The sequence below is a fragment of the Methylomusa anaerophila genome, assembly GCF_003966895.1.
Classification (GTDB): Bacteria; Bacillota; Negativicutes; order Sporomusales; family Sporomusaceae; genus Methylomusa; species Methylomusa anaerophila.
Map to the genome: position 1 here is coordinate 576714 of NZ_AP018449.1, position 115343 is coordinate 692056.

Genomic DNA, 115343 nt, shown 5'->3' on the forward strand with positions numbered 1-115343 from the left:
ACGGGAATGCCGCCTGCAAACATTCTGGAAATTTGAAACAAACTATGCCTTACCATGAAATCCAGCCAATCGCTATCTTTATAGCAACCTTTTTCCCGGCAAAGCCGTATAATTAACATTTTAATAATCATGCGGCAAGCAACATCATGTACAAGTCTTGCGTCCCGCCGTCCTTGTTGCGGCAAATTTATGTAGAACTTGACTAATTCCCTGTAGAGACCTGTTATGATTGCCGTACCTTTTGTATTAAATCCGGTTGCTCCCATTGGTCTGCCCCCTCCACTGACAGCTTACCGCCAGCTTGCATATTCCACGGTAACATGCTATCCTAAGTACAGAACGTATGTTTGCGGCGGTGATTTTTTATGCAACGCTGGATTATCCATGTCGACATGGATGCTTTTTATGCGGCAATTGAACAACGGGACAATCCCTCCTTGCGCAGTCAACCTGTTATTGTAGGCGGAATCGGCAACCGGGGAGTAGTTTCTACAGCTTCTTATGAAGCCCGCAAATTTGGCGTAAAATCCGCTATGCCGATGATAACCGCCCGGCGTCTTTGCCCTCAGGGCATTGTTCTTTCTCCCAATCACCGAAAATACGCCGCCATATCTAACGAAATAGGCGAAATTCTGGCTTGTTATTCGCCAACAATTGAGCCGCTTTCCCTTGATGAAGCCTTTTTAGACGTTTCCGGCATGGAATGGCTGTATGCTGATGTTGCTGATATCGCCCGCGAAATCAAGAATCGTATTAAAAGCCAGACAGACCTGACGGCTTCAGCCGGCGCAGCCCCCAATAAATTTCTGGCCAAATTGGCCTCCGACTTCAAGAAACCGGACGGATTGGTTATCGTTCGTCCCGGCGAAGAGCTGGCTTTCCTTAATAATATTCCTTTACGCCAGTTGTGGGGAGTGGGCGAAACAACCGCCAAAATATTGCGTCGTTTGGGAGTTAATAATGTAAACCAATTGCGGCAGTCTGATCCGAAAGTTCTTGAAAAACACCTTGGAAAAATAGCCCAAGACTTGATAAATCTGGCTTGGGGGCAGGGTAATCGTCCAGTCGTGAGTGACAGGGAAGCCAGGTCCATCGGCAACGAAACAACCTTCTCGCTGGATCTTCATGACCGGGAAGACATTCAGCTCAATCTGCTGGCTTTGGCTGTTCAAGTTGGGCGGCGCTTACGAAAATCAGGCTATGTATGCCGAACGATTACAGTCAAGATTCGATATTCCTCTTTTCAAACTATTACCAGAAGCAGTACGTTGGCTGAGCCAACCCATCTGGATGAAGTGGTTTATGAAACAGCGCTGAATGTGTTTAATAAAGTGGAATTGCAAGAAGGCGTCCGCCTCCTGGGTGTAACTGCCTCCAATCTTCTTTCCAATACTTGTCAGATGTCTTTATTCAACGAAACAAACGAAAAACGGGAAAAGGTGTCGGAAGTAGTGGACATGCTGAAGGATAGATTCGGCTCTGCTATTCTGACTCGGGCTAGTTTGCTAGATAAGTAAATTGCTGATAGCAATACACGCATTGAAAGCGGCAAATTTTATCATAGCTGCCGATATCCGAGCTTTTGCTGCAACCGCAGGCCCTCCTTTGGCCATGGTCTTTGGCCTTGGACACTCTTCCCCCGAACAAGTTCTCCAGAAGATGTCCGTCTATGCAACTTCCCCGCCGTATTCCCTTCACCTGTTCCACCAGAGGGGAAGCACAAGAATAAAGGGAAAGCCCATATCTTGACGCAATTTCCGCCAGCCGCTCAAAAAACAGGATTAGTTTAGCCTCATCCAAGTGAATCATATTAACACCGGCCTTGATAAGCCGGCGGCGTACATGCTCATAAAGAAATACATACGATGTCGTAACCCTGCATTTTTCCATTCCCAGTGCCGCCAAATCCTTGCACAAGAGAGTGAAGGCGTTAAGACGGGCTTGCCCCGGTTTCAATGGGGTAGGATCCGCTTCACCCCTTGTGGATAAGAGGACCGGGTCAAAGCGAATATTAAATTGTTCCGGACTAAACGTCCGCAACAGACCGGCCAGAGTCTGTAAAGAATCCCGGTATAAAGGGACATTGGGCTCAAGCAACTTTGAGTAGTTATTAATGGTATATTGGAAATATAAGTTGTAGTTTTCTAAGTATCCGGGATGAGTCAATACATTCCGAAAATCTTTGCTCCATAATACCAGGGTATGAACAGAATCCGGCTTGAGATCGACTCTGTACTTCTTTGCCGGAAACCGCGGGTTAGGCAGTTCAGCTTCCCCGGCTTTAAGCACCGCTTGCAGCCAGTCGTAGTAAAAACAGGGCAAATCTGTTCTTCTAGAAGCAGAAATAACTGTCCTCATTGCTTTCATGGTCCAATTGTATCACTTTAGCCAGAGTTATTCAATTTGACCCAAAATATGTCTTTTTCTTGAGGATATGACCGACGATAAGCACTCCCACCGTGAGCAGAAGCTCGATCGCCAAAGCGTAAGGCGCAAGGGCATCTTTTACAAACCCATCTTTAACTACCATCTTGGCGGCAGTCCAGCCTAAAATAGCCGCACCAAGGTAAATAATAGCAGGATAACGGTCCATCAGTTTCATTACAAAACCACTACCGAACACAACTAACGGAATACTCATAACAAGACCCACGGCCAAAAGAATGATATTACCGCCGGAAGCACCGGCAATAGCTAGTACATTGTCCATGCTCATAATTACATCGGCAAGCAGGATCGTCTTAATTGCTTCCGTCAAGGTACTTGCCTGCTCGCACGAGACGACATCCTTCTTTTCAGCTAATAAAGCTATAGCAATGCATAACAACGCAAGTCCGCCGGCAAGTTGGAGGTAAGGAATGGTAAGCAGAATTGCCGCAACAGTGGTTAACAGGATCCGCAACGCCACAGCACCGACACTACCCCAGATTATTGCTTTCTTCCGTTGTTCGCGGGGAAGGTTTCTGCTTGCCAAAGCTATGATCACCGCATTATCGCCGCTAAGTATCAGGTCAATCAAAGTAATACTTCCTAAACCAACCAAAAATTCCACCGAAATACCCCTTTCTTACCCGTTATTATTTATTCATTAATACTAAACATAAATGGAAAATTAAAAAGACCTTTAGTATAAACTATATACTAAAGGTCTGGCTACTGAACTAAATCCAGTGACATAACCATGCATGCACATGCACCCATGCAGAATTGTTGATTATGTCAGACAGCTACTCCCCTTTAGAGGGATATTTTATTACTACTAGTATATCGGTTTAAGACATTTTTGTCAACAGCATAATTGAATAATCTTACCATATGCAAAACTATGTATGTCTTATTATAATAAATAATTATTATTTTATAATAATTATTTACAAATGCAATTATTTTTACTATACTTAAGATATAATTCATTTGCGCGAGACTATGCAAGACTATCTGGAGGATCCGGTCAGGATAATTCCTTTTGATCAATTTCGGAAATAGTAACAAAGCAAGGAGGTAATTGCTATGAGAGCAATCGTAAGTAAAGACTTTTTTCTAAGCCAAACCATCCCCATCAAAAAAATAGAACGTATTACACTCTCTGCCTATGGCGGGGAATTGGCCGGTACCAGTATCGGGAGTGCGGAAACCTTCCGGATGCCATCTCATGTTTTAGAACCCGGGCAGGTTTTTTTGACATCAACCCAATGGTGTAATCTTCTTGCCAGAGTGCAGAATTGGCCGGCTAGCCTGGGCGTAATCAATTTCCCGGAGTAATTAGAGTAATTAAGGAGTCAATTTCATGAAAATAAGAGTTAATAAAGCTTTCTTCCTCGGTCAAGTCCTCCCTATCGTTGATTTCGAGCGCATATCGCTTGCTGCATATGGACGCGTACTTTCCGGCGCCAGCTTCGGAAATACTGAAAACTTCCGGGTGCCTGCTGAAGTAGCAGTGCCCGGGCAGGTTTTTCTGACTGCCGATGAATGGCGTACCGTTGTAAAAAAGGTTCAGGATTCGAAGAATACTATGGTTGACATTGAATTATAACGAATTATAACGAAAACTTTTTAATTGCGTGTTGAAGGGAGCCAGCCGTGTCAACCAATACTTCTTGCACCTCTTCGATAGCGGCGACCTGGTGTTCTGTAGCAACCGAAACCTGCATTGTCTGAGTTACGGTGTTTTTACTCATGGAATCAATATCTTTGACAGCAGACAAGACGTGCTGGCTATTCTGCGCTATGGTTTCTATGGAGGCAGTAATACCTTGGATTTGGCCGGATACTTGATTGGTCATGGCGATAATTTCATTAAACGTACCGCCCACACTGCTAACCAAAGCGACTTCCTGTTGGACTACGTCGCTGCTTTTGTTCATAGCTACAACAGCATTATGGGTATCTGCCTGTATTTCGGCAATTAAGTCGCCGATTTGTTTGGCTGCCATTTGCGATTGTTCGGCCAGCTTACGCACCTCATCGGCAACAACGGCAAAGCCGCGTCCTTGTTCGCCGGCGCGAGCCGCCTCAATGGCCGCATTCAATGCTAATAAGTTGGTTTGACTGGCAATTCCTGAAATAGTATCAAGAATTTGGCCTATTTCCTTTGAACGTTCGTCCAATTTTGTTACAAGTCTTGCGGAGTCGGCAACGTTTGCCTCAATGTTTTGCATTTCAGCAACTGCTTTTTCAATTGCTTTTCCACTGTCTTCGGCCGATTGAGCGGTTTTTTCCGATACGGAAGCAACAATAGTTGAATCGGAAGCAATTTGTTGAATGTTGGCAACGATCTCGGTGACAAGCGCGGTGGTATTCTCAAGCGTAGCCACTTGTTCGTTAACGGACTGGGAAATATTCGCAATTGAATCGGCTATTTCTCCTGCTGTAACTTCAGATTGTGCCGCGCATGCCGTTAGCTGTTCAGAAGACGATGAAACTGCTTTGGCAGTAACTAATACTTGCCCAAGCAAGTCTTTAAGCCCGCTAACCATTGCATTGAAGTTTTGCGCCAGTTTGCCGATTTCATCACTTTGCCGGTTGGTTATTTCAATGTTCAAATTGCCGGTTTTAATGGTTTCTGTGGCTTCTACCAATTGGGTGATAGGTTTGGTTACGCGATTAGAGACAAAAACACTTATGAAAACTACCATTAGAACGGTAATCAACAAAATAGCCAGATTTGTCAGCAACAGACTATTATTTCTGGCATTATATTCATCGAAGGATTTTTCCATACAAATAATCCAGCGTGTTTTAGGGTCATATACATAATTAACTAACTTTCGGACACCATCATCCCCGCTGATTTCTTCTATGCCGCTTTGGCCTTTCATCGCTTTCTGGACAAAGGGAAGCTGGCTCATGTCCTTGCGCTCGTTTGAAACCTGTTCATTGGGATGAGCGGTAATTTTTCCATCCTGGTCAAGTATGTAGGCGGTGACTCCAGCTTGCGACCGCTTAACAACGAAGTCTTTAAGGAAAGAAAGATTGATAGAAGCCTGCAAAACGCCGGTCACTGTTCCGTTGGCCGAGCGTATTGGCGTGGCTATAGCAACCACAGGGTTGCCGTCTGTCTTACTAACCAACACTTCAGAAACTACTTCATCGTTTCCTTTTAAAGCTGTTTGATAAAAAGCCCGGTCGCCCACTTTTACCAGTTTGGCATTATCGCCTCTTACAAGCTGATTGCCTTTGTCATCATCAACAGTCATGGCAAGGGCGGTAAATACTTTTTGGGTATCACCCAGCAGTTGGCTGGCAGCCGGGAGATCGTAATTTTTTACCGAGGCGGTTTGGGCAAGCCCTCTTAGCACCTCAAGGTGTTTGTCTACATAATCTTTGGTTTCAGATTGTAAAACCTCAATTTCACTGGAACTAAGCGAGTAGAAATCGTTTTTTAGGGTTTTATTAAACAATGAAAAGGAGAAAAGGGAAGCCCCGAGTAATGGAACACAACTAATAATCAGCAGCAAAATAATTAACTTTTTTTTCATCAATCAATAGCTCCTTATATCAAAATGTATGCTTGTTCATCCTTTGAATAAACCCAGCGCATTTACTACAAGAGCCACCAAACCGCCGGCGATAAGCGGACCGACAGGCAGACCGCGAAAGAAGCAAACACCGATAATTGTGCCGACGACCAGAGCCGTTACTGTTTCCGGTGATTCTTTCATAAAAACCACTCCCTGGCCGGCTACCCAGGCCAAGAAAATCCCAATAACAACCGCCAGAAGGCCTACCGGCGCTTTAAAGACATCCAAGACTTCGTTCATGGCTATACGCCCTTGCGCAACCGGACTTAGAACAGCAATCGTCAGAATGATAATCCCAATGTTTATACCTTGCTTGTCTATAAACTGAAAACAATTTTCAAGACCCAGTTTGGGAATTAGTAACAGCACCAATGCAGATACAGATACTGTATGATTATTGCCGATCATAGATAATGCTAAAATTATTAATAGAGGAATGTTGTCCCAATTCATTTATTCACATCCTACCCATGGTTTTCGGTTTTCCGTTTCGTCAGCACTTTACTTTAGCATATTTTTTTAGACAAATAGTATCGAATGTATCCCATCTTAACCGGTTAATGCAATCGGACCAAATAACTTCTTGTTGTCCAATAAAATCAAGTCGTTCCAGTAGTTGTTCGGTAATTTGGTCTTTTTTGATTACGACAACACCACTGTCATCGGCAACAACAATTCCGCCGTCCAATTCCTGCCTGCGTTTTATATAATAATCCTCGTCGAAGCCGGTATCTGCATTGATACAACCGATTGGCGACCGGCCATAAGACCAAATGGGATATTTTTCTTTGATTAGTTGCTGAACATCGCGAATCAACCCTCTGACGACGATTCCTCGGACTTGATGATACGAAAATAAATATTTGGCTACAAGGTCACCAAAAATTGCTTTCCCGTCGCAATTAAGCGCATCAATACACACTACACTGTCTTTTGGCGTATTGCGGGCATAATTATGTACATGGTAATTCGAACCGTTAAAGGCAGGAATATAGTGGATGACGCCGACTACTCTGCTTCCAGGCAATAAAACCTGCAGTTTGGGATCTAACTCTCCGGTTTTATACATGGCATCGGCCACTTCCGTTGTACTCATCTCGTTAGCCTGAATGTAGTCCAGTATTTTTTTTTGTAATACTTTCCACTGCATTTCAAAACTCCTTCCCTTTAATTAATCTATCTATTTTTTTAACATTTGATTAGCCTCACCCTTTATGTTTTTTAGCGAAGGTAATTCATGTGCTAGTTTATATCCTTGCCCCGGTATAATTAACACAAAAACAAATAAAACCAGCCCCATAGCTGGTTTATGAGGCGTTTGGCCGTTAACACCAAACGGCAGCCTGGCAATCATAGGTATTTTTTCCCTTTAGACCCACGGCTTTGCGTCCTTACCTTTCGATAAGTTTGCCCACTTTAAAATTGTCAACAAAATTAATGTTATTATAACATAATATAATATAATATAATATAATATATTATAACATAATAATCTGAATTTGCAATACTAAATTCTACAATTATCATTTTTATTCGACATAGTTCGTATGACTTAACAGGACTCCGAGGAACCTGTACGGGAACAGGCTTAGCCTGGATTTCGCTGCAAATGTAAATATAAAACAAGATCAAATATGGCCCGCGTATTATCCTCAGACAGGTCCACAAACCTGCAGCCAATGTTATTGCCTTGTTGCCAGGTGACTTTTGCTGCGACATCAATGTTTCCTAACTCCTCGGGCAAACACAGCCGGATTGATAAATCGGGCTCCAATTGCTGCTCAGCTTGCAGCAATATTCCATCCATACTGATATTAATCGCGAGGGCATCAATATGATGATCTGTTTCATTCACTATGATTTTCACCGGCGCATGAACATTAGTTCGGGGAAAATTTCGATTTTCAATTATAACGCCCCGTTCTTTAAGAGCTTGATCAAGCCACGTGCGGTCCCAGGCCATGCTGGCTATGTCTCCCTTTGCTTTTCTCTCGGCACAGGATTTAGCTAAGGACTTTTCTAACAAATTTGGGGCATGACATGGGTTAATGACGACAATGCCGTCTTCATCCCCGACCAAGATATCGCCGGGATGAACAAGTACTCCCCCACAATCGACGGGAACATTAATTTCGCCGGGTGCATCTTTATAAGGCCCGGCCGGGGTGACTCCTGCCGCATAGATAGGCATATCCGTTTTTTTCAGTGCTCCTATATCACGAATAGCACCGTCAATAATGAAACCCCCGATACCTCTTTGCTTGGCCCACAAAACCATCAATTCTCCCATAACCGAGTTAGTCAGGTCACCTTGGGCATCAACTACCACAATATCGCCAGGCTGGGCAATATCAAGCGCCTTGTGAAGCATAAGATTATCGCCTGGGCGTAACTTAACGGTAAAAGCCGGTCCAAGTAAGGGAATGTCGTTGACTGGGCGAATTTTGGCATCCATGCACGACGTATGGTTCAGGTTGTCTGCTATATAGGCCGCCGGTATTCCTGCAAAACTGTCAATTAAAGCTTTTGGCGGTCGATTTATCTGCGAGAAAATACGCAATCCTATTCTTGCCATAATTAACCACTCCATTCAAATCAGTTATTACCCAGTTACACAAAAACAATTCTTTCTAAGTCTCTCAACGAAATAAAACCAGCCCCACAGCTGGTTTATGAGGCGTTTGGCCGTAATACCAAACGGCAACCTGGCGATCATAGGCTTTTCCTTTAGACCCATAGCTTTGCGTCCTTATCTTTCGATAAGTTTGCCACTATATAAAATTGTCATAATTTGAAGTATAATGATTTAATTTGTCAACCGCAATTCCACTGTAACACTTTTTTAATTTAATTCAAGTAATTTAACAATAATTTAATTTACAGTTAACACAAACAGCGAATTGCTCGTATCAAAAAAAGTAAGCAGGCAAAATTGCCTGATTACTTTTTTTGTACACTGATTCATTTGCCGGTAATGGCATTGATTCTGTCGGCCAGTTCATAGCCCGCGACATCATTATCGACAGGAGTCATAATCAGCTGCCCATCGATATAAACCGCACCATCATCGCCGACATAGGCGGTGTTTAGAGAATTATTGTGATATAACTTGGCGAGATTACCGGCTATTAAGTATGCTCTCTCTTCAGCCAAATATCTATTGGTCTTAACTGGCGTTACAACATCTTGGTTGTCAATTTGAACCGTCTGGTCGTTTTTAACCGTAATGTGCCCTTTACTATAATCCGTAAGGCGTTTTGCAAAATTATTAATGCGATCCGATGTCTTCGGGTGATTATTCGGATTAATAACTTTACTTAGTCCTTCATGCCATAACTCGCCAGCCTGGGCGCGAAGCTTGACCATAGATGCAGCTGGGCCGCCTGGGTTGAAGCCGGCGGCAACAGCATTGTTAAACCCTGAATTATCTGCGTTCCACTCCTCTTTCATCGTAATTACCTCATTAGCGACGTAGTTCCCTGCAACAACACCAAGAACTTCGCTGGTCCGATTCGGGTTGTTCTGCGTATATAAATCCACCACCAGGCTGAGTCCTAGTATCTTTTTTGTGCCCTCAACAGGGTCTTTATGTTCCCCGTGACTCATTTCATGCCCAAGCACAGACGCAAGTTCATCTTCATCCAGTAAATCAACCGTGCCTTTGTTAACGGCAATTACCCGTCCCAGTGTACAAAAAGCGTTGAACTCTTTAGCAGGGGTTATGTATACTTCATAATGGTCCTTAATCAGTCCGTTGGACATTAACCGGTCGGCTATATTATGTACATACCCATTTGCTTGTTCATCTTTATAAACTCCGGTTTTACTTTGGGTCTGTTTAAGCATATCGGCTTGGCGTTTATCATTAAGGTCATTCAATTGCCAGCTAATATACGAAAAAGCCACAGCGCCATATAATAATTCTTGGGTAAAGGTAGCTGCCGCTGCCCCTCTGGTGCTACCGGCAAATACCGGCACCATCAGGATGAAACCAATCAGGAAAATAACCAATATTTTTTTCCCTAGCTGGTTTTGCACCTCTCCACCTCCAGGTGTATTAACGTCTAGGACACTCCCATTCCCTGCCTATTAGTTCTAATATTCTATAAATGGCCACTATATTCCTTCTTTACCACAAAGCAACGGAATCCCGGTTTCCCATGGACAGATCGTTATGATTAATGATTTTAACAAAATTTTATAAATAATTGTAATTATTGTATTACATATATTGTAACATAAAATAGGTATGTAAAAAGAATCCCACTGAGATCACCGCCAAAATTGCCAGTATCCCAACACCATAGAACATATGTCTAATCATCGGTTTTTCCGCCCCTTCCTGTAATAAAAATTTCAAGATAAAATCACGGCATAAATCCTTCAGCCGAAAGCAGACAATAAAAAAGGATGCCCGGCAACACAAGTTACAGGGCAGAGATAAAGTGTTTATAATGAGGGGACAATCTATGTAAATAGAGAAGTGTTTGCTTCTCTAGAATCTCTGTGACTAATGGACTAATAAGCATAAACATATAAGAAAAACTCTAACTATAGAGTACATGCTTTTTGTTACAATTTGGTAACAACTTCATAAAATAATTATAACAAATTCCGAAATTTGTTATAATCAATAAATTTTTCTTGATTTAACTTAACTGATTTCGCTCTGTACTTCATTATACATAACTTTCCAGCTTGGCTGTTGCCGGCTGTTTATCATGCCGGAGTATGAGCTTTGACACTTTCCATTAAAAGCGAAGTTAACCAATTACTTATGTAACCATACTTCCACTTTCAACATACACTATATTAGGGTTAATTACCAAAACTACAAAAGGAGGAAATTTTTTTATGTTACGAGATTTTTCCATGCCACGAGATGGTATAGTAGTCCCTGAGCTGCCACGTATAGAACCAGGTCGTAAAGCTAAGGTCCTGGAAACCAAAACCTTGCAGGAGTGCCATAATGAAGAGATACCCACAATATATAAAAACGGTATAAGATCCATTAAGGTTCCTGTTGAATTGAAAGAAGTCTTTATACAAATCCCTGTGGAATCGACGATTCGGTTGGAGGAACCTGCCTTAGAAATTAAACGCATAAAAAAAAGCATCCAGATAACCCAATGTAAACTGGTGGTACCCGTCGGTAGACAGTGTAATGCAATTGACAGTAAGCTGTTTTTGGCAGGATTGGTTCGCAAAAATATTGAATACGCCAATGTTAAATGCATTGACGATAGTATAATCAGCGGGGATATCCGCCATACCACAGTTTCCATTCCTTTTGAATGTGCCACTGAAATAAAATTTACCGCCCCAAATATTCCAGTCCTGCCAAAACAGGCGCAAACTGAATTGAATTTCTTACATCCCAACGGCTTGGGACCCAATACCAAAGAACAGCGTTTAAAAGATTTTCAATTTCTCACCGAAGAACCTTTCTGTGAATTGGAATTTGCAAGTATTACCGAGGTAGACATCGAGCTGGAGCAAATACCTGTGAAGGGTGCGCCTTTTGAAAATGTATTCCAAACATTTACGGAAAAATTAGTCTTAAATATCCTGGTAAAGGTACTGCAAAACCAACAAGTGCTTGTTCGCACCCTTTCTGATTGCATCGAGCGGGAGCCCAAACCCAATGCCGAAAAACCGGGCAGGGAACCAGCCTTAGTTTCTAAAGAAGACAAGGATTAAAATGATGCAGCGGCTTTCCCGGACATTTATGGTCTGATAACTTTGTCTTTTTTAACATATAACTTGAAACGGGTAAATAATATACTAGGAACTTAAAAATTATAAGAAGACTGAAAAAATGAAACCAGTACTTATATTTAAGATACTGGTTTTTTTTTGGAAAGATTATGTATCAGCTAAAACCCATATTTCGCAGTCTCGTGAGAAAATACAAAAATTTTTCTAGAAAATACAAAAAGAAAATGGTTTTCAAAGGCCGATGGCGAATCTGTCCATATCAAGGAAATGGAGGGAACACCATGGGCTGGAAAGGAACATCAAGCCTGGAGCAACGGCAGCAACAGACGCCGTTTGCTCCGGTTGTCGCAAATCAGTACTTGAATCAATTAGGGTTCGTCGAGACCATTAACCGATCCGTAGAATGGGATTCGAAACAATGTAAAGTTTCTCCCGGTCTTTTGGCCAAGAGTGTAGTATTATCAACATTTGCCGATACACGCACTCCCCTCTATCGCATCTGGAAAACATTCTACGGAACCGATATTGCGATGCTATTTGGCGAAGGTCTAGCGGCAGAAGACTTTTCCGACGATGCCATTGCTCGAACTCTCGATAAAATCAGTGCCTTCGGTACGGAAACCTTGTTTAGCCGGATTAGTCTGGCGGGTCTTGCTGCCTATGATGTTCCTGTAGACAGACTTCATTGTGATACTACGTCGATCACTCTGGCTGGTGCTTACGAAGAATGTGAGGAGGAAGACTATCAAGGTTTATCTGTCTGCCATGGGTATAGTAAAGATCATCGTCCGGATCTTAAACAAGTCGTTTTGGGCAAAGTCGTCAATGAGCATGGAATTCCGCTGGTCAGTCTACCGCTTGATGGCAATACATCCGATACAGAATTCAACCGCTTGGCTCTCAATATTCTAACGGAAACCTATGGAGAGCGGCTTGAGAAGATGGTCTACATTGCCGATTCCAAGCTTATTAATTTGCCAACCCTGAAGATTTTTACAGAGCGGCCTACCCCTGTCCAGTTCATTTCTCGCTGTCCAGATGCTTTCTATCGGAAACTGGCGGTTCGGGTAAAACGACTGGCATTTGAGTCTGATGGAAATTGGGTTTCTCAAGGTGCGATTGGAGAAGGCAAACAGTGCGCCCAGTACCAGACACAAGGATTTCGAGAATGGGTAGATGGATCGGTATACCGTCTAATCGTAGTCAAAACCAGTGCCGGTCGGGAGCGGGTAGACAAGATTCTAGCCAAAGACCGAAATTCCTTGGAGAAGGCCCTAGCCCTTCTGGCGGATCGACCGTTTGCTTGTGAAGCAGATGCCCGTAAAGCAGCCCAGTTATTCGACCAGGAACATAAGAATTCTTGTTATGAATGGGAGTGGAACCTGGACTCTACCACGGTGGAAAAGAGATCACGTGGCAATCCGGGAAAAACACCTAAACCTCCAATCACAGAAACGACTTGGCGTGTGCAGGGCAAGATCTTCCGAGAGAAAACCGACAAATGCGATCTACTCCGTTATAAAGATGAGAGTTTTGTCTTGATTACCAACGTAGCCGAAGAAGCGATGTCTGACCGCGAAGTGTTGCGCCAATATAAGGAGCAGCACCGAGTTGAGGTACAGTTTAGGACGCTCAAGGAACCCGCGCTGGCGGCACAGATATTTCTCAAGAAACCAGGACGTATCGATGCTTTGTTAATGTTATTGTCCGTGGCGCTGTTGATTCGAGGACTGATGCAATTTCGGGTTCGTCAGCAACTGGCAGGATATTCGCAGACTCCGAGAATCGGGATGAATCGGGCCAAGCTGACCCAGCCAACAGCCGAGATGTTGCTGATACTATTCAAGTCCTATGTGCTGATCCGGGAAGGGCCAGATTACAGGTGTGAGTGTCAAAGTAACGAAGATTTGAAAGCGTTTCCCATTTGGATGGATCTACTTGGCATTCAATTTGAATAGTGCCAGGAAAATTTCGTGATTGGCTCATCAAGCATGGGCTTATTCAAGTTGCCCTTGTTATAAAAAAAAGTCTGTGATGCACATTCCTTAGCTCTTCTGAATTACTCGACCATATTACTATTTATTGCTTACATTAGGGTGCGAAAAATGAGCTAAAACTATTTTCACGGGGCTATCAAACTTCTACCGAAATTCTTCCTAATTCGAAGAGGCTTAGTTCTCTTTCTGTCATGTAATTTTGTGAAATTACATGATTACCGGAAATTTCACCAAAAATATAGTTCCCTGCGAGGAAGTTTTTACTTCGATTTTAGCTTTGTGTTTTCGAGCAATTCTATAGCAGACTGACAAACCTAATCCAGTTCCGGTTTCCTTGGTTGTTAAAAAAGGAGTACCTAAATGGTTTAAAACTGTTTCCGGTATTCCCGTACCCGTATCTTGAATAGTCAGTACTATTTCATCATTATCATTGTCTTGATGAGTTGTAACGGTTACTGTTCCGTGTTGTTCCATTGCTTCAAATCCGTTTCGAACTAAATTTAAGATTAATTGCCGTATTTCTTTTTCATTAAAAATAGAATCGGGAATGTCCCCTGTGTTCACATGCAATTCGTGTCCGTTGCGGAGTGCGTCGGCTTGCAATAAAGGTAACATAATTTTTATTATGTTGTTTAAGTTACCGGGTTTCATTTCTCCCTCTTTATTTTTCGCCAAAGATAGAAATTCTGTAATAATAAAATTCGCTCTGTCCAGCTCTTCTATCATTGTCGAAAACTGCGGATTATGGGCAGTGTACTTATGCTGAAACCATTGTAAATATCCTCTCACCGTGGTCATGGGATTACGTACTTCATGGCCTATTCCCGCTGCCAATTCCGCCACAACATTTAGACTTTCAAGACGTGTCATCTCCTTTTCAAGTTGTTTTTTTGCGGTTATATCATGAAAATAAACGGACAATCCTTCCGGCGAGGGATACGCATGCACCTCTATCCATCTATCAGTACCGACTCCTATCGCTTGAAAATGAACAGCAACGTTTTCTTTCTTGGCACGATGATATTGATCGTAATATGGCTGCACGTTAGGGATTAGCTCCCAAATGCTTACTCCTAATAATTTATTTTTATTGCCAAATCCGAATTTTTCAGCAACGGGGTTAATGTAAGTGAAACGCCATTCATTATCCAAGGCGAAAAAACCATCGTTGATTCTATTTAAAATATTTTGGATCTGCAACGCCAGCTTTTGTAAGCCTCCTGTTAACCGGACATAAATATATCTTAAAATCACCATAGCGAGTAACCAGACACAGAAAACATAAAGAAACCCTTGGATTAATACTGTATGAATTTCTCTGCTTACATCCCCATATTTCATATTGGCCCAAATATGACCTATTAGCTTTCCGTTATTATAAATAGGATACGATAAGTTTAATACTGAATAACCGTCCCCGCCAATATTGTCGGTTATGCTTGCCGACCACTTACCCGTTTTATAGATTTCAAAGAACTCTTGGAACTCTTGCGCATAATTTTTGCTTAGCAGCTTTTCAGGCGTCAGTTCGGGACCAATAGCTATGACTCTGCCCAATTCCTTTGAATATAAACCCATTCCAAAGGCAGGATACACGCTGCTTACTTTCTCAACAGGCAGTTGAAATAACTTGTTTAAAGCTAATACCTTATCGTCTTCGCTAATTGGCGATGTATTTATATCGGTAATTTCCCTGCTTAATAATGAATTATCAATTTCTTGCTCAAGTGAAATAGCGACATTCAATAGTTGCATCAGTTTGTCTTGAAATAAAAAATGCTCTTGCTGTCTTGCATAAAAAAATAAAAATAATATTGCGGCTAGAGTAATCAAAACGATATTTAAGAAATAAACTTGCCTGGTCATAATACTGCCATTAATACGCATCGTTATCACGTCTCCCCGTACCGGTAAAATAAAAAATTAAAATGACTAATAAGAATGATTAATAGACAATTGGACAAGTTGGATAAAAATTCCTGCCAAGAAATGAAAAATTTTACCAATAAAAACAGCGCTGGCCATCCCCCGGCAGCACTGTTTTTAAATTCACACTTTTTTGGCATAAGAATACACTGATAAAAGGGAGGGTAAAACATTATGTCAAATACGACAAATAACTTTATTTCTAAAAGTGCATTATTTCGCCAGCATCTATTTTCGCCGGAAACAATTTTTTTAATGGAAGCTCATAACGGCCTGTCGGCTAAAATCGTTCAAGAAACGGGATTTGACGGTATCTGGGCTTCCGGACTGTCGATATCAGCATCTTTAGGTGTCCGGGATAGCAATGAGGCTTCCTGGACGCAAGTTTTAGAAATTCTTGAGTTTATGTCGGACGCAACTTCCATCCCCATATTAGTAGACGGTGATACCGGGTATGGAAATTTCAATAATGTTCGCCGTTTAGTAAAAAAACTATGTCAACGTGGTATTGCCGCTGTATGTATTGAAGATAAGCTTTTTCCCAAAACAAATTCCTTCATAGGAAACAGCCAGCAACTTGCCGACATTGATGAATTCTGCGGACGAATTAAAGCCGGCCAAGATAGCAAGACCGACCCGCATTTTTCCATAATCGCCCGGGTGGAAGCTTTGATAGCCGGCGCCGGCATGGATGAAGCATTACGACGGGCGGAAGCATACCACCAGGCCGGGGCGGATGCCATTCTCATCCATTCCAAGCAACCGACCGCGGCCGAAGTGTTAGAATTTGCCCGGCGCTGGGCAAACCGCTGCCCGCTTGTAATCGTCCCGACTAAATACTATACTACGCCCACGGAAGTTTTCCGCCAAGCTAAAATTTCCATGATTATTTGGGCAAACCACAACCTGCGCGCTTGTATCAGCATGATGCGACAAATCAGTCAGAAAATAAAAAAAGAACAATCACTTGTCAACGCAGAAAAAAACATTGCCAGTGTGGATGATATATTCGATCTGGTAAATGACGACGAATTACGGGAAGCGGAGAAACTCTATTTACCGCAAAAAGGTTATCGCGGCGGGCCCACCTCGTTGGCAGCCCGTAACCAATTAATTACCGAATCCCATACTGCCGCAATGAGAATCAAAGCGCAAAAGTTGAAGGAGCAAGGAATCCCGGTTGTGAATTTTGCCGCCGGTGAATTAGATATTGATACAAGTGAAGCAATCAAAACCGCTGCCCAAAATGCAATAGCGCAAGGATATAACAAATACACCGAAACATTGGGAATTAAAAAGCTTAGAGAAGGTATTGCCGCTAAAATCACCCGGGAAACCGGCGTTGTATATACCGCGGCGGAAGTTGGCATTACTGTCGGCGCTAAACAGGCCCTATATAACTCAGCCATGGTACTTTTTGAATCCGGCGATGAAGTCATCATTCCATCTCCCTATTGGGTAACCTTTCCGGCACAAGTCCGGTTAGCGGAGGCTACTCCTGTCTTTTTGGACACTGAGCCTTGCAACTACCAGATTGATATTGAACAATTAAAGACCTTAATTACGCCAAAAACCAAAGCAATGATCATGAATACTCCCAATAATCCAACCGGCGTCGTTTATCGTTGGGAAACTTTGCAGGAAATTGCAAAATTGGCTATCGCCAATAATCTCTGGATCATTTTTGACGAATGCTATGCCGACTTGGTGCATTCTCCCTATGAACATTACAATATCGTAAAAGTAGTTAAAGAAGTAAAAGAAAGAACAATAGTCGTTAACTCATTTTCTAAATCATGCGCTTTAACCGGCTGGCGAATCGGGTATGTATGCGCTCCGTCGCTAATAATTAAAGCAATACAAAAGATGCAAGGGCACATGACTTCCAACGTTTGCAGCATTGCTCAGCATGCAGTTCTCGCGGCGCTTGAACCAAACCATAACAGTTTTGTTGAAAATACCAGGAAATTGCTCAAACAGAGGCTGGATACCGCATTAGAAATCATCAATACAATGGATGCAGTCACCTACGTGGTCCCACAGGGTGCCTTTTATGTATTTTTAAATGTTAAGCAGCTATTGGGGAAAACGTACCATGAAACCTTTATTGCCGATGTCAATATTCTCGCCCAGCTGCTTTTGGAAGAAGCGCATGTAGCAGTAGTGCCCGGAGACGCATTTGGCAATGGGAATTGTATTAGAATTTCTTATGCCATTTCCCAAGAGGATATTTCTAACGGGTTACAAAAAATGAAAGATTTTTTTGCTAAAATACAATATTAATAGGATAGGATTTGTTTATATGACTACTTTGGCGATGACACTTGTTTTAGTAGCCGCCTTTGCCCACGCCAGCTGGAATTTTCTATTAAAAAAGGCGTGTGGCGGTACTGCCTTTGTCTGGCTGTTCGCTTCCTTTTCAGCCATTATCTATGCCCCGTTAGCAGTAGTTGTTGCCTGGCAGCAATCCCACATTGGGTTAGTGCAAATATTATTTATGGCCGGCAGCGCCATCATCAACCTAGTCTATTATCTGTTGTTAGAAAAGGGCTACCAGGTCGGCGACCTCTCTTTGGTGTACCCGCTTGCCCGAGGTACAGGGCCTGTTTTAGCCACAGCAGCAGCTATCCTTATTTTCAGTGAACAGCCTACCACGGTTGCTTTTATCGGCGCCATGCTTGTTAGCCTTGGTATAATATGCCTGGCGCGTAATCCGCGAATACTTCACGATCCTATGGCGAAAAAAGGAATAATCTACGCCTTGCTGACAGGTGTGTCTGTTGCCGCTTATACGTTATGGGACAAATATTCGGTAAGCACCCTTCTGATCCCGCCGCTTTTGCTCAACTGGGCGATAAACTTCGGACGATCCATGGTACTCGTACCCTACGCTTGGCGCCATTGGCAACAAGTCATGCAGGTGTGGCGCGAACACCGCCAAGAGGTACTAGGTGTTGCTATTTTAAATCCCCTGTCTTATATACTGGTCCTAAGCGCTATGGTGTTCAGCCCGGTAAGTTACATCGCGCCATTCCGGGAAATCAGCGTGCTTATCGGGATAATACTTGGGGTGAGGCTGCTGTCTGAAAATGAATTTAAACATCGTATGATTGCGGCGGCAATTATACTATTAGGGGAATTATTATTGGCATTTGGTTAGAGAAAAGGAATGAAAAGCAAGGGGCGCCAATCCCCCCTGCTTTTCATTCCTTTTATTTCAATCTCGCTAATACTTGCCTGCTATTTAGCAAAATATCTGATAAAAGCGGAGCTCCGCCGCCGTTATATCAGTCCGTAAGCCTTCATTTCGGCCCGAAGCAGTTCAAGATTATCGTCACTAAGTTCCGTTAGCGGCATACGGCATTGCCCAGCCTTAAAGCCCAACAGGTTTACAGCTGCTTTAACAGGGATAGGGTTTACTTCGCTGAATAATGCTTTTATGAGGTTTAGTGTCTGAAGCTGCAGCTTGATAGCGCCATTAATATCACCCTGAAAAAATTTCACAACCATATTGTGGGTGTCCTGGGGGATGATATTAGCCATGGTGGAAATGACACCTTTGCCGCCAAGAGACAACACCGGCAAGACTGTATTATCATCACCGGAATACACGGCAAAATCTTCCCCGCATAAATTTACTAAATCCCCAACTTGTCCGAGGTTGCACTCCTTAACGGCGATAATATTATCTATGGCCGCTAATGCTTTTATAGTCTCAGAATTTATGTTCAAATTGGTTCTGCCGGGTACATTATACAGAACTATTGGTATCTTAACATTATTGGCAATAAGCTTAAAGTGTTCATACAGCCCTTTTTGCGTGGCTTTATTATAATAGGGAGTGACTGATAATATTCCATCAGCGCCAACTGCTTCTGCTGCTTTTGATAATTCTATCGCATGACGGGTATCATTGCTGCCGGCGCCGGCAATAACCGGTATGCGCTTGTTGATTGTTTCTACCGCGAACTTAATAACGGCAATATGCTCATTATCCGGCATGGTAGAGGCTTCTCCTGTAGTGCCGCAAACTACAATGGCATCTGATCCACCTTTAATTTGAAACTCAATAAGTTCTGTTAATGTTTGATAATCAACACCGTTATCAGTAAAGGGAGTTACAATAGCTACTGCCGAGCCTATAAATAATGGTTTTTTCATTAGATGCCGCCTTTCCGCTCATCAGAATCCGTTAATACGGTGATTTGACACGCTCCACATAAATTTTATTGCATCCAGCCAATCACAAAATATACTGTTGTCATTTTCGCCGTAATACATATAGTATCCTGCTAAATCCCACTTTGCATGAATCATAAATGTAATTTTGCGGTTCATTTTGATAATCGACCATTAGTATTTTATGATTTTATAATCATCGAATTGTTGAGGTGAAAAAATTTACTTTTTGCATAATTGATCAAAAATCTTGTTCACTTCGGCCAAGGTTTCTTCCCTGACTTTGGCCGTCAGATATTTTCCTTTTCTATCAGTAATAATTAATCCAGCGTTTTCAAGTTCCTTAATATGATGCGAAATAGTAGGTGCGCCAATTTTAAGGGAATTCATTATATCGGTAACAAAACATTCACACTCGCAGTCCGTTTCAAAGCCGGTTTCACTCTTTTCAGCAATTTTAAAAAATAATTCTAGTCGTTTCGGATGCGAAAGCGCTTTTAAGACTTTTGCTAATCTTATCGTATCCAATAAATTTGTCACCTTCCTATATAGCAATATGATACTTCGATAATCGTCAAACTAATAATAGCTAATTTTTCTCTTCCCTGTCAAGTCCTCGTCAAGTCCCTGTCAAAGTTCCATTTTAATAAACACGGGCCATATAGGTTAACAGATTTTCCCTTGCCAGCGGCTGACTAAAATAATAGCCTTGGACCCTATCGCTAAGCGCATCTGCTGCAAATTTTGCCTGTTCGACAGTTTCCACGCCTTCAACGACGACCTCCATCCCTAGAACGTGTGCCAATTTTATAATCGTTCTGATTATTTCCGACTGCTCGGCGTTTATCTCTCGTAAAAACTCTTTATCTATCTTTAGCACGTCAAAAGGCAAAAGACGCAGACGAGTAAGCGAGGAATACCCTGTACCGAAATCGTCCAGCGCCAAACGTATCCCCATCCCACGCAGCTGGCGAAACTTGTCTTTACATGATTCCAGGGAGTTCATGAACAGAGACTCGGTTATCTCCAATTCCAAAAAACGCGGCTCCAATCCGGCTTCTTCCAGCGTTTCTCTGACACTGTCAACTAAATTGGGCTGTTCCGCCTGTCTGGCCGATAGGTTAACCGTAACATATATATCGTCATATCCCAGACTATGAAGGTAGGCACAAAATCTACATGCTTCCAACAGTACCCACCGCCCGATTGGAATAATTAACCCGCTTTCCTCGGCAATGGGAATGAAGTCACCGGGAAAAACTCGTCCTTTATTAGACCGGTTCCAGCGCAGCAAAGCCTCTATTGCCACCGGTTTGTTAAGAGCAACGTCCCATTGCGGCTGATAAAATAATTCCAGCTGATTTCTCTCCAGTGCTTTGGCCAGCGAATTCTCCAGTTTAATGCGCTGCAACATAGCTTCGTGCATGGATGAATCAAAGCGGGAATATCCATTCATCTTGGCTTCTTTAGCATAATACATCGCTGTATCAACTTTGCTTAGCAAACTATCCATATCACAGCCATCTTCGGGATATCGTGCAATCCCAAGACTGCCGGTAACATAAAAGCTCTCACCCTGGAAAACGTATGGGCAAGCCGTTTCCCGCAAAATCTCTTGAGCCAGTTTTTCCGCTTCTTCGCCGTTAAGACCGGGAATGATAATAATAAATTCGTCTCCGCCCAGGCGGAATATTCTTCCCTTATCTCGCAGCACCGTCTCAATCCGGCTGCCTGTTTGCACCAACAGCTGATCACCGCGCGAATGACCAAACAGATCATTAACCCGCTTAAAATCATTTAAGTCAAGGAACATAATGGCACCACGGGATTCCCCGGTTACGGCTCTTTCCAGTTCAGCTTGAAACCATTCTGCCAGCGATGCCCTATTGGGTAAATTAGTAAGCGGGTCGAAATATGCTAACCGCTGAATCTCAGTTACCCGCTCTTTTAATGCCATGCGGTCTTCTTTCAACATGTTAATAATGGTTTGAAAGTTCTCGATCAGTTTCGCCGTGTCGGTCGTTTTTCGCGATGATTGTGAAGTAATACGGGGTAAAGATGCAGGATACCGGCCAAATTCTTTAAACGCGTTAGACAATGTGAAAAAACAATGCAGTAAAGGGTGAAGAAAATAATATTGCAGCCCTAAAATTATCACTAAAATAAAAGAACCCAAAAGCAGAAATCGTTTCATCAGTATATTTATGCTGCGATCAATGTCATCTACATACATTCCGGTGCCTATATAGCATTCTAACTCCGGTATGCCTGTAACATAAGACAATTTCTTCTGGGGCGGCGCACCTTCCATTCGCGGCTCATGGTAAAAAACAAAACCTCCGCCGGCCTTGGCCGTCTGCAGCAGTTCCTGAGTTATCGCAGTGCCATTAATGTCCCGGCGCTGCATCTGGTAAGTTCCAACCGCATCCGGCTTAAACGGCTCAACCAGAATATATCCTTCATAAGAAGCCAAAAAAACAAAATTAGGGCCCCAATCATCTGAATAAACGAAGTGATTGAGGATATCTGTCGCCGTTACTCGCGCTTGACCGATTGTCAGTTTACCTGCTTTTTTTTCTTCAAGGACAGGCTCAATAACGTTCCGGGCAAGTGAAACAATGTGCTGTAACTCATTTTTGCGAGTTAGGTAACTGTCTTCAGAAAAGGCTCGCAGATAAACGGATAATCCCACGCCAAAACCTAATAGCAATACAAGTATCGCTGCAGTGAAGCGGACAGATGTTTTGGAAAACCAGTCAGCCATTTTTATCCTCATCTCATAAATGCCGGTAAAATGATGGTAATTAGATTAATTACTGCCTAATCCTAAATTCTCAGCTATATTTCGAATGATATCATACTGTTTATCGTCCGTGGGAACAAAACCTTTTACAAGATCATTTCCATACATTCCAAGCGCTTCTCTGTCTTCTGCGGCTATACTAAAAAAGGCTTGCCGTATCTTGGCCAAAAGTTCGGCCGCTATCCCGTCGCGGTATGCCCAGGTGGAAGTCGGGATTGCTTCCGAAGAACCAATCATTTGCAACTCTTTTTCGCCCACAATCCCTTTTTCGCTTAGACTAGCCAAAATCGCATCCGAAACTGCCGCGGCATCTATTTGCCGTTTTTTCACTGCGAGAATAGCGGCATCATGGCTTCCGGCAAATTCCACTTTGGCAAAATCACGAAGAGGGTCAATGCCGTGTCTTTGCAGAATCGATTTCGGTATTAAATACCCGGAAGTTGAGGCCTGATCTACGAACGCAAATGTATGGCCTTTGATCTTTTCAATGGAATCAATGCCGCTTTCAGAATGAGTGATAAAGACACTATGATATACCGTGCCGTTTTTAATATTATCGTCAATGGCAAACGCCCTGGCACCTGCGGTTTCAGCAGCGATTACATAGGAAAAAGGGCCAAACCAGGCAATATCCAAATCACCTTGTCTCATTTTATCGATAATACCCTCATAATTATCAGCAACATACAACTCCACGATACATCCCGTTTTGCGCCCCAAGTAATTCATAAACTTTTCGAATTGGTCTCTGGTCTTCTCTTTACTTTCAGCGGGAACCGCCCCAACCCTTAAAACAGGTAACGCCACTTCAGAGTGAATTGGTTGGGATTTGGGAAACCCGTAATCCATAAATCCTGCCAGGATTAAGACGCTGGTTACGACCAAGGCTAAATACTTCAAGCTATTTATACGTAATAAACCCCTCATATACTTCCCTCTCACCGCAAAAATCGAGATAAATCGCTAAAATTCGTTATTATTTATTATAATAATAGCAAATAATTAAAAACTGAATGTTAAATATTTGTTAATGTTTCCGTACTTTGACATTGCCACTAAGCCCAACAAGTCAATGCCTGTCCCCAATTTTACCATCATAATCACTTTATTTCCAGCCAAAATTTACGAGTATAAGTTGAGAAAGAAAAAAACAACCATTTGAAATTCGAAGAGCAACGGATATTTTCCTGAAAATGGAAAAGTTTAATTTAGCTGCCTTGGAGAAGGCGCGTTTAGGGAAATTATAATAGAAGAGAAGCTCTCCGGCCTTATTAGGTAAGGAGAGCTTCTTCACTTAATGCATCGGGGTGAATAATTTTCACATAGTCTCATGATTTCAATTGATTTTTCAGGTAATCTTTACCCCAGTCGCATACAACCTGCAAGACTGGAATAAAACTTTGCCCGATTCCGGTTAATGAATATTCGACTTTGGGCGGGACTTCCTTATATACTTCCCGATGAACCAGTCCGTCCTGTTCCAGTTCCCGCAGCTGGTGGGTGAGTATTCCCTGGGAAATGTCCGGCAATAACTTTTGCAGCTCATTGAACCGTTTGGTTCCCTTACTTAATTGCGATAAAATCGGAAGTTTCCATTTACCGGCAATAAGGTTTTGGACAGCCAACACCGGGCAATCCCCTTCCTGGTAATGCAACTTTGCCATCATTCATTTATCCTTTCCAATAGTACTATTATTAGTAGTATATAATAAAAATGTGCGTACTTGCAATAACGTTTATATAACGATAATCTTTTATTAAAGCTAAATAATAAAATCAACGGGAGTGATATACACATGGAATTCTTTGATGTAATCAACAAGCGGCGATCCATTCGTAAATTTAAACCGGATCCTATCCATAAAGAAAATATACTGAAAATATTAAATGCAGCTAACTGGGCCCCGTCAGCCCTAAATTTGCAACCATGGGAGTTCTTGGTAGTATCCGGGGAAAAGAAAAATAAGCTGGGGAGTAACTACGGAAAGATTGTTGACAATTACACGAAGGATTGGGCCGAAGCTCCCGACAAAGCATTTATGCCCCGCAGTGAATTTATTCAATTCGCCAATATTTACGGCGGCGCCCCGGTAATAATTATAGTATTAGCCGAGACTCACGACGATCCGAATTATCAAAAAGCTTTTCTCGAGAGTGCCAGCGCGGCCATGGAAAATATGCTATTGGCGGCCACCGCTTTAGGATTAGGTGGTTGTTGGATGACCGGGCCCCTGGCGGACGAAAAATATCTGCGCAAGGTGTTATCAATTCCTGACGACAGGGAAGTTGTCGCCATCAGCCCAATAGGTTATCCTGCAGTCATTCCTGAACCCCGGCCGCGCCTGGATCCGGATTTGACACGAAAGGTCAAATGGTTAGAATAAATACCTTCTTCTGCTAAGTCAACAAGTCAATGCCTGACTCCCTAGGAAGGTTCAATTCCGATTGTATTATTTATATATATTAATTATTTATAAATAATTAATATATATTGACAAACAATATCTATTATAGTATATTTATCCCAAGAAAACATTTACCATAGCTTTTTTAGGGGGTTGGCAACTATGAAAAATTGGTATGTTGATTTCAATCAGGCGATAAAGTCTTATCAAGATATCGGGTTATTGATTTTCCGGCTAGGACTTGGCGGTATGTTTATGTGGCATGGATTTCCCAAAATCTTTGGCGGGATGGAAAAATGGACTGCCCTAGGAGAAACCATGGGGATGTTTGGAATTCATTTTGTACCGGCATTTTGGGGATTTATGAGTGGTTTTGCTGAGTTCTTTGGCGGCTTGCTGATTGCGTTAGGCTTGTTCTACCGCTTGGCTTGCCTGTTGCTGGTCTTTAATTTAAGTATTGCCTTTGCTAGTCAGATGATTGGCGGAAAAGGGTTAATGAAAGCATCCCAATCATTGGAGGATGGCTTTAGCTTTCTGGCAGCGTTTTTTGTCGGCCCGGGAAAATACAGTGTGGATGAATATCTGCAGCAGAATAAGGCTGCAAATAAAATTATGATCGCGCAGACAGATGGTTAAAAGGCTAAAAATTGCTTAGGCATTCGCGGGCTTCGCCGGCAGCTTTGGCTGCCGGCCTTTTTGTTTTATACCATTATCTTATCGTTAAAAAGCAAGCGGCAATTATTAAATAAACAGCCAGGAGCTGAAGGCCTTCCAGCCAATTGGATTCACCATCGCCTGCTACTCGGTTAACAATGACAATAGAAACTATCAAAGAAACAATTTCAAAAATATTAAACACCAGGCTCATTGTTCGATTGATGAGTGCCCCTACGATAACCAAACACGGCATAACAAACAATGCTATCTGCAGACTGGAACCAATGGCTATTTCCGTGGCAATATCCATTTTATTTTTCATAGCCATCCAGACAGCGGTACTGTGTTCGGCCGCATTACCGATTAGGGGAATAAGAATAATTCCCACAAAAAACGGGCTAATGCCTAAAGCCTTGGTCATCGGTTCGATGGCTCCGACTAAAATTTCGCTTTCCCAGGCAATAAGAGCGGTAGAACCTAAGAGAACAGCTATCGCTTTCATCCGTGACCATTTCGGCAAAATTTCTCCATGTCCCTTAGTACCGTACACATCCCTGTTAGTTCTAAAGGAAAGGTACATGCCTAGGATATAGATAATCAGCATCACTGCAGCAATAGAAAGATTGAGCGGTTCATATTCCCAACTGTCCAACAACTCGGGTCTGACAGTGTAGAGAAAGACTGCAGGTATGCATAGTCCGATGATAGCAAAGGTCAAAAGCGTGGATGACAATTCTACTGCTTTTTTATTGAAGTGCTGGACGTTGTTGCATAAACCGCCGGCAAGCATACTTGCACCGAGAACGAGCAGGGAATTCCCCAGAATTGATCCGGCTATGGATGCTTTAACAACGTCAAACATGCCTTGTTGCAGAGCAAAAAAAGCTATAATCAATTCGGTTGCATTCCCAAAGGCTGCATTCAAAAAACCGCCGACTTGGGGATTGGTATAAAGTGCAAGTTCTTCTGTGGCAAAACCCATGTAAACCGCTAAAGGTAATATTGCCAGGCAAGCCAGCATAAAGACGGGGACAGGATCCCAATGCATAATCTCAGAAACAAAGCTGATAGGTATAAGGATTAAGGTAAAAGGAAGGAATCGAGCCATAATCATCCTCTTTCATTAATATTTTTAATAAGTCGCTCCGCTGCCCTGATTTTATCCGTCAATTGATAAAAGTCTTTGAATTTCCGATCTTCCCCTTAAACTGATTTTTCTACTGCCTACTCCTGCAAAAACACCGGTATTGGGAATACTCCCGGCAAAAGAAGTGAATCCACTGCCATTTTCAGATGTGTACCATTTATATGTTTGGCAGTCGTCATAAACATAAACCGTTCTTTTTAAATCTACTGCCATCTGAACAGTCCAACCCGTACCCCCGGAAACTATATTCTCCTTCGCAAAGGGAGCTATAGCAATAATAAAATCACTATCTTTAACCTGAAAATGGTCACGTACAAGTAACATGTGCTCATATTCAGTTGCCGGAGGATAAGGCCGCATTAGGGCGATAGATGCTTTTCTCAATGGAGCTGAAGCAACATCCATATCCATTTTTGTATGAATCATCGGAATTCCTGCACCATGAATTTCATATCCCTTAAAAATATGGTGGATTACCTTATATCCGTAGAAGATTCCAATATCACCAAATGCCTGATCTGCTCCTGTTGCACCGCCGGAATGAATGATTCCTTTAAATTTTGCTAAATCATTATCATTCAAGTTCCTTTCTCCTCACCTAAATGAATTTATTAAGTTACCTCTCCTGCTTTGTATTTATTTCTATAACATAATTTCCTTTATAAAATCGGTTTCACCATATATCGCAAAACAGTTTTTAATTTATCAGGCTGAACTTTTCTCGCGTCGGAAAGGTATATCTCCCGATGGGCAAATACTCTCTTTTCCAAGTTATGGTTTGCTATAAACTCATTCATCAGTTTAAAACTCTGGGATTCAGTATCATAGGGGCCTAGATGGAGCATTTGTACGGATAATCCATCTTCCAGCATTTCAAATGATACTGCAGCGAGTAGTGGATGAGGTTTCTTCTTTTTTACGATTTCAATTGCTTTTTCGGCAACCTCTTGCGTTACAAACTCAGGCTGACGAATCATAATCGTATATAACAGCTCGTCTTTGTTTAAGGTTTCTTGCCTTTTTCCCGCCTCTGTGAAATCCCATATTCCTTCTAACGGATACACCGTATATTCGAAATATCCCGCTGGGCAATACCCCTGTTTGGGCATCATTCGAATTGCATAAGCAAGAGAATAAAGAACTCCTACCTCTTCTGCAAAGGCTTCCCTACTGGGATTGCCTTTCCCTTTTAATATAAAGAACTTTTGTTTGGGGACAGTAATTAATTCCGGTATTGATTTAGGGAAATATAGGTTTTTTTCTTCTTTTTTCCATTCATATTTCATTTTTTGTGCTCCTTATTTTTGTTTTGAGCATCCAAAAACATACGTTTTACTCTACTATATTTTACTATTTTACACGAAATAAAAATAGTTTTTACTATGAATTCACCGAGTGGCTCTATTATAACGATATTTTAACGAAAACCGCCTCCATAATCTGACGATTCCGCCCAGCCTTGTTATCAACTGGTGCAAACAGTTAAAGAAACCGGCAATGCCGCATATTACTCTTTTATAATTTTGGGGCAGAAATATCCCCGGCGTTAACAGCAAAGTATTTAAAAAAATGGCTTATCCCTATTTTGCGGATAAGCCATTTTTTAGTAATTATGCTCATAAATAACCGGTTAATTGTTGCTTACTTTTTTAAGCAGTTGAATTTCCCCATCTTGGGCCAGAATACGATGAGACAGGATGTCAATCTTGGTTTCAATACGTTCAAGAATGTTTTTGCTTACAGTATTGTGGAGCAACCCGTCGAATTTCGCATCTAATTCTTCCGTACGATGCATCAGTGCTTTAATAATATCGGTGTTCTCCCGCATTTGCCCTTTTACTTCAGCCATATCGCTTTTAAGTTCAGATATATCTCCCTTTACTCCGGCCATATCGCCCTTAAGTGCGGATATATCTCCCTTTACTCCGGCCATATCGCCTTTAAGTGCGGATATATCTCCCTTTACTCCGGCCATATCGCCTTTAAGTGCGGATATATCTCCCTTTACTCCGGCCATATCGCCTTTAAGTTCAGATATATCTCCCTTTACTCCGGCCATATCGCCTTTAAGTTCAGATATGTCTCTCTTTACTCCGGCCATATCGCCTTTAAGTTCAGATATGTCTCCCTTTACTCCGGCCACATCGCCTTTAAGTTCAGCCATTTGCTTAATCATGAGATTTTGAAACTCTTCATTTGTCACTGCTGTTCATCCTTTCCTGCCGTAACTAATTATACCATCCATCAGCATATTAAGCCAAGATAGGATAAGAGGATAAAACTTGAGACAGCTTCTATAATCCTGCAGCTTTACTTGGTTTTGTTTGTATCATAGGGTTGGGAACAACCTCCCTAGCCTCTTTGGCTTCTTTAGGAATAGTGATTTTTTCTCCCCTGTTAATCTCGGAAAAAGCAACTGTGGTAATAATTTTCATATTATCAAACATCTCCTTAATGACCGTTTTTTGATCAGCAGGCATGTTTTGGGATTCAACCAGCTTATTGGCAATTTTAGGCATAAAGTCGGATAGGTCAATATCCATCCTGGAAATAAGCGAAGTTTTTTTATCGACAGCGATAGTGTATTTGAAGTCACCCAAATCCTGCAGCAGATCGGCAGTCACCTTCATATTTTTCATGCCGGCTGAAGCCATATAACGTTCAAGATTTTCCTGTAAGTAGCTGCCGCTTGCTATAACCTCAAAAATAGTGGAATTGGCATCCTCGCTGATTTGAGTTACGCTTGTAATGGCTTTTATATAATTATCATACTCATTAAGCGGATAATAATTGGGTGTGGACTGTTTTATCCATTGATTATCAATATTGGAATAGACTGTGATTTGATTGCCGGTTTCTTCAAAGTACTGTACAAGCTGTCGCTCAATTTTTTTGGGAGCATTATCCGAAGTAATATCCATAGTAATGTTCATGATATTTTTACCCAGCATTGGTTTTACCCGAACATCCCCTTCGCCTTTCATGACGGTATTTATATTGTTGCCGCGAAAGGATAGGACCGATGTAAAGTCAATGGTCATATGGTAACTTTTCAGGCTCTGAAACTTCTGATAGGCTTTGGCCACAGTTTCTTTGGGATCTGTTGCCGTTACCGGCGAGGAAGCGCTGGAATTGAAAACCGAAAAAAACAAGGTCATGATACAAAGCACTGTTATAATTGACAATAACTTTATTTTACGCATATTTGAAATCATCCCCCTGTTGTTCTCTTTTACGTATTCAGGTAAAACGTTGTGCTCAATGTGATACATCTTTCCATATAAGTTTATAAATCCCTGCATTTTTTAAAAGTGATTTTCTCTATCGCCGTAAAAAACGGCAACTGTTATTTTTTAGAAGTGGGATTCCCCGGACTGCTATCGTTAATCACGAAGTAAACCCCGGTCAGCAAAAACTTGATTCTGCTGCCCGGGGTTTATTTTTAGTTAGCCGGAAAAGGGTTCATAAAGCTCTCCATTCCTTTGAGGCAGTCATTTCGTATTTGTCGTCTCTGTGCACCACCCCCAGACAGCCCTGGTTGTACAAATTCCGGGCAAAGCACTCAATGGCAATGTCTGTGCCGGTTGTGGTATGCATGAACATGCTTCGGTTGCCTACTGCAATGCTCCTGCCGCTAAACCTGCTGCCCAGGGTGTTGTCCGGGATGGTGCTAAAGTAGCCGGAAAAGGGGTATTTTTTGTTTTCATCATCTTCCAAGTAGTACCGGTAACCGGGAGGATAAGCAAAAAACTGGTGTTTACCCTGGGTAATGGCTAAATACTGGGCTTCGCCGGGTTCGTAATAAAACCAGCCCCTGCCATTGGCACAAAGCTTATAGGGAATGCGGAAATCCTTGGCGCCGATGCCTTCCACCAAAACGAGAGCCACTTTGCCGTTGTTTAATCTGGTAAGAATATGATTGCTTATATCCGTAATGGAGGCAATGTCTTCCGATATCACCGAGACGGGAATAACATCATTATAGGCCGGAACCATCACCAGTTGCCGCAGGTAGTGAGACTTAAAGGCAAACCCTTGGCGGGACACTGCCAGGTAATCCGGCAACCGTTCCCCATCTTCGGGCTTGCCGTGAAATATTGAGAGAAATTCTTCCTTGCCGACCACTCTTTCAATCTGATCAATTTTTTTTATGTAATCCATATCGGCTTCACTGATCCCGTACAGGCCGGCGTAACGGGTGGCCCAACTGCTGGATATGGCGAGTCCGTCCAGCTTGCTGAGATCAATGCTGCCGGCGACAGGGATCATGTCCCCCGTGCCTACCACCACAACGGGAAATCCTGACTGCTTTTTAAAGCGGTCAATTTCGGCAAAGACAGCATCGTACATGGCTTGCCTGGTAATCTCCGGCAGAAGTGTAAAACGAGTTGAAAAATATTGCTGGGCATAACTTATAAATACCAGTTGGGGATCATAATGGGCGATTAGATCCAGAGCGGTATCCGTCACCCAGCGATTACTCTGCAGGTCTGTGTCGCCGGGATAAGCATGCCTTTGCAATACCTCTTTTACCATCGCAACAACTATGGTGTCGTTGACTGTCTTTTTGCCGGTTTTGAGATCCAGAACATTCTGCCATTCTCTTACATCAACAACAGCCACACTCATAGGGCGCCCTCCCTGGAATTCCAGTACACCCGGCTGCCATACATCCTGATCTCATAGCCGCATTCCGGACACATATTTTCCCGGCAATGGCAATGATTCAGCCTATCGCCGCCGCAGCCCAGGCTGATTCGTTCCACTACCTCCCGGCCGCAGCGGGGACAAAGGGTATTAACCCAGTCAGAGCCGATGAAATTGTGAAAATAGATATAGGGGAGGATTTTGCGGTTTCTCTCCAGGATGGTGTTGATGTCTCCCACATTAGGGTAAGTAGTGCCTTTCATTTTATGTTCCGGCAGCAGCCGGAACACATGCCACGGGATTTCCCGGTCAACACCGGCGAGGAAGGATGCGATTTCGTCAAGCTCGTGGTCATTTACCGATTGGATGACCGGCGTGGTCACTTCCACATGATTGGTGGCAGCCAAGCGCGCAATATTGCGCAGGATGGGCCGGCTGTCGGGAATACCCAGATAACTCCGGCAAAAGTCCGGCGCTAGGCCTTTCAGGCTGATATTGATAAAGGAAAAGACGGAAGCGAAAATTTCCGTTGCCGCTTCGGTCATGTAAGCGTTGGTTAGACAGCCCATAGTAATGCCTGCCGTTTTAGCCGCCAGCGCCATTTCCTGCAGCGAAGGCAATGATACCGTAGGCTCATTTACGTTGAACACGATGTTGTGACAACCGAGTTTTTCAGCCATACGGACAAGCTGGCCGGGAGTAAACTCATACATTTGGGCTTGGAGCTTAGCCGGGTTTTCTTTGGCTACATAAGCATTGGCGCAATAGCGGCAATCCATATTGCAGCCGGCAGTGCCAATGGTCATGCACCGGCTCCCGGGATAAACGTGATAAAAGGGGATGGACTCGATGGACGACATGCTGTAAGCGCACCACCGGTTGGGAAAACGTTCCTTGATTACACCGCCTTCTTCCCAATACATGTGGCAAATCCCGTAGTTCTCACCATTAAGTTCACAACGCCATTCGCAATAATTGCATCTCATGTACAGCACTCCTTCCCTTCGGGCATATACTGGGGAATAAACCTGGGAACAACCACCTGGGCGCCTGTGTTTGTATACTCAATCCGAATGTTGTCGCCAAATATTTCCCGCAGGTTGCTATCATTAAAGGCCAAATGGGTGGGGCCCTGGGCGATGACCCGTCCCTGTTTCAGCATGATGACATCATCGCAGTAATTTAAGGCCAGATTAGGGTCATGCAAGGTAATTAACGCGGTTACGCCGTATTGTTTCACCAGCTTGCGCACCAAGTTCATCATCTTATGTTGATTGCCAAAATCAAGGTGAGCGGTAGGTTCGTCAAGCAGCATAACAGGTGTCTCCTGAAATAGCGCCCGCGTCAAAATGACTAATTGTTTCTGACCGCCGGAAAGTTGGTTGAACGGCAAGTCCGCCAGATGGTCTATGCCCAGTTCTTCACACAGCCGCCGGGCTTTTTTCCGTTCCCGGGGTCCCGGCGATGACCACATTCTCAGGCGGGACGCGCCGCCCATCAAAATCATTTCCAGGCAGGAAAAAGAAAAGGCAGTCTGGCTGTTTTGCGGCACAAAACTGATCAGTCTGGCAATACGGGTTCTGGCAATGCGGGTCACATCTTCCTCCATAACCAGTATTTGTCCCCGGGTAGGTTGAAGGATAGAATTAATACACCGCATTAGTGTGGTTTTTCCGGACCCGTTATGCCCCAATAAGGCACAGACCTGTCCTTTGCTGACAGACAGGCTGACATTTATCAGTACAGGTGAATTGCCATAGCCGGCCGTTACTTCATGCACTCGCACGGTCACTGCCCAATGCGCCTCCTTTTCTGTTTATAATAAGGTAAGCCAGGAACGGCGCGCCAAACACAGATGTTACAATACTTATGGGAATTTCCGACGTCAGAAAGGAACGCGCCAGAGTATCCATAAACAAGAGAAAAATTCCGCCGATAAAGCCGGCGACCGGAATCAGCCGGCTATGTTCCGTGCCCACCAAATAGCGGGCGATATGAGGGACGAGCAAGCTGACCCACTGGATGGCGCCCACCGCCGCAACAGCTGCCGCCTCCACCAGCGTACTGAGCAAAATATAAAATACCCGCCACTTCCTAATGTTAATTCCTAAAGACAGAGCTTCCTCGTCATCGAGAGTCAGAATATTCAACCGCCAGCTAAACAGATACAGTACAAGGGAACCGGTAACTACAACCGGCAGAGTAGTCCATACTTTGTCCCAAGAGGATGCCTGAAAAGTACCCATTATCCAAAAGATAATCTGGGCTAATTTATCCCGGGAATCCGTCAGATAGAAAACTATGTTCAGGCCGGCCTGAAAAATAGCTGAAATCACTATACCCGCTACTACCAGCACTGCCGGGGACTGGTCCCAACTCTTCAGCGCAATCAGGTAAGCGGAGAATACCGCCAATAGAGCGAAGAAAAAGGCGCTGCTCTGAATTGTTATTGCGGCCTCGCTAAAAAAGGTGATAACCAGAGCAGCCCCAAAACTGGCGCCGAATTTTACTCCCAGTATATCGGGAAATGCCAGCGGGTTACGAAATAAACCCTGGTAGACCACCCCGGCAATGGAGATGCCGCAGCCAATGGCAAAGCTTAGTATAATCCGCGGCAGGCGAATATGCCAAAAAACCTGCTGCATTTCGGCCGGGGGCAAAGAAGAGCCGTCGCTTAGCCCAAAAGCGGCCAGCAGTATTCGGCCTACCTCAACAGGCCCGATGGGATAACGTCCAACGCTCAGGGACGTTACCAGAGCGACAATAAATAGGGCGGTTAACGCCAAATAGTGCAGTCTTTTCATTAGTTCACAGTTTGCCCCCCAAAGAGGTAAAAGAATGGCCCAAATAATTGGTATAGAATTCATCAGCTATCTTGGTCATGTCAATATCCGCAAACTTATCAGGATATAAGGTTTTAGCCGCCCATACCGCGCCCAGCACATGATGGGGAGCGGGATAATCCCACCAGTCGATATTGGACGGGAAAGAATACACGCGTCCTTCCTGCACGGCTTTTACTTGGGCCAATTGAGGATTGTTGAAGATTGCATCGGCGCCATAAGTATCCAGGGAAGACCCTAAAAAGATGACGTCCGGATTCCAGTTGGCCACTTGTTCCGGCGATACATCGGCCCAATACCCTGTCAGGTGTCCGGCCACGTTTTTACCGCCGGCCGTCTCAATAATGGAGGTCTGCAGCATGGAACCCGTGGCCACGGAATAAATGTTCTTGGGACCGGCAAACATTACCTTGAGCCGCTTGTCGCCGGGTATGTCGCGGAGCCGTTCCTTTACCATGCCCAAAAGATTCTCACAAGCGACAATGTATTTTGCCCCCCGGTCTTCGCAGCCCAATACTTTGGCCATCAGCCTGACCGCGTCAAAGCTGTCTTCCAGAGTCTCGCCTTTAAGGCCGATCACCCTCAGACCGGCGCTTTCAAATTGCTCCAGTTGGGTCCGGTCAAAGGACGAATTCATAAAAACAACCTGCGGGCCTAAAGCAGCCATGGTTTCGGTGCTGATCTTTTCCCGGCCCTGGCGCATTTGGGGTTTGGCCTTAAACTTTTCATCGACCCGGGCCATGGCCGCGCCAAGTTTGTTGAATAAGGCCTGGTGAACCAGCTTGTCCTGCTGGCCCAGGGCAAAGACAAGATGCCCCTCGAAGTGGTCAATGGCGCCAATTTTTTCAATTTTGCGCGGCACTTCCACTCGGCGCCCCAGTTGGTCGGTTACCGTAACCGTCAAGCTTTCCGGCGCTCCAACGTCCTTGCCGGCCGTGCCCGGCGCCCTGCCGCATGCTGTAAGCAATAAAAGCAACATAACGATACCGAAAACCGCAATACACCTTTTGGTCACAAACATACTCTCCTCGCTTTTCAATGTACAGCACTCAAACTATCGATAACCATCGATTGTCTCGAACTGCTTAGAAATCGTTAGCTGCTAGGCGCGACGAGGAGCACAGCGGAGGCGTACCGGTTGTACGTTGGAGCGAGCACCGCAGAAGCAACGACGCAGGTGGCGGTTTATAAGCAGTTCCCCCGCTTTAAGGCGAATTTTTAACGGCCGTGATAGTAGCCACAATATCGTTCACATCGGCAATTTTGACGTCGCGGAAAGCATAGTCGGCCAACCAATTACACCACTCGTCCAACTTATACAGACGGTGGTTTCCGCGCAAGAAGCAAAACAACCGGTTTATGCTGCCGGCAAGAGTAGGCGGAGCGTCGCTGATATGGCTGCGCACAATCAACGTGCCGCCAGGTTTCAGTGCCTGCCGCACCTTGTTCAAAACTGTTTCCAGATTGACCGGCGCCAAGACTAAGGAGCATAGTATCACGTCGTAATCTGAACCAATATCATCCGCAAGAAAGTTGCCCGACAGAAGGGAAATCCGGGATTCCAAACCCCATGCCCGAATGGATGCTGAAGCTAAAACAGTAACTTCCGGTGTATCAAACAGCGTAACCTTCAGCGCGGGATATTTCTGGGCAAAGGCAATGCTGTAGAACCCGTGACCGCCGCCCAAATCCAAGAGGTGTGCCGCTTGCGGGAGCTGGACTGACCGCACGGTTGTCTGCACAAATTCGTTTGTCAACGCCCGCGCACCAATGTTTTGCAGGCGGCCGACAGTAAATTTCCGCTGTTCATGACCGCCGGGGATACGCGTCCGCCGGTTGAGCCGTTCGATGACTTCATTCCCGAAAGATTCAGCCGGAAAATCACCGGGCAGGGAATCACCCAAAAACCAAATACCGGCAGGGTCCAGATATTGATTAACCGCCTCGGTCGTCCGGTATTGATGCTGGTCAAAAGTGAGATACCCGGCTTGTACAAGAACTTGCAATACCAAATCAGTCAGGCTTTCATCCCAGTTGCGCTCAACGGCCAGCGCGGCAGATGACTTTCCTGCGATTAAGGCGGGAAAGACTCTGTATTTGACGGCAACAGCAACCAATTCATATACCACCCCCTGGGCCAGCAAGTCCCGGATCAGGCTGGGATCGACAGACAATTTTTCCCACAAATTATTAACTTGCATTTACGCACTCCCTTGTTTTGGTCTTTCTATTTTCTATATATCGATAACCAATTAACTAAGCGATACAATATTGACCCGTGTATAATAACGGCGCATATGAATGTTTCCAGGCAGATTCAATATTGTAAAAAACCCAGGAAAGCGAAAAATCGCAGCACTCCTGGGATTATCTGTATTCCGACAAAATAACGATAATATCAAATTAAACTATACATAAACAAAACATAAACAATATATTGCAAATAAAAATCTGTTTTTTGTATTATAAACCGTGTGGAAATAAAATTCAATACGTTTTAATTGTTTATGTTATTGGGATAAACTTTTAACTGCGTAATTGTTTCGCAATTGTTTCAAAAACAGTTTTAAATCCTTCTTCACCTCTGGCGGCAGGTTGTGCCAGCGTATTCCCCGTACGGCTCCCTCCAGTGCGCTCAGAGCACTAAGACAGGCCCCGGGGTCTACCGCTCTTAACTTCCGGAAAGCCTCCCGGCTGCCGATCTGCCGCAGCGTTTCAGCGTCGGCTATCCCGGCAGAGGCTAACCTTCCGGCCATTGTTGTCCCGATATTGGGCAGATCCGTCAGCTTAGTCACATGCATCACTCCTTATCACCATTTAGTGCTATCAGATATTCAGTATTCAGAATGCAAAATGCTTTGAGACGACTTGCATTCCGACTCCTGACGCCTGTTTAGTTACACCCTTTATACTATATATTAAAGGAAAATTCTGTATTCCTCAAGTCCAACAAAGGAATTTACCGCCTTGGCGGCTAAAACAATAAAAAATACGAATTTTAATAGTGAAAAGGAGTGCAGCTATGCAAAAGAAACTATGTCTCACCTTCTGTTTATGCGGCGCCATGCTTATCCCCGCCATCGGGCCTGGCACCGTTTCAGCCGCCAACGGCGAACTGCCCGACAGAGCGGCAATTGCCGACGCCTATAAATGGCGTCTTAATGACATCTACCCCAACGATACTGCCTGGCAGGCCGATGCGAATAAGTTAAAGACCCTGTTTTCCCAGGTAGCCGGTTACCAGGGAAAACTGGGAAACTCTGCCCATGATCTTTTGGCCTGCCTTAAACTCCAAGATGAAATCAGCATTTTAGCCGGCGAAAGACTCTATCCTTACGCTCGTATGCGCCGGGATGAAAATACGGCCGATAATGAGTACCAGGCGCTGAGCGGCAAAGCCCAGTCCCTGCTGGTTGAAGCCAAAGCGGCCACCGGCTTTATTGAGCCGGAAATCTTAGCCATACCGGCAAACAAGCTGGCCGCATTCCGCCGGCAGGAACCGGCGTTAAAACCATATAGTTACTTCTTGGACGGACTCCTGCTGAAAAAAAAGCATGTCCTCTCCCCAGCTCAGGAAGAGCTGCTGTTTCGTTCAGAAGATGTGACGGAAGCGCCTGCGGACATATTTAATACGCTTACCGGCGCGGATATGAAATTCCCCGCCGTTAAAGACGAACAAGGCCAGGAAGTACAGCTAAGCCCCGGCCGGTACATTAATTTTCTCCGCTCAAATGACCGGGAAGTGCGCCGTACCGCCTTTGAAGCCTACAACAATACTTATCATCAATATCGCAATACTCTGGCCGCCACTTTGAACGGCTACGTAAAGAAGAATATCTATTACGCCAAATCCCGCAACTACGCTTCCGCCCTGGAGGCCTCCCTGGCCCCTGACCGCATTCCTGTCAGCGTCTATGACAACCTTATTACCACCGTCAACAACCACCTGGAACCCCTGCACCGCTATGTAGCGTTAAAAAAGAAAGCGCTGCAGCTCCAGGAAATCCATATGTATGACTTGTATGTGCCGCTGGTCCGGGATGTACGCTACCAAATTCCTTACGATGAGGGAATTAAAATGGTGGAAAGGGCTTTAGCCCCGCTGGGTCCCGATTATGCCCTCAATCTAAATAAGGCGATTACCTCAGGCTGGATTGATGCTTACGAAACCAAAAACAAGCGGTCCGGAGCCTACTCATGGGGTATCTATGGTGTTCACCCTTTCATCCTGCTCAATTACAACAATGATTTAAACGATGTTTCCACCATTGCCCATGAATTAGGCCATACCATGCACAGCTTTTACAGCAACGCCAGCCAGCCTTTCATCACATCCCAATATTCCATCTTCACGGCTGAAACGGCTTCCACCGTCAATGAGCATCTCTTTTTAAACCACATGCTAAACCAGACAACCGCTAAAAACAAAAAGATCTATCTGATTAATCAATACCTGGAAGACCTGCGCGCAACGGTATACCGGCAGACTATGTTCGCCGAATTCGAAAAAATGATCTACGCAAGGGCGGAACAGGGCGAAACCCTTACCGCCGACAGTCTGGAGCGGATCTATCATGATTTAAATGTTAAATATTTCGGACCGGAGATGACGGTGGATAAAGAAATCGATATCGAGTGGGCCCGCGTTCCTCATTTCTATCGCAACTTCTATGTTTACCAGTACGCAACAGGCTATTCCGCCGCCACGGCCTTGTCCGAACAAATACTGACCGAAGGAAAACCCGCCCGGGAACGCTATATCAACCAGTTCCTCAAAGCGGGCGGATCGGACACTCCCATTAATATTCTGAAGCGGGCGGGAGTGGATATGGCGGCGCCCCAGCCCATTGAAGTTACCCTGACCAAATTCGCCGCTTTGGTGGATCAACTGGAAAAGCTGCTGGCGGAATGATCAATGATCCTTAATGACATTAATGTCATTAAGGATCATTGATTTACAATATTAACCGGTTTTCCTTGCATAAAAGCTTCAATATTTGCCGCCAAAAGCTGAATAAGCCTTTGTCGCGACTCCAGGCATTTCCAGCCTATATGGGGCGTAAGAATAACATTGTCCATGGCAAATAAAGGATTATCCGGTTCCGGCGGTTCCGGGTCCTGGACGTCAAGGGCGGCGCCGGCAAGTTGTTTGTTTTGTAAGGCTTCAATCAAATCGGTTTCTTTTATAATGGCTCCCCGGGAGGTGTTGATGATAAATGCTGACGACTTCATCAACTTCAGCCGGTCTTTATTGATAAGGTGTTTTGTCCCGGCGGTAAGGGGACAATGAATGGTTACAAAATCGCTCTTTTGGAGCAATTCCTCCAGGCCAGCGGCATGTATATCCGGTTGAGGCCACGTTTTTGGGGTCCGGCTGTACACGAGAATATTCATTCCCAGAGCCAGAGCGATTTTCATCACCTGTTGTCCAATGGCGCCGGCGCCGATGACTCCCAGCGTCTTGTTTTGCAACTCACCATGGGGCACCTGCAGGAATTGGGTAAAATTATTGAAGTTTTGCCGTTTGATCATGACCTGCTGCCGGGCTAACGCAGAGCTTAAATCTAAGATAAAGGCAATCGCCAACTGCGCCACAGCTTCGGTGCTGTAGCCGGGAACATTGCAGACGGCAATATTCTTTTCGCCGGCGGCGGCAATATCGATATTGTTGTAGCCGGTGCCGGCTTCACAGATGAGTTTCACAGAGGCAGGGAATTGGCTGATTAAATTCCTTCCCACCGGCAATTCCTTAGTGATAATAACATTTTGATCCTTAACCCTTGCTATGATTTCATCACTGCTGCTGACATCGTATTTGGCAACAGAAGTGAGTTTAGTCAACGGTGAAAAATCAAGCTTGTGGTCAAAATCCAGTTTTGCCGCATTGAGGATTACTGTTTTTTTCATACTTACCCCCTTAATTGGAAAATTGCAAGGGCTCTGAGGAGCAACGACGCTAGGCGAAGTTTTTCAACAGCCTGAGCGGAAAAAGTGACTATACTTTTTCCGCCAGAATGTCGGCCACATGTTTAATTTTAATGTGGGGAGCCTGTTTGTCAAGGCCTCCCTGAATTTGCATCATGCACGCCGGACAGGCCACGGCGACTACTGCCGCGCCGCTGTCGATAATATTGGTTATTTTCTGTTTTAAGATGGGCATGGACAACTCGGCATATTTGATTCCGAAAGCCCCGGCCATGCCGCAGCATTTATCGCAGTCTTTCATTTCCACCAGTTGATAGGCGGAAGCCGCCGCCAACAATTCCCGCGGTTCCCGATAGATGCCCAGACCGCGTTTGATGTGACAGGAATCATGGTAAGTTACGGCAGTCGGGCCGTCGACTTGCTTCAGCCGCCCGGCTTGTCGGTAGCATCCGGCCACAAAGCTGGTAAATTCCCGGACTTTGTGAGCAATTTTTTCCGCCCGTTTCTTCCAGGCCGGATCATCGGTAAAAAGCTCCCCGTAGGTTTGGTGCCACGTCTCGGCGCAAGTCGGACAAGCGGCTACAATCACATCAGGGGCGGCAGCCTCAAAAGCGGCAATATTTTGTTTGGCAATCTTCCTGCCCGTCTCCCGGTCTCCCATTCCCAGTACAGGCTTGCCGCAGCAGCTTTGCTCATCAGGGAAGACCACCTCCATGTTAAGATCCTGCAAGACCTTGTACACCGACTCACCTGTCTCCGGAAATACAAAATCAATATTGCAGCCACAGAAAAAGGCCACTCGTTTTACCGGTTTGGTCACTTGGGCGGTAATTTTTGGAATCCGGTCCCGCAAAGGCTCGGCGGCAATCGCCGGCAGACTGCGGTCTTTGGTCATTCCGGCCATAAACAGCGGCAAATGCCGGATCAGGCGGCCGGTCTGAAAAGGCTTCTGGCCGATGGAAGCCAACCGCAAAAACGTATGAAACACCCGGCGGTTGCTGATAACATTTTCAAACACCGTACTCACCGCGAAGGGCAACCCATGCTCTTTGACGGCTCTGGCCCGCAATTCTTCAATAAGGCCAGGTATGTCGATTTTGCCGGGACAAATTTCCACGCACTTGCGGCAGCCAATGCAAAGCTCATTGAATTTCTCAAAATCCCCCATACTGTTGAGGAAGGCGGTCAGAATGGCGCCGATGCCGCCGGCGTAAATATGGCCGTACACATGACCGCCCACCAGTGTGTATACCGGACAGACATTTAAACAAGACGCGCAGCGGACACACTGGTAGATTTGCTTGAACTTGTCGTCCCGGGCCGCGTTAAGACGGCCGTTGTCAAACAGAATAATGTGCAGCTCCTTATCCTCTTCCACCCATTTGCCATTTTTCCTGACCATTATGGGGGTAACCCCCGCTACCATGCTCATATAGCTGGTCATCAACTGGCCGGTGGCGTTGCGGGGCAGGGTGCGCAAAATAGGCGCGGCATCTTTAATGGTGGGGATTAATTTTTCATAACCGATAATGACTACATGAATGCGGGGCAGGGTGGTTACCAGCCGGGCGTTGCCTTCATTGGTCACCAGGCCGATGGCTCCATTCTCCGCAATGCCGAAATTGGCGCCGGATATACCCATATCCGCCTGTAAGAATTCCTGGCGCAGCCTGGTTCGGGCCGCCTCAACCATAAAGGGAATATCTGTCGGTATCTCCTGTTTCAGTTCTTGGGAAAAATACCCGGCAATCTGCTGCCGGTTCAGATGAATCGCCGGCATCACCATATGGGACGGCTTCTGGCCGGCCAGGGAAATTATCCATTCCCCCAGGTCGGTTTCTTTCACCTGCAGGCCGTCAGCCTCCAGGTCGCGGTTCAGGTGAATTTCCTCCGCTGCCATGGATTTGGATTTCACGATCCGGTTAACACCCTTTTCCCGGCAAAGGTCAAGCAGGTATTTTTTCAGCGCCGCCCCGTCTTTGGCCCGGAAGACCCGGGCTCCCCGTTTGACAGCCTCGGCTTCAAACCGGTCGGCCAGCTTGTCGATGTCCGCCACCGCCCCGGCCTTCATCCGGCGGACCTGTTCCCGCAGCGCGTCAATATCCTCGACATTTTCATAAGCCTTGGCCCTGGCTACAGGATAAGCCTCGGCAAAACGCCCCAAAGCCCCCCGCAGCACTTCATCGCTCAATTTTTCATGAATTTCGTTCTTGATGTTACGGTCGTTGGCTTCCATTATTGGTCACCTCCGCAAATATCCGCAGCGGCAATATCAGTGGCAATATCAATGGCAACGATTATAAACCGTTTGGGGCCATGGACGCCAATGGTCAGAACCCGCTCGATGTCCGCCGTCCGGCTGGGGCCGGTGATAAAGCTGATATAGCCCCGGTCGTAAGCCTTGGCGATAACTTCCATTGCCTCCGTCACGCCGGCAACAATATGATTGCTGTTTAAAAAAGCCACATGCACCGGCGGCAAAGCGGAAACCAGCCGGCTCTCAATGGCGTAGGCGTCCTGGCAGACGCTGCCGGTTTCCGCAATGCCAAATTCAACGGTGGAAATACCCATATCGGCCTTTTCCGCCTGTTCGGCAATATCCGCAGGCTGTGAGTACACGGCAAGCCCTGCCTTGCCGAGGGCTGCCGCAATACCGCCCGCCTGCTGCAACAGACTGTCGGCAATAACAATATTTTTGGCGTTAATATATTTCGCCAGATTGGCGACAGCCTCCCGGGCTTCAGCCGCCGTTTTCACCGGGAATACTTCCGCCGCTGCGCTCTTGGCCCGGTCCTCGAATTCAGCAAATAAATGGCGGCCAAATTTTTCGGCAGGCAAATCAGCAAAATATTGTTGCCATTTATTGCTGACTTTTTTCATACCCTTCACCCCCCTAATTCAAGCCGGCCTGATAGGACTTTGCCAGAAACTGAACGACATGCAGCGTTTCCTGCTTCATGTGGTTACGCACTAAACCGTCTGTCAGATGAATGCGGCAGCTGGGGCAACTGGTGGCAACCACATCCGCATTCGTGGACGCAATATCGGCTATTTTCCGGTCATTAATTTTGCAGGCCTCCTCATAATGGGCCATCATAAAGGAACCGCCAGCGCCGCAGCAGCGGGCCGGTTCTTTCATTTCCACCAATTTAAGCCCGGGAATGGCTTTTAGAATTTCCCGCGGCTGGGTGGTTACCTTAATCCCCCGGGCCATATGGCAGGGATCATGCATGGTGACGATTGCTTTGACTTCCCCCAGATTATCTTTACGGAACTTCACCACATCCACCAGGAACTGGCTTATTTCATAAGTCTTATCGGCCAGTTTCCGCACCCGTGCCAGCATAGCCGGGTCATCGTGGAACATTTCCGGGTATTCAACTTTCCAGGCCTCGGTGCAAGACCCGCAGGCGGTGACAATGTAATCCAAATTATAGCGTTCAAAAGTCTCAATGTTGTGTTTGGCAAACAGTTTGGCCAGCTCATGATCGCCCGACATTGCCACCGGTGTGCCGCAGCAGTGCTGCATGGCCGGCATAACTACCTCAACATTGTTGGCCTTTAATACACTGACAACCGCTTGGCCGATATCGGTATAAACGTAATTTGCCGTGCAACCCGTGAAAAAACCCACCCGCATTTTGGGGTTATCCACTTTGACGGTCTCCGGCAACATGCTTCGCAGCGGCGTGGCGGCGAACGGCGGCATTACCCGGCGCTTATCCAGTCCCGGCATGGGAAAACGGGCAACAACCGCCATCGCTCTGGGAAGTTTTTTAAAGGAAAGCGGACCAAACAGTCCCGCCAGGCGCAGGGCAAAATCAAATACAGCCCGATGTTTAAGAAAACCAAATACTGCCTTTTTGATTGGATGCAGGCCCCGGGCTTTTACTGCCGCCCGGCGTCCCCGGATAATCAGCTCGTCGGCTTTGACCCCGCAGGGGCATTTGACGGCGCAGGCTTTGCAGGACAAGCACATGGACATGATTTGGTCAAACCCGGCGGTAATATCAAGGTTGCCGTTATTCACCGCTTCAATTAGCGCCAGTTTGCCCCGGGCCACACTTTTTTCCGTCTGCAGCTCCTTGTAAATCGGGCAGACCTCCATACAGTTGCCGCATTTCATGCAATTGGCCAGATCGTCGCTAATTTCAGCCAACAGGGCTTGCCCGGCTTTCACATCTTTATTGTCGTTCATATCCTTCATAGTTAACACTCTCCGACTAGTTTCCCGGGATTGAGAATACCGTTCGGGTCAAGAGCTTTTTTAATGGTTCGCATGACTTCCATGCCCACCGGACCGAACTGGTCTTCCATATACCTGAGTTTGCCCAGACCGATGCCGTGTTCACCGCTCAAAGTGCCGCCCAGTTTGATCGCTGTGGCAAAAATTTCGTCCATAGCCTTATAAACCCGTTCCATTTCTTCTTTGTCGCGAATGTCGCAGACAAGGGTGGGATGCATATTGCCGTCGCCGGCATGCCCAAAGGTGCCGATCCGGACTTTGTATTTGGCGGCAATTTCATTGATTGCCCGGATCATATCCGGCACTTTGCTGCGAGGCACCGTGGCATCCTCCACAAAGGTCGTCGGCCGGAGTTTGGCCAGAGCCGGCAGCGCCGCCCGGCGGGCAGCCCAGATTTTGTCCCGGTCGGCCGTGTCTTTGGCCACCCGGATTTCATCGGCCTTGTTGGCCTTTAGCACTTCCAGCACTTTAGCCGCTTCTTTTTCCACAACCGCCGGAATTCCGTCAACCTCAATCAGCAGCACGGCTTCGGCATTAACAGGCAGCCCCACATGCGCATAATCTTCAACCGTGCGGATAGTGGCATTATCCATTATTTCCAAAGTGGCAGGAATAATTTTGTTGGCGATGATACTGGCAATGGAATTGCCGGCATTATCCAGGTTGTTAAAAATAGCCATCATACTTTTCCTTGTTTCCGGCGCCGGCACCAGCTTAACAATAATCTTGGTAATAACGCACAGCGTTCCCTCCGCGCCGGTAAACAGCTTGGTCAGATCATAGCCGGCCACGTCTTTAACGTTTTTGCCACCGGTATTCATGATCCGGCCGTCGGCCAGAACTACTTCCAGACCCATGACATAATGCTTGGTCACACCATATTTAAGTCCCCGCAGGCCCCCGGAGTTCTCGGCCACGGTGCCGCCCAGGGTGGCGGTGGTAACCGTGCCGGGATCAGGCGGATAAATCAGCCCGGATTGTTCCACAATTTTATTAAGATCCGACACCACCACTCCCGGTTCGGCTACAGCTACCAAATTCTCCGTATCCACCTCAATAATCCGGTTCATACGGGTCATGAGAAGGACAATCCCGCCCTGGGTCGGGACTGTGCCCGCGCTCAGATTGGTGCCCGCTCCCCGGACGTACACCGGAATCTTTTCCTTGTTGGCGATGGCCATTACCTGGGATACCTGCCCGGTATTTTCCGGAATGATAACAGTTGCCGGCAGATGAAAAAAGCCGGGAGTCGCATCATAGCCGTAAGAGAGCAAGTCTTCCTTGCTTGTCAGCACATAAGTTTCACCAACTATTTTTTTAAATACTGCAATCAAATTGTTGTTCATTTTACCACCACACTCCTCGTAGTGTGCTCTATCATTAAAAAAGCTATAAGGGAGGCATTAAAAAATCTATTGCTGGCATTATTCCTTCGTGGCAGCTGTTTCAGACAAATCCCCTCCCAATGTTTGCGCCAGCCGCTTATAGCCGGCCAATCTTTCCGCCGCGTCCTTAGCCGTTTTGGCAAACAACTCCTCCGCTTGCTCCGGGAACAGTTTTTGCAGCGAGGAATAACGCACTTCCCCCAGCAGGAACTCCTTGAAATCAGCGGTAGGCTCCTTGGAATCCAGCGTAAACGGATTTTTGCCCAGCTCTTTCAGCGCCGGATTGTAGCGGTACATGGCCCAGTAGCCGGCTTCCACGGCCCGCTTGCCCTCCAGCTGGCTGTTGCCCATGCCCAGTTTCAGGCCATGGTTGATGCACGGCGAGTAAGCGATGATCAGGGACGGTCCGGGATAAGCCTCGGCTTCGGCGATCGCCTTCAACGTCTGGTTTTTGTCGGCTCCCATGCAAATTTGCGCCACATAGACATAGCCGTAGCTCATCGCCATCATGCCCAGGTCTTTTTTCTTCGTCCGCTTGCCGCTGGCCGCGAACTGGGCAATGGCCGCCGCCGGCGTGGCTTTCGAGGACTGACCGCCGGTGTTGGAATATACTTCGGTGTCAAAGACCAGCACATTCACATCCTCGCCGGTGGCCAAAACATGATCGAGACCCCCGTAGCCGATATCATAGGCCCAGCCGTCGCCGCCGAAGATCCACTGGGAACGTTTGACAAAGAAATCCTGATAGCCAGAAATTTCATCCAGCAGGGCATTCGTGCCCCGGACCGCCGTGAGGGCGGTGCTCAGCTTATCCGCCCGTTCCCGGGAACCGGCGCCCCTATCCTTTTTGTCCAGCCACTCGGCTAAAGCCGTTTTCACTTCCCCGTCAGCCAGAGGCAGCGCCGCGGCAACCCTGGCTGCCAGCCGCTCCCGCACCTGCTGCACGCCCAGGTGCATGCCCAGGCCGAATTCGGCGTTATCTTCAAACAGGGAATTGGCCCAGGCCGGACCGTAGCCGCGCTTGTCGGTGCAGTACGGCATGGCCGGCGCGGAAGCGCCCCAGATGGACGAACAGCCGGTGGCATTGGCAATCATCATCCGGTCGCCGAACAGCTGGGTCACCAGTTTGGCGTAAGCGGTCTCCAGACAGCCGGCGCAGGCCCCGGAGAACTCCAGGTACGGCGTTTCGAACTGGCTGCCCCGGACCGTTTCCTTTTTTACCGGATTCGCCTTGGGCGCAAGGTTCATGGCATAATCCCACAGCTGCGCCTGGGCCAGCTGGCTGCCCATGGGCTGCATGACAATCGCCTTTTCCTTGGCCGGGCATACCTGGACGCAATTGCCGCAGCCGGTGCAGTCATAAGGCGATACCGCCAGCCGGTAGTGCAGGCCGTCAGCGCCGGCAACCGGCTTGGTTACGAACCCGGCGGGGGCGTCCTTTACTTCGGCTTCGCTCACCAGCACCGGCCGGATGCAGGCGTGGGGACAAACGAAGGCGCATTGGTTGCACTGGATACAGTTGCCCACCTGCCATTCCGGCACCTCAACGGCGATGCCGCGTTTCTCATAAGCGGCCGTCCCCAGCGGGAAGGTGCCGTCAGTCAGGCCCATATCCTTGAGCACGCTCAGGGGCAGCTGATCCCCCTCGGTGCGGTTCATGGGAATAACTACCTTCCGGATGAATTCAGGCACCTCTTTCCCGGCAACTGCCGAATCGCGGGCCTCCTTCCAGGCGGCGGGAACGGCAATCTTAACCAGGGCGTCAACCCCCTGATCAATGGCGGCGTAATTCATATGGACCACCTTTTCCCCTTTGTTGCCGTATTCGTCCACAACCGAAGCCTTCAGGTACTTTACCGCCTCGGCAACCGGGATGATGTCGGCCAGCTGAAAAAATGCCGCCTGCATGATCATATTAATGCGGCCGCCCAGACCAATTTCTCTCGCTATTTTTACCGCGTTGATGGTGTAGAAATTCACCTCGTTGGCGGCGATAAACCGCTTCATAGCCGCCGGCAGGTTCGCCGCCAGCTCCGCCTCCTCCCAGATACAGTTGAGCAGGAAGGTTCCCCCCGGCTTCAAACCGGCCAGAACGTCGTATTTCGTCACATAGGACTGGTTATGGCAGGCAATAAAGTCTGCCTGGTGGATCAGGTACGGGGACTTGATCGGCCGGGCGCCGAAACGCAGGTGGGAAACGGTTATGCCGCCTGACTTCTTGGAATCATAGGCAAAATAGCCCTGGGCAAACAAATCGGTTTTGTCGCCGATAATCTTAATGGCCATCTTGTTGGCGCCCACAGTGCCGTCCGAACCCAGTCCCCAGAACTTGCAGGCCCGGGTGCCGGCCGGCGTGGTATCGATAGCAGCGCCCAGGGGCAGGGAAGTATGGGTGATATCGTCCACAATCCCCACCGTAAAGCCGTCTTTGGGCGCCTCGCTCCTGAGATTTTCGTAAACAGCCACCATCTGCGCCGGCACCACGTCTTTGGAACCCAGGCCGTAGCGGCCGCCGACAATAACCGGCTGCCATTCCCGGCGGTAAAAAGCGTTCTTAACATCCAGGTACAAAGGTTCGCCGGCGCAGCCGGGTTCCTTGGTGCGGTCCAGCACGGCGATTTTGGCCACGGTGCGGGGAATGTATTTTAGGAAGTGCTCAATGGAGAAAGGGCGATACAGGTGAACGGTCAGGAGGCCGACCTTTTCTCCCCGGGCATTTAAATAATCAATGGTTTCCTCAATCGTTTCGCAGACCGAGCCCATGGCGACAATCAGCCGGTCGGCGTCCGGCGCGCCGTAGTAGTTGAACAGATGGTACTCCCGGCCGGTAAGTTCTTTCACTTTCGCCATATATTTTTCCACGATTGCCGGCAGGGCCAGGTAATACTCATTGCTGACCTCCCGGCCCTGGAAGTAAATATCCGGGTTCTGGGCCGTGCCCCGGGTTACCGGATGATCCGGATTGAGGGCGCGTTGGCGGAAGGCGGCCAGCGCGTCCTGATTCACCATTTGCGCTAAATCGTCATAATCCCAGGTTTCAATCTTTTGAATCTCATGGGAAGTCCGGAAGCCGTCAAAATAGCTCACAAACGGCACCCGGCCCTCGATGGCCGCCAGATGGGCCACTGCTGCCAAATCCATGACCTGCTGCACACTGCTTTCGGCCAGCAGGGCGAAACCGGTCTGGCGGGTGGCCATTACATCCTGGTGGTCGCCGAAGATATTGAGGGCGGCGGCGGCCACGGCCCGGGCGCTCACGTGCAGCACCCCCGGCAGCAGCTCGCCGGCGATCTTATACATATTGGGAATCATTAACAGCAAGCCCTGGGACGCGGTAAAGGTGGTGGTCAGGGCGCCGGCCTGCAGAGAGCCATGCACGGCGCCGGCCGCGCCGGCTTCCGATTGCATTTCCACAACCCGGACCGGTTGGCCGAAGATGTTTTGCCGGCCGGCCGCCGCCCAGCTGTCCACATATTCCGCCATGGTGGACGACGGCGTAATGGGATAGATGGCCGCCACTTCCGTGAACGCGTAGGCTACGTGGGCGGCGGCGCAGTTGCCGTCCATGGTTTTCATTTTCATTTTCATTTTCATTTTTTTGGTCATAAGTTTCGCCTCTTTCATTAATTCTTAGCGGCTGCCTGTGCGCAGCCTAACGAAATACGGGTTAAGGAATCATCCAGGTAAGAACATAGGCCTGCAATAACGTCATCAGGCCAACCACTATCGCCAAACCGATGGAATGGAAGATGGCGAAACGGAACAAGTCGCCCTCTTTGCCTACCAGTCCGGTAGCAGCCGTGGCCACCGCAATACTTTGCGGCGAAATCATCTTGCCGGTAACACCGCCGGAAGAGTTGGCCGCCACAGTCAGCACAGGGTCAACCCCGACCTGCTGGGCGGTAATTACCTGGAGATTGGAAAACAAAGCATTGGCGGAAGTGTCCGAACCGGTCAGGAATACGCCTACCCAGCCCAGAAGCGGGGCAAAGAACGGGAAATAGCTGCCGGTACCGGCCAGAAATAGCCCCAAGGTGGAACTCATGCCGGAAAAGTTCATAATATAGGCAAGACCAAGCACACAGGGGATAGTAATCAAAGGTTTCCTCAATTGCTTAAAGGTTTTGGCCAGCAAACTGATGAACCGGGCCGGGCCTATTCCCAAAATCGCGGCCGATATAATGCTGGCAAAAAAGAGAGCCGTGCCGGCGGCACTCAGGTAGTTGATTTTGAAAACAGCAGCCATTGGTGTAGCTTCTTTCATAATCGGCGCCACTTGGATAGTCATTTTATCCAAACCGGGCACAACCCATTTGATCGTGGCGGCATCCAGAACAGTCTGCACCGGTTTCAAACCCCACAAAATAACCATGGCTGTCAGAATGATAAACGGCGACCAGGCTTTCATAATCTGGCCGAAAGTATAACCGTGGCCTTTAGGCCCCGCACAGGACTGTGCAGGCTTTTCACCGGGGAACCGCCAAATGTTTGCCGGTTTCCAGCATTTGAGGAAAATGGCCAACGCTATGATACAAGCCAGCGAAGACAGTATGTCGGGTAATTCCGGTCCCAGAAAATTGGAGGCAAAATACTGAAAACCGGCAAAAGCAACTCCGGCTACCACACAAGCCGGCAACACTTCCAGCATGGCTTTCCAGCCGGCCATCAACACCACCAGATACATAGGAATAAGGACCGAAAGAAAAGGCAATTGGCGCCCCACCATCTGACTGATTTTTATAGTTTCCAGGCCGGAAACCTGCCCGGCGACAATAATCGGAATGCCGATTCCGCCGAAGGCTACCGGGGCGGTATTGGCAATCAGGCACAAGCCGGCGGCATACAGGGGATTAAACCCGAGGCCGACCAGCATGCCGGCGGAGATGGCCACCGGTGTGCCAAACCCGGCCGAACCTTCCAGAAAAGCGCCAAAGGCAAAAGCAATCAGCAGGGCTTGCAGCCGACGGTCATCGGTGACGGAAGCTACAGAATCTTTGATAATCTCAAATTGTCCGCTTTCCACCGTCATGTTGTAAAGAAAAATAGCGGTAATTACGATCCAAAAAATCGGAAAAACCCCGTAAAGAGCGCCAATACCGGTTGCCGTCAAAGCCGTGGCAACAGGCATCTTGTAAACAAGAATGGCGACAAGAACCGCCGCCACTACCGCCGCGGCCCCGGCTACCTGACCCGGCGAACGACGCACGGCCAGTAAATAAAAGATGATTATAATCGGAATTGCCGCAATAAGAGCCGAAAGTCCCAAATTACCCATGGGATCATATACCTGAGTCCATGCCATAAAGTTACCCCTTTCATTATTTCGTTACTTTTTAAATGTCAAAGATAGCGAAAAATAGAGAATTTTGCTTGCCTACCTCCCTTCTCACAAAGAGATCCTTTGAATTGAATTTGCACCATAACTACGCGCCACCGGACTATAGGTCTAGTGGTCTGACCAATATTTTATTCGGTAGGGTGGTCAGACCACCCTACCAATAGCATTGTTTCGCTATAGCTATTAAAACTCCTGCTGAATATTCACCATTTTTAAAATTTTTATACTGTAAAAAATTGGTATTCGGGTATTAAAATACGCTGAGGTTTGGTTAGGCGGCAGCGCCGCAGCGTTCCTTATATTGCATATAGGCAGCATAACTAACATCATATGTATTGGTCTGACCATTATACCTAAGAATCAGTAAATTCTAATCGCAGGAAACTTGCCGGTACTGTCATAAAAACACTGCGGCCCGCCTCAGAAGGCGAGCCGCAAGATACAGATGGCAATAATAAATGGCGATAATAGAATGTTAAGGCAGCATCCAACTTAATACATGCGCCTGTAGATAAACCAGCACGGCAATAATTAAACACATAGCCACGCTATGCCCCAGCGTAAACCGGAAAATGTGTCCCTCCCGTCCGGCAATTCCGGCAGCTGCCGTAGCAACCGAAATGCTTTGGGGTGAAATCATCTTGCCGGTGACGCCGCCGGAAGCGTTGGCGGCTACTGTCAGGCTGGGGTCCAAATGGATTTGTTCGGCGGTAGTTTTCTGCATGGTGCTGAATAAAGCATTAGCCGATGAATCTGAGCCGGTAAGGAATACGCCGAGCCAGCCCAGGATGGGGGAAAAGAAAGGGAAAAATGCCCCGGTCGCGGTAAACGCCAGCCCTAAAGTATAGCTCATCCCGGAATAATTAGTAACATAGGCCAAAGCCAAAATCATGGCAATGGTGCATATGGGATAAGCCAATTGTTTGACTGTCTTGATAAAACAGCGGGTCGCGCGGGCCAGGCCATAATCCGGAATAATCAGAAGCGAAACCAACCCGGCAAGAAAAATGGATGTACCTGTGGCCGATAAAATATTAAGGGCATACTTGGCGGCCAAGGGTGTGTTTTCGGCCGTAACAGGCATTGTCTCGATAACCCTCCCGTCGAGATAGGGCCAGGAGATGGCGGCAAGAGGCGTATTGCTGTCTAAGGATGACAAAATTGTCTTCAAACCGAAAATTTTATCATCAGCCCATAAGAATACAAAAAAAATCAGAATAAAATAGGGCATCCAGGCCCGGATAATTTCGGACCGGGAATACAAAAGCTCCACCTTGTCGCTTTCGGAAAACTTTTCGTCCCGGAAGCGCCATATCCGCTTGGGACGCCAAATTTTCAACAAAACCAACAGACTGAGAATGGTCACAACTGCCGCAATAATATCAGGCAAAAAAGGATTAAAATAATTGGAGATAAAAAACTGCGTCACCGCAAAACTGACCCCGGTAACCAAAACCGCCGGCAGGACTTCTATTGCTCTTTTCCAGCCGCACATGGTCACCACGATCCACCAGGGAGCCAGCAGCGATAACAGCGGGATCTGCCTGCCAACAATTTTGCTGACAGTCATCACGTCCAGGGATGTGATCTGGGCGGCCACCACGATAGGAATGCCGATAGCACCGAAAGCTACCGGCGCCACATTGGCAATAAGACAAATGCCGGCGGCATAAAGCGGGTTAAAGCCCAACCCCACCAGCATGGCGGCAGTTATGGCCACCGGTGTACCATAGCCGGCTGCGCCTTCAATAAATGCACCAAAGGCAAAAGCAATCAGCAATGCCTGTAACCGGCGGTCGTCAGTGATAGAAGCAAGCGAGTTTTTAATAATTTCAAATTCACCCGACTCTATAATCATGCTATACAGCCAGATCGTCGGGATAATAATCCAAACAATGGGAAATATGCCGAACATAGCTCCGTTTAAAGTGGCGCTTACCGCCAACTCCACCGGCATACGCCAAACCGCGACCGCCAGAATTATGGTAATCAATAAGCCGGCGGCGGCAGCATAATGCCCACGCGACTTTCGTATTCCCAACATATACAGCAGAACGAACAGCGGCATGGCTGCTGCCAGGGCCGACAGGGAAATACTGTTAAGGGGATTGTACACCTGAACCCAGGCCATTACCCACACTCCTCTTGCTACGAAATTAGGTGAAAATTACAACATTTCTGTTCAGGGCGGTATCCATACCCCATCGGCAAGAATACCGCCAAGTGCGATATATTTCAGGAGGGAAACCCAAAATCCTTATTAATTTTGTGCTCGGCGACAGTGTTATCAAACTTTTTCAGGGAAACAAGACCGCCACGCTTCAGTTCCAGCATGGCTTCTTCCACCATTACAAGATGTTCCCGCATACGTTTCACAGCCAGCTTAGAATCCTTGGCAACAACTGCCTCGTAAATGCCGTAATGGCTTTTGTACAAAGTTTCCGGCATGTTAGGAACCAGATACAGCTTTTGCCGGGAAGCGCGATAGGCTTGCGTCATAATCTCGGATATTGGGTTCATAACGGTGTTTAATATAGGATTATGGGCGGCATGGATGATTGCATAATGGAAGGCGGCGTCGGCAGCATCACCGATATCACCTGAATTTATCGCCTTCACCATATCATTCAGCGCCGCCTGCATGGCCTCAATATCCAGCGGCGTAGCCCTTACGGCCGCCAGGCCGGCAATCTCCACCTCAAGAATTTTCCGGACTTCCAAAAGCTGCATAATATCATCAAATTCAACTTGCAGAAAAAAGTTCAATGATTCCAGCATTCCCTCCACCGAGACCTGGCGGACAAAGCTGCCTTCCCCCGGATGAATGGTAATAACCCCTATAATCTCCAGGGCGCTGAAAGCCTCACGCACGGAAGCCCGGCTAACATTAAACCGCTCCGATAATTCACGCTCGGAGGGAAGCTTATCACCAGGCTGCAATTTTCCTTCACTAATCAGTGTCTTTATTTGTTCAACTATTTCTTCATATACCTTTTTAGTTTTGACTGGCCTAAACATCAGCGCCTCCATCAATCTTTCCTATCGCTCTTATCATACAACATTCCCTGTCAAAAGAAAAGACAGGCCGGTATGCTCCCGTGGCCGGCAGCCTTGACTATATAGTTACGGCGATTAAGCGATTATTTGTTGAATTATGTAATAATACGGTAATAATTCCGGTGTTCGTGTATCTTCGGCAATTTAGTGAATAAAATTAAAAAACCCCGGACTCGGTATTCCCTAAGTCCGGGTTAGTAAGTTATCTTTGGTTCTTGCCCGTGTGGTGGCAGTTACATTAAGACCATAGAACTCCGGTTTTTTCGATTATATAAGGGCTATCTTTTTCGGCCAAGGGGTTCGCGTACATATTCTCCATGCTTTATCAATATATTGATGCGTGTAGTGTTGCTCGACTCGGTGGAAAAAATAAGTACCCAGGTCGGTGAGGCGGTAGCCGTCTTCCGTAGATTTGAGAATTCCTAACATGGAAGCCAGTTTAAATTCTATACCGAAACTTTTATTCAGGTCAGCGTTAAATAGCCGATGAAAAGCGGTGTCATTTACTTCCAGATTGTAAAAATTCCAGAATAGCCAATATAGCATCCGTGTTCGTTGCGTGAAGTTTAGAGTTAGGGCGGTGGCTATTTGATCATCATTCATCCTGTTACAATATTCTTTCACAGAAAATGTATTAATACTGAATTGTGATGACGATAAGGTAGCCGCGCTGGGTCCAAAACCTATAAAATTATCACGAGTAATGGATGAATATTGCGGCGTGCCTTTCTTGGTAAAGGTCCAGACAGAGGTTCTTTCATAGCCAAGTGTTGAACTTATGTCCACTAATGCATCAAGCATTTCTTTTTTGTGTAATTGGGAAAGAGGTTTTTTTGAGTTGCGGGCAAAAGAAAAATCAATAAATGGATATGCGGAGATTTGAGTAGCTCCATTTTCACAAGCAGTCATAAAATCTAATCGTAATTCTTGTTCTTTCTGTCCCGGTATTCCGAAGATAAGGTCAACGTCAATGGCTTTAAAACCGAACTGTTTAACTTTATTAAGAGGAATGGAATAATCTTTGTAAAATCTGCCGAGATTTTCAAGCAAGTGTTTTTGAAATGATTGAATTCCAACACTGACCATGTTAAAACCTGTTTTCTTGATTTTGTCCAACATGCTATCGGAAATATTGTCAGGATGTAGTTCAATACCAATATCACCTGTAATTCGGTAATACTTGCCTATTTCCGCAAAAATGCCGGGAAAGCTGTCAATTATTAAAGCCGGGCTTCCTCCTCCTACATATATGCCTGAGATGTTAATTGTCGTCTTTGGTTTTCGGAGATTGATTTCTTTTATTATTGCCTTTATGTAGGCAGCTGCCAATACGGTTTCAAATTTTTCTTTATAATAAGGGCAGAACGGGCAAAGGTTTTTACAAAAAGGCACATGAATATAAATGCCAAGGTTGGGAGAATTAAAATCAAATTCCGAACAATCACCGGCAATGAATTCGAACGGCCTAAGTTTGCGAGCGAGTATAACCCTTAGAAAATTAGTAAACATAAGTAAACTCAGTTTTCAGTTACCCATGCCCCGTTTGATAGCGGTTACATTAAGCCCGTAGAGTTCCGGTTTTTTCTTGCCCACGACAGCATCCAGAGCCTTTTCCACACTTGCCATATCAAGCAGCGTGAGCTTATCTAAGAGAGCGCCCAGGCATACCATGTTGGCCAGGCTGGGATTGCCGATTTGGTTGGCAATGTCGCTGGCAGGTACCGGGATGATTTCAATATCCTGACGGCCGGCGCCCAAGTCGATGATGGAGCTGTTGACCACCAGTACGCCGCCCGGTTTAATGCGGGGGAGAAATTTTTCATAAGAAGGCTGATTGAGAACAATACCGGCATCAGCCAATTCAATTACCGGCGAATGAATTTCCTCGTCGGCGATGATGACCGAGCAGTTGGCTGTCCCGCCCCTCATCTCCGGACCGTAGGAAGGAATCCAGCAGATTTCCCGGCTGCCCAGCATACCGGAGTAGGCAAGAATTTTGCCGATAAACATAACACCCTGACCGCCAAAGCCGGCAAGGAGAACTTTGTCCATCATAGAGCTTCCACCTCCCTGGTTGCTTTAAGTTCGCCCATTTGGTAAACGGGTATCATATTGTCCTGCAGCCATTTCAAGCTGTCAACCGGCGACAGCCGCCAGTTGGTGGGGCAGGTGGAAAGGATGCTGACAAAGGCGAACCCCAGGCCGGCTTGTTGGACTTTAAACGCTTTCAGCAGGGCTTTTTTGGCCTGTATAATATTTTTCGGCGAATCCACAGAGACAGCGGCAACATATACTGCACCATCCAAAGCGGCAATGACTTTGGGCAGGTCTATGGGGGCGCCGGCTACGGCGCAATCCCGTCCGTAGGGACTGGTGGTAGTGACCTGACCGCTAAGAGTAGTCGGCGCCATTTGTCCCCCGGTCATGCCGAATACGGCGTTGTTTACCATTATGGATGTGATCTTTTCGCCTCTGGCAGCAACATGAATGGCGTGGCTGGTGCCGATGGCGGCAATGTCGCCGTCGCCTTGATACGTAAAGACAATCTTGTCCGGTAAGGCGCGTTTAATGCCGGTGGCTACTGCTTGCGCCCGTCCGTGAGCGGCGCCGACAAAGTCACAACTGAAAAAGTCGAGGGAAAAGCCGGCACAGCCCACCGGCGCTACACCGATAGTATCGCCGATAATAGCAAGCTCTTCCATGACTTCACCGACTAAACGGTGTATGATGCCGTGGGTACATCCCGGGCAGTAGTGAAACGGTAATTCCGTCAGCCCTTGGGTTCTGCCAAATACTTTTTCCATGCTTACACCTCCTGCGGACAGGGCAGATTGAAGACCTGGCACAGCTTGTCCAATATCTCATTTTCCGACGGCAGCATGCCGCCCTGTCTGCTGTGGAAATAAACGGGCAGCCTGCATTCCACAGCCAGTTTTACATCTTCAATCATTTGTCCGGCATTGAGTTCTACGGTTAAAATACCTTTCAATTTATCTTTATAAGGAATGAAGGCTTTTACGGGAAACGGCCAAAGAGTAACCGGACGTATCAAGCCCACCTTGATACCATGGGCCCGGGCCTTCAGCACCGTGCTCTTGGCAATGCGGGCGGCAGAACCATAGCCGACAATGAGATATTCGGCATCCTGGGTATGAAATTCTTCCCAGCGCTGCTCGGTCGCTTGCAATTTGGCAAACTTGTCCTGCCAACGCAGACAATTGACTTCACCAATTTCAATGGTCAGGCAATAACTGGCTATTTTCCGTTTGGCGCGTCCACGGCAGCCGGTCGCAACCCAATCCTTTGCCGGCAGCTCTACCGCCGGACGGTCTTTGAGTTCCACCGTCTCCATCATCTGACCCAGAAAGCCGTCCCCCAGGATCACCACCGGCGTGCGGTATTTGTCGGCCAAATCAAAGGCTGCCATTGTGTAATCGTACATTTCCTGCCCGGTGGAGGGAGCAAGGACAATCACCCGGTAATCCCCGTGACCCCCGCCTTTGGTGCATTGAAAATAGTCGGCTTGCGACGGGCCCAACCCCCCCAGGCCGGGACCGCTACGGTTGATATTGACAACAACAACCGGCAGCTCGGCGGCGGCGAGATAGGACATTCCTTCCTGTTTCAGGCTGTACCCCGGACTTGAGGATGCCGTCATTACCCTGGCGCCGGTAGCGGCAGCGCCATAACACATATAGATGGAGGCAATTTCGTCCTCACCCTGAAGTACGGTACCGCCATGCTTGGGAAGGTGTTTTGCCAGGTACTCCACTATTTCCGTGGAAGGGGTTATCGGATAGCCGAAAAACAACTTACAGCCGGCATGAATGGCTGCTTCGGCGATGGCCTCGTTGCCTTTTATCAGAACTTTACTCAATTATTTCACACCTTTCTCTCTATATCGAGGCTTCCTTGTAAACTTCTATCGCCACATCCGGACACATAAGCCCGCACAAGGCACAGCCGGTGCATTTTTCCGGCTCGGCCACCGTGATAGGATAATAGCCTTTTTGATTCGCCTTGCTGCCAACGGCCAGAATCTTTTTCGGACAAGCAGCGATGCAAAGGCCGCAGCTCTTGCAGAGTTCACTCATAACAATAACTTTCGGCATGACAAGCCCTCCTCTCAATTCACAGTCATATATTTTTTTTCAAAAGATAAAACAACGTTGCGCAGCCGGTCATCCAGCAGAGCTAAAGCTTTTTCCCGGATTTGCCGCGGAATGCGGCCGTAATAAGCCTGGGCTATACCGCCGGCTATACAGGCTATCGTATCACTGTCGCCGCCGAGAGAAACGGCATTTCTGACCGCATCCTCGTAGTCTGTCGATTCTAAAAAAGCAATAATGGCTTCCGGCACCGAACCCGGGCAAGAAACATCGAATTGATAGCCAGGCCTAATTTCAGCCAGTGAGCGGGACAAGTCGTAGTTGAATCGCCCGGCTATATAGTTTTTTATGTCTTCCCTGCTATATCCATTCCGGGACAGGAATATAGCCGCTGCCGTCGCCTGCGCCCCGGCGATTCCGTCAGGATGGTTGTGGGTTACTGCGGCGCTGCGCTCAGCTTCCAGAAGGGCTTCTTCCAAGGTCGCAGCGGCAAAGCCAACGGGGCTTACCCGCATGGCTGAACCATTTCCCCAACTACTATACGGCTGTTTCCCGCCCCCGGCCTGGGTTACCCAATTACGAAAACCCTGGCCGTAGGCGGCATGAGGATATAAGGTATAATACCGTACAAAGCTGTCGCTGTAGCGGATGCCATTCATATAGCTGTCAGCAACAGCAGCGGTTAATACGGTATCGTCCGTAAACCGGCATTGATCACTGAACAGCGGGAAGTCTTTTGTTTTTATGTTATTCCACTCGTATACCGAGCCGATAATATCGCCTGCAATTGCCCCGAGCATGTGTTCCCCCTATTTCCCCTCAAGTTCTCCATAACTTATATAACCGGCTAAAGATGAAGCCTGTCTTACACCCCGTATTACCGCCTGCTCCACTGCCCGGCCGGCCAGAATGCCTACCACGTTCACATCGGCAATAAGTTGTCCGGTAGCCATGGTAAAAATAGTATCGCCATCAAACATGGTGTGAACGGGCCGTATGGTTTTGGCATACCCGTTATGGGCCATGGACGCAACCTTGCCGGCCTGAGCTTTGGTTAAGCCGGCATTTGTTACAACAACGCCGATCGTCGTATTGCCGGCAAATACATTACTGAACTTGCCGTTTAGCTCCAGTATGGCTTCTTCCGTATGGCGAAAAGATTTCCTGTCCTCGTCTAAGGCGCCGGCAAGAATGATCCGGTCCAGCGGGTCCACCACATCCCCCAGGCAATTGACCGCCACCACGGCGCCGACCATGAGATCCCCGCTTTTGAGGCAGCAGGCGCCAAGGCCGCCTTTCATGGCATATTCGGCCCCAAAGTACTTGCCTACTGTTGCCCCGGTACCGGCTCCCACCGTTCCCTCATCGACCTTACCGCCGCCGGCGGCAAGACAAGCCTGATATCCCATGGCTTTGTCCGGCCGGATCCGGTGATCGCCGCAATTTAAATCGAACAGCACCGCCCCGGCCACGATTGGCACTCGGGCAATTCCTGTATCGAAACCCGCGCCTTTTTCCTCCAGGTATTGCATGACCCCGGCCGCTGCGTCCAAACCGAAAGCGCTGCCCCCGGCCAATACAACGGCATGTATTTTTTCAACCAGGTTAACAGGATTGATTAGGTCGGTCTCCCTCGTTCCGGGGGCGCCGCCTCTCACATCCACTCCCGCCACGGCGCCTTGTTCGCAAATCACCACCGTACACCCGGTAGCGGCTTTTAAGTCCTGGGCATGTCCGATCTTGATCCCCGGAATATTTGCAATTCGGTCTGCTTCCACCTTATTCCCCCATACTACTCACTGATCCCATATATCCACATTGTACATTACATTGTAGTAAAATTCGCCGCTAGTAGGTTTTTCCCTTTGCTTGTTTTAGGCAGTCCCTGTGTTAGTGTGTTAATTTATCATTAATATCCTGGAACAGCAGTTCTATAATACCTTCCTGGTAAGCTGCCAATTTTTGCTCGCAAATTGCGGCATTAACGTCCATCAATTCAGGATGGGTAACGGACCGCAGTTTGTTGAGCCGCATGTCTTCTATGGGAACTGACGGCGTTGCCTGTTGGTAATCCTCGATCTTCATCCGCCAAAGACAGACTTTGCCGGGATATCGCCCCAGCAATTTTTGCGCCATCTGCAACCCTTCCGGATCAAAGTCCCCGGAGTAAAGAAACCTGGCGCCACTCTGCGCCAGACGCTCCAGCAGCGCCCAGGAAGCCAGTTTAAACTGGCCATGCAGGCAGATGAGGGGAGGAATGGCATCCCAGTTGCCGTTCAGCAAAAACTTGTCCAGCAATGCGGAAAACACACCGGAGTTTTCCACAACGAACACATCAAACCGGCCGTCAGCCAGCCAACTGGCATTAAGCGGTTTAACTGCCGTCACCTTTACAATTTCCCGCAGCGGCAGATTGAGAGGCGCGCCGGCCTCGGAGGCGGCCCGCCAGTAAACAACCTCCTGGCCGGAGTCATAGCCGGCCAACCCGAAACAGGTGGCAAAATTCAGCATATCATCCCGCAGCAGGTTAAATTGATACAACAGTTCGCTAATCTCTTCGGTAGCGGAAAGAGTCTCCACTATGCTTTGGCCGGTGGCATACTTCCCGTTTCCCCCACTATTGCCAGCGATACTGCCGGCCTGTATCCCTGCCGCCAAGCATCGGTCAACTCCTGAAAATGGTCCCTGACAAACTTTAGACCGGTTAAAAACAGTTTTCCCGTTTCGGAATCCCCATCCAATCCGTGAGGATCGCCGCACACCTCACTGGCAAATACCGGCCGGCGGCGGTATTGTTCCGGCAGGTTCCCAAGCGCCTGCAAAGCATAACCCATATGGACGGCAAACAGGGGATCACGCTCAAAGGCTTGCTGCAACCGGTGGGTAGCCGGGTGCTTCCTGAGCGCCGCCTCCAGCCACAGCCGGCAGAACGGCTGGGGAAACTCCTGCAGCAGCCGGAGGCATTTTGTACCAGATTGCGAAAGTAACCGTATAAATCCTCCTAGGTCTGGTTAAGTTCACCGGCTTCAAGCGTTAATCCCCGGTCGGTGAGCCGGGACAAGGCCGTAAGCAACCATTCAAACAAGGTGGCTTCCAGCGAGCCCCGAACTGTCCCCCAAATCCTGCAGCCGGGAAACCATCCGTTCAATTTCAATGGTGTACGGCGTACACTGGTACCAAAACTTCTTGCGTTTGAAATCCTCAATGGTCTGCACCCGGCCTGTTTCCTGGCGGGGGATAAGATTTTTCCATTCCACCAGTTGCTTTAAGTCCTGCTGCAACTGTTCCTCATTGTATGCTGCAAAAAACGGGCTTTCCTTTAAATACTGGTAAATCTCCTCCGGATATACGTAATGATGCAGCCGCTCATGCTACACAAAGCAATAGCGCAGTATGGCCCGATAGCGCCAGGTGTTGTCGGTATTAAGATAACTTACCCCTCCTATCGGCCGCAATTCTTGCTCGTTCATACTATCTTCCTTTTGTCTTCCATCAGATTTTTGCAGATTTTTGAATTCAGTATAGCATGTCTGTCAGAGTATTTCCAGTGCCCCTGTTTGTATAGCAATTCTACCGTTGGTCTGCAACGACAAAAAAAGAGCATAGCGGCGATTAGCTCTGCTCCTCCAGTTTGGGAAATATATCTTCAAGGTTTATTTGCAACTCGGGGAATATAATCGGACTTATCGTATCCTCCCGGCTGAAAAACTCAGCCTGCCGATATCGGGATAGGTCGTCATCCAGATTGAATCTGGTTATTATCTGATTGCTGGGGTCGACAATCCAGTACTCGGCAACACCGTTTGCTTCGTAAAGTCTACGCTTCCTAATTACATCGCGACTGGCTGTTGCCGGCGACAGTATTTCAATTATTAGGTCCGGACTGCCTTTACAGCCTTTGTTGTCAAGCTTATCGGGATCGCAGACTATGGTTATATCCGGCTGGACTACTGTGGCTGTCGCATCCTCTGTTTCACCCTGCCGGGGCAATCGAACATCGAAGGGAGCTGCATATATTTTGCATCTCTTACCTTTTAGATAATTCCCCAACTCAATAAAAAGATTTCCGGATATTTCCTGGTGCTGTCGGCCAGGAGCGGGACTCATGGCATAAGCAACGCCGTCAATAATTTCCCAATGCTCACCCTCCGGCCATGTTAGGTAGTCTTTATAAGTATAAGTTTTGTCATCCTTTCTGGCTGTATGGTTCATAAAATCCCTCTCCTAAGAACATCTTCTTTTAGTATATCAAATTATAAGAAAAGTAAAAAGGAGCAAATTTAAGAGTTAGATATACTCAATTATGCCTTATCCTGCTGAACCTGTATATTTTTTTCAGTATAATAAGACAAGGCTAACCTAATTCCCCTTCAGGTTAGCCTTGTTCAATCATTTTGCCGAGGTGTATTCACTCATAATTCTTTTTGCCAAAGTCACTACTGCACTCCAGCCTAGTTTTCCGGCTTTTAGGGCAATTTTTTTTAATTTATCCATTTTCGACGAGTTAATATCGATTTCCATTAGGTTTTCCACGTAATCAACACCGGGCCGGGTCAACAAGACTTCCTTGGCATATACCCGCTCGCTCTGCCGGTCATCATCACCGAATTTAACCGTTATGCCGCTGACCAGACCGCTGGTATACAGTGTGTTGACCGCCCGGTTAAAAGCTTCGGTATCCATACCCAGCACCCCGGGATTTACAGCATCCAGTTGCGGAACCGGGCTGTTGGCTTCAGCGTATAAAGCTACAATAAGCTTTTGGGCTGCCTCCTGCATGCTTATCACTCCTTAATTTAAAAACCCGTTCTATTAGGAGTATATGTAACAACAGTCAATTCTGCATCTCACTGTGAGGAAAACTCTGCCTTTGACGAGAAATTCCACATGTTGCGGAAGACTTCCATCAAATATTACGTATATTTACGTAATATTAATGCATTCTTAACATCAAAAACAACTTAATTTCATTACAATTGACTTAGAATGGCTATTTCGTCATAATACGTCAAAATAATCTAAAATACGGCAGAGGAGAGGGTGTCATGAAATCCCAGGAAAACCGCCACTTTATCCGTATTAACGTTAATTTTCCGGTAGACATATATTCTATGGAAGATAACGCAGTAATCTGCCAGGGAATGGTTTTAAATATGAGTGCTGAAGGATTGTATTTAAGCACTGACAAGCAGTTGGAGTCTTATACCCAAATCCGCGTACAACTGCCGGCAGATTGGGGAAACGGACTTGTAACGGCTCAGGTTGTTCGTAAAGATAACGGTAAGTACGGCCTGCAGTTTGTCTCTCTGGAACAAAAAACGCGGGAAGCTCTGGACCAAGTTGTTTACCATAACTGGCGCCAGCATCTCCGGGATCCGATATCGTTATAAGCTAACTAGTAATATTCGACTCAGATAATCAAACGCCACGAACTGCTTAGAAATCGTCAGATGCAAGGCGTGACGAGGACTGGAACGCAAGCGTACTGGTTGTACGCTGGAGTGAAGACCGCAGAAACAACGAAACAGATGGCGGTTTATAAGCAGTTCCCCGCTTAATGTGAACAGCTAAAACTCTTCCAGCAGTTCGTCTATAATACAGCTGCCTACCACTACCGGTTTAGTCCGGACCTGACAAATATTAAAGCCGTCGACAAGTTCATATGCCGTTAACGACTGTTTTTGCGCTATCAATCCCGCCTTCCACGCCAGAAAGCCGATAATTCTCTCGGGCTTAATTCCGCAGTATCGCAAAGCGGCGATAGATAAGTCTTTTTGTCGTTTGGACAGGCGATGCCCGTCTCCGCCATATAAGAGAGGCACATGGGCAAATACCGGCTGCTTTAGATTAAGCACTTGATATAACAGGATTTGACGCGGGGTGGAACTTAAAAGATCGTCTCCCCGCAATACATGTGTGATTTCCATAGCAGCATCATCAACCACCACCGCCAGTTGATAGGCGTGAACTCCGTCCGACCGCCGTACGACAAAGTCACCAACCGACTGGCTGACATGTTGACAGTAATACCCTTGTATTTCATCATAAAAATCCACTGCGCCATCCGGCACAGCTAACCGCAGCGCCGGACTCCTTCCTGGGAGTCCGTTCTTTTTTTTCTCCCGCCGGCGACAGGTTCCGGAATAAACACGTTCGTTATCCTCTGCATGCGGCGCAGATACGGCAAGTTCAGCCCTGGTACAGTAGCAGGGATAAACAAGTCCCGCTGCCGCAAGACGTTCTAAAGCGATTTGATATAAATCCCTTCTCTCGTTTTGACAATAAGGTGCAAAAGGCCCGCCGGCATCAGGGCCCTCGTCCCAGTCAAGACCTAACCATTTCATATCTGCTATCAGTCCGTTAATATAGACTTGGCGTGACCGGTCCGGGTCCAGGTCTTCTATCCGCAACACCATGACACCACCTGCCGCCCGAACCTGAAGCCAAGCCAAGAGTGCCGTCCAGGCATTCCCCAGATGCATTTCGCCTGTGGGACTGGGAGCGAAGCGTCCCCGCATCTTTTTTCCCGAGCTCATACTAACAGCCTCCCCGGACAAAAGCAAAAACGCCGCCAACGGAAAGCCCTGCGGCAAATAATTCTCAGTTATATTTATCTTTATTATAAGGCAGCTGGGCCCAAAGATACAATAAGCCTGTTCACTGCAGCAGGGTCGCCTGACAGCCATTGCCACGCTTGCTCCGCATAAGCTGCTCAAAATCCTGGATGGGCAGGGGATGATAAAAATAATACCCTTGCACCTCATCACAGCGATGATTTTTTAAAAAATCAAGCTGTTCCGCCGTCTCAACCCCTTCGGCCACCACTTTAAGATTGAGACTGTTCCCTAAGGTGATGATGACCTGGGCAATATTAGACTGCATCGATTGCTTATTAATCTCATCAATAAATGTCTTGTCAATCTTTAGGCAATCAATGGGAAACTGCTTCAAATACTCAAGGGAAGAATAGCCTGTGCCAAAATCGTCAATCGATATAAAAATGCCGATTTCTTTCATCTGTCTGAGCACATTCATGGTCTCATCCGTTTTGTCCATCAAAGCGCCTTCCGTAATCTCAAGTTCCAAATACTTGGATTCAAGTCCGGTTTCGTGTAAGATATCTATAATCTGCTCCACCAATTGTTGCTGATGAAATTGGCGAGGAGATAAATTTACCGCAACCCGCAAAAAGGCCACTCCCTCCTGCTGCCATTTCATATTCTGCCGGCATACGGTGCGCAACACCCAGGCTCCCAGCGGAATGATTAATCCTGTTTCTTCAGCGATGGGAATGAACTCGGCGGGAGAAACCTCGCCCAGCTCGCTGTCATGCCACCGGATCAAGGCTTCCATGCCAGTGATTTGTCCGGAAAAAGGGTCAACTTTCGGCTGATAATACATTTTAAGCTGTTCTTCCTGCAGGGCTGTTCTAAGGTGCTTTTCGAGAATCATCCGGCGCGATATGGCTTCATGCATTTCCTCGGTATAGTATTGAAAGTTGTTTTTACCCCGCCGTTTGGCGGCATACATTGCCGTATCGGCAGCCCGCAGCAGGGCGTCAACATTGTTACCGTCATGCGGGCACATACTGATACCAATACTTGCAGTGATATAAAATGCGTTGTTGCTCACGGAAAAAGGCTTTAAAAACGCCGCCAGGATCTTTTGCGCCAACTCTGTTACCTTTTGTCGGGCGGCGTTATGGGAAAAAATTATAGTAAATTCATCTCCCCCCAGCCGGGCGACAGTATCAGCCTCAGGCAAGGACAAAGCCAGCCGTCCGGCAACAGCAATCAATAGTCCGTCGCCCGTATTATGGCCGAGGGTATCATTAATGTCTTTGAAACTGTCGAGATCAATAAACAAGACAGCAATTCCCCGGTTTTCCGCTTCACCCTCTCGCAGCAATATCTCCATCCGGTCAATAAACTGCCGTCGATTTGGTAAACCGGTTAACGCATCTTGGTAAGCAAAGGCATAAATTTGTTGATTTTTCTCTGCTAACTCGCTAAAGTATTTTTGGAGAGCGTGTGACATTTTGTAAAAACCCTGCGACAGCTTGCCGATCTCGTCCTGAGAGCAGACAGGCACATAGCCGGCCAGACCTGAATAATTACCTGCCGCCACCTCTTCCACCACGATCAGCATGTTATTTAAGGGCTGAGTGATAATTCTGTTTAACATCCACCCCAAAATCAAGGCCAGTATAACACAAACTAAAGATATGAAAACAATTGTGGGATTCGACCATGCCGCCAGCCAATATCCTTCTATATATTGACTTTCCGCCAGGGCCGCGTTATGGTCGGCCATCACCTGCAGCAGGGCATCCGAATTGTCCAAATGCAATAGGGCTTTTTTCAGGTATTGCTCATACGCGGCAAACTGATTGCCGGTCAGGGCGATATTAATGGCGTCCTGGCGTTCAATCCGGTATAACGTCATCTCATTCCACAGTTCAGCCAGCCACTGTTTTTCTATTTCTCCTGTCACCAGTCCTTCATACTTAATGAGCAGACTGTCTATTGCATTAAAACGTTCCAGGCCGCGGGTCAATAAGTTGTTTTGGTCCGCCTTATTCATGGGGATAAGGAGTAAGGCCTGAGTTATAACTTGGGCTTCTTTATTCTGGGCGCGACATTCGTCCAAAATATGCATGGGCTGCATCCTTTTTTGATACATGATCTGCATACTGTCCGACATACTTTGACTCACAAAATATCCCACATATCCTACACTGATCAAAAATACTACAATTAATAGAAAAAAACAGAGCAGTTTATGGGCTATTTTCAAATCTCCGAAACGCATAGCCGCTCCCCTTCATTCAAACTCTATATTACATATTATCATTTACAAACTTCGACAAAATTAAAATTTATGTTAATCCATGTTAAGTTATGTTAATATAAATAAAAGATATGCTGAAATTATTTTAAACCATAGACCTGCTGCAGTAAACACTGTCGGCAGGTCTATAGCCACATTTTTAGGGAATCGACTTTTCAGGAGAGCTGGAATGAAGCTTATCTATTTGCCAAAAACACTGACAACTCACGCACATCCGCCATCAAAGACGCGTAATTTACCGGATTAAGGGATTGGGGGCCGTCAGACAGAGCCGCTGCCGGGTCGGGGTGGACTTCAATCATGAGGCCGTCCGCCCCTGCCGCCACTGCTGCCATTGCCATCGGCCGCACCATGCGCCACCGGCCGGTTCCATGGCTGGGGTCGACAATAATCGGCAGGTGGCTCAAATGCTTAATGGCAGCCACTGCACTCAAGTCGAGGGTGTTACGGGTATAATTCTCGTAGGTGCGGATTCCCCGTTCGCACAATACGACCTGGGAATTACCCTCGTTAACGATATACTCGGCGGCGTGCAGCCATTCGTCAATGGTCGCCGCAATGCCCCGCTTTAAAAGGATTGGTTTGCCTGAGCGCCCAACAGCCCGCAACAATTGGAAGTTTTGCATATTTCGTGCGCCAATTTGCAGCATATCGGCATATTGAGCCACTAAATCCACCGAACTGATGTCCATCACTTCCGTAACAATTTTTAAGCCGGTTTTGGCGCGGGCTTCAGCCAGATATTCCAGTCCTTTTGCCTCCAGACCTTGAAACGAGTATGGCGACGTCCTTGGCTTGAAAGCTCCTCCCCGCAAAAATTGCGCTCCTGCCGCCCGGACAATTTCAGCTGATTCGAGTAGTTGTTCCCGGCTTTCCACTGCACAGGGCCCTGCCATTACGACAAGAGATTTACCGCCGATAGTGACTCCGCCGACATTTACAATCGAAGATTCAGGGTGAAACTCCCTGCTGACCAGTTTATAACCGGAAGTGATCGGCAGCGCTTTTTCCACCCCGTCCAGTGCCTCCACAGCCAAGGACATAATTACCCGTTTATCGCCGATGAGTCCAATGATTGTCCGCGACTGACCTACCACGATGTTAGTTTTTAATCCGGTTTCATGCACCCGCTCAACCACTTGTTCAATTTGCCTTTCTGTGGCTTCGGGACTCATAACAATTACCATTTTCTCTTCCTCGCTTTCATATTCAATCAAAATCTTTTTGAATTTATATATGTTGCATTAAAGAATTGCATCCGGGTGTTAGGATAAGCGGTTGTATACAGAATACGATCCGAAATTTTTGAACCACTGACATTTTGCCTTTACTGCGTTTACAGCTGTTTTAACGTGATCGTCTTCCATGCTCCCTTCCATATCAAAAAAGAATATATACATCCCCAGCCCGGCACGGGCCGGCCGGGATTCTATCCGGGTCAGGTTTACTCCTCTTGCGGCAAATTCCTGCAAAATGTCACATAAGCTGCCGGGACGATCACCTTGTATTTTACAGACCAGAGAAGTTTTACAATTTTGTCCGCCCGGATTCACCGGCGTCCTGCTTAAGGCAACGAAGCGGGTGCAGTTGTTGGGATTGTCTTGGATGTCGTCGTCTACAGAGGTAAGACTATAGATCTCTCCCGCCCGCCGGCTGCCGATTGCCGCACCGCCTTTGACACCGCTGGCCACCAGATAAACAGCTTCCGCGGTGCTCGCCACCGACTTTAATTCCGCATTGGGATATTGACGGGACAAATATTGCCGGCATTGGGCCAACGCCTGCGGATGGGAAATAATGGTTTTCACATCCTTGGTGCCGCTTTTCAGCAGCAGACTGTGCCGAATAGACCAGACAATTTCCCTGGTAATTGCCAGGTCTACTTCATGGGCCAGCGTATCCATGGTAATGTTGACTGAACCTTCCAGAGAGTTTTCAATTGGCACCAGGCATTCCGAAATCTCGCCGCCCTCCACCCCCTGTATTGCCGCGCAAATGCTGTTATAAGGCACAAATCTCCCGAATTCACCGCGATAGATATTAAGAGCCACTTCTTCGCTGTAGGTACCTTGCGGACCAAGATACCCGATCAGCCGTTCAATTGCTGTCTGCTCGCAGGCAATAGCCATCGTTACATTCCTCCATTTTTCTAAAATAAAAAAGCCCTCATCCGTAAAGGACGAGAGCTGTTCTCGCGGTACCACCTTAATTATTCGCCGGGAAGGCGAATCACTTCAAAGAATACGGGCGCCAAGCCGATATTCCCCTTAAGATAACGGTAAAGGTTTCCGTCGCCGCCTACCACTAAATAAAAGTTTCAGCACGCAACTCCGAGGCGAACTTCCGCAAACTCCCCGTACCGGGTTCTCATCTTTCCCGGCTCTCTGTAACAAAGGCGGTATACGTACTTTTCCTCTTCATCGTTTTTGCATTCTTAGTATGCAATTGTTTTGGTAATAGATTATCATAGCAAGATATGGGTGTCAAGAAAAAAATGAATCATTACTGTCAAACCCAAAAACATATTTGGCCGTTATCAAATATAATTAAAATTAAATATTTTTATTATCTATTGATTTTCTTAATTTTTTTTGCTATAATTTTATATGTAAATATAATTAATTATTATTTGTTAATAATAATTATTAATTAAGAAGGAGTTTGTTATATGAAAAAATTTGTATGTACCATCTGTGGCTATGTTCATGAAGGAGATGCGGCGCCGGATGTATGCCCGCTGTGCAAGGCGCCGGCAGACAAATTTATCGAGCAAGGCGCTGCCGCCTTAAACTGGGCTGATGAACACAGAATCGGCGTTGCTGCCGGTGTTGATTCCCAGGTGGTCGAAGGGCTCAAAATGAACTTTATGGGTGAGTGTACTGAAATCGGCATGTATCTGGCTATGAGCCGGCAAGCTGACCGGGAAGGTTATCCGGAAGTAGCCGCGGCTTACAAACGAATAGCTTTTGAAGAAGCCGAACATGCCGCTAAATTCGCCGAACTTTTAGGCGAAGTGGTCTTCCCTTCAACCAAAAAGAACTTGGAACTGAGAGTGGAAGCGGAATATGGCGCCTGCCAAGGCAAGCTTGGTCTTGCCAAACGGGCGAAAGAACTTGGCCTGGATACTATCCATGACACCGTCCACGAAATGTGTAAAGATGAAGCTCGTCATGGGGCAGCCTTTAAGGGACTTTTGGACCGTTATTTCTAAAAAGTAAAATTTTAAAGAACCGGACCCCTGCCGGGTCCGGTTCAGCTTGTCGACAAACCCCGGGCTGTTCAAAAACGAGCATAGCTAGGCGCACCGGAAGAGCCCGCCGCGCCGCGTACTTAGGGGGTACGCAAGCAAGGGCTCTGAGGAGCAACGACGCTAGGCGAAGTTTTTCAACAGCCTAAACCGGACCCCTGCCGGGTCCGGTTTCTTTATTCACCCATTGTCGAATCTTTCGATTCTGATATTGGGGCTTTTTCCCAGATCCACTACTTCACCTGCCAATGTCCTTACTATGGGAAAACGTGAATCATTGCTGTGGAAGTATGTCACCAGTGCGCGGCGTCCGTCATTTAACACAACCCCCGTATTCATCAAGGCATCCCGGACTTTTCTAATAAAAATCTGGGTAATTTCCGGATCAAGACTGGAAAACATTTCATCGCGCAGTATGTCAAGAGTGTAGAATGAATCAATCTTCCTGGTTCGGCAAGTGAGATTATGAAAAAAATCGGCAACAGCAATGATCCTGGCATAAGGATGAATTCTTTCCGCCGAATAGCCCATCGGTATACCTGTTCCATCCATCTTTTCGTGATGCTGCAAAACTCCTAAAACAATTTCCTTGGGTATGCCTATGGTTTTTTTCAACAAGATTGCGGCATTTTCAATATGTTCCGACTGGCTGGTTCGTCCGGTGGGCGAAGGGATAAGCCTGCCGATATCATGTATCAGGCCGGCCAAAGTAGCCTGTATTATTTGCTCATGGTTAAAGCCCATCTCGCGGCTAATGATAGCAGTCAAACTGGCAACAACGACAGCATGCACCTTAAAATCGTCATCTTCGTCAAAATTACGGGTAATTACCCTTTCCGCCAGTCCGTTCTTTTCTAAAAGCTCGGAAAAAATACTGTGGGATATTTCTTGCAAAGGTTTAAGCGGAATGGTTCTGTATTTGGGTACTGAATCAAAAACGCTATCAACATTAATAAGCAACTGGTCGATTTTTTTGTCAATTTCCAAAAAAGCCTTAGCTTTATCTGCGTCAATAGTCTGGACAATATTCTCAACAATGCCGGTATCGCCGGTATCGCCGGCGTTGCTGGCGTCGTCGGAATAATTTTCAATAAGGACTTGAATGACGCCCCAATTCTGCAATAATTGGATGGAGCGGGTGGTCAGGCAGGCGCCTTTACTCAACAGCACTTTTCCCATATTAGCACAGACAGAGTCCCCCAGGACCTGGCCAGGTGAAATTTCTCTAACGTTTACCCATTTTGCGCCCACTAGGGGTCTCTCCCTTCTATAAATTCCGCTACCGCACGGAAAACCTGATAACTTAAATTGTATGCGGATAATCAATTGTTATATATCAGACTAAAGTCCTATTTTTTAGTTTTTTATAAAACATTAACATTAAAATTACAAATCAGTCCTGTTATTCTCCCCTGCCGGAATATGATAAGCCAGCTTAAGAGCTCCCATAGCCGGTTCGTCTTTGCCGACACTCACGTGCGCCAGCCCCGTCAGTTCTTTGACAACCCGCTCTCTTACCGGAGAAACATTTTGCAGTATGCTTCCGTAAACAACGACTTCGGCTGCTCCCTGGCCGCAATCAGCGGCAAAACCTTTACGGAACAGCGATTTAACCAGTTCAGCCAAGTCCCGGCCTGCATCAGACAATATTTCAATTGCCATTTTATCGCCCTTGGCTGCGGCTGCGGCAACTACCCTGGCTAAGGCGGCGATATTTGCTTTTATGGTATCAGGATGATATAAATAGCCGATCAATTGGGAAAAGTCATACAATTTAAGATGGCTGATGATGTCGGCCAACAAGCAGGTGGGGATATCTCGCCCCTCCTGCGCTTTTATGCTTCTTGCCAATGCCTGCCTGCCAATAAAATAACCGCTGCCCTCATCACTCACCAAATGCCCCCAGCCACCAGCCCGGAAGATTTCGCCGCGATTGTTAACGCCGTAGGCAATGGAGCCTGTCCCGCTGATGAGAACAATTCCTTCCGGTTTACCCAGACCGGCTGTTAAAGCGGCAACCGCGTCGTTGACGATAAGACAGCGGCAGTTCAAGCCCAGCTCACTTAACGCCCTTCGCAGTTTCACCCCGTCGCAATGAGAGTCGGCTCCTGCCAGTCCCAAACTTATGATAATAAGCTTATCTTGCCGCAGATTGTAGGTCTTACACACAGTTTCGACAATGCCGTTTACTACCTGTTTAAACTGATCGAGACCAATTATATGGTAATTGGCAGGGCCTGCTTCCACCCGTCCAATTATATTGCCTGCCGGATCACCGGCGTAAGCGACAGTTTTACTGCCGCCGCCGTCGACTCCGAGGAGCCACTGCATGTTACCCACCTCCCCTTTGTGTAACCAATATCTGTTAACGCTGGCAATATATTGTCTACCGGCAATTTTTCCATTTTTCTATGCCATTACCTGTTCATTAAAGAATATCCGCAGGGAAAATCATATATACTTGTGGAAGATATAATTTCCAGCGAATAACCAACAAATAGGAAAGGAGCAAAATATTGTTAACACAATTACCCAGACCCAAACCTTTTCACCCGCCTGACATTAGAGCCCGGGAGTTTCTGAAATTCTTAGGACCGGGTATTTTAGTTACCGTGGGGTTCATCGACCCCGGAAACTGGGCGTCAAATATTGCGGCCGGATCCGATTACGGTTATAGACTCCTCTGGATGGTCACTCTCTCAACCATAATGCTGGTTGTATTGCAGCATAATGTGGCTCATCTGGGTATAGCAACAGGTTACTGCCTCTCGGAAGCAGCCACGGCGTACTTGCCCCGTTGGCTTTCCCGCCTTATCCTGGCCACAGCCATGGGCGCCGCGGTTGCTACCGCGTTGGCGGAAATACTGGGAATGGCTATCGCGTTAAATATCCTGTTTGCCATCCCCATCCCGCTAGGGTCGGTTGCGGCCGCTTTTGCATCCGGCTCCTTATTATGGGCAAGTTCTTACCGGTACCTGGAAAAATGGATAGCAGGCTTTGTCTCCATCGTTGGCATTTCTTTTTTATTTGAACTCAGTCTGATCCATGTGGATTGGCCGCAAGCAACGGCAAGCTGGGTAATCCCTGCCGTTCCCCCGGGAAGTCTCCCCATCATTATGAGTGTGTTGGGAGCAGTGGTTATGCCCCACAATCTGTTCTTGCATTCGGAAATCATTCAAAGCCGGCAGTGGAACCTGGAAAACGAAGAAATCATTAACCGGCAGTTAAAATTTGAGTTTACCGATACTTTGTTTTCCATGATAATCGGCTGGGCAATCAACAGTGCTATGATTATTGTTGCCGCCGCCACATTTTATCAGTTCGGCATTCATATCAGCACTCTTGAACAGGCGGAGGGAATGCTGCGGCCCCTTATTGGCGGCACAGCATCCACGGTTTTTGCCGTAGCTCTCTTATTTGCCGGATTTTCTTCCACGAGTACCGCCGGTATGGCTGGCGGCAGCATTTTCGCCGGCCTTTTCCATGAGCCCTATAACATTAAAGATCCTCATAGCCGGTGGGGAGTATTAATTACATACATTGCCGCGGTTCTCATAATTTTCTTCGTCGCCAACCCTTTTAACGGACTGGTTTTCTCGCAAATGATGCTAAGCGTCCAGCTGCCGGTTACTATTTTTCTCCAGATTTATCTAACTTCGTCTCCCGCCGTCATGGGCAAGTACGCCAACAATCTTAGACTTAAAGCAACCCTCCTGATTATCGGCGGCATTGTGAGTTTTTTGAATCTGTGGCTGTTGGCGGATTTCCTGCTTCACTAACTGCGGGCCTTTAATGGCGGCAGTCCATACCGGAGCATACAGCACCGCCGGCAATATACCGGCTACAGCAGCGTTAATTGACCGCAGCGCGGCTTGGAAACGGGGCTTACGTGCTTCGACCCGGAGAAAAATAAACGGTGTTAATAATAATTCAAGATTCAAGATCTGATTACCTGCCAACGCATAGATATCTGGCAACATAACATTTTGACTTTCAGCAATAAAGTTCGGACTGTTATTCCCCAGGGTTATTATGCTTTCACTTCCTGTACGCCAATACTCGCGCCAGCGTTTTTTCCCATACCGCTTGAATTCCGTCAAAATTATTGCCGGGGATGTGGCAGGTTTCCAAATCATCCTGCAGCTTCTTGGCCAAACGGATACATGATATGGCTTGTTCAAACAGCTCCCAGAAATATCTTCGGTCATAGGCGGTATTGGTGTCATATTTTTCAACATCGGTCTTGTTCAGACAATCGTTCATATCAATCACAGCCGCCGGTTTATCCGGAATTTGGTTATGCGGGGTAATAGCAGTTGTAACAGCTACAGATATGGCAGGAATCACCAAATGCTCCGGCTTTTCCGGATCCAGCGGGCAATAGAAGACTTCAACATCCAGACCCCTCACAACCGCCGCTTCAATCAGCTTCTGCACTACTGTACTCTTACCTGTTCCCGGGGCTCCTTTAATCACATAGCATTTAGCGGTACGCCACACCGACGTTTCCAGATAGTGAACCGGGCCGTTACCGGTAATGGCTGAAGCAAAGAGCCGCCGCACTTTGCCGGCGCCATTGGCCCGCAGGCCAAAAAAAATGTCGTTAACCAGGTCACTTGCCTTACCATTGGCGGTGGCAAAATCCATGGCTCTTGTATGGATAGCTTCCCAATCATCATAGATGGCTTTGGCTGCCCGGAGCATGCGGTGCGCCCGCCGGAAGCTATTCCTGATCTCGCTGTTATGAGCCAGGACTTGGTCCTTATTCAGAAGCTGGTTATTTTCGTCCCAAAACTCTCCCAAATAAATTATTTCATCTACACCGCCCGTGTTTTCCATGTCAAAAATATACGGAATGGCGCCATCAATAAAAGCAACCTGCAATTCCGGCAACACTACACCATCCAGCAAGTTGTTGTTACTTGAGCAGTGGTGATACTCCACATCAGAGCCTTCGCCAGCCAGGGCTTCTCCCATCTTGCGCATGAATTTGGCTTTGCCGGTCCCGGGTCCTCCTTTTACGATAAAAATCCGGTTGCCTGGTATGGGAATTAAAGAATGATAAAAAGAATAAAAACCGTCCGGTGTATGCCCGCCGGAAAACAAATGCCGAATTTTTCCCTTGGCCATGAACGCTCAGCCTCCTTAAATTATCGGTATAACTCCATGCAAAGAGCCTGTATTCAGCCATCATACCTATGAAGCTTTATCTCATGTCCGCGGATTGCAGCCAATTATCCAATGCCCGGATAGTACCGTTTATGTCACTTTGTATCAAGCGCTTTCTTGCATCTTCCCGGCTTTCTTTCTCATCCGTAGGCCAGCCATAAAGTTCATCAATTAACCCGAGGACATGCCCTATCATGGTTTCCAGTTTATGATCCGGAGTGTCTTCTATCCCCCTGCTAATATTCTCCTGATGGTAAAGACAACTGTGCGCATGCAGGTTTAACCATGCGCGCCTAACTTCCTTACCAAGAAATAAATACTGCTCATCAGTCAGATCTTTGCCGGCATCTTCTTTAATAATCATCTTTGTTTTTTCCCATAACTGACAAATATGTTGTTTATACGTGCCGGTACTTTTATCTTCAATATCGAAGCTGATCCGGGGCTCGTTTTGCAACTGCGCCGAAGCAGCTTTTCTTTCGGTTCTTTCCCCGCTTTCCCCGGTACAGCCGGTAACAATAAGAAATAAGCACTGACAGACAATCATTAGAACCGTTATTAACCGCTTCATCGTAATCCCCCAAGAAAGTTTGGTTTTCTACTATAGCATATTAGCGGCAATGAACCTTTATGAAAGGTTGTATTAAAAAAAACGGCTAACGCGTCTTTTTGACGACCGTAGGCGCAGGACAGCCTTATTATAAACGAAGGTTAAACGATAGTGTCGAAGCGTTAATAAGGCTGTCCTGCGCCGTTCCTAAACAGATACTTTCTTGGATAATAAAAAAACGCCGTTGTTTCCCGCCGGGAAAACAACAGCGTTTTTTTTATTTTTTAATACCTTCCTTGGGATTATGATTTCAACAGTTTTATGCGGGCAAGGGTTTTTGCCCTGACCTCCTCCGGATCCAACTTAATGCGGGCAACACCGGTTTTGATCGCTGCACCGGCCACCGCTGCCGCTACCGCCGGGGTCACCCGCTCATCAAAAGCATCCGGTATGACATAATCTGCCCGCAATTCATCTTCGGAGACAAGATCGGCAATAGCATAAGCAGCCGCAATCTTCATTTCCTCGTTGATTTGCCGGGCGCGCACGTCCATGGCGCCACGGAAGATTCCTGGGAAAACGCTGACGTTGTTGACCTGGTTGGGAGCGTCGGATCGTCCAGTGCCGGCAACTGCCGCGCCGGCGTCTTTCGCCTCCTGAAAGCTGATCTCCGGTACCGGATTGGCCATGGCGAATACGATGGCGCCGGCATTCATACTGCGGATAATAGCCGGCGTAAAGACTCCCGGAGCGGAAACGCCCAAAAGTGCATCCGCTCCTTTCACGGCCTCAGCCAGATTCCCCTTCATCCCGTTTTTATTGGTGGTTTTGCTTAACAATTCCTGGATGCGGTTCAGTCCGGTCATACCGGCAAAAAGAATGCCCTGGGCATCTACCATGAGGATATTTTCCGCACCGGCGCTGAGCAGCAGCCGTCCGATAGCGCTGCCTGCCGCTCCGGCCCCGTTTATTACAATGCGAGCGGTTTTCAAGTCTTTTTTTACCAGCCTGAGAGCGCCAACAAGCGCGGCTAAAGCAGCAATGGCCGTGCCATGCTGGTCATCGTGAAAAACAGGAATGTTCATCTGTGCTTTCAGCCTATCCTCAATGTCGTAGCATTTCGGCGAGGATATATCCTCCAAATTAATGCCGGCGAAGGTAGGCTGCAATAATTTCACTGTTTCAATAATTTTTTCCGGGTCTTTGGTGTTGAGGCAAATAGGCACCGCGTCTACGTCTCCGAACCTTTTAAACAGTACGGCCTTGCCTTCCATAACCGGCATGGCGGCCTCCGGGCCGATATCACCCAGTCCCAGCACCCTTGTCCCGTCGCTGACGATGGCGACCATATTACCCCGGCAGGTGTATTCGAAAGACAAGTCTTTGTCCTTTTCGATCTCTTTGCAGGGTTCCGCCACGCCGGGGGTATAGGCCACGCTCAGGTCCTCCCGGGTGCGTAACGGAACTTTACTGCTAACAGCCAATTTACCTTGATGATCTTTATGTAATTTCAGCGCCTTCTCCCGTATGTCCATGTATATCCCTCTCCCACCGTAGTTTTGGTCTTTTCGCGTTTAGAAGGGAACTGCTTAACAACCGCCATCTGCGTCGTTACTCCTGCGATCCTCACTCCAACCGTTCTGGCCTAGTTAACCTTTTCCTAAGTAGTCTGTACGGACCCCTAGTACGCCTCCGTTCCGGTTCTCGTCGTGCCTACGGTCTGACTATGATAGTTCAAACTGTAATTAGCAAATATCATTACAATAAGTTTTTTTCATATGCAACGGTATCTGACAATTCTTAAGCAGTTCGTGGCATTTAATAAGCTAAGCACATTCTATTTGTCTCAGGTTTTTGCATATGAAGTTTGTAATCTCTGTTCCCGGGTATGGCGCTCAAGAGCCAGTTGAATCAGCCTGTCAATTAAGTCACTGTAGGCAATGCCGCTGATTTCCCATAGTTTCGGATACATACTGATGCGGGTAAAGCCGGGTATTGTGTTGATTTCATTGACAATAACACCATTCTCCGGCGTTAAGAAACAATCGACACGCGCCATGCCTTCGCAGCACAAGACTTTAAATGCCTTAATCGCAATGTCCTGAATCTCTTTACTCGCCGCCGGGGAAATTTTCGCGGGTATCTCAAGAACTGCCCCGTTTTCATCAATATATTTTGCTTCATAAGAATAAAAATCCTGCTGGGCGATAATTTCACCAACCGCCGAGGCAATCGGACTGTCGTTGCCGAGAACGGCGCATTCTACTTCCCGCCCCGGTACAAATTCTTCCACCAGCACCTTGTTGTCAAACCGGAAGGCTTCTTTCATTGCAGCCATAAACTCGGCTTCGTTCCGCACTTTGCTAACCCCGACTGATGATCCCATGTTAGCCGGTTTGACGAAAAGCGGCAGGCCTAATTCCTTCACAGCACCGGCAAAATCCATGTTGTCTTGTTCCCAGCCATAGTAAACTTTAAAGCTGGCGATAGGAATTCCCGCGTCCCGCAAAAGCCGCTTCATTACATCTTTGTCCATTCCCACCGCTGATCCCAATACTCCCGCCCCGACGAAAGGAATATTCGCCAGTTTCAGCAATCCTTGCACCGTCCCGTCTTCGCCATACGAACCGTGCAGAACCGGGAAGATTACATCCATACCGGCATCGGCGCCCTGATCGGCGGTATGAATCAGTTGTTGCTTGGGACTGCCGGGGATCAGCATAACATTTTTTCCGCTTTTATTTAGGGCAATCAGTTTCGGATCATTGCTGTTGAGCAAAAACTGGGATTTGTCATTTAAATGCCACTGTCCCTGCTTATCAATTCCGATAAGCGTAACATCGTACTTATCCTTGTCAATTGCGTCGATGATATTTTGGGCCGACTGCAACGATACTTCATGTTCGGCAGATCTGCCGCCAAACAAAATTCCAACCCTGATTTTTTTCATATCTTATCATCCCCCTGAGAGTTTTGCTATTTCTATCATTCTATTTTAGACCCAGCCTCGTCATGCCGTCATTCCCATTCTGCCCATATTGCCGGGCAATAGCCGACAGTTGCTTTCGGTCCGTTCCTGACGATGGGAGTTTTTAATAATAAAGGGTAAGCCAGCAGCACTTCTTCCACATTATGCACAAGATACTTCAAGTTGCGTTTTGCGTATTCCTTTCCCGTTTTGTCCATCAAGTTTTCCAAGCCCACAACCCCTTTGACTTTGTTGAGTTCGCCTTGACTCAGACCGCGAACTGTTAAATCCACGAACTGGTAGGGAATTCGGCGCTCCTTAAAGTACCGCTCGGCCTTGCGCGTATCCTGACACTTTGAAGTGCCGAAAATCTGAATATTCATCTGTCACCGCCTCACATAGGTAAAATTGTAATAAGACAAAGGAACCGGAACCACAGAGACACTGAGGACACAGAGGGCCACAGAGAAAGAATAACGAAGAGGAAGAATAATAATAAAACCCTCTGCGCCCTTTGCGTCTCTGTAGTAAAACGTTCTCCATTTTCATTCCTTGTGCGCCCAATATATTGGCAGGGGGGTCTGCTTAGAAATTGTCAGGCATCAGCAGTGCCTTCCGGTTATGACCATACTCAAACTCGATTGCAGTAATTACCGAGCATATCCGTTCCATATCCCCAAGCCGGTCTGACTCCTTCTTCCCTCTGGCCTGAAATCTACCCCACATATGGCGCAACAGTTTTGCAGTCCGTTCCAGCCCGTATAGATAAAACGGCTTCTTAAAAATAAAATTAACAAAAAAGTGTTCCACCAATATGTCAGTCAACATGTCAGTTGGGCAAGCACACCATTGCCCGGCAGCCTCGCTCTTGCTATCCATAATCGTATAGTTATTATGAATGATCATATCCAATCCCTGATTGATCCCATCAGACCGCCCTATCTTAAGCAACCCACTCACTGTAGTTTCGATTAGACCCAACCGCTCCTCAATTGTCAAGCCCCGGCACTGCAGTATGTCAATAAAATGATGCTCCAGCTCAAAGTAATAGCGAAGGGGATCAGAAGGAGGCTGTTGTCGCGGGTATACCGCAGCCACACAACTATCAAGACTGAAAACCAGGGGAGCATGCTCAGAGCGGACTATAGCGAGCGGTTGGGGCCGCATTGCCAATTTCAGGACGGTGGGACAGCTAAAACTCAGGGTAAGTTCAACCCCTCTCGTCGTATTTATGGGATAACGGGGATATGTCTGACACACGGCATCCAGGTGACCGTGTCCGGCCTCCACTTGCAACCGGCAGCGGTTATCGCCATTGAGAAACCAGCAACTGCCATTGGCCTGCTTGGCTATATAGGCATATTCGCCCACGCAATTAGCATTGGGATTAAGGATGGGAACAAATGCTTTACCAAATTCCTCCTCCCTGCCTGTTTTCCCAAACAACAGGGCATTGCGCCGGTAACTCTCTTCATCAACAGTGATCAACCAGTCATTGCGGCAACAACTTCCGCACATCCCGCAGGCGAAATGTTCACAAAGATCTGTATAAATGTACATAACAGCCATCTACCCCTGTTACGGCACTTTATTAATTAGCTTCCATATCATCTGGTCGGCCATATATTCCGGCTGGCCCCATAAGTTGTCGTCACCGGAATACATATCCCGGTCCTTGAACTCCTGATAGGTGTCTGTTGGCCGCTGATAGCTTATAAGCCGTATTCCAAGCTCTGTCCGGCGTATGGTATCCCCATCCCATATCCAGGGTGAAATTGTCGCCGTCGAAAAAGAAGTCACTTCAGCGGCGATTACAATATCTGCATTGAGTTTGGCGGCAAGGTCTTGTATTACCTGTTTCTCAAGTTTTGGCTTCTTGCCGGTTAGTTGGGCCGGTAGAGCGTCTCTAACCTCTTGTTTCGGTATGATATCGTATATCGTAATGACCTTGGCTAACGGCAGGTGATATTTGCCGGTTAAATTCTTTTCAATCACAGCTTCCACATCCTTGTCATAAGCGGCACCGGAGCCGAAAAATACCGGGAGAATGGCTACCCGCTGCGCTTGATGCGCCGAAGCCGGCCCAAAACCGGTACAAAAAACAGCGATAAAAGCAACCACACAGGCTATCGTATTTTTTAACACGCTGGCTCACTCCTTTGAACTTTCGCATAGGATTATTTTAGCCAATATTTCACCAAGACAGTTATTAATTTCTTTTATCAATTATAATACGTATAATACGTTGCCCTCGCAGCATCTCCTCTTTTTACCAACGTCTGAATTTGAATCTTACCACTAGCAAAATTTCCAAAAGGCCTTTACTTTTTCTTAAATTTGGAGTATAGTTTTTATTGTACCCATAAAATATGCTAGTGAGGTTAGCCATTTGTCCTTCTCAATCGATATTAGAAAGGGAAGTTTCTAATGAGTGATCCCCTAACTAGTTGGGTAATCGATTTGAGGAGGCAAAACAAAGTATGGCAGAAGACAAAACTTTAGTTTGTAAAGACTGTGGCGCCGAATTTATTTTCAGCGCTGCTGAGCAAGAATTCTACGCGGAAAAAGGGTTTACCAACGAACCCGGTCGCTGCATTGACTGCAGAAGAGCCCGCAAACAACAAAGCGGCGGTCGTAATGGCGCTGGTCGCCAACAACGGGAAATGCACCCGGCTGTTTGTGCAGCTTGCGGTGTAGAAACCCAAGTTCCTTTCCGTCCCAGTGGTGACCGTCCGGTTTATTGCTCCGACTGTTACAGCCAAAATAACAGACGGTATTAATCAGACATAAATCCCTGCCGTAACGGCAGGGATTTTTATTTTGGAATTTTATTGAATTATTATTAATGAATGTGAAATACTGTTACATAAATATTAAATTTTCTTGAATTAGGTCAGACGCCCACCGTCCGGCAGGATACCCAATATACTGATGTAGTATTTTTGTCTATATACAAACCTGTAATGGAGGGAAATAGGTGAACATAGACAAACTCGCCTCGAATCCGAACATCCTTTTGGAGCATCTGCTTAGTCTTTATCAGGAAATATACCGTGAGGGAAACGCCATGTACTGTAAGTGGCTACCAAAAATAGAACGCCCGTCTTTTCGTTACAGTGCCCAAAACCTAGCGTATTATTTATCCTTAAGGCGTCGTGACCTGCGCCAGTTGCAAAGAGCTTTAATGCCCTGGGGACTGTCCTCCTTAGGAAGAAGTGAGGCTCGGGCTATCACCAATCTTGAGTCAGTCATCGCTTCCCTCGGTTATATCTGTGGCAGAGAAAAAGAAATAGGAAAAAAGCACAGAGGATTGCGCGCTTACTTTCGCGGGGACTGGTTACTGGGCAAAAATTCCGACATGATTTTAGGCAAACGGCATCAGCATCGTAATGTGCGCATCATGGTAACCTTGCCTACCGAAGCAGCCCAAGATTATAACCTGGTACGCACACTTTTGGATCAGGGTATGGATGTAGCCCGTATTAACTGTGCTCACGACAGTCAGCGATCATGGGAAGCCATGATCGCTAATATCCGTCAAGCAGAAAAAGAAATTATGCGCCCCTGTAAGATTCTAATGGATTTAGGCGGGCCAAAACCAAGAATTGAGAGATTAATGATCAGCGATACCACTACCAAACTTTATCCCGGCAGCCAACTCTTTCTTACCAAAGGTAAATTTGAGAATATTTCAGAAGCCTCTTTCATAGCCAGTGTAAGTATACCGCAAATATTCGATTATCTTCGGGTGGAAGATCCGGTTTTGATAGATGATGGAAAAATCGAAGGAAAAGTTACCATCCTGACACCTGATGGAGCGCTGGTTTCGATTACTAACACCGGGGCAAACGGTGTCAGCTTGAAACCGCAAAAAGGTCTTAATTTCCCCCTCACGCCGCTGGAACTTTCGCCCCTTACGGAAACCGACTTGCAGCACCTTGATTTCGCCGTTAACCATGCCGATGCCATCGGCTACTCATTCGTCAAAGAACCGGCCGATATTGAACTATTGCAGAAAGAAATTGGGCTGCGCGCAGGAAACGAAAGAAAATCTCTGGCGATAGTAGCCAAAATTGAAACACTGCAAGCTATCCAAAATCTCCCGGAAATCATTGTCCAGGGAGCCGCCAAACATCCTTTAGCCATAATGATTGCCAGAGGGGACCTGGCAGTAGAATTGGGCTACAGACGATTAGCCGAATTGCAGGAAGAGATCATGTGGATCTGTGAAGCGGCCCATGTACCTGTGATTTGGGCAACCCAAGTGCTGGAAAACATGGTAAGACAAGGAACGCCTTCCCGGGCTGAAGTCACGGATGCGGCAATGGCGGTTAGAGCCGAATGTGTCATGTTGAACAAAGGCCCATTTCTCCCGGAAGCCATTGCGATGCTGGACGACATCATTACCCGCATGGAAGCGCATCAGTATAAGAAAACCTCTCAACTGCGGGCATTAAGTATCGCCCGCCCGCAAGACTAAATGGAGGCCGGTTGAAAAGGTCCATCTGCGTCGCCGTACCAACTGCGTTGCTGTCATCTGCGAAAAGTTAACTCGCGTTGATAACACTAACGAAATCAGAATCGTGCTCCTGCGGGCGCTCGCTTCACCGATCTTTGTAGTTTTCTTGAGTCTACTTAGCAAAATCTTGATGGGCGCAAGCTTACTCCCGCATAGATGGCGCGGACTTCCCTGTACTGTTCCGTTATGCAACGGGGCATCTGAACATTTTGAACCAGCCTCTCGGCTTCCCGTAAGTCAAGGTTGCTGCGTGTTTGCTTTCGGCACTACCAGATCCATAATGGCCAAAACCTGACGTACGGCTATATCCAAAGAGTCTGTATTTTTTACAACATAGTCAGAATTCTTCCAATTGTCGTATTCGCCGTTTTTCTTGGCCAATTCCAATCTCTTGGCTACGGATTCAGGAGCATCACCTCGCGCCATCATCCGGTCAATGACTGTGTCCTGATCCACCATGACAAAAATAGACTTAACTCTGTCGCCAAGCAGTTTCTTCATCTGCTCCCAACCGTTGTATTCAACCGCCACCACGCTAACGAGGTTTCCACTGACTTTTTTTAAAACTTCAGCTTTACTCAGTCCGTACACTTGGCCGAAGTACTCCGTTCTTTCAATAAGCTCGGCTTTACTTAGGTCTTCTTTTTTCACAAAATAGTAATCTACTCCGTGTTGTTCCCCGGCGCGCATCTCTCTGGTAGTGTGACTGACCATCTCGACGACGCCATATTGGAAAAGCTCTTTGATAATCGCAGTCTTGCCTGAACACGGCGGCCCCAAAACGGCAAAAACCTTATTCATATTTTACCTCCCAACTATTTATCTCGAAGCGAGTTGGTTATAGAGAGCAGGGGGAACCGGACTGCTTCGATAGTTATAATTTACTATATTTTCCTGACTTAAGCAACAAAAATCGACAAGACTCATCACTCCCAACGGGAGTGATGAGTCTTGCAGCTTATATCCTCACTTTTAGGCGATCTTAGTTGTCCAGTCTTCCATATTCCAGACACTGGTAACCCAGTCTTCATAAAAAAGATGAAACCCTTTTTGGGTTGTTTTCTATCTTGCTTTCCACCAATAATAAAGAATCAAAATAGATCCCAATGCCGCTGTTAAGATGCGGTACTCCTCGACTGATTTAAATGTTACTAATACAAAAGTGAGGGTGATCAACACAGCAACGGCGATAATACGAAAGACGGTTCGCCAAAGCTTAGGCCGCAAAAACATGGAATTTAATGCTAAGTTGCTGCGCCGGGGTAGATAATTCGTACCATAATGATTTACCGATTGGTCCGAGATTGAAGCTACATCTACTACCGTCATAGGCTGAGTGTCACTCAGTTCATGTTTTAACCTCTGACCACAAAAACGGCAGTAGGCAGCATTATAGGATATCTTTTTGCCACAATGACCGCAATACATACTTATTCCTCACCGAGTTTTTCTTACTTTAGTTTTCCCAATATTTGCATCGCCAATTCACCGCCATAAGAAAAACGCGGCCAAATTGCAATAAAAATCAGTTGTTCGTTCCTTCCCGAAAAGTTGTAGATATGTCGCATTAAGAATTGACATCCGGGATTAGGATAAGCTGAGGTTAAGCGGCAGCGTTGAAGCGTTCCTAATACCTGGATATAATTTCAATTCTTTAATGCGTTTTATATAGATTCTGATACCGTGATAAATTCCGCAACCCAGCGGCACAACGTCTGGGAAGCATTTTTCGCAGTTTCCAATACTTTTTCATGGGAGTGTTTTTCTTGGTGTAAGCCGGTAGCCATGTTTGTTATACAGGAAATCCCCAGCACTTTCATTCCCAGATAATTGGCGACAATTGTCTCCGGCACGGTGGACATGCCAACGGCATCGGCGCCTATTTTGCCCATGTATCTGATTTCAGCCGCCGTTTCATAATACGGACCGGTTACGCCAACGTAAACCCCCTCCTGGTAAGCAACGCCAATCTTGTTTGCTACCTCTTTCGCGGCTGCTATCAGCTTCAGGTTATACGGTTCGGACATATCGGGAAAACGGGGGCCAAACCGTTCATCATTGGCGCCGATGAGCGGATTGGTTCCGAAAAGATTGATAAAATCCTTTATCAGCATAAGATCGCCCGGCTTGAATGACGGGTTGATCCCGCCGGCGGCGTTGGTTACAACCAGTTTCTCCACCCCAAGCTGGCGCAGGACAAAAACCGGATAAACCACATCCGCCATCGGATACCCTTCATAAAAATGAAACCGGCCTTGCATCATAACCACATTCACCCCGGCTATCTTGCCGAACACCAGCTGACCCTCATGACCGACAACGGTGGACTTCGGGAAATTGGGGATGTTCTTATAGTCTATATAATGTTTGTCTGTTGCCGCATCCACCAATTCGCCAAGACCTGAGCCAAGAATGACAGCTATTTTAGGTGCCGCTGCTTCCCTGGATCGGATATACTGAGCTGCATCTATAACCTTTTCGTACAAGAAATGCTCCCTCCCATGTAATAATCTATATATGCCGCATTAAGGAATTGACATCTGGGTATTAGGATAAGCTCAGGTTAAGCAACAGCGTCGAGGCGTTCCCTAATACCCGGATATAATTTCAATTCTTTAATCGTTCCATATAGCACGGATAAAATAATTCTACCAAACGCTTGCTTTTTCCTATATAATAGAAAAATAAATATATATAAGTGGATTCTTTAATGCATTCCATATAGGGAGATGATTTTGCGCCGTGAATGACAACGCCATAATTGATTTCTATGGATCTTTAGGGTTTGAGGAAGCGGAAATTGAAGACGAATTAACAGCTCTCGCCATGGATTTTGACGCGGAAGGAAGTTACGCCCTAATCACCGATGAAGAAGGATTAACACCGGTCAGCCTGAAAAGTGCTGTCGTATTCGCATATTATACGCCGGCAGGCTCCTTTCAATGGAGTGTAACTTTCAAAAACTCCCAAATATTCAAGGACGTTTGGTCAAAAGCAACATCCCCCGGCGAAAAGTTAACCGTCATACAAAAATATCGGGAAACCGATGAAAAGGATTAATCCCGTCAGCCCATTCCCGGCATTGCCTGAGAATGGGCTTTTTTATTTCTCATCCTGACACAATCAAAAGCAAGTTGAATATTATGTGAATAGAAAGATTATTTTTTTCGCGAAGGAGAGTTGTCCATGCCTAGAAAAACCTACTATGATAGAGATTGGGAAGACCCGGAGATTGAGGATTGGGAATATGATTATGAAGATAGGGAATATAATTCCCGCCAAAGATGCGCGCCGCTTTTAGCCATAGTAGCGGTTACCGCAGCCTACCCGCTGATCCTCTGCGCCCCCCGCCGCTATTGCTCCCCGCGCAACCCATACAAAGGAATGTGTTACCCGTATTACTCCTGTTCCCCCACCTTCGGCTGCATTCCCATATGGTATTACCGCCGGTAGATTTCCTGAATATCCTTTCTACTATTTTCTTCTATTTTCCAATATCTTCCGCCAGCTCATTCAAATATGTCCAACGCTCCAGCAATTCATCCAGTTTACATTCAAGTTGCCGTTGCTCATCTGTCAGTTCCTGCAACAATACAAAATCATTGCCGGCAGCATTGATTTTAGCCGCTACCGCCTGCAATTCCTGCTCCACACCGGTAATGACATCTTCTATCTGCTCAAACTCCTTTTGTTCCTTGAAGGTAAATTTGCGCGGACGTTCTTTTGCTCTATACGCATCGGCCGGTTTATTATTCTCCGGCTTTTCCGGTTTGCTGCCGGCGGCAGCAGGGGTGGATTTAATGTGTTCCTGATAATCAGAATAGCCGCCGGCGTATTGTTTTATCAGGCCGTTGCCCTCAAAGGCAAAGATTTTTTCTACCAGCCGATCGAGGAAATACCGGTCATGGGAGACGATGATGACTGCTCCGGGAAAACCATCCAGGTAGTCTTCCAGGATAGTAAGTGTTTGGACATCAAGGTCGTTGGTTGGTTCGTCCAGGAGCAAAACATTGGGTGCGCTCATGAGTATCCGCAGCAAAAAAAGCCTTCGCTTTTCCCCGCCGGACAGGTTGCCAACAGGCATCCACTGGAGGTTTGGCGGAAACAGAAACCTCTCCAGCATTTGCGAGGCTGAGATGACGCCGCCGTCAGCGGTAGGCAACAGGCTGGCTTCTTCCTTGATGTATTCAATCACCCGTAAGCTTTCATTCATCTCAGTGTTTTCCTGGGAAAAATATCCGACTTTGACTGTTTGGCCAACATCAACACTGCCGTTATCGGGAGTCAATCGCCCGGCAATAAGATTGAGCAGGGTGGACTTGCCGCTGCCGTTGGGGCCGATGATACCCACCCGGTCATCTTTCAGCACAATATAGTTAAAATCACGAATGAAGGTTGCGTGCTCAACCCCCTGCCCAAAGCCATGAGTTATATTACTGAGTTCGATAACCTTTCGCCCCAACCGACTGGCGCCTGCCGTTATTTCCAGCTTATCGGCGCCAAGATTTACCGTCTTGGCGCTGAGTTGCTCAAATCGTTCGATCCTGGCCTTTTGCTTGGTTGAACGTGCTTGTGCCCCGCGTCTGATCCAGGCCAGTTCCTGGCGCAGGAGATTTTGCCTTTTCCGCTCACCGGCTTCGGCCTGTTCTTCCCGTTCCGCCTTGATTTCGAGAAATTTGCTGTAATTGCCGCTGTAACTATACAGTTTGCCTTTATCCAGTTCAATAACCCGGTTGGTTACTCTGTCCAGGAAATACCGGTCATGGGTAACCATGAGCAAAGCGCCTTTTCGTTTGGAAAGATGTTCTTCCAACCAGGCTACGGTAGCGTTGTCAATATGATTCGTCGGTTCATCAAGAATCAAAAAATCAACCGGATTAATCAGGGTCCCCGCTAAAGCAATCCGTTTTTTCTGGCCGCCGGAAAGAGTGCCCACCATTGCTGAAAAATCATAAATACCCAGTTTGGTGAGAATGGTTTTGGCGTCGCTTTCCAGTTGCCACGCATCCAGCGCATCCATCTGCTGATTAAGGTTAATCAATTGTTTCTGCACAGCGGCGTCACTGTCAGCGGGATGCTTTTGCAAATGCTCCAAAGTGGCTTCATACTCCCGGAGCACCTGCATGACAGATGAATTGCCGCGGAAAATTTGTTCCAGCACGGTAGCCTTGGCCGCAAACTCCGGGTTCTGCGGCAGGTACTCCACGCGCACGGTGCTGCCCTTGATAATGGTGCCGGCATCTGCCGGCTCAACTCCCGCGATAACTTTCAAAAACGTAGATTTGCCCGTGCCATTGACACCAATGAGACCAATCTTATCCCCCTCATCTATGCCAAATGTCACTTTATCAAATAAAACTCTGTCGCCATAGCTCTTGGCCAGATTTTCGACTGACATCAGATTCATATTTACAGTCCCTTTTCGCAATATTAACTTTCTATATTGTAACATACATTGTAACATAAAGGTCTATGCAACTCTAGATTGCATAGACCTCAGCTTGTCGACAAAACCCCAGGCTGTTCAAAAACGAGCATAGCTAGGCGCACCGGAAGAGCCCGCCGCGCCGCGTACTTCGGGGGTACGCAAGCAAGGGCTCTGAGGAGCAACGACGCTAGGCGAAGTTTTTCAACAGCCTGAGGTCTATGCAACTCTGATTGCATAGACCTTTGGTATCTTAGATAACCGTGAATCATACTACTCCGGCTTGTTTCTAAGATCAATGATTCGATTGGCTTTGCCTTCTGATCTGGCGATAGTTTTCGGCTGAACCAGACGCAGGTTGGCGTCAATGGATAACACTACTTTTAGTTTATGCCGGATTACATTCTGTAAGCTTTCCAACTTGCGGAAGTCCTCCAGCAAAGAGTCGTCCGCCAGTTCCACCATTATCTCCAGTTCATCCAGATAGCCTTTTTTCCGAACAATAAGGTTATAATGCGGACCTATTTCCTCAATACTCACCAAAACACTTTCAATTTGCGACGGAAATACGTTTACCCCGCGGATCTTCAGCATGTCGTCAGTACGTCCCTGTACTTTGGTCATCCGGACTGAGGTCCGGCCGCATTGACAGGGATCAGGGTTCAAGCTGGTTATGTCCCGGGTACGGTAACGCAGTAAAGGAAGGCCTTCTTTCGTAATTGTCGTTATGACTAATTCACCAACCTCCCCGTAAGACAAAGCATCGCCGGTAACCGGATCAATGATCTCCGGATAAAAGTGATCGGCATTAATATGCATCCCCTGCTTGTACTGGCATTCGCCTGACACACCCGGTCCAATCAGTTCGCTCATGCCATAGTTTTCGGTAGCGCTAATGCCCCATACCCGCTCAATTACCTGGCGCATTTCTTCCGAACAGCCTTCTGCTCCGAATAAACCCAAACGCAGCTGCAGCGACCGGGTATCAATATTCATTTTCTGCGCGGTTTCCGCCAGATAAAGGGCATACGACGGGGTACTGATAAGAACTGTCGTACCAAAGTCCTGCATCAGCATAATTTGCCGTTCGGTATTGCCAGTGGAAGCCGGTACTATGGTAGCCCCCAGTCTTTCCAAGCCATAGTGCAAACCAAAGGCGCCGGTAAACAGCCCATACCCAAAAGCAATCTGGGCTACGTCCTCTTCCCGCGCTCCGGCAGCGACAACAAGACGCGTCACCATATCCGACCATAAATCAAGATCAGTTTTGGTATAGCCCACTACCGTAGGCTTACCCGTCGTGCCGGAAGAGGCATGCAGGCGGACAATCTTTTTCAGGGGAGAACTAAATAAGCCATAAGGATAATTATTGCGAATGTCGTCTTTGGTGGTAAAAGGCAGCAAACGGATGTCCGCCAAAGATTGAATATGCTGTGGTTTTACTCCCCTTTTATCCAGAGCCTCACGGTAAAACGGGACATTTTCATACACCCTGTCAACGGTCTTGCGCAACCGTTCCAACTGCACTTGCGCCAATTGATTGTGCGGCATGCATTCAGCTTGTTTATCCCAAATCATATTATCAAATCCTTCTTCATAACTAATATTTTATACCGAAAAGCAGTTCTTCTTTCTCCGGCCAAAAAGCATAGCCAACTAGTGGCCTGTAAACTCTAAAGCTATAGGATGAATTGCGAGAGGTTTTTCGTCCTGCGCGGCGGAGGAGGCGCGCATATCGGGAATATGTAAGCCGACGACAACAAAGCAGGACGGAAAAGATCTCGCAAGAACACTATAGAATTAGGGTTTACAGACCACTAGTGCTGTGGAACCGAAACACAGTAAATAAGCTAGTGCAATCCATGGATCGTTCAGCCCTAACACCTGTTTCACCTCCCAATTCTTAATTTACAAAATTTGTAAAATATATAAACTCCCGCCCCTTAATTAAGGGACGGGAGTTTCATTTCCCGCGATACCACCCTTTTAGAGCCGCGTAATCACTACAATCACGGCGAACTCCTCTCAGCAGAGTACGAGTCAGACGATGCTAACTGATACCCCTTCCTGATAACGGCGGAAGGGCCGGCTACACCTACCAATCCCGGCACATAGAATGTTACAAAACGCCCATCTGCGTTGTTGCTCCTGCGGTTGCTTGCTTGCGTACAACCCCAGTACGCGGCGCGGCGCAATCCTTGTCGCGCCTAGCATCTGAACATTTTGTAACATTCTCTAAAATACCGTGGATCTTCAACTAGCAACTCCAAGGAGTACTTCACCATTCAACCCAGACCGGCTTCCACCTGTACCGGCTCTCTGTGCTGACATTGTATGGTTACTTTTCCTTTTCATAGTCTGTAATAATCACTCTATATGCTGTATACTAAGCAAATTAAATCATCTTATTTATTATTACTTTACTATTATTACATTAACGCAACTTCAAGTTTAGAATAACAATCCATTTATACTTTGTCAATAAGATTGCAACTAATTTACATTTTTTTAACCCGTTACCAGCGCTTGGGATTTCACATTTCTTTCGCTGGTACCGGCCCCCGGGAGAGGGCGATTATACCGGTGCGGACGATCTCAATAATCCCGAAATCGGCCAGCACTTCACACAAAGCGTCGATCTTGGTTTCCTCGCCGGTAAGTTCTATCACCATGGTTTCCCGGTTTACGTCTACAATCTTCGCCCGGAAAATCTCGACAATATCCACCAGATCAGACCGGGTTACCTTGCTGGCTTTCACTTTGATAAGGGCCAGCTCCCGTTGAATGGAATCCACATGGGTAAGATTGACAATCTTAATAACATCAATCAGTTTTGACAATTGGTTGACCACTTGCTCCAATTCGAATTCATCATCAACCTCGACATCAATGGTAATGCGGGTGGTGTCGGCATCCTCACTGGGACCGGCGGCAATGCTCTCAATATTAAAGGCCCGGCGGCTGATTAAGCCTGAGATATGGGTCAATACGCCTGGTCTGTTTTCCACTAAAACAGCCAATGTGTATTTCATCCGGTCATACCTCCCAATATCATCTGGTCCAAACGGCCGCCCGGCGGGACCATTGGCAGTACATCCTCCGTTTGGGGCACCAGCACATCAACAAGCACCGGCCCCTCCGTCCACAGGGCTTTTTCCAGAATCTCAGTCAATTCTGCCGGCTTTGTGACCCGGAAACCGGTGACGCCCATGGCTTCCGCCAATTTTACAAAATCCGTCCGTCCTTTGGTGCTGGAATGGGAGTACCGCTCCCCATAAAACATCCGCTGCCATTGGTTGACCATCCCCAGAACCTGGTTGTTCAATACAATGATTTTGACCGGCAATCTATTATCAGCCGCAGTCGCCATTTCCTGACAATTCATCATGATACTGCCGTCCCCGGTAAACAAAACGACGGTTTTGTCAGGCAGACCCAATTGTGCGCCAATGGCTGCCGGCAGACCATAACCCATTGTTCCCAACCCCCCGGACGTCAACAGGGAACGCTCTTTTTTAAATGTATAATATTGGGCAGTCCACATTTGATGTTGGCCAACATCGGTTACGATAACCGCATCACCTTGGGTAAGCCGGCTCATCTTCTCAATGACTTCCTGCGGCATGACTTTTTCCGTAGACAGGTTATACGTAAGCGGTTTTTCCTGTTTCCATTTTTGAACTTGGGCCAGCCATGGTTCAATTTCAGTCCGCCATTGGGTTTGAGTATAAGCAGAGGCTTTTTCGCAAAGAAGCGGCAAAGACCATCTGAGATCGCCAATCACTTTCAGGTCGGCGCGGACATTTTTATTGACCTCAGCCCGGTCAATATCAAAATGAACCACCTTGGCTTTCGGGGCAAAGTCGCGCACCAGCCCGGTAACGCGGTCATCGAAACGAACTCCTATTCCCAGTAAAAGATCGCATTCAGCGGTGGCCATATTAGCGGCATAAGAACCGTGCATGCCAACCATGCCTAGATGCTGGGGGGTATCGCAAGGAATACAGCCCAAACCCATTAAGCTGGTAATAACGGGTAGGCCTGTAATATCTGCGAACTTGCGCACCGCCTGGGAAGTACCGGAAAGAATCACCCCGCCGCCGACAAAAACAACCGGTTTTTGGGCCTGTTTCAGCGCCGCTAAAGTTTTGTCAATACTAGCCGGATCGCCGGCAAACAACGGCGAATATCCTCTAAGTTGAACTGTTGCCGGATATTCGTAATCTAATTCCGTGTTAAACACATCTCTGGATATATCAACAACAACCGGCCCCGGCCGCCCGGTACGGGCAATGTAGAATGCCTCCCGCAGTACGCGCGGGAGTTCCTGTACTTTCTTGACCAAATAGTTATGCTTGGTGATGGGTGTGGTAATACCGCAAATATCCGCCTCCTGAAAAGAATCCTTGCCTATTAGCGGTAATCCTACCTGTCCGGTAATTGCCACTAAAGGAATGGAATCCATGTAAGCAGTTGCTATGCCGGTAACCAGGTTGGTCCCGCCAGGGCCGGAGGTGGCAAAACATACTCCGGTTTTGCCGGTCGCCCGGGCGTAACCATCAGCGGCATGTACCGCGCCTTGCTCATGCCGGGTCAAAATATGAGGGAAACTGGCTTTATAAATCGCGTCATAAAGCGTTAAAACCGACCCTCCCGGATAGCCGAATACAACTTCAACCCCTTCATGCTTCAAACTTTCGACGATTGCTTCAGCTCCCAATATAATCAAAGCAGGTCACCCTCCTTTTGTTACTACAAAGTGTTTATTAATGCCAAGCTTATCATCAGCAGATAATAATTGGCAAAAAAGGTCAGCCCCATCGGCAATGGCGCATCTGAACGTTTCTAAAGCAGCCTAAACTCAAAAAAACTCCGCCCTTGTATAAAAGGGACGGAGGTTATTCCGCGATACCACCCAAATTACTATGGCTCAGCCATAGTCGCTCATAGGTACGGAGAATGTGAAACAATACTCGATACCTCGCACACAGTAACGGGTGGCGTTTCCTCAAATGGACCCGGCGCAGCTTACTCTAAGTTCAGCCCGCAACTCACGGATGATCTTCCTTATCGTCGTTATTGCCGGCTTACACCAATCCCGGCTCGCTGAAAATAGCTAACCATAACTACTCTTCCGTTCATCGTCTTTTGCATTATTTATTTTCATTATCATACTGAAAAATCAAACTATTGTCAACATCATTCTCTGTATACTACAGGGCATGTTCATGAAAAAAGGCGAGGATCAAAATCTCCCAGTGGGTTCGGCAAGCTTGAGCTGCTGCTTTTACACTGCCTATAGTGTACATGGTGGCAATTTTGTCCGCGAAAAATCGTTCTAAGGGACAACATAAGGGACAAATTAATATAAAAGCGGATTCGTAATGCCTGCGAACCCGCATAAAATCTGGTGGAGACGGTGGGATTCGAACCCATGACCTCTTGAATGCGAACCAAGCGCTCTCCCAACTGAGCTACGCCCCCAGAAATATCCGAATCTTTTGTATCGGCATCGACTTAGTTTGAAACATTATTTACATTTTACCACATAACTTGTGTCCTGTCTCATTTCTAGCTAATAATTTTCTGATAGGCAACAATATCCAGCAGTTGACCAAATTTTTGGCCTACTTCCCTGTAATGAGCACATTTATTATAGCCGTTCTTTTCAAATAACCGAATACTTTCTTCGTTTTGTCCGCATATCGTAGCTATAAGCACATGCATTTCCTGTAGCTTACCATATTCTTCGATATACTTCACAGCCATGCTGCCGATACCTTTCCCTTTAAATTCCGGTTTTAAATAAATGGTAACTTCGGCAGTAGCGTTATACGCTTCCCTTTTTTTATATTGTGTTATAAGAACATAGCCGCAAATGTCATTTTCCTCAAATATTACAAATGTCTTATATCTTTCACTGTCAAAGAAAACTATATCTCTCATCTCTTCCCGTGTCAAAGCTTGTGTATGAAAAGTCGCATTGGTATTAAAAACATAATAAGTATAAATCTGCAGCACTTTATCAAGATATTCCTCATTCATTTCTTCAAAATGATATTTCCCCATGTTTTTTTCACCTCTCTCCTCTCTGGTACAGGGCTACATGCTAAACAGAACTAAATCCTAGATAGGAATTATTTTAGCACTATAGGAAAATTTCCTGCAATAAATTATGAAATTTTGTCAATTCAATAGACCACTTTGCAAAATATATCTTTGCGCGATCGTCCGTCCAATTGCCATGCATAGGTTTCGGCAACAGAATTTTAATCGCTGACGCTGCGTGGCGTTGTCTGGCGAACCGTCCCCTTGGCAATTTAGGAGTCGTCTATTAGTTACCAGATTGAAAATAAGGATATCTGGGAATTCTATAGGCAGGAGGTGATGAAAATGGCTGATAAGTACAATAAAGACCTGACAGAGAAAAATAAGGATGCGCTGAAATTTGTAAGTAATCCCAATGCAGGCATTGGTACAACAAAAGCCAATACCAACATCCCTAACAAAAGTGATAAGGGAAACATTGCAACCGGGAGGTAATACTATGAGCAAAAGACTTATCCCCGGCATGTTTTCCAGCGTTTCTGACGCGGAACTTGTTACTGAAATACTGGATTTCGAGACAGTTGAAGATAATGAAGATAATGTAGATAATGTAGATGCAGACACGCAAATAAAGAAAAATGACAAGCAATTAAAATAGCAATCAGACTGCCCGCCCGGATACGCCGGAAACGGGCAGTTAACTTTTTGAGAGCAGATGGACTACCAGCCTCCCAATATTTCCGATTTATCAGGAGGAATTCATTGATCATGTTAGAATAAATCATTAATGTAATGGCCATATATGGGTATTATGCAGGTATGAGCATAAACCCTAATGAAGGAGGTGAATCTCCCAGTAGATCAAACTTGATGGCGGCAATAAGCAAGCAAAGCAATATGTACGGAGGATGATGGGAAGGAAGATGAAGGTTATGAGAAAAACATGTTTACTGGCAGCAATTGTAGTAGCTTGTCTTCTGATTGCAGCAAGCGTGTTTGCCACTGAAACTACAGGTATAAGCGCTGATGAAGCTAAAGCCAAATTAATTGAAGGAAACCAACGATTCGTTACTGAAAAATATGCCAATACCAATGTTGACGTTGAACGCCGGAGTGAACTTACCAAAGGGCAGCACCCCTTCGCAGTAATTGTAAGTTGTTCTGATTCACGGGTGCCACCGGAAATAGTGTTCGACCAGGGTCTGGGTGATCTGTTCGTAATCCGTACTGCCGGTGACACTATTGATGATATTGCTATCGGCAGTGTTGAATACGCGGTTGAACACTTGGGAGTTCAACTGGTGGTGGTCCTCGGTCATGAAAAATGCGGTGCAGTAACGGCAGCCGCTACCCTAGACGACAGCCACGGTCATCAACCCAGCTATATTGACGCAGTGGTAAAGGCCCTCCAACCGGCGGTGGACAAAGCTAAAACCCAAAAAGGCGATTTGATTGCCAACGCCATTGACGACAACGTGGATCTGGTAGTGGATCAGCTCCGTTCCGCTGGTCCAATCCTGAGTGATTTTACCAAGAAAGGCAACATAAAAATTATCGGCGCCGTCTATGATCTCGATGACGGTGTCGTGTCCTTCCGCTAGTACTTTCATTTCAACCGCCATTCAGGCGGTTTTTTATTTTCACCTGCCAAAATAGTTTTTAGCCTTCTAAAGTTTTAACAAGAGTTTTAAGAAGGCTATGGTTTATTTTTATCATTTTCCATGGTATAAATAGAATTATATAAATAAATACCTGTTAAAATACTTGCGTCATATGAGTTACATACGGGAGGATAAAGAAAAGATGATATCTAATGAAATTAAAAATAAGCTGCAGGCTGTTGTAGGTCCGGAATATGTCCTGGACGCTGAAATTGATTGTTTTGGTTACTCTTATGATTCCTCATTTATTCCGCTGTCACCCAATAACATTCCCGACCTCGTTGTGCGGCCGGCTACCACAGTTCAGGTTGCCGGAGTTATGGCTCTGGCGAATAATTATGGCATTCCGGTTACGCCGCGGGGCACCGCCAGCGGACGTACCGGCGGCAGCATTCCGCTGGCCGGGGGTATCTCACTGTCCCTTGAACGAATGGCAAACGTCGTCGAGTTCGATGAAAAAAATATGATGATTACGGTGGAAGCCGGGATGCGTACCATCGACGTTTATAACTTCTGTGCCGCAAAAGGCTTATTCTACCCGCCTGACCCAGCCAGTTGGAAATATTCCACCATTGGCGGGAATGTCGGGGAAAATGCAGGTGGAATGCGAGCTGTTAAATATGGGGTAACAAGCAACTATGTTATGGGTTTGGAGGTAGTATTAGCCGACGGGACAATTCTTAACACTGGCGGCAAAGCCATCAAAAATGTTACCGGCTATAATCTTACCCAATTATTTACAGGATCGGAAGGTACGCTGGGCATTATTACCAAGATACTGATGCGGCTCATCCCCATGCCGAAAGCACGCAATACCTTACAATTGATGTTTCCTTCAATCGAAGGAGCCTGCGACACCATTCATCAAATGCTGCAATCCGGTGTAGTTCCCGCATCGGCGGAATTAATGGACAAGACAAGTATTCAGGCGGTTGCCCGCCACCGTAAGCTTGACATCGATCCGGCTATCGAGGCCTGTGTTATTATTGAAATCGATGGTGACGACAATGAGGATTTAGAGAAGCAGGCCCAACAGATTGCTGCCATCGCCCGCCGGTTTGAGGTAAAAGAAGTTCATATCGCCGGCACGCTAAAAGAATCGGAAGAAATCTGGGCAATACGCCGGGGATTAAGTTCAGCCATCGGTGCGATGGCCCCTAACCGGTTTGGCGAAGATATTTCAGTCCCCCGCGATGCATTTCCGGCAGTCGTGCGGCAAATCCGTAAAATCTCGGAAAAATACAAATTTACCATTGCTGTTTACGGTCATGCCGGCGACGGCAACATCCATCCCTCTGTACTTTGCGATATGTCAAAACCGGAAGACGCGGAACGAATTCATCACGCCATCGACGAAATTTTCGCAGCGGCTCTGGCCGTTGGCGGAACATTGTCGGGCGAACATGGTATTGGTATTACCAAACGCTCCTATTTAGAAAAGGCATTAGGCCAGGCAGGTGTCAACACTTTAAAAGCTATCAAACAAGCCCTTGATCCCAAGGGTATCTTAAACCCCGGAAAAATTTGGGAAAACAAGGTATAAGGAGCCTAATGATACAATGAAACTGGAACAAGATTTGCTAAAACAAGCTAATGATATTGTCAGCCAATGTGACCGTTGCGGCACATGTTTGACAGTTTGCCCGCTGTTTGGGGTAAAAGATATTGAAGCTTCAAGCGCCCGGGGTAAAAACAATATTATCCGCGGCCTCATGCAGGGAGTGTTAAAGCCGTCACCGGCATTAACGGCAGCCGTCAATTTCTGTTTACTGTGCCGCACCTGTGTTGATAATTGTCCCAGTAAGGTAAAAACCGACGAAGCAATGATTGCGGTCCGGCAGTATCTCGCCGATAAAGGCGGCGGCCCCGGGTTAAAATATAAAACGCTGGGCGGTATCATGAAAAACCGCAACTTAGTAAAAATGTCGGCCAGGGCCCTGGGTTTTATGCGCAAAGTTGGTATGAACCGTCTGGTGCCTAACGGTATGGCTCCCAGCGAGTTTACCCGCCAAAAATATCTGGCCTCTTTTGCCGGTCCTGCCGTGCTGGGCAGCCCCGCTGCCAATTCATCAGTATCCGTTTCAGCCAAAAACAAAGCGGCATATTTTCTGGGGTGCGGCATGCACATGATGTTCCCTGATGCGGTGGCGGAAACCAAACGTATTTTATGTACTGTTTCCGAACCGCAATTTGTTGATAATGTATGCTGCGGGCTGCCGCATCTGGCCCATGGTCTGCGTAACGATTTTCTCGATCTGGCCAAAAAAAATATCCGTTTATATGAAAATGCGGAGGTAATTGTTTGTGACTGTGCCAGTTGCAGCGGTACCCTAAAACATATCGCCGGCTTTTTTGCCGATGATCCTGTGTGGAAGGACCGGGCTGCGGCCTTCAGCAACAAAGTAATGGATTTAAGCGAATATCTCGTTAATGTGGGTTACACCCCCCGCCAACGCGTTGATGCCAAAATTACCTTTCATGAACCCTGTCACCTTGGCCGGGGGCAGGGTATCCGGCGTGAGCCTCGCGATCTTTTGAAAGCCACCGGCAATTATATCGAGATGAAAGACGCCGACACTTGCTGTGGCGGGGCGGGTTCCTTCCACATCGACTATCCGGCTGTCTCTGATTCGCTGCTGAGCAAAAAACAGGTGAATATTGAGAATAGCGGAGCGCATATTGTCGTAACTTCCTGCCCTACCTGCCTTGTTCAGATGAACAAGGCCGCCGCACGCAGCGGCGGTAAATTCCGCGCCATGCATATCAGCCAGGTAATTTGAGGTATCCAACCCAACAATGTCCGTTAACAAATCGTAGCGGACATTGCCTAATTTACTTGCTTACTTGTTGATTCGGATTTTATAGAAGCGCAATCTATAGTATAATCAAATCAAAAAGGAGTCCGGTCGTTATGATTGTCATTAAGTCCAAAAATACCATTCTGCCAGATTCGCCGGGAAAATATAAAACTTTGGAAGAGTTTTACCAGGATATGCGTGATTATGAGGAAATTATCTTTGAATATGACGGTAAAAAATATACAGCGGCTTATTATGACAATAAACTATCAATAGCAGAATTTAATAAGCCGGATACGGAACAAATATTTGAATCTCTGGAAGAATTTGCCGATAATTTTGTTATTGGCAGCATAAGGTTTAAAGATTTAGTAACCAAAATCGATATACTTGTCCACTAGTGTCTTGACCGCTTCTCCCCCTGGATTTCAGGCCGTTTCAATTTTGGCTGCGTCCCTCAGGCCCAACAGATCCAAAACCTGTTCCCTCAGTTTGTATTTCTGAATCTTGCCACTGGCGGTGGTAGGGTAGCTTTCAATAAATTCAACATATTTGGGAATCTTGTAACGGGCAATCTTGTCCCGGCAGTAATTCCTGATCTCATCAGCGGTAAGTGTCTCGCCTGGTTTTAGCTGGATAAATGCCATAACCTCTTCCCCGTATTTGGCGCTGGGTACGCCCACCACCTGCACATCCTTTATTTGCGGATGGGTATAAAGAAACTCCTCAATTTCCCGCGGGTAGATATTCTCCCCGCCGCGGATGATTACATCCTTTAGACGGCCGGTGATTTTACAGTAGCCGTTTTCATCCATGACCGCCAGGTCACCGGTGTGCAGCCAGCCGTCCTGGTCAATGGCCGCGGCGGTTGCTTCGGGCATCTTGTAATATCCCTTCATTGTATTGTAGCCGCGGGAAAACAATTCGCCCTGCACACCCGGGGGCACCTCCCTGCCGGTCTCCGGATCAACGATTTTCACTTCCACGTTAGTCAGGGCCCGCCCGACGGTAGCCACCCGCAATTCAAGCGGATCATCCGTCCTGGTCATGGTGATGCCCGGCGAGGCTTCGGTCTGACCGTAAGTTATGGTGATTTCCCTCATCCCCATCTTCTCCACGACCTTCTTCATCACCTCGATGGGACAGGGGGAACCGGCCATGATGCCGGTCCGCAGGGATGAAGTATCATATGGGGCCTTTTCCATTTCTTCCAGTTCCATGATGAACATGGTCGGCACCCCATGGACTGCTGTACAGCGCTCTTTGGCGATGGCTTCAAGCACTTTGACCGGATTGAATACTACTACCGGCACCATGGCTGCACCCGCTACCACGCACGTCATAGTTCCTAGCACACAGCCGAAGCAATGAAAAAAGGGGACCGGTATACAAAGCCTGTCCTTATTGGTAAAATTCAAACATTCCGCCAGGCTGCAGGCATTGCCGATCAAATTGTAGTGAGTAAGCATGACCCCTTTGGGAAAGCCCGTTGTTCCTGAAGTATACTGCATGTTGACAGCATCATCCGCATTAAGGGACGCCTGACGGGCTGCCAGTTCCCCGTCGGTCACCTCACGGCCCATTTCCATCAGGTCATCCCAGGCAAACATGCCTGGCTGGCGCTCCTCATCTATGAGTATGACATTTTTTAAAAACGGCAGCCGCTCTGACTTAAGTTGGCCTGGCTTACAGTGATAAAGTTCGGGGCACAGTTCATAAACCATGCTGACGTAGTCTGAATTCCTGGTTCCTTTGATTAAGATAAGCGTAGTAGCGTCGGACTGCTTTAACAGATATTCCAATTCGAATATCTTGTAGTTCGTGTTTACCGTTACCATTACCGCCCCCATTTTGGCGCTGCCAAACTGAGTAGTAACCCATTCCGGCACATTTGTAGCCCAGATGGCGATATGTTCGCCTCTTTGCACGCCCAGTTTCATCAAGCCTTTAGCCGTCCGGTTGCAAACTTGACGGAATTGCTCGTAAGTATACCGCAAACCAAGATCCGGATAAACCAAGGCTTCATTCTCAGTATTTTCTTTCGCCATCAGATCCACTAGCTGGCCTATGGTAATCTTGCCAAAATCCCTCACCACAATTTCCCTCCCAAGGATAATTACTAATTAACGAAGTACTTCGTAAATCCAAATCCCAACCACGGATTTGTTAATCGGCTCCCCAACAACCGGTCCAAAATAAATATGTTATATTATACAACATAATAACACAAAATGAGCTATAATCCTCCCCGGAAGGATAATTATAGCTCATTTTCGCCATACGGAATCGCTGTTCCTGCCGATTTTATTAAGTTTTATTGTAATATCTCACCATTGCAGGCAAAAACAGTCTTTTCCCTGATAAACACAAGTATGTACAGATAAGACCAAAACTCCCGCCGGGCAAAGATTGTCATTTTATTTTGTCACGATGACAATTCCAGATTCTGTAACCGTATGCCCCTGCAGTTTATCCGCTTCAGGGTTATAGCCAATTTCCACCCCATCAGGAATTCTTATGTTTTTATCTATTATTGCCCTTTTAATCTTTACATGTCTGCCAATTGAAATGTTCTCAAACAGGATTGAGTCCTCCACCAGGCTGTAGCTATTAATCCTGCAGCGGGGTCCGATTATCGATCTCCGTACGGTACTGCCGCTAATTATGCAGCCGCCGCATATATATGAATTGAGATTTTGGCCACGGCGGCCTTCCTCATCGAAAACAGTCTTTGCCGGCGGGAGATTCCCTTGATTGGTAAGTATCGGCCACTTATAATTGTAAAGGTTCAAACGGGGAACTACATTTACAAGGTCCATATTGGCCTCATAATAGGTATCAATTGTTCCAACATCTCTCCAGTAGCCTTTTTCGCCCGGTTTCATTCCCGGAATCAAATTATCGGCAAAATTATAGGCAAAAACCCGGTCGCCTTTTTCCAGCATCATTGAAATCACATGTTTGCCGAAATCAAGATCCGCATGTTTTTTCTTGCCTTCTTTCAGCACCTCAACGAGCTTTTTTGTGGAAAAAATGTAATTGCCCATTGATGCGAAACAAGTATCTCTATCCGGAATTGTTACAGGTTCTTTTGGCTTTTCTACAAAGTCGGTTACCCTAAAATCTTCGTCGACTGAAAAAATCCCGAACTGCTTAGCTTCTTCCACCGGAACTTCTAGCGCAGCCAATGTGATGTCCGCTTTATTTAAGATATGGTAGCTTATCATCTGGCTGACATCCATTTTGTAAATATGATCACCGCCAAATATTGCTACGTAATCCGCATCGGTAATAAATCTTAAAAATTGAAATATGGCATCGGCAGTACCTTTAAACCACTCCTCGCTTGCACTATTAGTCTCAGGTGAGATAGTGTCAAAAAATTCTCCCAGACCGGCCCATCTGGCCCAAGATTCCTTAATGTGCTTGTTCAATTCGTAAGCGCGGTATTGGGTGAGAACATAAACTTTCTTGATACCCGAATTAAATAGGTTGCTTAACACAAAATCTATTATTTTGTATTTTCCCCCGAAGGGAACACAAGGCTTTGGCCTGTTTAAGGTAACGGGACTGAGTCGTTCTCCCCTGCCTCCCGCCAAAACCATTGCAATCGTATTTCTCGTAACGTTGCCCAAGGTATACATCTTGACTCCCTCCCTAATCCACACATATTCAACCGAACAGGAACTATTCGTCATGTAGTATTATTGTGCATGAATTTCGAGCAAGCGCTCTAGTGAGGATTAATTGTGCAACGTTTTGAATCCGTTCCCCCCTTTGCGATTTATTGAATTTTCTTACTTTTATTGTAACATAGCTGTCTTCGCTGGAAAATACAATTATCGCAAGCCACCTATAAAAATATATGTTTCCCCGGATAAAATAATACGCATGTCCGTACTAAACTGGCACTGGGGACAGACCAAACAAATCCTGGCCGCAAAAGTTATAGATCCCCTTTTGCAATTCCTATGATATGACAATTCCATGGATTTGTTTGCGGTCGGATGTCCTGGTTGGTTAGAGGAATTCACTTGGGAGTCTTGAAAAATAATCGGCTGCCAAATTTGGTCAACTCAGCAGCTATAAAGGGTATGGGGGCCAGTGCGCCAAGGATAAGCCAGTCCTTCAGTTCAGGCCGGACTGTTTTAAACACTTCTTGTAACGGGCCGTAAACGGAAAGCAGCATGAGGAGGAATGAAAGCGCGACTCCCATATTCAAGTACCTGTTGCTGAAAACGCCTAATTGAAATACGGAATAACGTTCCGACCTCGCGGCATAGGCGCAAATAATCTGCGTTGCCATCAAGGTGATGAACGCGAAAGTGTGGGCAATCGCCAAATTACCATTGCTGGCCATCAAGCCATATTGAAACGCGAAGAGTACCGTAATGCTCATTACCAGGCTCTGAATGCCGATCAGCAGCCGCATATTTCCGGTCAGCAGGGGTTCGGCCGGGTCACGGGGCTTAAGACGCATGACATTGGGTTCTTTCTTTTCCAGACCGAGGGCAAGGGCCGGAAAACCGTCTGTCACCAGGTTTACCCACAAAAGCTGGGTGGGCAATAATGGGACCGGCCAGCCCAACAACATGGCAAAGAAGATTACTACTACTTCCGCAGTGTTACAGGAGAGCAGGAAATAGACAAATTTACGGATGTTAGCGTAGATTACCCGCCCTTCTTCTACAGCCGACACAATCGTGGCAAAATTGTCATCGGTAATTACCATGTCGGCGGTAGCTTTGGCCACATCCGTGCCGGTTATGCCCATTGCTACGCCAATATCAGCCTTTTTCAGCGCCGGGGCGTCATTGACGCCGTCGCCGGTCATGGCCGTGATGAAACCGCTGGTTTGCAACGCATCTACGATAGCCAGCTTATGTTCCGGAGAAACGCGGGCAAATACACTGGCCCTGCGTACTTGTTGCCGCAATTCTTCCGCCGGCATGGTATCCAGCATGCGTCCGGTAATAACCCCTTGGCCGTCACCGGCAATTCCCAGGTATTTGGCAATGGCAAAAGCTGTTTCCGGATGATCCCCGGTAATCATTGTGGTCCGAATTCCCGCTTGCCGGCAAATCTCCACAGCCAGTTTGGCTTCGCTGCGCGGCGGGTCAATCATACCCACAAGCCCGATCATAATCAAATCCTTCTCAGTTCCGTCGGGATTTGACAGGTCAGGCGCCTGATCAAAGTCCCGGTATGCCACCGCCAGAACCCGTAAAGCTTGTGACGCCATCTCCTGATTAGCTGCCCGAATTGCCTCCTTATCCGAATTTGTCAAAGGACGGATTGTTCCGCTTGCCGCAGTGCGGGTGCAGCGACTTAGCAGGATGTCGGGCGCTCCCTTGGAAAAAGCCAGGATTTTTCCATCTGCCTGGTGGAATGTGGTCATCATCTTGCGCCCGGAATCAAAGGGAAATTCCTGAATCCGGGGATATTGAGCCGACAGGGCATCCTTACGATAGCCCCCTTTTGCCGCTGCAACGAGGAGTGCCCCTTCCGTCGGATCACCGACAACCGACCATGTTTGGTCAGCCGGCGACTGCCTCAACTCAGCGTCGTTGCATAATAGGGAAGCTTGCAAAAGCAGCGCCAGCTCCTCTTCCTCATCTATTCTTACCGGCTTTTCACCGGTCAGAAATTTTCCTTCCGGCTTATATCCGTAGCCGCTGACAGTAAACATGTTGGTGAAAATGAAAATTTGGGCCACCATCATCTGATTTTGGGTCAGGGTTCCGGTTTTATCCGTACAGATGACCGATACACTTCCTAATGTTTCGACTGTGTGCAGCTTTTTCACAATAGCATTTTTCTTGGCCATACGCTGCATGCCAAAAGCTAAGACCATGGCCACAATTGCGGGAAGCCCTTCCGGAATAGCGGCGACTGCCAGACTAATAGAAACCATGAGCATGTCTTGAATTTCCGCCAACGCTAAAATGCCGTCATTGAAGTATCCATGGTAAATTCCTATGCCAAATACAACAGTACAGACACCCAGGCAAAGCATAGCGAGAATTTTACCGAACTCCGCCAGCTTTTTTTGCAGGGGTGTAAGCTCTTGGGCGACAGAGTGAAGCATGCCGGCGATCTTGCCGATTTCGGTTTGCATGGCCGTAGCCACTACAATGCCTCTACCCCTGCCATAGGTGACAATAGTGCCCATGAACGCCATGTTATGCCGCTCGGCCAGGGGTATATCACCGGCAAATTCCCGGGAATCTTTATCCACCGGTACCGATTCCCCGGTTAAAGAGGCTTCCTCTATTTTTAGATTGACTGACTCAAGAATACGCATATCGGCGGGAACATAATCACCGGCGTCCAATAATGCTATATCGCCGGGAACCAACTCTCTTGCGGGAATAACGACAATAGCGCCGTCGCGGATCACTTTGGAAGCAGCAGCATTCATTTTTTTCAAGGCAGCCAATGCTCTTTCCGCCCTGGATTCTTGAAAAACCCCCAGTACGGCATTAAGAATTACGATGGCGATAATAACCAGGGAATCGACTGCTTCTCCGATGAGAACAGAAATTCCACTGGCTGCCACGAGAATCAGTACAAGGACGTTTTTGAACTGGGCCAAAAATTTTTGCCAAAGGCTTTCCTGTTCTTTTTCTGTTAACTCATTGTAGCCATGTTCGGCCAATCGTCCGGCAGCTTCTGCTGAAGATAAGCCTCTTACCGCTTCGGATTCAAGCTGACGAATTGTTTCGTCCGCCATCATTTGGAACCACGGTTTCACAGGTCTGCACCCCCGATAGCCAACTGTATTACTTAGAATTGCTTTTGCTTTTCGGTAATTAGCAAAAAAGCACATCTTTGCCAGCAACAAAGAGATGCTTTTTTACTTTTTATTGGTGCGGCGTTTCCGCCAGATTCTTACGATTATTCAGAACAAGAAAAGGGAACGATGGTGACGGGGCAGGGAGCGCTGTTGACCACGCCGTAACTTACGCTGCCAAGCACTCCGCCGAGTATCGGATTCATTCCCCGTGAGCCCATAATGATCATACGCACACCGGTTGTTGCACATCCAGGTTGGACGGTATTACCCAGCGTTGCCTCCTGGTGAATCTGTTCCTTGGCATCGCCGATTCTCAGTTTTAGTTTATATTCTATCCCGCTACCTTCCAGTATTTCTTTTGCCGGGGCAACTGTCTCGCGAAAAAGTTGTTCCTGGTATTCGTGAATGGTTTGCTCGGAGAAAAACATCTTTGTGTGTACGGTACGAAAGCTCGGCTGAACATTCAATACGATAAGCTTTTCCTGCAGTAGTTTGGCCAGAGTAATAGCCAAATGCAACGCTTCGGTGGCATTTTTCGATCCATCATAGGGAACAAGAATATCTTTTTTCATTATTATCGCCCCTCCGCCTTGTAATTTGTAATTTCTTTACTAAAAAATTAATTCGCCGCCGAGGGCCGATTTCCCTTCATAACCGTAAAACCAAGATATCAAGCAAATATTCACATAAGCGTCAGCGTCCCATAGGTTGACCTCCTTCAACATTTCCATTATTCTTAATTTCCGGCGCCACTTCCTGGGATTCCCCGTTCTCGGCGTGCATTCCCTCATGCATTGAAGCTTGGTCCGCTTTAATTTGCCGCCGTACACATTCATCGCAATATGACATTTCCTTCCTCCTCTCGCATCAAACTAAATGCAGGCATATTACTACATACACTTCAGGCGACTGCCAAACAGCGCCTGCTTTTTGTTTGCTGAACAAGACCGCCAACGCCACTGGCCAATCACCCACCCAACTTAATATTGGCCAATATTTTTATACGGATTCATGTTTTTCAGAGTCTTCGGGCTCTTTTTTATGCTTTAATTGCCTTCAAACGGCGGCAGGGTTGACGTTTTCCAGATTAATGATAAAAAAAGTCACCTACAATGTAGGCGACCTTAATACTTTATCCCTTAATAGCGCGGATGGCATATGCCGGGACGACAATTTGGATAACAAGGTTTTGGAAGGCAAGGTCTGGGACGGCAGGGAGCTACCGGGAAGCAAGCATAAGGATTACAGCCGGTTCTACAGACGGTTCTATAATCCATTTCGTCTTCCCATTCTAACAATTCCGGATATCCCCAATGATTATAATAAGCCATGCCTATTAACCCCCAAATAATATTTTTTGTTAATATAATATGTTAATGTAATTAAATCGGTCCTTGTCGCCTGCAATAATAGTGATCCGTGATATAATGAATTTTAATGCTGATTTTAACACTTGAGATTACGAAATGGAGAATGCAATATGATAAAGGTAACGATCCGAGGAGTTCGATTAGAAGATTTGGACCGCGTAGCTGAAATAGAGGCGGTTTGCTTTCCTGCGGCAGAAGCAGCACCGCGGAAGTCATTCAAAGAAAGGATTACGACTTTCCCTGAATACTTCCTTGTAGCCGAAACAGACGATTTGATTGGTCTTATCAACGGATGTGCCACTAACAGTCCCGTTATTTATGATGAGCTTTTTCATAATACAAGTCTCCATATCCCGGCTGGTGAGAACTTAGCCGTTTTTGGGCTAGATGTTATTCCGGCATATCGTAAACAGGGAATTGCTGCTCAGTTAATGCATCATTTTATTCAAATAGCCAAGAATACCGGTCGAAAAAGAGTCATTCTGACGTGTAAGCATGAGTTAGTTCATTACTATGAGTCATTCGGTTACAGGAATAACGGAATTTCAGGATCAACACACGGTGGATCTCAGTGGTTTGATATGACACTTGTTCTCTGATAGGAGCGCTATTAATTATGCTTCCTTTCAGTTGCTTGCATCTGGTATTGACGAACAAATTCCCGGTCCCGTACCCCATGAATGCACACCTTCTGAGAAAACAGAACATAAAATATAGCAACTATAGAACTATAGAACTATAGCAACATTATAATCAGGAGGAATATGTTTGACATGATTATTTTTGGCAAACAGAATTACTGCGATAATAGACATAAATATCAGTTGACCATACCGTACATAGTTGTGTTAAGCAAGCCGCCACAATTACCGGTAGATATTCGGCTTTTACAGTACGTCCCGGATCGTGTCGGAGTATGCCGCAAAGATGCCCTGGACAGCCAGCCGGTAAAAACGGATAAAGACAATATCCGTGCCAGCCTGACCAACAATGCCGAGCAGTCAATACCGATTATAGAAGCGACGTCATTAACCGAGGAGGCAAATGTCTCGCTATACCATACTTACTCCTATGCGGCCCGAAATAACAGCGCCAATTTTGCCACAGTGGCCTTGCAGCGTTGGCGGTACCGCTTTTCTCTGTGGTATCGTCGTTATCTCGGCTGTCAGTAGCTACAGTCTGGTTCTAATAAGTCAATGGTCAATGCCCATGGCAGCATTAACTTAAGTGCCTCCTAAATTTAATTATAAAAGTAGTTCCGTCTTTTCCGGTCTTAACATCCATTACTGCATTATGCTGGGAAACTATACTGTAACATACAGCCAATCCAAGTCCTGTTCCCGCAGGCTGGGTAGTTAAAAACGGAGTACCAATATTATCCAAAATCTCCGGTGGAATGCCCGCCCCTGTGTCTTTAATAAGAAGAGTGACACCCTCATCAGTTTTATAAGTTCTTACTATAAGTATCCCGCCTTGGGGCATAGCCTCTATTGCATTAGTGGTTAAGTTTAAAATTAACTGGCGGATTTTTGCTTTGTTTAACTCGATATTGGGAGTTGTTCCTAAATCGAAATATAAGCTAACGTTATGTTTAAAAGCTTGTGAATTTATAAAGGATTCTAAACTTCTAATTATCTGATTAATATTTGCCAAAGATAATGTATTATTCTCTTTGGCAAATGATAGGAATTCATTTATAATTAATTTAATTCGTTCCACTTCTGTTATCATCAGTTCAAAATAATCTCTGTATTTATTTTGACTTTTGTTGCTGAGCATTTCCAACGAGCTACGTAAGATCGTTAATGGATTACGAATTTCTTGACTAATGCTCACCGCCATTTGCCCAACGAGTTCCAGCTGTTTTAACCTGGCGATTTCCAATTCCAGTTTAAACATTTGAAAAGTTTCGCCAATTAGCGGCGCTACCATTTCCAAAAAATAAATGGTCTCTGCTGATAATTTTTCTGGCTGATGGTCGGCAAGACATAAAGCACCAAGAACCTTTCCTTGATAAGTAATGGGGATAGCGGCAACCGTCCCATAGCCAAACTCTAAACAACGCTTTGCGAATTTAGGCTTTCCTTCTTCAGTTATTTTGTCTACAACTTTAAATGTGTTAGAACAATAATAAAAGCTATTTTCAGTCGAATATTCTGATTCCTTTTCCCAAAGTTCTTTTGCGAAACCAATTTGCGCTTCATAAGAAATATAACTATCGTCATTAAAAAATCTGGCGCCAACACACTCAACTTTAGTATATCGCTTAATTATTTTCACAACGAGACCTAAGTATTCTTGCTTTGAGGTTTTTCTTCCTAATTGCTTTAAAATACAACATAGAATGTTTTGGTTACTGCGGTCGATAAAAGAAATAATAAAACACCTCTTTTGGCAAATATCTTTTTTAAAAATTTTTTAAGATATTTGACGAATAAATGTGTTTATCCTTCATAAATATTTTTTTCGTAAAATAAAGGATTTTTAAGAAAATTAATGTAATAATTTGTGTATAATTACATAATGAAGAAATGGAGATGTTATTGGCTAATCATGGTTTTTGTAAAAGGTTTGCTTATTGCCGAAGAAAATGAGCTTGTCGAAACTCTCTTAAAAATACTGGAGCAAATAGAATCAGCAAAAATATCAGGAGCAGACACAACTCAATTACACGAGGAGTTATTTAACACCTTAGAACAGATCAGGATTCTTAGAAAAACAATAGGAATGAAAACTGTAGGTAATGTTCAATAAAGTAGTGAGTAAAGGAAAGAGCCAGCATTTGCTTGTAACAATGCTGGCTCTCTTTACATGCTGCCGCTGCAAGGAGAGAAAGAAAAACCGCCCACCCGGAGGTAGACGGCTTGCCCAGCTAGATAGTATTAAAGCATAAAGCAATTGGAGAATTATTAGACTGCTTGCTGACTCATAATCGCAAGACAATCTTTACAAACGTTTTTGCCCTTGAAGTTAATAACTTCATCGGCGTTGCCACAGAATACACAGGCAGGTTCATATTTTCTTAAAATGATACGATCATTATGGACATATATTTCGAGACCATCCTTTTCTTCAATGCCAAAGGTACGGCGCAGTTCGATAGGTATTACTACTCTGCCGAGTTCGTCCATTTTTCTGACAATCCCCGTTGCTTTCATTATCGTGTAACCCCCCTTCATTTTGCAATTTTCGACAAAATATCACATTTAGATATTACCAAATAGTCTAATACCTGTCAATTGATATTTATATTTATATTTTTAGGTAGACCGTGATTCGCCCCTGATATTGCATATTGCATACTGCATAGATGATAAAATAAGACCGGCATAAGTTGATCATAATGCTTTCCGTATTTCCTTAATTTCGTTATCGTATTTAGCGTTACGCTGTAAAAGGAATACAGTTACAAGCAATAATTTTACGAATATTCCAAAGCAAATGATTTAAGGAGGGTCTATAAATAACAGGAGAGGCATTTATCGGCTTGGGGTATGTACTCTAGGCCGCTTTATTTTTTAACGGCCGGTAAACGATATGCTCCATGATGAGTACAGCGATTACTCCGACCACAAAGCCATTACCAAGCACCGGTTTCAGCCAGAGCGGAAATGAAGCCAAGGCGTCCGTCGGCAGAAAAGATATCAACACTCCGAGCATGAGCGGCAAGCCCAGAATCAAGCCGTCTTCCAGCCGAAAATTCTTCATGGAATGAAACGCCAGAAGCAATCCGGCCGCAAGCTGGGAACACATCGTATAAATGAATGTACTGCCGATAACGGCCGAAGGAATGATTCCGATTACATTAATAACAGGAGGCAGGAACGCTGTCAATATCAGTCCGATGCCTGCGGGAAGCAAAGTAAATCTTGACGCTACGCCTGTGGAAGCAATCACACCGGGACTTAAGGAATAATTCACCGGCCCGATGACACCCAAAAAACCGGCGAAAATGTTGAACACTCCGGTCAGGGTGATCCCTTTGGTAATCCTCTTTGGCATATCTCCGGCATATAACATATCACCGATGGATTGGATGGAGCCCAGATCGTTGATGGCAAGAGCCAGAAAACAAATGATAAAAGCGGTGAGCGTTCCGAAGTCCAGCGAGAATGCCGTATTAAAATCCTGAAAAAAACCGGAAAAGATTTTCCCGGTAGAATTCATAACAGGAACAGCCTGCGGAAAGAGGACGACATATACAATGCTTCCGACAACCATTGACCAGGCAATCAGAGTGGACCTCCAAATTCCTTTTAAACTTTTATTGGCCAGAAACAATAGCAGGAGAAAAACCAGCGCAAAAAGAAGATTGGCCAGGGGGCTGATTTGAGCGGCGGCAAAAATAAGCTGGAGTATCATCGGAATCAGGGTAAAACTGATCAAGATCAGGATGGTAGCTACCACTCGGGGGGTAAAAAGCTTTTGAACATACTTAAGCAAACCGCTGCTGCTTAATATAGCCAGAAGCAGGCCGCCAACCAGAATCGAGGTATAGACAGAGCTGATGGACGAACCCTGGCTGGCCGTGATACCGACCAGGAGCACGGCGGCCGGGCCAATCACCAGCGGCAGTTTATGCCCGCAGAGTACCTGAATCAAAATGGAAATACCTATGATGAAAAAAATTTTTTGGATATACACAATTTGCTGGGCAGGATCGGAAAACTGCATTCCAGCCACAGCCTTGCCGGAAAAAATAACCATAGGCATGATAATCGCCATCCACTGCAAGCCGAAAAGCAGGCTGCGCCCCAAAGGAGGCTTGTCTTCCACATTGTATTTTAAATGGAGTTGATTCATAGCACCTTTCCACCTCACCTGACTATTTTAGATTTTTTACCTTTTATCCGGGAAAGGGTTATTTCTACTGACGTAAACAAGGGTTAAGGAGGGACACATTAACAAGCATTAATAATCATCAATCATCATTGCCAGCCTGTCCCCTACAGTGGTAGAATATAATCCCAACAGATTGCCCCATAAAGCAAGAGCCTCGCAGTTAATTCCGCGAGGCCTTGATTTCACTGGCGCGCCTGGCACGACTCGAACGTGCGACCAACCGCTTAGAAGGCGTAAAAAAGGATTTTGTTTACGTTTTATTATGTTTAAAACCTATTTTATTGGGTTGTTCAGTCATTCCTCTTGAGAACATTTGTTCTTTTTAGTGGTGTTTATAGAAAATAAACACTACGATAAATACCTTGCTTAAACGTGCATTCCGTTCCCGGAATGCTCTGTGATATAATAAAAAACCACCTCACGAAAGGAAGTAATTTCATTATAACGTAAATATTGAAACATCACAACATCCCCGGCAAATAGCCGGGGAATTATTTTTTGTCGAAAAAAGGAATGCAGAAATCCGCGAAAAGGAGCCGGAAGTATACAGGGTTATAGAAAAATATTCACTCAAATGTTCTGACGGCACCAGTTCTTGAATAGCACTATTATTAAGGCTTCTGAATATTGCTATATAAAGGAGCACTCAGCACTCTAGGAGGCTATTATGACAACATTCTGCATACAAACTCCTGAGGTATTGGCTTACTATCTCGGGAATGAAAGATCGGGGCTTCGTTATCAATATTTACAGCAGTTTTCCCCCTGGATAACGTATTTAGCCATTGTCAATTATACCGTCAACGAAACCGGAAATTTACAAGGCTCCACCGACCCGGAATTTCTTGCGGAAGTGCTGAACTTGGGAATCAGCCCGTTGGTAGTACCACAAAACTTCACCGGAACAACTTTTAGCTCCGCAGTAATTCATCGGATTTTAACCAACCCGCAGGCCCAACAAAACTTTATCGACAACTTGTTAAGTATCCTACATCGCTATCCCTATCATGGCTGGAATCTAGATATTGAGGCGGTATCCCCGCAAGACCGGGATCGTTTTAGCCAGTTCTCCAGGCGGCTTCTGGCATGGGCCAGAACTGAGCCTTACCTGGCGTCTACGGCGATAGAGGCTCAGACGCCAGGTCAACATTCAGGGCACGATTACCGGGCCCTGGCTAAAGCCAACGATTTTTTAATGATAATGGCCTATGATGAACACTGGGCGGGAGGCGAACCCGGCCCCATCGCTTCAATCCCCTGGATAAAAAGCGTAATCCAAAATGCCTTGTCACAAGTTCCGGCGAGCCAAATTATTTTAGGAATTCCCCTTTATGGTTTGGACTGGCAGGTTCCCATACAAAGAGGCAAGCTGGCAACACCGATTTCATTCCGCGAAGCAATGGCACTGGCCGAAAAATATGACAGCGATATTAACTGGAGTTCGGAAGCCAAAGAACCATATTTCAGTTACAAGAAAAGTGGCCGACAGCACATAGTTTGGTTTCAAAACCCCAGGAGTTGGGCCGCTAAGCTTAACCTGGTCTTTAAATACAACCTGCGGGGGATAGGATTGTGGGAAATGGAGAATGCAGACCCGGAATTTTGGAACACACTTAAGAAAATAAAAGTGCATTCCAATTAAATTTCCGCCTTTAAGGTTTTATAGCGTATTGCCCCATAAAAAAGGAGGAAAGGCCGCTATGTCGCTGCCTTAGCATTATCCCAGCCTTCTACTTAAGTGACGCCAACCCTTTGCTAATCGCATATGTTGTCATCGAATTAAGGCTAACTTTTTCTTGTTTTGCTCTTATAGCCAATTCTTTGTGTAACGACTTAGGAATTCTAAGTCTATAGCTTCCGCTATATTCATCATGTGCTTCCGAGGTTGGTTCCGGAATTTCAGTTCCATAATCCAACGCACTCTCTAACCAGCACATTTTCGCGTCTTTAATCATATCCACTAACTCCGTAAGTGTTTCTGCCTGTGTTATGCACCCCTTGAGGTCAGGGATTGTCGCAACATAACCGCCTTCCGGTGAAGACTCTATGACTTCACGATACGGCAATGACATATAGTAATCAAGATTTTTCTCATTCGGCATCTTCATCCATCTCCTTGCTAAAATAGTCTCCTATCGCCTCAATTGCACATTTTACATAGATTTCTTTGATATAAGGCGTTTTTCGAGGTATGGTCATATGGTAATCATCTTTTCGATAAGTATAATGACTTGACCCTCCCTTTGGCTGGAAACGCTCGAACTCCGCTCTTTGCAGCAGTTTATCCAATTCTTCAAATCGAACGGTCTTGGGGTTATTGATGATACGCAATAGTAATTTTTCCAATTGACTCATGATATAACCGCCTTATTTTTTAGCATATTTATGATACCACATATGGAACCATCATGCAAGAAAATCTATAGGCGTTGTGTGGCTTCTTCCGTTTCGCTGTTGTGCTTGCCCATATCCATTTTATCAAGAGCAGCAATAGCCGTCTGCTGCATATCGGGCATTAAGTGGCTATAGGTGTTCAATGTCATATTTACAGTGCTGTGACCTAGCCGCTCAGATATGACCTTGATATTTACCCCTTGCTTTAAAAGTAGTGTGGGGTGAATATGGCCGCTATCTACCGCATTAAAAGCGGCGTAGACGTTAGAAGAACTATAAGCGGTAAACTTGGACATCCTAAAAT

Annotated in this window: 110 protein-coding genes, 1 tRNA gene, 2 riboswitches and 2 other annotated features (1 of these 115 only partly in view); of the genes, 28 read left to right on the forward strand and 83 right to left on the reverse strand. The window is 46.5% G+C overall.

What is annotated here, in order from left to right:
• On the reverse strand, positions 1–266 hold the 5' end (the start) of the coding sequence (locus MAMMFC1_RS02555) for an Eco57I restriction-modification methylase domain-containing protein (protein ID WP_126306202.1). 1882 nt of this gene lie to the left of the window's left edge; 266 of the gene's 2148 nt are visible here — the first part of the coding sequence; it begins with the start codon at positions 264–266; the stop codon falls past the left edge of the window.
• A gap of 99 nt (positions 267–365) precedes the next feature.
• On the opposite strand from MAMMFC1_RS02555, the gene MAMMFC1_RS02560 reads away from it, so the two are divergent.
• Positions 366–1517 carry a DNA polymerase IV gene (locus tag MAMMFC1_RS02560; RefSeq protein WP_126306204.1) on the forward strand — a complete coding sequence of 384 codons (1152 nt, stop codon included), beginning with the start codon at positions 366–368 and terminating at the stop codon, positions 1515–1517.
• Here the strand turns inward: MAMMFC1_RS02560 and MAMMFC1_RS02565 are convergent.
• Together MAMMFC1_RS02565 and MAMMFC1_RS02570 are read right to left on the reverse strand one after the other, a co-directional pair.
• Positions 1498–2367 (reverse strand): DUF1848 family protein, encoded by an 870-nt coding sequence (locus tag MAMMFC1_RS02565; RefSeq protein WP_126306206.1) that lies wholly within the window; start codon positions 2365–2367, stop codon positions 1498–1500. The two genes, MAMMFC1_RS02560 and MAMMFC1_RS02565, sit on opposite strands and share 20 nt — an antisense overlap.
• Before the next feature lie 31 nt (positions 2368–2398).
• Positions 2399–3052 (reverse strand): TerC family protein, encoded by a 654-nt coding sequence (locus MAMMFC1_RS02570; protein ID WP_126306209.1) that lies wholly within the window; start codon positions 3050–3052, stop codon positions 2399–2401.
• 458 nt (positions 3053–3510) lie between these two features.
• On the opposite strand from MAMMFC1_RS02570, the gene MAMMFC1_RS02575 reads away from it, so the two are divergent.
• Positions 3511–3762, forward strand: coding sequence for a hypothetical protein (locus tag MAMMFC1_RS02575; RefSeq protein WP_126306211.1), 252 nt, complete (start codon positions 3511–3513; stop codon positions 3760–3762).
• Between the two features lie 25 nt (positions 3763–3787).
• A complete protein-coding gene (locus MAMMFC1_RS02580) occupies positions 3788–4033 on the forward strand; it encodes a hypothetical protein (protein ID WP_126306213.1) in 246 nt (81 codons plus the stop codon).
• Positions 4034–4037: 4 nt separating this feature from the next.
• Here MAMMFC1_RS02580 and MAMMFC1_RS02585 read toward each other — a convergent pair whose 3' ends face one another.
• The 6 genes from MAMMFC1_RS02585 to MAMMFC1_RS02605 form a co-directional block, all read right to left on the reverse strand.
• Complete coding sequence (locus MAMMFC1_RS02585; protein ID WP_126306215.1) at positions 4038–5978, reverse strand: methyl-accepting chemotaxis protein; 1941 nt, start codon at positions 5976–5978, stop codon at positions 4038–4040.
• A gap of 36 nt (positions 5979–6014) precedes the next feature.
• The gene (locus tag MAMMFC1_RS02590; RefSeq protein ID WP_126306217.1) at positions 6015–6473 is read right to left on the reverse strand and encodes a DUF441 domain-containing protein; all 459 of its coding nucleotides are present in this window, start codon (positions 6471–6473) and stop codon (positions 6015–6017) included.
• A 40-nt stretch (positions 6474–6513) separates the two neighbouring features.
• Positions 6514–7170: an RraA family protein gene (locus MAMMFC1_RS02595; protein WP_126306218.1), complete on the reverse strand. Its 657-nt coding sequence runs from the start codon at positions 7168–7170 to the stop codon at positions 6514–6516.
• Between the two features lie 30 nt (positions 7171–7200).
• Positions 7201–7374: a hypothetical protein gene (locus MAMMFC1_RS21255; protein ID WP_158618613.1), complete on the reverse strand. Its 174-nt coding sequence runs from the start codon at positions 7372–7374 to the stop codon at positions 7201–7203.
• Positions 7355–7442: riboswitch (cyclic di-GMP riboswitch) on the reverse strand. Its footprint overlaps the gene before it by 20 nt.
• Positions 7443–7608: 166 nt before the next feature.
• Positions 7609–8595, reverse strand: coding sequence for an RraA family protein (locus MAMMFC1_RS02600; RefSeq protein WP_126306221.1), 987 nt, complete (start codon positions 8593–8595; stop codon positions 7609–7611).
• Positions 8596–8716: 121 nt separating this feature from the next.
• A riboswitch (cyclic di-GMP riboswitch) is annotated at positions 8717–8800 on the reverse strand.
• Between the two features lie 181 nt (positions 8801–8981).
• On the reverse strand, positions 8982–10058 hold the full coding sequence (locus tag MAMMFC1_RS02605; protein WP_126306223.1) for a M48 family metalloprotease: 1077 nt from the start codon (positions 10056–10058) through the stop codon (positions 8982–8984).
• 816 nt (positions 10059–10874) lie between these two features.
• On the opposite strand from MAMMFC1_RS02605, the gene MAMMFC1_RS02610 reads away from it, so the two are divergent.
• Positions 10875–11720, forward strand: a complete 846-nt coding sequence (locus tag MAMMFC1_RS02610) for a CsxC family protein (protein ID WP_126306225.1) — start codon at positions 10875–10877, stop codon at positions 11718–11720.
• Positions 11721–12019: 299 nt separating this feature from the next.
• Positions 12020–13696 carry an IS1634 family transposase gene (locus tag MAMMFC1_RS02615; protein ID WP_158618614.1) on the forward strand — a complete coding sequence of 559 codons (1677 nt, stop codon included), beginning with the start codon at positions 12020–12022 and terminating at the stop codon, positions 13694–13696.
• A 246-nt stretch (positions 13697–13942) separates the two neighbouring features.
• Here MAMMFC1_RS02615 and MAMMFC1_RS02620 read toward each other — a convergent pair whose 3' ends face one another.
• Complete coding sequence (locus tag MAMMFC1_RS02620) at positions 13943–15622, reverse strand: sensor histidine kinase (protein ID WP_126306229.1); 1680 nt, start codon at positions 15620–15622, stop codon at positions 13943–13945.
• A gap of 213 nt (positions 15623–15835) precedes the next feature.
• Here MAMMFC1_RS02620 and aepX point away from each other — a divergent pair, with 213 nt between their 5' ends.
• Complete coding sequence (gene aepX / locus MAMMFC1_RS02625) at positions 15836–17944, forward strand: phosphoenolpyruvate mutase (protein ID WP_126306231.1); 2109 nt, start codon at positions 15836–15838, stop codon at positions 17942–17944.
• A 19-nt stretch (positions 17945–17963) separates the two neighbouring features.
• Positions 17964–18821, forward strand: a complete 858-nt coding sequence (locus MAMMFC1_RS02630) for a DMT family transporter (protein ID WP_126306233.1) — start codon at positions 17964–17966, stop codon at positions 18819–18821.
• Between the two features lie 122 nt (positions 18822–18943).
• Here MAMMFC1_RS02630 and dapA read toward each other — a convergent pair whose 3' ends face one another.
• From dapA to MAMMFC1_RS02655, 5 genes are all read right to left on the reverse strand, one after another.
• Positions 18944–19822 (reverse strand): 4-hydroxy-tetrahydrodipicolinate synthase, encoded by an 879-nt coding sequence (gene dapA, locus MAMMFC1_RS02635; RefSeq protein ID WP_126306235.1) that lies wholly within the window; start codon positions 19820–19822, stop codon positions 18944–18946.
• Between the two features lie 240 nt (positions 19823–20062).
• Positions 20063–20368 carry an ArsR/SmtB family transcription factor gene (locus tag MAMMFC1_RS02640; RefSeq protein ID WP_126306237.1) on the reverse strand — a complete coding sequence of 102 codons (306 nt, stop codon included), beginning with the start codon at positions 20366–20368 and terminating at the stop codon, positions 20063–20065.
• A 115-nt stretch (positions 20369–20483) separates the two neighbouring features.
• Positions 20484–22604: an EAL domain-containing protein gene (locus MAMMFC1_RS02645; protein ID WP_158618615.1), complete on the reverse strand. Its 2121-nt coding sequence runs from the start codon at positions 22602–22604 to the stop codon at positions 20484–20486.
• 45 nt (positions 22605–22649) lie between these two features.
• Positions 22650–23570: a phosphate/phosphite/phosphonate ABC transporter substrate-binding protein gene (locus MAMMFC1_RS02650; protein WP_126306241.1), complete on the reverse strand. Its 921-nt coding sequence runs from the start codon at positions 23568–23570 to the stop codon at positions 22650–22652.
• A gap of 401 nt (positions 23571–23971) precedes the next feature.
• The gene (locus MAMMFC1_RS02655) at positions 23972–24307 is read right to left on the reverse strand and encodes a winged helix-turn-helix transcriptional regulator (protein ID WP_126310404.1); all 336 of its coding nucleotides are present in this window, start codon (positions 24305–24307) and stop codon (positions 23972–23974) included.
• 132 nt (positions 24308–24439) lie between these two features.
• On the opposite strand from MAMMFC1_RS02655, the gene MAMMFC1_RS02660 reads away from it, so the two are divergent.
• Both MAMMFC1_RS02660 and MAMMFC1_RS02665 read left to right on the forward strand, forming a co-directional pair.
• A complete protein-coding gene (locus MAMMFC1_RS02660) occupies positions 24440–25027 on the forward strand; it encodes a nitroreductase family protein (RefSeq protein ID WP_126306243.1) in 588 nt (195 codons plus the stop codon).
• A 183-nt stretch (positions 25028–25210) separates the two neighbouring features.
• Entirely contained in the window at positions 25211–25684 is a 474-nt protein-coding gene (locus MAMMFC1_RS02665; protein ID WP_126306245.1) for a DoxX family protein, read from the forward strand.
• A gap of 73 nt (positions 25685–25757) precedes the next feature.
• Here the strand turns inward: MAMMFC1_RS02665 and cax are convergent, their stop codons facing one another.
• The 12 genes from cax to MAMMFC1_RS02725 all read right to left on the reverse strand — a co-directional run bounded on the left by cax (position 25758) and on the right by MAMMFC1_RS02725 (position 37137).
• The gene (cax, locus tag MAMMFC1_RS02670) at positions 25758–26813 is read right to left on the reverse strand and encodes a calcium/proton exchanger (RefSeq protein ID WP_126306247.1); all 1056 of its coding nucleotides are present in this window, start codon (positions 26811–26813) and stop codon (positions 25758–25760) included.
• A gap of 51 nt (positions 26814–26864) precedes the next feature.
• Complete coding sequence (locus MAMMFC1_RS02675) at positions 26865–27434, reverse strand: hypothetical protein (RefSeq protein ID WP_126306249.1); 570 nt, start codon at positions 27432–27434, stop codon at positions 26865–26867.
• Positions 27435–27511: 77 nt separating this feature from the next.
• The gene (locus MAMMFC1_RS02680; protein WP_126306251.1) at positions 27512–28138 is read right to left on the reverse strand and encodes a GyrI-like domain-containing protein; all 627 of its coding nucleotides are present in this window, start codon (positions 28136–28138) and stop codon (positions 27512–27514) included.
• A 344-nt stretch (positions 28139–28482) separates the two neighbouring features.
• The gene (locus MAMMFC1_RS02685) at positions 28483–29055 is read right to left on the reverse strand and encodes a coiled-coil domain-containing protein (RefSeq protein WP_126306253.1); all 573 of its coding nucleotides are present in this window, start codon (positions 29053–29055) and stop codon (positions 28483–28485) included.
• A gap of 91 nt (positions 29056–29146) precedes the next feature.
• The gene (locus tag MAMMFC1_RS02690) at positions 29147–30055 is read right to left on the reverse strand and encodes a DUF6612 family protein (RefSeq protein ID WP_126306255.1); all 909 of its coding nucleotides are present in this window, start codon (positions 30053–30055) and stop codon (positions 29147–29149) included.
• Positions 30056–30314: 259 nt separating this feature from the next.
• Entirely contained in the window at positions 30315–31481 is a 1167-nt protein-coding gene (locus tag MAMMFC1_RS02695; RefSeq protein WP_126306257.1) for a hypothetical protein, read from the reverse strand.
• Positions 31478–32485, reverse strand: coding sequence for a radical SAM protein (locus MAMMFC1_RS02700; protein WP_126306259.1), 1008 nt, complete (start codon positions 32483–32485; stop codon positions 31478–31480). Before MAMMFC1_RS02700 ends, MAMMFC1_RS02695 begins: the two co-directional genes overlap by 4 nt.
• The gene (locus MAMMFC1_RS02705; RefSeq protein ID WP_126306261.1) at positions 32482–33291 is read right to left on the reverse strand and encodes an ABC transporter ATP-binding protein; all 810 of its coding nucleotides are present in this window, start codon (positions 33289–33291) and stop codon (positions 32482–32484) included. Before MAMMFC1_RS02705 ends, MAMMFC1_RS02700 begins: the two co-directional genes overlap by 4 nt.
• Entirely contained in the window at positions 33272–34303 is a 1032-nt protein-coding gene (locus tag MAMMFC1_RS02710; RefSeq protein WP_126306263.1) for a FecCD family ABC transporter permease, read from the reverse strand. The genes MAMMFC1_RS02705 and MAMMFC1_RS02710 overlap by 20 nt, the downstream gene beginning before the upstream one ends.
• A 4-nt stretch (positions 34304–34307) precedes the next feature.
• Positions 34308–35357: an ABC transporter substrate-binding protein gene (locus MAMMFC1_RS02715; protein WP_158618616.1), complete on the reverse strand. Its 1050-nt coding sequence runs from the start codon at positions 35355–35357 to the stop codon at positions 34308–34310.
• Between the two features lie 190 nt (positions 35358–35547).
• A complete protein-coding gene (locus tag MAMMFC1_RS02720; RefSeq protein WP_126306267.1) occupies positions 35548–36543 on the reverse strand; it encodes a class I SAM-dependent methyltransferase in 996 nt (331 codons plus the stop codon).
• Positions 36544–36852: 309 nt separating this feature from the next.
• The gene (locus MAMMFC1_RS02725) at positions 36853–37137 is read right to left on the reverse strand and encodes a TfoX/Sxy family protein (protein ID WP_126306269.1); all 285 of its coding nucleotides are present in this window, start codon (positions 37135–37137) and stop codon (positions 36853–36855) included.
• Positions 37138–37406: 269 nt separating this feature from the next.
• Between MAMMFC1_RS02725 and pepF the strand changes: the two genes are divergently transcribed.
• A complete protein-coding gene (gene pepF, locus MAMMFC1_RS02730) occupies positions 37407–39254 on the forward strand; it encodes an oligoendopeptidase F (protein ID WP_408631238.1) in 1848 nt (615 codons plus the stop codon).
• Between the two features lie 35 nt (positions 39255–39289).
• On the opposite strand, the gene MAMMFC1_RS02735 is transcribed toward pepF, so the two are convergent.
• From MAMMFC1_RS02735 to MAMMFC1_RS02835, 22 genes are all read right to left on the reverse strand, one after another.
• Positions 39290–40249, reverse strand: coding sequence for an NAD(P)-dependent oxidoreductase (locus tag MAMMFC1_RS02735; protein ID WP_126306273.1), 960 nt, complete (start codon positions 40247–40249; stop codon positions 39290–39292).
• 88 nt (positions 40250–40337) lie between these two features.
• Positions 40338–42503, reverse strand: a complete 2166-nt coding sequence (ldhH, locus tag MAMMFC1_RS02740) for an L-lactate dehydrogenase (quinone) large subunit LdhH (protein ID WP_126306275.1) — start codon at positions 42501–42503, stop codon at positions 40338–40340.
• Positions 42503–43147, reverse strand: coding sequence for a LutC/YkgG family protein (locus tag MAMMFC1_RS02745; protein ID WP_126306277.1), 645 nt, complete (start codon positions 43145–43147; stop codon positions 42503–42505). The genes ldhH and MAMMFC1_RS02745 overlap by 1 nt, the downstream gene beginning before the upstream one ends.
• A 13-nt stretch (positions 43148–43160) precedes the next feature.
• Positions 43161–44474, reverse strand: a complete 1314-nt coding sequence (locus MAMMFC1_RS02750) for a (Fe-S)-binding protein (RefSeq protein WP_126306279.1) — start codon at positions 44472–44474, stop codon at positions 43161–43163.
• Between the two features lie 2 nt (positions 44475–44476).
• Positions 44477–45859 (reverse strand): FAD-binding oxidoreductase, encoded by a 1383-nt coding sequence (locus MAMMFC1_RS02755; protein WP_126306281.1) that lies wholly within the window; start codon positions 45857–45859, stop codon positions 44477–44479.
• Positions 45860–45937: 78 nt separating this feature from the next.
• Positions 45938–49486 carry a pyruvate:ferredoxin (flavodoxin) oxidoreductase gene (gene nifJ, locus MAMMFC1_RS02760; protein WP_126310405.1) on the reverse strand — a complete coding sequence of 1183 codons (3549 nt, stop codon included), beginning with the start codon at positions 49484–49486 and terminating at the stop codon, positions 45938–45940.
• A gap of 79 nt (positions 49487–49565) precedes the next feature.
• A complete protein-coding gene (locus MAMMFC1_RS02765) occupies positions 49566–51200 on the reverse strand; it encodes an L-lactate permease (protein ID WP_126306283.1) in 1635 nt (544 codons plus the stop codon).
• 511 nt (positions 51201–51711) lie between these two features.
• On the reverse strand, positions 51712–53367 hold the full coding sequence (locus MAMMFC1_RS02770; RefSeq protein ID WP_126306285.1) for an L-lactate permease: 1656 nt from the start codon (positions 53365–53367) through the stop codon (positions 51712–51714).
• A gap of 104 nt (positions 53368–53471) precedes the next feature.
• Positions 53472–54254 carry a FadR/GntR family transcriptional regulator gene (locus tag MAMMFC1_RS02775; protein WP_126306287.1) on the reverse strand — a complete coding sequence of 261 codons (783 nt, stop codon included), beginning with the start codon at positions 54252–54254 and terminating at the stop codon, positions 53472–53474.
• Positions 54255–54560: 306 nt separating this feature from the next.
• Positions 54561–55802, reverse strand: a complete 1242-nt coding sequence (locus MAMMFC1_RS02780) for a radical SAM protein (RefSeq protein ID WP_126306289.1) — start codon at positions 55800–55802, stop codon at positions 54561–54563.
• Between the two features lie 15 nt (positions 55803–55817).
• Complete coding sequence (locus tag MAMMFC1_RS02785) at positions 55818–56348, reverse strand: 2-oxoacid:acceptor oxidoreductase family protein (protein WP_126306291.1); 531 nt, start codon at positions 56346–56348, stop codon at positions 55818–55820.
• Positions 56345–57097, reverse strand: a complete 753-nt coding sequence (locus MAMMFC1_RS02790) for a thiamine pyrophosphate-dependent enzyme (RefSeq protein WP_126306293.1) — start codon at positions 57095–57097, stop codon at positions 56345–56347. Before MAMMFC1_RS02790 ends, MAMMFC1_RS02785 begins: the two co-directional genes overlap by 4 nt.
• A gap of 2 nt (positions 57098–57099) precedes the next feature.
• Complete coding sequence (gene vorB, locus MAMMFC1_RS02795) at positions 57100–58170, reverse strand: 3-methyl-2-oxobutanoate dehydrogenase subunit VorB (protein WP_126306295.1); 1071 nt, start codon at positions 58168–58170, stop codon at positions 57100–57102.
• Positions 58171–58189: 19 nt separating this feature from the next.
• A complete protein-coding gene (locus MAMMFC1_RS02800; protein WP_126306297.1) occupies positions 58190–58405 on the reverse strand; it encodes a 4Fe-4S dicluster domain-containing protein in 216 nt (71 codons plus the stop codon).
• 14 nt (positions 58406–58419) lie between these two features.
• Positions 58420–59202 (reverse strand): ADP-ribosylglycohydrolase family protein, encoded by a 783-nt coding sequence (locus MAMMFC1_RS02805; protein ID WP_126306299.1) that lies wholly within the window; start codon positions 59200–59202, stop codon positions 58420–58422.
• A gap of 9 nt (positions 59203–59211) precedes the next feature.
• Complete coding sequence (locus tag MAMMFC1_RS02810) at positions 59212–60180, reverse strand: P1 family peptidase (protein ID WP_126306301.1); 969 nt, start codon at positions 60178–60180, stop codon at positions 59212–59214.
• 112 nt (positions 60181–60292) lie between these two features.
• Complete coding sequence (locus tag MAMMFC1_RS02815) at positions 60293–61060, reverse strand: DUF2399 domain-containing protein (RefSeq protein WP_126306303.1); 768 nt, start codon at positions 61058–61060, stop codon at positions 60293–60295.
• Positions 60982–61395: a TIGR02679 domain-containing protein gene (locus tag MAMMFC1_RS02820; RefSeq protein WP_126310406.1), complete on the reverse strand. Its 414-nt coding sequence runs from the start codon at positions 61393–61395 to the stop codon at positions 60982–60984. Before MAMMFC1_RS02820 ends, MAMMFC1_RS02815 begins: the two co-directional genes overlap by 79 nt.
• A gap of 84 nt (positions 61396–61479) precedes the next feature.
• On the reverse strand, positions 61480–61764 hold the full coding sequence (locus MAMMFC1_RS21945) for a DUF2397 family protein (protein WP_197723982.1): 285 nt from the start codon (positions 61762–61764) through the stop codon (positions 61480–61482).
• Between the two features lie 9 nt (positions 61765–61773).
• A complete protein-coding gene (locus tag MAMMFC1_RS22205) occupies positions 61774–61872 on the reverse strand; it encodes a DUF2397 domain-containing protein (protein ID WP_232035628.1) in 99 nt (32 codons plus the stop codon).
• A 142-nt stretch (positions 61873–62014) separates the two neighbouring features.
• A complete protein-coding gene (locus tag MAMMFC1_RS02830; protein WP_126306305.1) occupies positions 62015–62614 on the reverse strand; it encodes a Uma2 family endonuclease in 600 nt (199 codons plus the stop codon).
• A 177-nt stretch (positions 62615–62791) separates the two neighbouring features.
• Positions 62792–63181 carry a hypothetical protein gene (locus MAMMFC1_RS02835; RefSeq protein ID WP_126306307.1) on the reverse strand — a complete coding sequence of 130 codons (390 nt, stop codon included), beginning with the start codon at positions 63179–63181 and terminating at the stop codon, positions 62792–62794.
• 266 nt (positions 63182–63447) lie between these two features.
• On the opposite strand from MAMMFC1_RS02835, the gene MAMMFC1_RS02840 reads away from it, so the two are divergent.
• A complete protein-coding gene (locus tag MAMMFC1_RS02840) occupies positions 63448–63792 on the forward strand; it encodes a PilZ domain-containing protein (protein WP_126306309.1) in 345 nt (114 codons plus the stop codon).
• A 177-nt stretch (positions 63793–63969) separates the two neighbouring features.
• Here the strand turns inward: MAMMFC1_RS02840 and gluQRS are convergent, their stop codons facing one another.
• The 4 genes from gluQRS to pheA form a co-directional block, all read right to left on the reverse strand.
• Positions 63970–64938 (reverse strand): tRNA glutamyl-Q(34) synthetase GluQRS, encoded by a 969-nt coding sequence (gene gluQRS, locus MAMMFC1_RS02845; protein ID WP_232035629.1) that lies wholly within the window; start codon positions 64936–64938, stop codon positions 63970–63972.
• 121 nt (positions 64939–65059) lie between these two features.
• Complete coding sequence (locus MAMMFC1_RS02850; RefSeq protein WP_126306311.1) at positions 65060–67213, reverse strand: EAL domain-containing protein; 2154 nt, start codon at positions 67211–67213, stop codon at positions 65060–65062.
• Between the two features lie 215 nt (positions 67214–67428).
• Positions 67429–68439, reverse strand: coding sequence for a 3-deoxy-7-phosphoheptulonate synthase (aroF, locus tag MAMMFC1_RS02855; RefSeq protein WP_126306312.1), 1011 nt, complete (start codon positions 68437–68439; stop codon positions 67429–67431).
• Between the two features lie 78 nt (positions 68440–68517).
• A complete protein-coding gene (gene pheA, locus MAMMFC1_RS02860) occupies positions 68518–69381 on the reverse strand; it encodes a prephenate dehydratase (RefSeq protein ID WP_126306314.1) in 864 nt (287 codons plus the stop codon).
• A gap of 43 nt (positions 69382–69424) precedes the next feature.
• Positions 69425–69682, reverse strand: a binding site (T-box leader).
• A gap of 238 nt (positions 69683–69920) precedes the next feature.
• Between pheA and MAMMFC1_RS02865 the strand changes: the two genes are divergently transcribed.
• On the forward strand, positions 69921–70463 hold the full coding sequence (locus MAMMFC1_RS02865) for an NADH peroxidase (protein WP_126306316.1): 543 nt from the start codon (positions 69921–69923) through the stop codon (positions 70461–70463).
• Positions 70464–70679: 216 nt separating this feature from the next.
• Here the strand turns inward: MAMMFC1_RS02865 and MAMMFC1_RS02870 are convergent, their stop codons facing one another.
• Together MAMMFC1_RS02870 and MAMMFC1_RS02875 are read right to left on the reverse strand one after the other, a co-directional pair.
• Entirely contained in the window at positions 70680–71750 is a 1071-nt protein-coding gene (locus MAMMFC1_RS02870; RefSeq protein WP_126306318.1) for an HD-GYP domain-containing protein, read from the reverse strand.
• A gap of 135 nt (positions 71751–71885) precedes the next feature.
• On the reverse strand, positions 71886–72830 hold the full coding sequence (locus MAMMFC1_RS02875; protein ID WP_126306320.1) for an N-acetylglucosamine kinase: 945 nt from the start codon (positions 72828–72830) through the stop codon (positions 71886–71888).
• A gap of 185 nt (positions 72831–73015) precedes the next feature.
• On the opposite strand from MAMMFC1_RS02875, the gene MAMMFC1_RS02880 reads away from it, so the two are divergent.
• Positions 73016–74278, forward strand: a complete 1263-nt coding sequence (locus MAMMFC1_RS02880; protein ID WP_174234358.1) for an Nramp family divalent metal transporter — start codon at positions 73016–73018, stop codon at positions 74276–74278.
• 259 nt (positions 74279–74537) lie between these two features.
• Here the strand turns inward: MAMMFC1_RS02880 and MAMMFC1_RS02885 are convergent, their stop codons facing one another.
• The 7 genes from MAMMFC1_RS02885 to MAMMFC1_RS02915 all read right to left on the reverse strand — a co-directional run bounded on the left by MAMMFC1_RS02885 (position 74538) and on the right by MAMMFC1_RS02915 (position 81331).
• Positions 74538–75629 carry an ATPase gene (locus MAMMFC1_RS02885; protein ID WP_126306324.1) on the reverse strand — a complete coding sequence of 364 codons (1092 nt, stop codon included), beginning with the start codon at positions 75627–75629 and terminating at the stop codon, positions 74538–74540.
• Between the two features lie 76 nt (positions 75630–75705).
• Positions 75706–76239: a hypothetical protein gene (locus tag MAMMFC1_RS02890; RefSeq protein WP_126306326.1), complete on the reverse strand. Its 534-nt coding sequence runs from the start codon at positions 76237–76239 to the stop codon at positions 75706–75708.
• A 281-nt stretch (positions 76240–76520) separates the two neighbouring features.
• The gene (locus MAMMFC1_RS02895) at positions 76521–77753 is read right to left on the reverse strand and encodes an NAD(P)-dependent malic enzyme (RefSeq protein ID WP_126306328.1); all 1233 of its coding nucleotides are present in this window, start codon (positions 77751–77753) and stop codon (positions 76521–76523) included.
• A 311-nt stretch (positions 77754–78064) separates the two neighbouring features.
• The gene (gene ddlA, locus MAMMFC1_RS02900; protein ID WP_126306330.1) at positions 78065–79168 is read right to left on the reverse strand and encodes a D-alanine--D-alanine ligase; all 1104 of its coding nucleotides are present in this window, start codon (positions 79166–79168) and stop codon (positions 78065–78067) included.
• A 68-nt stretch (positions 79169–79236) separates the two neighbouring features.
• On the reverse strand, positions 79237–79569 hold the full coding sequence (locus MAMMFC1_RS02905; protein WP_126306332.1) for an arsenate reductase family protein: 333 nt from the start codon (positions 79567–79569) through the stop codon (positions 79237–79239).
• A gap of 202 nt (positions 79570–79771) precedes the next feature.
• The gene (gene fliB, locus MAMMFC1_RS02910; protein ID WP_331852777.1) at positions 79772–80755 is read right to left on the reverse strand and encodes a flagellin lysine-N-methylase; all 984 of its coding nucleotides are present in this window, start codon (positions 80753–80755) and stop codon (positions 79772–79774) included.
• A gap of 9 nt (positions 80756–80764) precedes the next feature.
• Positions 80765–81331 (reverse strand): hypothetical protein, encoded by a 567-nt coding sequence (locus MAMMFC1_RS02915; RefSeq protein WP_126306336.1) that lies wholly within the window; start codon positions 81329–81331, stop codon positions 80765–80767.
• A gap of 335 nt (positions 81332–81666) precedes the next feature.
• Between MAMMFC1_RS02915 and MAMMFC1_RS02920 the strand changes: the two genes are divergently transcribed.
• Positions 81667–81966, forward strand: a complete 300-nt coding sequence (locus MAMMFC1_RS02920; protein ID WP_126306337.1) for a zinc-ribbon domain containing protein — start codon at positions 81667–81669, stop codon at positions 81964–81966.
• Between the two features lie 197 nt (positions 81967–82163).
• Positions 82164–83666: a pyruvate kinase gene (locus MAMMFC1_RS02925; RefSeq protein WP_197723898.1), complete on the forward strand. Its 1503-nt coding sequence runs from the start codon at positions 82164–82166 to the stop codon at positions 83664–83666.
• A 276-nt stretch (positions 83667–83942) separates the two neighbouring features.
• On the opposite strand, the gene MAMMFC1_RS02930 is transcribed toward MAMMFC1_RS02925, so the two are convergent.
• From MAMMFC1_RS02930 to MAMMFC1_RS02940, 3 genes are all read right to left on the reverse strand, one after another.
• Positions 83943–84506 carry a guanylate kinase gene (locus MAMMFC1_RS02930; RefSeq protein WP_126306339.1) on the reverse strand — a complete coding sequence of 188 codons (564 nt, stop codon included), beginning with the start codon at positions 84504–84506 and terminating at the stop codon, positions 83943–83945.
• Between the two features lie 261 nt (positions 84507–84767).
• Positions 84768–85133, reverse strand: coding sequence for a zinc ribbon domain-containing protein (locus MAMMFC1_RS02935; RefSeq protein ID WP_126306341.1), 366 nt, complete (start codon positions 85131–85133; stop codon positions 84768–84770).
• 236 nt (positions 85134–85369) lie between these two features.
• Positions 85370–86191, reverse strand: a complete 822-nt coding sequence (locus tag MAMMFC1_RS02940; RefSeq protein WP_126306342.1) for a purine-nucleoside phosphorylase — start codon at positions 86189–86191, stop codon at positions 85370–85372.
• 256 nt (positions 86192–86447) lie between these two features.
• Between MAMMFC1_RS02940 and MAMMFC1_RS02945 the strand changes: the two genes are divergently transcribed.
• Together MAMMFC1_RS02945 and MAMMFC1_RS02950 are read left to right on the forward strand one after the other, a co-directional pair.
• On the forward strand, positions 86448–86765 hold the full coding sequence (locus MAMMFC1_RS02945; protein ID WP_126306344.1) for a hypothetical protein: 318 nt from the start codon (positions 86448–86450) through the stop codon (positions 86763–86765).
• Positions 86766–86891: 126 nt separating this feature from the next.
• Positions 86892–87158, forward strand: a complete 267-nt coding sequence (locus MAMMFC1_RS02950) for a hypothetical protein (RefSeq protein ID WP_126306346.1) — start codon at positions 86892–86894, stop codon at positions 87156–87158.
• Between the two features lie 31 nt (positions 87159–87189).
• On the opposite strand, the gene MAMMFC1_RS02955 is transcribed toward MAMMFC1_RS02950, so the two are convergent.
• The 7 genes from MAMMFC1_RS02955 to MAMMFC1_RS02980 all read right to left on the reverse strand — a co-directional run bounded on the left by MAMMFC1_RS02955 (position 87190) and on the right by MAMMFC1_RS02980 (position 95199).
• Complete coding sequence (locus tag MAMMFC1_RS02955) at positions 87190–89112, reverse strand: ABC-F family ATP-binding cassette domain-containing protein (protein WP_126306348.1); 1923 nt, start codon at positions 89110–89112, stop codon at positions 87190–87192.
• Between the two features lie 291 nt (positions 89113–89403).
• The gene (locus MAMMFC1_RS02960) at positions 89404–90708 is read right to left on the reverse strand and encodes a phenylacetate--CoA ligase family protein (protein ID WP_126306350.1); all 1305 of its coding nucleotides are present in this window, start codon (positions 90706–90708) and stop codon (positions 89404–89406) included.
• A gap of 222 nt (positions 90709–90930) precedes the next feature.
• Positions 90931–91023, reverse strand: a complete 93-nt coding sequence (locus MAMMFC1_RS22820; RefSeq protein WP_408631222.1) for a symporter small accessory protein — start codon at positions 91021–91023, stop codon at positions 90931–90933.
• Positions 91024–91664: 641 nt separating this feature from the next.
• Positions 91665–92162 carry an acetolactate synthase small subunit gene (gene ilvN / locus MAMMFC1_RS02965; RefSeq protein WP_126306352.1) on the reverse strand — a complete coding sequence of 166 codons (498 nt, stop codon included), beginning with the start codon at positions 92160–92162 and terminating at the stop codon, positions 91665–91667.
• Positions 92159–93859 (reverse strand): biosynthetic-type acetolactate synthase large subunit, encoded by a 1701-nt coding sequence (gene ilvB, locus MAMMFC1_RS02970; protein WP_126306354.1) that lies wholly within the window; start codon positions 93857–93859, stop codon positions 92159–92161. Before ilvB ends, ilvN begins: the two co-directional genes overlap by 4 nt.
• 155 nt (positions 93860–94014) lie before the next feature.
• Positions 94015–94281 (reverse strand) — a binding site (T-box leader).
• Positions 94282–94538: 257 nt separating this feature from the next.
• Positions 94539–94614: transfer RNA gene (locus MAMMFC1_RS02975), tRNA-Ala, on the reverse strand.
• Positions 94615–94701: 87 nt separating this feature from the next.
• Complete coding sequence (locus MAMMFC1_RS02980) at positions 94702–95199, reverse strand: GNAT family N-acetyltransferase (protein ID WP_126306356.1); 498 nt, start codon at positions 95197–95199, stop codon at positions 94702–94704.
• Positions 95200–95523: 324 nt separating this feature from the next.
• Between MAMMFC1_RS02980 and MAMMFC1_RS21260 the strand changes: the two genes are divergently transcribed.
• The 6 genes from MAMMFC1_RS21260 (at position 95524) to MAMMFC1_RS03000 (ending at position 100038) form a co-directional block, all read left to right on the forward strand.
• Positions 95524–95673 carry a hypothetical protein gene (locus MAMMFC1_RS21260; protein WP_158618617.1) on the forward strand — a complete coding sequence of 50 codons (150 nt, stop codon included), beginning with the start codon at positions 95524–95526 and terminating at the stop codon, positions 95671–95673.
• 4 nt (positions 95674–95677) lie between these two features.
• On the forward strand, positions 95678–95836 hold the full coding sequence (locus MAMMFC1_RS21265; RefSeq protein WP_158618618.1) for a hypothetical protein: 159 nt from the start codon (positions 95678–95680) through the stop codon (positions 95834–95836).
• A gap of 274 nt (positions 95837–96110) precedes the next feature.
• Complete coding sequence (locus tag MAMMFC1_RS02985; protein WP_197723899.1) at positions 96111–96779, forward strand: carbonic anhydrase; 669 nt, start codon at positions 96111–96113, stop codon at positions 96777–96779.
• Between the two features lie 202 nt (positions 96780–96981).
• Positions 96982–98382, forward strand: a complete 1401-nt coding sequence (locus MAMMFC1_RS02990) for an FAD-binding oxidoreductase (protein ID WP_126306360.1) — start codon at positions 96982–96984, stop codon at positions 98380–98382.
• A gap of 16 nt (positions 98383–98398) precedes the next feature.
• Positions 98399–99619, forward strand: coding sequence for a (Fe-S)-binding protein (locus MAMMFC1_RS02995; protein ID WP_126306362.1), 1221 nt, complete (start codon positions 98399–98401; stop codon positions 99617–99619).
• A gap of 131 nt (positions 99620–99750) precedes the next feature.
• Positions 99751–100038 carry a hypothetical protein gene (locus MAMMFC1_RS03000; protein WP_126306364.1) on the forward strand — a complete coding sequence of 96 codons (288 nt, stop codon included), beginning with the start codon at positions 99751–99753 and terminating at the stop codon, positions 100036–100038.
• 27 nt (positions 100039–100065) lie between these two features.
• On the opposite strand, the gene MAMMFC1_RS03005 is transcribed toward MAMMFC1_RS03000, so the two are convergent.
• From MAMMFC1_RS03005 to MAMMFC1_RS21270, 5 genes are all read right to left on the reverse strand, one after another.
• On the reverse strand, positions 100066–101733 hold the full coding sequence (locus MAMMFC1_RS03005) for an AMP-binding protein (protein ID WP_232035631.1): 1668 nt from the start codon (positions 101731–101733) through the stop codon (positions 100066–100068).
• 321 nt (positions 101734–102054) lie between these two features.
• The gene (gene glgC, locus MAMMFC1_RS03010; RefSeq protein WP_126306366.1) at positions 102055–103281 is read right to left on the reverse strand and encodes a glucose-1-phosphate adenylyltransferase; all 1227 of its coding nucleotides are present in this window, start codon (positions 103279–103281) and stop codon (positions 102055–102057) included.
• A 386-nt stretch (positions 103282–103667) separates the two neighbouring features.
• The gene (locus MAMMFC1_RS03015; protein ID WP_232035632.1) at positions 103668–106391 is read right to left on the reverse strand and encodes a cation-translocating P-type ATPase; all 2724 of its coding nucleotides are present in this window, start codon (positions 106389–106391) and stop codon (positions 103668–103670) included.
• Between the two features lie 143 nt (positions 106392–106534).
• Positions 106535–107005 carry a universal stress protein gene (locus tag MAMMFC1_RS03020; protein WP_126306368.1) on the reverse strand — a complete coding sequence of 157 codons (471 nt, stop codon included), beginning with the start codon at positions 107003–107005 and terminating at the stop codon, positions 106535–106537.
• Positions 107006–107126: 121 nt separating this feature from the next.
• On the reverse strand, positions 107127–107282 hold the full coding sequence (locus MAMMFC1_RS21270; RefSeq protein WP_158618619.1) for a hypothetical protein: 156 nt from the start codon (positions 107280–107282) through the stop codon (positions 107127–107129).
• 241 nt (positions 107283–107523) lie between these two features.
• Between MAMMFC1_RS21270 and MAMMFC1_RS03025 the strand changes: the two genes are divergently transcribed.
• From MAMMFC1_RS03025 to MAMMFC1_RS03035, 3 genes are all read left to right on the forward strand, one after another.
• Positions 107524–107784 (forward strand): hypothetical protein, encoded by a 261-nt coding sequence (locus MAMMFC1_RS03025; protein ID WP_145987601.1) that lies wholly within the window; start codon positions 107524–107526, stop codon positions 107782–107784.
• Between the two features lie 129 nt (positions 107785–107913).
• Positions 107914–108402 carry a GNAT family N-acetyltransferase gene (locus tag MAMMFC1_RS03030; protein ID WP_126306372.1) on the forward strand — a complete coding sequence of 163 codons (489 nt, stop codon included), beginning with the start codon at positions 107914–107916 and terminating at the stop codon, positions 108400–108402.
• Positions 108403–108576: 174 nt separating this feature from the next.
• Positions 108577–108975 (forward strand): hypothetical protein, encoded by a 399-nt coding sequence (locus MAMMFC1_RS03035; protein ID WP_145987602.1) that lies wholly within the window; start codon positions 108577–108579, stop codon positions 108973–108975.
• Between the two features lie 46 nt (positions 108976–109021).
• Here MAMMFC1_RS03035 and MAMMFC1_RS03040 read toward each other — a convergent pair whose 3' ends face one another.
• Positions 109022–110083 carry a GAF domain-containing sensor histidine kinase gene (locus MAMMFC1_RS03040; protein WP_126306376.1) on the reverse strand — a complete coding sequence of 354 codons (1062 nt, stop codon included), beginning with the start codon at positions 110081–110083 and terminating at the stop codon, positions 109022–109024.
• Between the two features lie 273 nt (positions 110084–110356).
• Between MAMMFC1_RS03040 and MAMMFC1_RS03045 the strand changes: the two genes are divergently transcribed.
• Positions 110357–110557, forward strand: coding sequence for a hypothetical protein (locus MAMMFC1_RS03045; RefSeq protein WP_126306378.1), 201 nt, complete (start codon positions 110357–110359; stop codon positions 110555–110557).
• A 155-nt stretch (positions 110558–110712) separates the two neighbouring features.
• Here MAMMFC1_RS03045 and MAMMFC1_RS03050 read toward each other — a convergent pair whose 3' ends face one another.
• Positions 110713–110961 carry an AbrB/MazE/SpoVT family DNA-binding domain-containing protein gene (locus MAMMFC1_RS03050; RefSeq protein ID WP_158618620.1) on the reverse strand — a complete coding sequence of 83 codons (249 nt, stop codon included), beginning with the start codon at positions 110959–110961 and terminating at the stop codon, positions 110713–110715.
• A gap of 343 nt (positions 110962–111304) precedes the next feature.
• Positions 111305–112606, reverse strand: coding sequence for a uracil-xanthine permease family protein (locus tag MAMMFC1_RS03055; protein ID WP_126306380.1), 1302 nt, complete (start codon positions 112604–112606; stop codon positions 111305–111307).
• A gap of 706 nt (positions 112607–113312) precedes the next feature.
• Here MAMMFC1_RS03055 and MAMMFC1_RS03060 point away from each other — a divergent pair.
• Positions 113313–114287, forward strand: a complete 975-nt coding sequence (locus MAMMFC1_RS03060; protein ID WP_126306382.1) for a glycosyl hydrolase family 18 protein — start codon at positions 113313–113315, stop codon at positions 114285–114287.
• Positions 114288–114375: 88 nt separating this feature from the next.
• Here the strand turns inward: MAMMFC1_RS03060 and MAMMFC1_RS03065 are convergent, their stop codons facing one another.
• From MAMMFC1_RS03065 to MAMMFC1_RS03075, 3 genes are all read right to left on the reverse strand, one after another.
• Positions 114376–114747 (reverse strand): type II toxin-antitoxin system HicB family antitoxin, encoded by a 372-nt coding sequence (locus tag MAMMFC1_RS03065; RefSeq protein WP_126306384.1) that lies wholly within the window; start codon positions 114745–114747, stop codon positions 114376–114378.
• Positions 114737–115000, reverse strand: a complete 264-nt coding sequence (locus MAMMFC1_RS03070; protein WP_126306386.1) for a toxin HicA — start codon at positions 114998–115000, stop codon at positions 114737–114739. Before MAMMFC1_RS03070 ends, MAMMFC1_RS03065 begins: the two co-directional genes overlap by 11 nt.
• A 65-nt stretch (positions 115001–115065) precedes the next feature.
• On the reverse strand, positions 115066–115335 hold the full coding sequence (locus MAMMFC1_RS03075; RefSeq protein ID WP_126306388.1) for a site-specific integrase: 270 nt from the start codon (positions 115333–115335) through the stop codon (positions 115066–115068).
• Between the last annotated feature and the right edge of the window lie 8 nt (positions 115336–115343).

What these genes read in the sequence shown, in the direction of transcription:
- MAMMFC1_RS02560 (WP_126306204.1), top strand. Translation starts at nt 366, where the DNA reads ATGCAACGCTGGATTATCCATGTCGACATGGATGCTTTTTATGCGGCA.
- MAMMFC1_RS02565 (WP_126306206.1), bottom strand. Translation starts at nt 2,367, where the DNA reads ATGAAAGCAATGAGGACAGTTATTTCTGCTTCTAGAAGAACAGATTTG.
- MAMMFC1_RS02575 (WP_126306211.1), top strand. Translation starts at nt 3,511, where the DNA reads ATGAGAGCAATCGTAAGTAAAGACTTTTTTCTAAGCCAAACCATCCCC.
- MAMMFC1_RS02580 (WP_126306213.1), top strand. Translation starts at nt 3,788, where the DNA reads ATGAAAATAAGAGTTAATAAAGCTTTCTTCCTCGGTCAAGTCCTCCCT.
- MAMMFC1_RS02585 (WP_126306215.1), bottom strand. Translation starts at nt 5,978, where the DNA reads ATGAAAAAAAAGTTAATTATTTTGCTGCTGATTATTAGTTGTGTTCCA.
- MAMMFC1_RS02590 (WP_126306217.1), bottom strand. Translation starts at nt 6,473, where the DNA reads ATGAATTGGGACAACATTCCTCTATTAATAATTTTAGCATTATCTATG.
- MAMMFC1_RS02595 (WP_126306218.1), bottom strand. Translation starts at nt 7,170, where the DNA reads ATGCAGTGGAAAGTATTACAAAAAAAAATACTGGACTACATTCAGGCT.
- MAMMFC1_RS21255 (WP_158618613.1), bottom strand. Translation starts at nt 7,374, where the DNA reads ATGATTGCCAGGCTGCCGTTTGGTGTTAACGGCCAAACGCCTCATAAA.
- MAMMFC1_RS02600 (WP_126306221.1), bottom strand. Translation starts at nt 8,595, where the DNA reads ATGGCAAGAATAGGATTGCGTATTTTCTCGCAGATAAATCGACCGCCA.
- MAMMFC1_RS02610 (WP_126306225.1), top strand. Translation starts at nt 10,875, where the DNA reads ATGTTACGAGATTTTTCCATGCCACGAGATGGTATAGTAGTCCCTGAG.
- MAMMFC1_RS02615 (WP_158618614.1), top strand. Translation starts at nt 12,020, where the DNA reads ATGGGCTGGAAAGGAACATCAAGCCTGGAGCAACGGCAGCAACAGACG.
- MAMMFC1_RS02620 (WP_126306229.1), bottom strand. Translation starts at nt 15,622, where the DNA reads ATGCGTATTAATGGCAGTATTATGACCAGGCAAGTTTATTTCTTAAAT.
- aepX (WP_126306231.1), top strand. Translation starts at nt 15,836, where the DNA reads ATGTCAAATACGACAAATAACTTTATTTCTAAAAGTGCATTATTTCGC.
- MAMMFC1_RS02630 (WP_126306233.1), top strand. Translation starts at nt 17,964, where the DNA reads ATGACTACTTTGGCGATGACACTTGTTTTAGTAGCCGCCTTTGCCCAC.
- dapA (WP_126306235.1), bottom strand. Translation starts at nt 19,822, where the DNA reads ATGAAAAAACCATTATTTATAGGCTCGGCAGTAGCTATTGTAACTCCC.
- MAMMFC1_RS02645 (WP_158618615.1), bottom strand. Translation starts at nt 22,604, where the DNA reads ATGGCTGACTGGTTTTCCAAAACATCTGTCCGCTTCACTGCAGCGATA.
- MAMMFC1_RS02650 (WP_126306241.1), bottom strand. Translation starts at nt 23,570, where the DNA reads ATGAGGGGTTTATTACGTATAAATAGCTTGAAGTATTTAGCCTTGGTC.
- MAMMFC1_RS02655 (WP_126310404.1), bottom strand. Translation starts at nt 24,307, where the DNA reads ATGGCAAAGTTGCATTACCAGGAAGGGGATTGCCCGGTGTTGGCTGTC.
- MAMMFC1_RS02660 (WP_126306243.1), top strand. Translation starts at nt 24,440, where the DNA reads ATGGAATTCTTTGATGTAATCAACAAGCGGCGATCCATTCGTAAATTT.
- MAMMFC1_RS02665 (WP_126306245.1), top strand. Translation starts at nt 25,211, where the DNA reads ATGAAAAATTGGTATGTTGATTTCAATCAGGCGATAAAGTCTTATCAA.
- cax (WP_126306247.1), bottom strand. Translation starts at nt 26,813, where the DNA reads ATGGCTCGATTCCTTCCTTTTACCTTAATCCTTATACCTATCAGCTTT.
- MAMMFC1_RS02680 (WP_126306251.1), bottom strand. Translation starts at nt 28,138, where the DNA reads ATGAAATATGAATGGAAAAAAGAAGAAAAAAACCTATATTTCCCTAAA.
- MAMMFC1_RS02690 (WP_126306255.1), bottom strand. Translation starts at nt 30,055, where the DNA reads ATGCGTAAAATAAAGTTATTGTCAATTATAACAGTGCTTTGTATCATG.
- MAMMFC1_RS02695 (WP_126306257.1), bottom strand. Translation starts at nt 31,481, where the DNA reads ATGAGTGTGGCTGTTGTTGATGTAAGAGAATGGCAGAATGTTCTGGAT.
- MAMMFC1_RS02700 (WP_126306259.1), bottom strand. Translation starts at nt 32,485, where the DNA reads ATGAGATGCAATTATTGCGAATGGCGTTGTGAACTTAATGGTGAGAAC.
- MAMMFC1_RS02710 (WP_126306263.1), bottom strand. Translation starts at nt 34,303, where the DNA reads ATGAAAAGACTGCACTATTTGGCGTTAACCGCCCTATTTATTGTCGCT.
- MAMMFC1_RS02720 (WP_126306267.1), bottom strand. Translation starts at nt 36,543, where the DNA reads ATGCAAGTTAATAATTTGTGGGAAAAATTGTCTGTCGATCCCAGCCTG.
- pepF (WP_408631238.1), top strand. Translation starts at nt 37,407, where the DNA reads ATGCTTATCCCCGCCATCGGGCCTGGCACCGTTTCAGCCGCCAACGGC.
- MAMMFC1_RS02735 (WP_126306273.1), bottom strand. Translation starts at nt 40,249, where the DNA reads ATGAAAAAAACAGTAATCCTCAATGCGGCAAAACTGGATTTTGACCAC.
- ldhH (WP_126306275.1), bottom strand. Translation starts at nt 42,503, where the DNA reads ATGGAAGCCAACGACCGTAACATCAAGAACGAAATTCATGAAAAATTG.
- MAMMFC1_RS02745 (WP_126306277.1), bottom strand. Translation starts at nt 43,147, where the DNA reads ATGAAAAAAGTCAGCAATAAATGGCAACAATATTTTGCTGATTTGCCT.
- MAMMFC1_RS02750 (WP_126306279.1), bottom strand. Translation starts at nt 44,474, where the DNA reads ATGAAGGATATGAACGACAATAAAGATGTGAAAGCCGGGCAAGCCCTG.
- MAMMFC1_RS02755 (WP_126306281.1), bottom strand. Translation starts at nt 45,859, where the DNA reads ATGAACAACAATTTGATTGCAGTATTTAAAAAAATAGTTGGTGAAACT.
- nifJ (WP_126310405.1), bottom strand. Translation starts at nt 49,486, where the DNA reads ATGAAAATGAAAATGAAAACCATGGACGGCAACTGCGCCGCCGCCCAC.
- MAMMFC1_RS02765 (WP_126306283.1), bottom strand. Translation starts at nt 51,200, where the DNA reads ATGGCATGGACTCAGGTATATGATCCCATGGGTAATTTGGGACTTTCG.
- MAMMFC1_RS02770 (WP_126306285.1), bottom strand. Translation starts at nt 53,367, where the DNA reads ATGGCCTGGGTTCAGGTGTACAATCCCCTTAACAGTATTTCCCTGTCG.
- MAMMFC1_RS02775 (WP_126306287.1), bottom strand. Translation starts at nt 54,254, where the DNA reads ATGTTTAGGCCAGTCAAAACTAAAAAGGTATATGAAGAAATAGTTGAA.
- MAMMFC1_RS02780 (WP_126306289.1), bottom strand. Translation starts at nt 55,802, where the DNA reads ATGTTTACTAATTTTCTAAGGGTTATACTCGCTCGCAAACTTAGGCCG.
- MAMMFC1_RS02785 (WP_126306291.1), bottom strand. Translation starts at nt 56,348, where the DNA reads ATGATGGACAAAGTTCTCCTTGCCGGCTTTGGCGGTCAGGGTGTTATG.
- MAMMFC1_RS02790 (WP_126306293.1), bottom strand. Translation starts at nt 57,097, where the DNA reads ATGGAAAAAGTATTTGGCAGAACCCAAGGGCTGACGGAATTACCGTTT.
- MAMMFC1_RS02800 (WP_126306297.1), bottom strand. Translation starts at nt 58,405, where the DNA reads ATGCCGAAAGTTATTGTTATGAGTGAACTCTGCAAGAGCTGCGGCCTT.
- MAMMFC1_RS02805 (WP_126306299.1), bottom strand. Translation starts at nt 59,202, where the DNA reads ATGCTCGGGGCAATTGCAGGCGATATTATCGGCTCGGTATACGAGTGG.
- MAMMFC1_RS22205 (WP_232035628.1), bottom strand. Translation starts at nt 61,872, where the DNA reads ATGAACGAGCAAGAATTGCGGCCGATAGGAGGGGTAAGTTATCTTAAT.
- MAMMFC1_RS02830 (WP_126306305.1), bottom strand. Translation starts at nt 62,614, where the DNA reads ATGAACCATACAGCCAGAAAGGATGACAAAACTTATACTTATAAAGAC.
- MAMMFC1_RS02835 (WP_126306307.1), bottom strand. Translation starts at nt 63,181, where the DNA reads ATGCAGGAGGCAGCCCAAAAGCTTATTGTAGCTTTATACGCTGAAGCC.
- MAMMFC1_RS02840 (WP_126306309.1), top strand. Translation starts at nt 63,448, where the DNA reads ATGAAATCCCAGGAAAACCGCCACTTTATCCGTATTAACGTTAATTTT.
- gluQRS (WP_232035629.1), bottom strand. Translation starts at nt 64,938, where the DNA reads ATGAGCTCGGGAAAAAAGATGCGGGGACGCTTCGCTCCCAGTCCCACA.
- MAMMFC1_RS02850 (WP_126306311.1), bottom strand. Translation starts at nt 67,213, where the DNA reads ATGCGTTTCGGAGATTTGAAAATAGCCCATAAACTGCTCTGTTTTTTT.
- aroF (WP_126306312.1), bottom strand. Translation starts at nt 68,439, where the DNA reads ATGGTAATTGTTATGAGTCCCGAAGCCACAGAAAGGCAAATTGAACAA.
- pheA (WP_126306314.1), bottom strand. Translation starts at nt 69,381, where the DNA reads ATGGCTATTGCCTGCGAGCAGACAGCAATTGAACGGCTGATCGGGTAT.
- MAMMFC1_RS02865 (WP_126306316.1), top strand. Translation starts at nt 69,921, where the DNA reads ATGAAAAAATTTGTATGTACCATCTGTGGCTATGTTCATGAAGGAGAT.
- MAMMFC1_RS02875 (WP_126306320.1), bottom strand. Translation starts at nt 72,830, where the DNA reads ATGCAGTGGCTCCTCGGAGTCGACGGCGGCGGCAGTAAAACTGTCGCT.
- MAMMFC1_RS02885 (WP_126306324.1), bottom strand. Translation starts at nt 75,629, where the DNA reads ATGGCCAAGGGAAAAATTCGGCATTTGTTTTCCGGCGGGCATACACCG.
- MAMMFC1_RS02890 (WP_126306326.1), bottom strand. Translation starts at nt 76,239, where the DNA reads ATGAAGCGGTTAATAACGGTTCTAATGATTGTCTGTCAGTGCTTATTT.
- MAMMFC1_RS02895 (WP_126306328.1), bottom strand. Translation starts at nt 77,753, where the DNA reads ATGGACATACGGGAGAAGGCGCTGAAATTACATAAAGATCATCAAGGT.
- ddlA (WP_126306330.1), bottom strand. Translation starts at nt 79,168, where the DNA reads ATGAAAAAAATCAGGGTTGGAATTTTGTTTGGCGGCAGATCTGCCGAA.
- MAMMFC1_RS02905 (WP_126306332.1), bottom strand. Translation starts at nt 79,569, where the DNA reads ATGAATATTCAGATTTTCGGCACTTCAAAGTGTCAGGATACGCGCAAG.
- fliB (WP_331852777.1), bottom strand. Translation starts at nt 80,755, where the DNA reads ATGGCTGTTATGTACATTTATACAGATCTTTGTGAACATTTCGCCTGC.
- MAMMFC1_RS02920 (WP_126306337.1), top strand. Translation starts at nt 81,667, where the DNA reads ATGGCAGAAGACAAAACTTTAGTTTGTAAAGACTGTGGCGCCGAATTT.
- MAMMFC1_RS02930 (WP_126306339.1), bottom strand. Translation starts at nt 84,506, where the DNA reads ATGAATAAGGTTTTTGCCGTTTTGGGGCCGCCGTGTTCAGGCAAGACT.
- MAMMFC1_RS02935 (WP_126306341.1), bottom strand. Translation starts at nt 85,133, where the DNA reads ATGTATTGCGGTCATTGTGGCAAAAAGATATCCTATAATGCTGCCTAC.
- MAMMFC1_RS02950 (WP_126306346.1), top strand. Translation starts at nt 86,892, where the DNA reads ATGCCTAGAAAAACCTACTATGATAGAGATTGGGAAGACCCGGAGATT.
- MAMMFC1_RS02955 (WP_126306348.1), bottom strand. Translation starts at nt 89,112, where the DNA reads ATGAATCTGATGTCAGTCGAAAATCTGGCCAAGAGCTATGGCGACAGA.
- MAMMFC1_RS02960 (WP_126306350.1), bottom strand. Translation starts at nt 90,708, where the DNA reads ATGATTTGGGATAAACAAGCTGAATGCATGCCGCACAATCAATTGGCG.
- ilvN (WP_126306352.1), bottom strand. Translation starts at nt 92,162, where the DNA reads ATGAAATACACATTGGCTGTTTTAGTGGAAAACAGACCAGGCGTATTG.
- MAMMFC1_RS02980 (WP_126306356.1), bottom strand. Translation starts at nt 95,199, where the DNA reads ATGGGGAAATATCATTTTGAAGAAATGAATGAGGAATATCTTGATAAA.
- MAMMFC1_RS21260 (WP_158618617.1), top strand. Translation starts at nt 95,524, where the DNA reads ATGGCTGATAAGTACAATAAAGACCTGACAGAGAAAAATAAGGATGCG.
- MAMMFC1_RS21265 (WP_158618618.1), top strand. Translation starts at nt 95,678, where the DNA reads ATGAGCAAAAGACTTATCCCCGGCATGTTTTCCAGCGTTTCTGACGCG.
- MAMMFC1_RS02985 (WP_197723899.1), top strand. Translation starts at nt 96,111, where the DNA reads ATGAGAAAAACATGTTTACTGGCAGCAATTGTAGTAGCTTGTCTTCTG.
- MAMMFC1_RS02990 (WP_126306360.1), top strand. Translation starts at nt 96,982, where the DNA reads ATGATATCTAATGAAATTAAAAATAAGCTGCAGGCTGTTGTAGGTCCG.
- MAMMFC1_RS02995 (WP_126306362.1), top strand. Translation starts at nt 98,399, where the DNA reads ATGAAACTGGAACAAGATTTGCTAAAACAAGCTAATGATATTGTCAGC.
- MAMMFC1_RS03000 (WP_126306364.1), top strand. Translation starts at nt 99,751, where the DNA reads ATGATTGTCATTAAGTCCAAAAATACCATTCTGCCAGATTCGCCGGGA.
- glgC (WP_126306366.1), bottom strand. Translation starts at nt 103,281, where the DNA reads ATGTATACCTTGGGCAACGTTACGAGAAATACGATTGCAATGGTTTTG.
- MAMMFC1_RS03020 (WP_126306368.1), bottom strand. Translation starts at nt 107,005, where the DNA reads ATGAAAAAAGATATTCTTGTTCCCTATGATGGATCGAAAAATGCCACC.
- MAMMFC1_RS21270 (WP_158618619.1), bottom strand. Translation starts at nt 107,282, where the DNA reads ATGTCATATTGCGATGAATGTGTACGGCGGCAAATTAAAGCGGACCAA.
- MAMMFC1_RS03025 (WP_145987601.1), top strand. Translation starts at nt 107,524, where the DNA reads ATGATAAAAAAAGTCACCTACAATGTAGGCGACCTTAATACTTTATCC.
- MAMMFC1_RS03030 (WP_126306372.1), top strand. Translation starts at nt 107,914, where the DNA reads ATGATAAAGGTAACGATCCGAGGAGTTCGATTAGAAGATTTGGACCGC.
- MAMMFC1_RS03035 (WP_145987602.1), top strand. Translation starts at nt 108,577, where the DNA reads ATGATTATTTTTGGCAAACAGAATTACTGCGATAATAGACATAAATAT.
- MAMMFC1_RS03045 (WP_126306378.1), top strand. Translation starts at nt 110,357, where the DNA reads ATGGTTTTTGTAAAAGGTTTGCTTATTGCCGAAGAAAATGAGCTTGTC.
- MAMMFC1_RS03050 (WP_158618620.1), bottom strand. Translation starts at nt 110,961, where the DNA reads ATGAAAGCAACGGGGATTGTCAGAAAAATGGACGAACTCGGCAGAGTA.
- MAMMFC1_RS03055 (WP_126306380.1), bottom strand. Translation starts at nt 112,606, where the DNA reads ATGAATCAACTCCATTTAAAATACAATGTGGAAGACAAGCCTCCTTTG.
- MAMMFC1_RS03060 (WP_126306382.1), top strand. Translation starts at nt 113,313, where the DNA reads ATGACAACATTCTGCATACAAACTCCTGAGGTATTGGCTTACTATCTC.
- MAMMFC1_RS03065 (WP_126306384.1), bottom strand. Translation starts at nt 114,747, where the DNA reads ATGCCGAATGAGAAAAATCTTGATTACTATATGTCATTGCCGTATCGT.
- MAMMFC1_RS03070 (WP_126306386.1), bottom strand. Translation starts at nt 115,000, where the DNA reads ATGAGTCAATTGGAAAAATTACTATTGCGTATCATCAATAACCCCAAG.
- MAMMFC1_RS03075 (WP_126306388.1), bottom strand. Translation starts at nt 115,335, where the DNA reads ATGTCCAAGTTTACCGCTTATAGTTCTTCTAACGTCTACGCCGCTTTT.